Consider the following 112,715-nt stretch of genomic DNA (forward strand, 5'->3'; position numbering starts at 1 on the left):
GTCCTTTTTTTCTGTGTTGGGGGGGGGGGGGGGGCCCCCCCCCCCCCCCCCCACGACCGGCGGTCATGCCAAACGCTGCTTGAGGGCCTCGAACTCGTCGCGGATGCCGGAGGGCAGCTTGTCGCCGATGAACTCGAACCACTCCTCGATCAGCGGGATCTCCCGCTTCCACTCCTCGACGTTGACCGCGAGCGCCTCGTCGACGTCGGCGGTGTTCACGTCCAGGCCCTCGAGGTCGAGGTTGGCGGCGGTGGGGACATTGCCGATCGGGGTGGCCTCGGCCTCCGCGGTGCCCTCGATGCGGTTGACGATCCACTCCAGCACGCGGGAGTTCTCACCGAAGCCGGGCCACAGGAAGCGGCCGTCCTCGCCGCGGCGGAACCAGTTGACGTAGAAGATCTTCGGCAGCTTCTGGGCGTCGGCGTTCTTGCCGAGGTTGATCCAGTGGCCGATGTAGTCACCCACGTGGTAGCCCATGAACGGGATCATGGCCATCGGGTCGCGGCGCACGGTGCCGACCTTGCCCTCGGCGGCGGCGGTCTGCTCCGAGGACAGGGTGGCGCCCATGAACACGCCGTGCTGCCAGTCGAAGGACTCGGTCACCAGCGGGACGGTGGTCTTGCGGCGGCCGCCGAAGAGGATGGCCGAGATCGGCACGCCCTGCGGGTCGTCCCACTCGGGGGCCAGGGTCGGGCACTGCGACATCGGGGTGCAGTAGCGCGAGTTCGGGTGCGCGGCCAGGGTTTCCGACTCGCGCTCGTACCAGTCGTTGCCCTTCCAGTCGATCAGGTGATCGGGCTGGCCCTCCAGGCCCTCCCACCACACGTCGCCGTCGTCGGTCAGCGCGACGTTGGTGTAGACGGTGTTGCCCGCGTCGATGGTGGCCATCGCGTTGGGGTTGGAGGAGTGGTTGGTGCCGGGCGCGACGCCGAAGAAGCCGAACTCCGGGTTGACGGCATAGAGTTGCCCGTCCTTGCCGAAGCGCATCCACGCGATGTCGTCGCCGAGGGTCTCGGCGCGCCAGCCCGGAATGGTCGGCTGGATCATGGCGAGGTTGGTCTTACCGCAGGCCGACGGGAACGCGGCGGCCACGTAGTACGCCTTGTTCTCCGGCGAGATCAGCTTGAGGATGAGCATGTGCTCGGCCAGCCAGCCCTCGTCGTGCGCCATGGCCGAGGCGATGCGCAGCGAGTAGCACTTCTTGCCCAGCAGCGCGTTGCCGCCGTAACCCGAACCGTAGGACCAGATTTCGCGGTCCTCGGGGAAGTGGGTGATGTACTTGGTGTCATTGCACGGCCACGGCACGTCGGCCTGGCCCTCGGCCAGCGGCGCGCCCAGCGAGTGCAGCGCCTTCACGAACGGCCGATCGGCGCCGAGCTTCTCCAGGGCGGCCTTGCCGGCGCGGGTCATCACGCGCATCGACACCACGACGTACTCGGAGTCGGTGATCTCGACGCCCAGCTTCGGGTCCTCGGCGCCCAGCGGGCCCATGCAGAAGGGCACCACGTACATGGTGCGGCCCTTCATGGAGCCGCGGTACAGCTCGGTCATGGTGGCGCGCATCTCGGTCGGGTCGACCCAGTTGTTGGTCGGACCGGCGTCGGCCTCGGTCTTCGAGCAGATGTAGGTGCGGGATTCGACGCGGGCGACGTCGGAGGGGTCGGAGAGGGCGAGGAACGAGTTGGGCTTCTTGCTCTCGTTCAGCTTCTTGAAGGTGCCCGCCTCGACCAGCTTGGTGGTGAGGGCGTCCCACTCCTCGTCGGAACCGTCCGACCAGACCACGCGGTCGGGCTGGGTGAGTTCTGCGACCTCCTGTACCCAGGCAAGCAGTTCCTTGTGCTCGGTGGGCGCGGTGCCATCGTGAAGACCAGGAATGGTCGCTGAGGTCATGAAAACTCTCCTGAGATGGGCAGCCCCGGTGTCATCGAGCCAAGGACCACGGCTCGCGACACCGAGTGCCACCAATTGCGGCAGGGCTCCCGCTGGTCTCGACGCTTGCCCGTACCGGCTGGACGCGCGTACAAGAACGCAACGGATGCCCTGGTTCCTGCCATAGAGGTTAACGCCATATATCGGGGTGTACGGAATCGGGTTGTCCACTCGGTACCGGGTCGAAACCTCCGACCAGCCGCTGAGCGAATTCGAGTGCGGCCAGGTCACGGTCGCATGCCAGCAGTAAAGCGGGGCGCCGCTGCGCCGCCTGCCGCAATTGCGCCTCCAATTCACCGACCCGCAGATCGGTTTCCACCATGCGCGCGGTGGCACTGCCGAGCACCTCGTCGGTGAGCCGTTCCTCGGCGTCGACCAGGGCCGTGGCGACCCGCTGTTCCAGCTGGGCCCGGGCGTCGACCAGCGTGTCCGCCACCCATTGCCGCAGGTGAGCGCCATCGGCGAGGTGCCGGCGGGCGCGCACCACCCAGCCCGCGGCGGCGGCACCGAGGAGCAGACTGACCGGCACGATCGCGAAGTCGAAGGCCTGCAGCAGGGCCAGCGGAGCCACCACCAGCCGGCCCAGTCCGAAGCCGGCCGAGGCGCCGAGCGCGATCACCAGGTGGTCCTCCGCACCTCGCAGCCGCGGGCCCGGCGTGGGAACCGCCCTCGACACCCGTTCCGCGGGTGCCGGAAAAGATATATGCCATTCCTCCGCGACGGATTCTTCGACCTGACGGCACAATTCGCCGATCCGGGAGCGAATCGAGCGATCCATCTCCTGTGTGAGTTTTTCCACAGAATCGCTCACATGCCGCGGAAATTCGGCGTGTGCGCTGCGCGGCAGGCGTTCGATTTCGGCTCGCAGTTCCCCGTGCAGTGCCCGGATTCTGGCTCCGACCTCGTGCAACAGATCCACTCGCGCCAACTGCAGCCGATTCCGCACGATCGTCATGGCCGAGCCCCGCCCGCCGTCACTCACCGCCAGCAGCCGCGCCCGCTCCTCCCGCAGCCCCGCCACATCCCCGCCGTCCCGCAGCTTCCCGAGCTGCGCCCGGATCCGCCGCCGCGTCTCGGCCACCACCCGCTCCCGCACGATCGCCACCTGATCCCCCACCGCGCCCGCCCCGGCCGCCGCCACCAGCCGCGCGTGCAACAACCCCACCCCCGACCGGTCCAGCAGCGCCGGATCCGCCGCCGCCCGTGCCACCGCCGCCATCCGCGCCGACACCGGCACGATCTCCGCCCCGCTCTCGCCACCGGCCGTCGCCAGCAGCTCGACATCCAGCTTCCGCACCTCCTGCCACTGCCGATGCGCGTGAATCCCCTCCAGCGCGAACACGATCCGCGTCCCGTCCGCCCGCAGCGCCCGCACCCGCGCCAGCATTTCGCCGCCGATCAGCGCCCCGGCGTCGAGCACGACGAGCGCCACCGGACACGGGCGCGCCCCGGGTCCCGCGCCGGTCGCGGACGCGGGATCGGCGTCCTCGGTACCAGCTCCGGCCGCTGTGACGACGAGGTCGATACGCGGCCGGAACCGAGCCAACTCGACCCGCAAGGCCGCCGCGTGCGACTCGTCGCCACTGAGGAGCGCGATCGCGGTGACTCCGGCCTGCGGCTCCGGGACAATCGCCCGCAGCAGGGCCAGACCGTGCGGATTCCAGCGCATGACAACGGCTTCCACCGCCGCGGGCAGCTCGGCCGGCGATGCGGGAGGTTCGGCGACGGGTGCACCGCCCCGGACGGACCGGTCCGCATCGGCCGGGGCCGGCCGCTGCAACGGCGGCAGTTCGAGCCCGTGCAACGGCGGCGGGTCAGCGGGGCGGGGTTCGGGGATCAACACCGCTGATTCGTATCCGGCGGCGTATCCGGCTTGGCCCCGGGCGAATCAATCGCCGAGGGCAGCAGCGACGGCCTCGTAGCGGCGGTGGAGTTCGTGGTGCAGGGGCTCTATTCCGCTGGCGCAGTGGAGGATTTGCAGCAGCAGCTGCGGGGGCAGGGTGGGGTGGCGGCGGAGGGCTGCGAGAGCGCAGGAGACGCCGAAGAGGTCCCAGCGGTCCAGCAGGGCTCGGCGGGACTCCAGGTCGGGGGCGAGGTCGGGAGCGGTGAAGAGGTCGTGCGAGAGGGTGAGGGGTGGGTCGGGGCGGTCGCGATGGCGGTGGAGGGTTCGGAGGTCGGCGTCGGTGAGGGTGCCCGAGCGGGTGCGCGCGGCGAGGGACGCGACCACCGGGAAGACGGGCAGACCGAGTGCGACGGTGAGGTCGGCGGCCGCCGCGGCGGCGTCGGGCCAGCGGGCGCCGATGGCATCGGCCTTGTTGAGTACTACAAGGGTGCGGTCCGGGTGGACGGTGGCGAGCAGGCGGCGGTCGGCGTGGCCGGCCAGGCCGGGGAGAACATAGAGGACGAGATCGGCGTCGAGTGCGGGATCCGGTTGCCCGGGCTGGTCGACCGGTCGGGTTTCTTCAGCGGTGAGCAGCGACAGTGCATGTCGCAGGGTGGTTTTGCCCGCACGGGCCCGGCCCGTCACCTGGATGCGCGGAGATCGCCCGACCGGCACGCGGGCAGCCTAGCCGGAAGCCCCTGGGCGCGTGGGCATTTCGGATCACAAACAAGCAGGCCAGGCGGTGAGGAAGCAGACCGGTCCGGGTTCTTCTGTGCGCCCGCACAATTCGGCGCAACCGCTCTTCACAGACACCCGGGATTGCCCTACTCTGGCGATTCGGTCGGCATCAGGGCCGATGCACGGCTGCGGCGATCCCTCTCGGTCCACGGCCGGGCGCGACGAGGGGAGGTGGCGATGACCGTCAATGCGGACGTCATCGAATCATCCGGAACACCGGGGCCGCAAGGGACACTACGACCGGCAGCGGCCGGGCAGCCGAGCAGCCGCCCGCTGCCGTCCGGCCGGGACCCTTTCTTCCATCCGCCGCGCGGGTTCGCCCGCCACGCGCCGGGCACGATTCTGCGCAGCCGCCCGGTCGACATCGCGCTGTTCGGCCTGGTGCCGCAACACGTGACGGCCTGGCAGCTGCTGTACCGCAGCCAGGATCTGCACGCCCGGCCCGAGGTCGCGGTCACCACCGTGCTGCTGCCCGAAGGCGCCGAACCGGATGCGGAGCGCCCGCTGCTGGCCTTCCAGACCGCCATGGACGCCGTGACCGACCGCTGCGCCCCGTCCTACGCGCTGCAGCGCGGCGCCCTGTCCCCCGGCTCCATCACCCAGCTCGAATGGCTGCTGGTCGCGAACGCGCTGCGCCGCGGCTGGGCGGTCAGCATCGCCGATCATGAAGGGCCGCAGGGGAATTTCGGCGTGGCGCGCGAGCCCGGCTACCGCGGTCTCGACGGTGTCCGCGCCGCACTGCGTTTCGCGCCGCTGGGTCTGCGTGCGGACACCAGGGTGGCCGTGTGGGGCTATTCCGGTGGCGGCATGGCCAGTTCGTGGCTGGTGGAGATGGCTCCCGAGTACGCGCCCGAGCTGAATATCGTCGGGGCGGTGCTGGGCGCGCCGGTCGGTGATCCCCGCCACGTGTTCCTGAACCTGAACGGCGGCCTGTTCGCGGGCTTTCCGGCGATCGTGATCGCCGCGCTGCAGCAGGTCTACCCGGCGCTGGCCGAGGTGGTGCGCCGCGACTTCACCCCCGAGGGCCGTCGCCTGCTGGACCGCGCCCGCTCTCTGGGCCCGATCGCGGTGCTGCCGCTGCTGGTGGGCCGCCGCATGGACGACTATCTGCGGCGTCCGCTGGCGGAGATCCTGCCGGATCTCGAGGACATGTTCGACGAGCTGCGCCTGGGCAATCGCACGCCCGCCTGCCCGGTACTGGTGGTGCAGCCGGTACACGACCAGGTCATCGACGCCGCGGGCATCGACGGTCAGGTCGAGCGGTACCGGGCGGGCGGCGCGGCGGTCTGGTACGTCCGCGATCGCCTCAGCGAGCATTTCTCACTGCTGCCGCTGGCGACCCCGATGAGCCTGGACTGGCTGGCCGATCGGCTGGCCGGGAAGACTCTTACCGAACCCACAACCAAGACCGTCTGGTCGGTCGCGCTGTCCCCGGCACACTGGCGCGGCATGGTGGAAATGGCAACTACCGCAATGCGAGTCACCCTCGGACTGCCACTGCGCCCGGCCGCCGCACCGGCGTCCGGCGAGGTCTCGGGCCTGGCAGCCTGAGTGATCGCGGTCGCGGCAACCGTGGTCGATTGCTGCGCGAACTATCCGGTACTGGACAATGGACGCCGTGAACGACGCCGCGAACCACACTGCCGAGCCAGTTCCCGGGCCGCGGTCCGCCCAGGCCAACGGTGACGCCGATCACTCGGAGACCGCCATCGGCCGGCCGGATCGGCCCGCGGGCAACCGCCTCTACCCCCGGGTCACCAGCTTCCGCGCCCGCCGGGGCGCGGTATCGCCCGCGCGCCAGGACGCCTGGGATCGGGTGTGGCCGGTGATCGGCAAGGACGTCTCCGACGAAAAGCTGGATGCCGACGCCTGGTTCGGGCGCTCGGCGCCGCTGATCATCGAGATCGGCTGTGGCACCGGGACCGCCACCTCGGCCATGGCGCAGGCCGAGCCGCAGTTCAACCTGATCGGCATCGAGGTCTACAAGCCGGGTCTGGCCCAGCTGGTGCAGCGCGTCGAGCGCGAGGGCATCGACAACCTCCGGCTGCTGCGCGGCGATGCCGTGGATGTCCTGGAAAATATGATTGCTCCCGAATCGCTGACCGGGGTGCGCGTCTTCTTTCCGGACCCGTGGCCGAAGGCGCGCCACCACAAGCGGCGGCTGTTGCAGCCGGAAACCTTCGCACTCATCGCAAGTCGGCTGATTCCGGGCGGCGTGTTGCATGTGGCGACCGACCATGCGGACTACGCCGAGTGGATCGGCCTGTACGGAAATGCGGAACCCCAGCTCATCGGCATGAACGAGCCGACCGGAGGGGATCCCGAGGCCTACCGGAACAAAGCACCGATTGGTTTCGAACGCCCGATTACCAAGTTCGAAAGCAAAGGACTCCGCGCGGGTAGCGCCATCACCGAGTTCATCTGGGGGAAGATCGAATCATGAGCGTCAGTGAGATGGCCCACGGTGTGTCGGAAGTTGCCGGAATAATGCACGGCACCGATTCGACCGAACTATCGGGCACCACAGGGCTCCACGGCAATGCCGGGGTCGCCCTGGGCGGCACCGCCACCGATGTGCGCCGCGTCCTATTGGTCTGGGATGCGCCGAACCTCGACATGGGCCTGGGCGCCATCCTCGGCGGTCGCCCGACCGCCGCCTATCGCCCGCGCTTCGACGCGCTGGGCCGCTGGCTGCTGGCCCGCACCGCGGAACTGTCGGTGGGCAGCACCACCCGGGTCGAACCCGAGGCCACGGTCTTCACCAATATCGCCCCCGGCACCGCCGATGTGGTGCGCCCCTGGGTCGAGGCGCTGCGCAATGTCGGCTACGCCGTCTTCGCCAAACCCAAGATCGACGAAGACTCCGATGTGGACAGCGACATGCTCTCCCACATCGAACTACGCCGTCGCGGCGCGGGTCTGGCCGGGATCATGGTGGCCTCCGCCGACGGGCAGGCGTTCCGCGCCCCGCTCGAGGAGATCGCCGGCTCCGGCGTGCCTGTTCAGGTGCTGGGTTTCCGCGAGCACGCGAGTTGGGCGGTCACGTCGGATATTCTCGAGTTCATCGACCTCGAGGACATCCCGGGCGTGTTCCGTGAACCGCTGCCCCGGGTCAGCCTCGACTCGCTGCCCGACGAGGGTGCGTGGCTGCAGCCGTTCCGGCCGCTGTCGGCCCTGCTCACCTCCCGCCCCGCTCAAGGAGTCGCTTAGTGTTCACCCGCTGGGGCGACCTGGTCTACAAGCTGCGTTACACCGTGCTCGGTGTTGTCGTGGCGGCAATGCTCTCGCTCGGAGCCTTCGGATTCGGGCTGGAGGACCATCTCAGCTCCAGCGGATGGTTCGACCCGAACTCCCAATCCTCTCAGGCCGCGGTCCTGAAGGACCAGGTGTACGGGCGCGATCACAACAGCGACGTGGTGGTGCTGTACACCGCGCCGGACGGCAGCACCGTCGATGATCCCGCGTGGAATCAGAAGGTCATCGACAACCTGAACAACCTGCCGGTGAAGCACCCGGAGATCGGTCAGGTCAACGGCTCGCCGTGGAAGACCAACACCGGCCAGCAGCTGGCCCAGGCCGCCAGCCAGGATCGCAAGCACGCCTTCGCCTCCATCGCCATCAAGGGCGACAACGACACCGACATGGTGCGGAACTACCGGAAGGTGAAGGACGCCTTCTACATTCCGGACGTCAAGGTCGAGGTGGCCGGTCTGCAGCCGGTCGCCGGCACGCTGAACGACACCATGGCGCAGGACCAGAAGCGCATGGAGATCATCGCCATTCCGGTGGTGGCCATCCTGCTGTTCTTCATCTTCGGCGGAATTGTGGCGGCGGCACTGCCGCTCATCATCGGTGGTCTCACGGTGCTCGGCGCGAACGGCATCGTCATGGCGATCACCAAGTTCACCGAGGTGAATTCGTTTGTCTCCCCGGTAGTTTCGATGATCGGCCTGGGGCTGGCGATCGACTACGGCCTGTTCATCGTGAGCCGCTTCCGCGAGGAGGTGGCCGACGGTTACGACACCAAGGCGGCGGTGCGGCGCACGGTTGTGACCTCGGGCCGCACCGTGTTGTTCTCCGCCACGATGATCATCGCGGCCAGCGCCGGCATGCTGCTGTTCCCGCAGGGCTTCCTCAAGTCGGTGGCCTACGGCACCATCGCGACGGTCGCACTGGCCGCGGTGTCCGCGGTCACCATCCTGCCCGCGCTGCTGTCCATTCTGGGTCCGCGCGTGGATGCGCTGGGGCTCAAGCGGTTCCGCAAGACCAAGACCACCGAGCAGATCGAGAACGGTTTCTGGGGCAAGCTCACCGCCTGGGTGATGAAGCACCCGCTCAAGGTCGCCATCCCGCTGACCATCGGCCTGCTGCTGCTGATCATCCCGGTGAAGAACCTGCAGTTCGGCGGTATCAGCGAAACCTATCTGCCGCCGGACAATCCGACCCGCCTGGCGCAGCAGCACTTCGACGAGACCTTCCCGCTGCGCAAGGCCGACCCGGTCCAGCTGGTCATCATCACCGATAACCCGAAGGACATCGGCACCATCCTCAACGAGGCCAACCAGGCCCGCGGACTGCAGCCCAAGACCACGTTCTCGCTCCCGCAGACGCCGCCCAACGGCTCCAATGTGTGGACGACCTCGCGCCCGCTGGACAAGGGCAGCGACATCACCGAAACCATCGACGACCTGCGGGCGATCGACGTCCCGGACGGCGCCGAGGTGATGGTCAGCGGAACCCCGGTGATGATGCAGGACAGCATCGATCAGCTGGTCGATCGCATGCCGTTGATGATCGCGCTGGTGGTGCTGGTGACCACCATCCTGATGTTCCTCACCTTCGGCTCGCTGGTGCTGCCCATCAAGGCCGCGCTCATGAGCGCGCTCGGCCTGGGTTCCACGCTGGGCATCCTGACCTGGATCTTCATCGACGGCCACGGCGCCGGCCTGCTGAACTTCACCCCGCAGCCGATCATGTCGCCGGTACTGGTGCTGATCATCTCCGTGGTCTACGGCCTATCCATCGACTACGAGGTCTTCCTGCTCTCCCGCATGGTCGAGTCCCGGACCCAGGGGGCGAGCACCACGGAGGCGGTGCGCGCGGGCACCGCGCAGACCGGCCGCATCATCACCGCCGCCGCGCTCATCCTGCTGGTGGTCACGGGCGCGTTCGCGTTCTCCGACCTGGTGATGATGCAGTACATCGCCTACGGCATGGTGTCGGCGCTGTTCATCGACGCGACCGTGCTGCGCATGCTGCTGGTGCCGGCCACCATGAAGCTGCTCGGCGACGACTGCTGGTGGGCGCCCAAGTGGATGAAGAAGATCCAGGAGAAGATCGGCCTGGGCGAGCCCATCCTCGACGATGAGCGGCCCGGCGGCGGCGAGGTGGTCGACCTGGTGAAGACCACCCCGATCACCGACCCGGTCACCATGCAGATCCCGATCCTGTCCGACGGCACCGCCGCCCCGGCGCGGTCGCGCAAGCCGCGCCCGGCCCGCACCGTCGATGTGGACAGCGAGGCCCCGACCCAGCGCATCGACAAGGTCGAGCGGGCCCAGCCCGCCGAGCCCGCCGAGCCCGTCCAGCGCACCGAGTCCCCGCAGACCACGGAGCCCGCGCGGCCCGCCGACAGCTCCGCGGCTGCTCCGGCCCCGGAGACCAAGCGCGCGCCCGGATTCCCGTCCGCCACCATGCGTCCCGGCCACGGCGTGACCCCGTCGACGACCCCGGCCCCGGCCTTCGCCAAGCCCGTCGGCATCGGTGAGCCCGCCCCCGAGCCGCCCGCGCCGGTCAGTGAAATCGGTACCGCCGCACCGGCGGAGGTCACCCCGCCCCTCGCCCCCCGGCGCATCAGCGCGGCCTCGGAGGATGCGCCGACCACCGATCTCGGTTCCGGCCGCACCGGTCTGGGCGCCAACCCCACCGGTCCGGGCGCGGCCCGCGGCCCGATGGCCCCGCACCCCATCGGCGACTTCGCCTCTCCTGCACGGGGATCCGCGAATACCGGCGGCGGGCTGCCGCAGCGTGCGCCCGAGACCGTGGCCCCGCCGGTCGCCCCTATGAACCCGATGCCGTCGGTGTCACAGCCGGGAGCGCCTGCCGCGCCCGCGGATTCGCAGCCGCCCGCACCGGTGGTCGGTTCGGAGCGGGTGCTGCCGCCGCCGACGCCGAAGATCCCGCCGCATCCGGCGACCCGGGCGCAGCTGTACCAGCCGCACCCGCCGGAGCCGGAGCAGAGCGAACCCACCGAACAGCTCGCGGAAACCGCTGCCGAAGAACAGCATCCGACGCACCACGCCGCGCAGGATGCGCCGCAGGACGGCCCCGGCCGCAGCAGCATCGAGCAGTGGATGTCGGATCTGCGCTCCTCACGGCGTCGCCCGCCCGCCGAGAATCCGGACGAGGACGCCAAGCATCGGGGCGGCGACGGACGCACGGTGAGCGTCAACGAACTGCTCCGCCGCCAGAACCACGACTGACACCCGGACATCAGGAAGGCCCGGCCGAATCCTCGGCGGGGCCTTCCTGTTTCCCCGCGCTCCACGGACTTTCCGCGCGCTACGCGGACCGCACGCCGGAGTCCATATCGCCGAACGCGCGCGCGTAGCGGGTCCCCACCACGAGCAGCAGGACGCCCACCACCAGGAACGCCGCCGCCCGGACCAGACCGTCCAGGGTGGCCAGGTCGAAGAGGAACAGCTTCGCGAGCGCCGCGGCGGTGACCAGCAGCCCCGTGCCGAGAGCGACCTTGGCCCGCTGCGGGGTGCGCGCCAGGCGGCGCAGGCCGTACAGCAGCGCCGCGGTGGCGGCGGCCATCCAGACGATCGTCGCGACGGCGTGCCCGGCCAGAAAACCGTTGCGGCTCCCGGTGGCGATGCCCAGGGAGACGGTCAGGGCGGTCACCGCGTACAGACCCCCGATACCGGCGAACACCGACAGCGCGGTCGCCTCGGATTCGCGGTTCATCAGGCCGATCCGGCGCGCGCACCAACCGGCGACAGCCAGGGTGGACAGCACTGTCAGCGCCGACAACGCGGTCGAAAGACCAAGGTGCGCTTCAGCTTCCGACTGGTCGGCCAAGGTCGCAATGTCGGCCCGGTAGAAGAAGGTCAGCGCGCCGAGGGCGCCGAAAGCGACGCCGATGCCCGCCGCCACCCGCGACCGCTGCTGCCCGGCCACACCGAGGAATCCCATCGCGACCAGCAGCAGCGCCACCGGCAGCGTCTGCACCCGCGCGATCCCGATGCAGGCCTCGAGCAGCGCGAACGCACCTGCGAGCGCGGACACCACGGCCAGATGCCCCGGAATCCGCGCGGCGGCACCGAGTTTCGGCAGCCACGGCACCGCCGCGAAGCCCAGTAGCACCGTCGCGAAGGTGGCCGAGGCTAGTACCGACCCGGTGCGGCCGAACATGATCGGCGCGGCCAGCATCGGAACCGCTGCGGCGCCGAAGCTCAGGCTCGCCGTCACGTCCCCGGCCCGGAGTCGCCCACTGAGTACCGCACCCGTCAGCCCGGCGACCGCAATGACGATCGCGGCGGCGAGGACCTGGTACCGGCTCGAAGCCGGGGTCGCGTCTCCTCCCGGATTCAATGCCGCACCGGCCACCGCGACCAGGGTCGCGAGCACCGCCGGAACGGTCCGCACCACGTGCAGCCACGGCCAGTCGCGCACCGAATGCACCGGCAGAGCGGCAATCTGCAACACGATGAGGAAGCCCGGCAGCGCCAACTCGGTGGTCACGAAGGGGGCCAGCACCGCCGCACCCGCCAGCACCAGCACCGCCAGCCCCTGCGACCGCCACTGCACGGCCAGGGCCACGCCGCCGGCCGCGATCCCGAAGGCGACCACATAGCCGACCACCGGGTTCAGCCAGCCGTACATCGTGGTCACCGCGACGACGTCCAGGTATCCCCCGGCGATACCCGTGGCCGCCAGGGCGATTCCCCCGACCCGGCCACCCGCCTTCGCGTACACCCGGGTACCGGTCGCGACCAGCGCCGCCGAGAACACCGCCCCCGCAGCCACTCTCGGCACCGGTCCGAAGAATCCGGCCTGCGCCGCCAGCACCAGCAGCATCACCACGCCGATAAGGGTGACCGCGACACCGGCGATGGCCAGCGCCCGGCTGATGACTCCTTCCCGCTGCCACCACGGCGGACGAATCGGCCTGGCGGGCACGGCACGTCGCTGTGGCGGCGGCATGGGCTGATACCAGGGCTGCGCACCGGGTGCCGCCCATCCGGGCCGCGGCGCACCACTGAATGCTGGAATGCCCGGCGCCACAGGTGTTCCCATGGCGGGCACGGCCCAACCTGGCACCGGAGGAATCGGACCGGAATGCGCGGCCGGAATACCCTGGCCAGCAGCGGTTCCCGCGAATTGGGCGGGTTCCGGAGCCCACGCCGCACCCGGGGGAATCGGGCCCGGCGACCCAGCGGGTGCGGGCGGAACGGTAGGAGCGGGCACGACTGCGCCCGTCGCCTGGGTAGAGGCGACGGGCGCGGGGTGCGGGGTGCCGGTGTCGGCGAGGACCTGGCGGTGCAGGGTTTCGAGGTCGCGGCCGAGGAGGTTCAGGTGCTCGCTGAGCGAGGCGAATTCGGTCGACAGCCGCGCGATCAGGCGGGGATCGATGGCGGGATTCATGTCCGCCATACTCTCGACCTGGGCGTTTGCTCACATGAGTAGAAACACCCGGGCAGCGGGCGATTACTACCCGATTCGACTACCACCCGATTCGACGCGAGCCACCCGGATCGACGCGGGCGGCACCCGGCTCCGGGTCAGGCACGTCGAGCGGCGGCCTCGGCGCGGGCGATGGTGGCGCGGATCTCGGCGGTGATCAGGTCCGGGGCCTCGAGCATGGGCACGTGGCCCAGGCCGGGCAGCGGACGCACCTCGACGGCGGAGGTGGGGGTCAGTGGGGCGTAGACGTGGGGCGGGAGCACGCGGTCGCGGTCGGGCAGCAGGATGCTGGTGGGTATGTCCAGTTCGCTCAGCCGGGTGAAACCCGTTGGGAGATCCGGATCTTCGGCCAGGTCGTCGACGATGGCGCATTCGGTGATGGCCGCGGTCATCGCCTTGGCCAGCGGATTCGGCACCAGGGCGGGACGATCGGCGAGCAGCGGGAGCAGCAGGCTGCGCAGCAGCGAGGGCATGCTCGGCCGGCGGTCGGGCCCCAGGCCGATGAGCGGGCCGAAGGCCCGGAACTTGCGCAGCAGCGAATCGGCGGCGGCGGGCGTGCGCCACAGGCCCGCGGGGGCGATGGCGGTGCAGGATCGGGCGCGGCCGCGGGCGGCGAGTTCCAGCGCGATCCAGCCACCCAGCGAATTGCCCGCGATATGCGCGGTGTCCCAACCGGATTCGTCGAGCAGGCGCTCACAGTGGTCGGTCAGGGCGGCCACGGTGGCGGGCCGGGCGGCCTCGGGTCCGCCCCAGTGGCCGGGGAGGGTGGGAGCGAGCACGGTGTGCCCGGTGGCCAGCTCGTCGAGCACCGCGCCCCAGGACTGCCAGGTGAGCAGGACGCCGTGCAGCAGAAGCAGCGGCTCGCCGCCGCCGGATCGATGCACTGCCTCCGGGGTCGCGACGCCTTCCACCATGTGCGTGACCCTACCGCCCGGATCCGCCCGCCGCCGCGCTCGATTCCGCGGCACTGCGGCCTCGGGCACGGCGGTCACGCACCGTTGAGGAACCGCTTCCAGTTGGTGCCGAACGGGTGCTTGGCGGTGACGGAGCTGAACCGCAGCGTGCCGTGCACGACCAGGTGCAGCCGCCCGATGGGCGGGCCGGTGCGCACCTTGGTGTTGGCGCTGGAGCCGATCAGGTCGATGGCATTGAGGTCCACGGTGGCCTCGGCCGGCACGATCAGTTCGATCGAACTGCAGGTGTCGTTCACGTGGATCTCCACCACCTGGGTGGACATGACGGCCTGGGTGAAGTCCAGGCGCACGCTGCCCAGCATGCTGTTGATCGACAGCGCCGGCGGCACGTGCCAGGCGCCCTTGCGCTCCACGCTCGACAGCCGCGCGCGAATCACATTGGAGGGCACGGCCGGTGGCATCCGGTGCGCGGTCGCGTACCGGGGCGGCGGCTGCACGAAATGCTGCCCGGCGGGGGCGGGCTGCCCGACCAGCCGGACGCCCGGCAGATCGATCAGCACCGCATTGAGTTCGCCGCGGGTCTTGGCCGCGAGCGCGGTGTCCATGCGCTCGGTGAATTCCCCCAGCGACAGCATGCCCAGTCCGACCGCGCGCTGCAGCAGCCGGCCGACGTGTTCGCGTTCGACATCGGATACCCGCAGATCCCGGTCGCCGATCACGGCGTTGCCGGTCACGATCGCGGAAACCGCTTCAGGACCTCCCATGCTTCGAGGCTAACCAGCACGGGGCCGCCAGCGCATCAGGGCAATCCCTGAACCGTCCCCCTACTCGAGGCCCTGCTCGATGGCGTAGCGGGTCAGCTCGACGCGATTGCCGAGCTGCAGTTTGCGCAGCGTGGATTGCACGTGGTTCTCCACGGTGCGGTGACTGAGCCCGAGCCGGGTGGCGATCTGCTTGGCGGACAAGCCCTTCGCCACCATGCGCAGCACTTCGGTCTCGCGGTCGGTGAGGGCGGGGCGGTGTGGTTCGTCGTGTTCGGCGGGGGTGCCGGCGATCCGGCGGAACTCGCCCAGGACCAGACCGGCCAGGCCCGGGGTGAAGACGGCCTGTCCCGCCGCGGTGGCGCGGACGGCGTCCAGCAGTTCGGTGGCCGAGGCGCTCTTGACCAGGTAGCCGGTGGCGCCGGCCTTGATGGCGTCGAGTACGTCGTCGCGTTCGGCGGAGGCCGACAGCACCAGCACCCGGGTGCGCGGGGAGACCCGCAGCACCTCGGCGGTGGCGTCGGCGCCGTTGCCGTCGGGGAGCTGCATGTCCATGAGTACGACCGCCGGTTGCACCGCGCTCGCGCGGGCCCCGGCGGCGCGCACGCCGTCGGCGGTGGCGACCACGTCGAATCCGGCCTCGGCCAGGTCGCGGGCGACCCCGTCCCGCCAGATCGGGTGGTCGTCCACCACCATCACCGTGATTCCGGCATCCGATTCGGTCATGTCCGCCTCCGATCTCATTGTGGCCGTTCGAGGGCTCTCAGCGTCGCGGTTCCAGGGGCACGCGGAACTCCCATTCCGCGCCCTCACCGTCCGCGGGCGCCGCCTCGAACAGCAGCTGCGCGGTGCCGCCGAGGGCGGCGATGCGCCCCACGATGGACCGCGAAACACCCATGCGCCCTTGCCCTTCGGCCTCGGCGAGCCGGCCGGGCGGAATGCCGGGGCCGTCGTCGCGCACGCTCACGATGAGCTCGTCGCCGGTATCCTCCAGCAGCACATACGCTTTCGCGCCCGGGCCGGCGTGCTGGACCACATTGGCGAGGGCGGCGGCCACGGCGGCGGCGACCTCGCGCGCCGCCCAGTGGCCCAGCGGCACCGGATGACCGGGGGTGGAGACGAACACGGACGGGGTGGCCTGGGCGGTGAGCAGCCGCCGCAGATCCTCCTCGGCGCCCCCGGCGTCGGTGCGATCGCCCTGTTCGGAGACGAGCACCCGCAGCGCCACCTCCTGCTCGCCCGCGCGCTGCGCCAGTTCGGCTGTCGGGCCGCCGATTTCATTGCCGCGGCGCTTGATGTAGCTGAGTACCTGCAGGACTCCGTCGTGCACCTCGCGGGCCAGGCGTTCGCGTTCCTGGGCGGCGGCGGTGAGTCGGACGGCGCGCTGCAGCTGCGCGTGCGCGCGGCGGGCGGTATCGGAGGCCAGTCCCAGCGCGAGGCCCACCGAGATCAGGACAGGCAGCGTCGCGTCACGCCACACGTCGAAGTCCCATTGCGCCCGTGCGGTGATGACGGCGGCGGAGATGAGCAGACCCGAGCAGATGCCGCCGAACGGTCCCCACAGAATCGCCGCGGAGACAACGGCATTGGCGGCCCAGAGTGTGGTGGGCAGGGTCTGATGGTGGTGATACCAGTCGTAGGGCGCGACCAGCCGGGTCGCGAAGATCAGGGCGATGACCACGAGATGGTCGCCGACCACCACGGCCGTCCGCACCCGCGGCTCGTTCCGGATCCGCCACTGCGACAACAGCACCGCCGAGATACCCGACCACACCGCCATCACGGCGATCAGCGCCCAGCTCAACCGCTGATTGCTGTAGTACGACACCGAGGCGATCTGCTGGCCCACCGCGTACAGCAGGGTGACCAGCCGGAACGCCTGCACCGCCCGCCACAGCGGCGCGGTGGCCGCCCAGGCGGGATCGGGCTCCACCGTCCCCCGGGCCACCGTCAGTCCCCGGCGTCCCCACTGCCGCCCGCGGGCTTCGGGGGCGTCTCGTGGTCGTCCTCGGCCACGGGTACCGGCACCTTGTAGCGGTCCGGGTCGGGAGTATCGGGTTCGGCGCTGAACATGGGTTTGCTCGGGTCGCCGGTGTGCAGGTCCTGGTAGAGCTCGTCGGGCGAGTCGGCCAGCAGCGAGCGCAGGGCGGTATTGAGCACCGCCACGAACGGCACCGCGAGCAGACCGCCCGCCAGACCCGCCAGCACCACGCCCGCCGCGATGGCGAGCACCACGGCCAGCGGATGGATACGGACCGCGCGGCCCATCAGCAGCGGTTGCAGCACATGGCCTTCCAGCTGCATGACCGCCACCGTGATGCCCAGCACGATGAGCGCGGTGACGATGCCCTTGGTCATGAGCGCGATGAAGACCGCCACCGAACCGGCGATGAACGAACCGACGATCGGGATGAACGCGCCGATGAAGACCAGCGAGGCCAGCGGAAGCGCCAGCGGCACATTGAGAATGGCCAGGCCCGCGCCGATACCGATGGCGTCCACCGCCGCCACCATGACGGTGGCCCGCACGAAGCCGGTCAGCGTGCCGAAGCCCAGCCGCCCGGCCTGACGGACCTTCGCCCGGTGCCGGGTCGGGACGATCCGGGTCACGAACTCCCAGATCTGATCGCCGCCGTAGAGGAAGAAGATGAGGATGAACAGGGTCAGGAACGTGCCGGTGAAGAACTCACCGATGACCGTGGCGGTGGTGAGCGCGCCGTTGGTCAGCGCGTCCTTGTTCGACTCGACGGTCTTGACGATGGTGTCGCCCGCATTGCGGATCTGGTCGTTGCTCAGGTGCAGCGGACCGTTGATCAGCCAGTCCTGCACCTGGTGCACGGAGGTCTTGAACTCGTCCGACAGCTGCGGCACACCCGAGACGAACTGCTCGACGACGAAGGTCATGATTCCGGCGAGCAGACCGAGCGCCCCCACCAGCGCCACGAACACCCCGATCGCCCGCGGCACCCCGAACCGCTGCATCCAATTGACCAGCGGCGCCATCAGGGCCGCACCCAGCAGTGCGATGGAAATCGGAATGGTGACCGTCGAAAGCCGCCGCGCCAGGTAGGCCACCGCGAGCACCGCCGCGAAGATGATCAGCAACCGCCAGCACCACTCCGCGGTCTGCCGCACGATGGGGTGCACGGCCTCCACGTCGCGCCGGCGCACCCCGCCGGACTCGCTCGATCTGCCGGACCCTGCCTGCACCTCGCTCACCTCAGCGAGCCTACTGGGTTGTATCCGTATTACGGCGGCTGCAAAACCAGCGTGGCAAGAGCCCCTACCCATCTCACGGTCTTTCGTTCGATCGGTCAGGTGACGCCTGATTTCGTTGCGCCAGGGGTAACTCGTCGGGTACCACCGAAATTGGTTTGGCTCCGGTCCGCCGGCACGCGTCCCCAGCGGTCGACGGCTCTCAGTTGCGCGCTGAAGCCCCGGAGAGGCGGGGGAGCTAGATTGGTGATCGTGTCAGCGCCCTTGGAAGCGGTCAAACAGACCATGCATACCCGCTGGCCGCTGTACTTGGCTTCGATGCTGGCGGCGAACGCCTTCGGCGCTGTCCTGGTGTGGGCCTTCATTCAGTACGGGCTGCCGGTTCCGGAGGGCGGGACCAGCGCGACCCGGCAGACCGGGCTGCTGATCCCGGGGCTGGTCTTCGTGATCGGCGGGTTCCTGAGCGTGACCGCGTCGGCGCTCATGCTGCGGCCGGTCATGCGGTGGCAGATGCGCGGCGGGCCGCCGTCGCGGCAGGAGCAGATGGCGGCGCTGCACGCCCCGCTGCGGCAGGCCATCGTGCATCTGGTGCTGTGGCTGGTCGGCGGTGGCGTGCTGGCCTCGGTCATCATCGTGCGGACCCCCGAGCTGGCCGCGGCGGTGATCGTGACCGAATGTATGGCTGCCACCATCGTTTTCGGCTTCACCTACATGCTGGGCGAGCGGATCCTGCGGCCGGTCGCAGCCGAGGCGCTGACCACGGGGGCCTTCGACCACACCCTGACCGCGGGCGTCGGTACCCGGATGGCCATGACCTGGGGCATGGGCACCTTCGCGCCGACGATTGCCATCGTGCTGCTGTGCGTCACCCAGATTTCTTCTCGCGTCCAGTTTTCCGCGCAGTCGCTGGCGGTGTCGATTCTGCTGTTGTGCGGTGTGGTGATCATGCAGGCGCTGGCGCTTTCCATGCTCACCGGCTCTTCCATTTCCGATCCGATTCGCCAGCTCAGCCAGGCCATCGACCGCGTGCAGGAGGGTGCACGGGATGTGCAGGTGGAAGTTTTCGACGGTTCGGAAATCGGGCTGCTGCAGGTTGGCTTCAACCGAATGATGGGTGAGGCCGCCAAACGCCGGGAACTGCAGGAATTGTTCGGTCAGCATGTCGGTGAGGACGTGGCGCGCCGGGCACTCGAGTACGGCACCGAACTCGGTGGTGAAACCCGATTCGTGGCGGTGTTGTTCGTGGATATGGTCGGTTCGACCGCGACCGCCGCGGAACGCCCGCCGACCGAAGTGGTCAGTCTGCTCAACGAGTTCTTCCGCGTGGTGGTGGATGTCATCGACCGCAACCACGGGCTCATCAACAAATTCATGGGCGATGCCGCGCTGGCCATCTTCGGCGCCCCGCTGGACCGCCCCGATGCACCGACCGCGGCCCTCGCCGCGGCCCGTGAGCTGCGCGAAGCCCTGCGCGAGGTGGCCGGGCTGGATATCGGAATCGGCGTCTCCGCGGGGCTGGCGGTGGCCGGGAATATCGGTGGCGCAAATCGTTTCGAATACACCGTGATCGGTGATCCCGTGAACGAGGCGTCGCGCCTGACCGAACTCGCCAAAGACCGCCCAGAACGCGTCCTGACCTCGTCGAGCGCACTGTTTTTCGCCGATGAGAACGAGCAGCGGCATTGGCAGACCGGCGAAGAGGTGCAACTGCGCGGGCGCCGCCGGAAAACCCGGCTGGCCTGGCCGCGGGAAAGCACCGACCCGGCTGATGCAGACGAGGCGGCGGCGAGTTCGTTAGGCTGACGGCGTGACGGCCCATGGTGAGCTGGCCGGCGATCCTGCGCCGCCCGCGGATGACTCGCACCGTGGCAGGTTCTGGTGGGCCAAATGGGTTCTCGGCGCCGCGCTGGCGGCGTTGCTGATTTCCGAAGGCATATATCTATATCCGCGCCTGCACGAATCCTGGAAGAACCTCACCGAAATCCACTGGGGATGGGTTGCCGCCTGCATCGTCATGGCGGCGTTTTCCATGAGTGGCTTCGGTCGCATCCAGAAACAGCTGCTGCACGCCGGCGGCGTCGAGGTGAGCCAGCGGAAGTCGGTGTCGGTGGTGTACGGCTCCACCGGCATGTCGCTGACGCTGCCCGCGGGCCAGGTGTTCTCGGCGGCCTTCACCTACCGGCAAACCCGGCGCTGGGGCGCCAGCCCGATCGTGGCGTCCTGGCAGCTGGTGATGTCGGGCGTGATCGCGGCGGCCGGGCTGACGCTGCTGGGCCTGTTCGGCGCGGTGCTGTCCGGGGACCGGGTCGGCCCCGGCAAGGTGATCCTGACGCTGGGCACCGTCGCCCTGCTGATCTGGACCTTCAACTACGTCTCCCGTCACCCCGGCGGGGTGCAGGCGCTGGCGCAGCGAATCCTGCACCTGGTCAATCGGATTCGGCGCAAGCCCGCCGACGCCGGCATGGAGAAGGTGGCCGAGATCCTGACCCAGCTCGAGTCGGTGGATCTGGGCAAACGGGATGGCGCGTGGGTGGCGGTCTGGGCGCTCGTGCATCGGTTCGCCGATGTGGCCTGCCTGGGTTTCGCCTGCTACGCGGTGGGCGCGGATCCGCACTGGGCCGGGCTCATGCTGGCCTTCGCGGCCGGAAAGGCCGTGGGCACCATCCCTTTGGCGCCGGGCGGCATCGTCTATGTGGACGCCACCCTCATCTACTCGCTGACCGCGGCGGCCGGGCTGCCGGCCGCACAGGCCGTGGCGGCGGCGTTCCTCTACCGGCTGATCAGCTTCATCCTGGTGGCGATCGTCGGCTGGATCGTCTTCCTCTTCCTCTACCGCAAGCCGCAGGCCGACGACGCCGAGCTCGAGAAGGAATTCGAGGAGCGCGGCAATTCGCTGGTCACCGACCGGCGCCGGCCCAATCCGCCGGCCGATCCGGACGCGGCGTCGGCCTGACCCACCCCTCCGGCGTGACCGGCCAGGGTGGAGTGTCCCTGCACAGGCGCTCCCGGGACGCCCGATACCCTGTGCCGCGTGAAGAAACTCGTGCCCCTCGTCGTCGATGTCGCCCTCGTGGTCGTGTTCTGTGCGATCGGGCGGCGCAGTCACGACGAGGCGATCGGCGCGGGTCTGCTGCGCACCGTCTGGCCGTTCGGCACGGGGTTGCTGCTGGGCTGGGTGATCGCGCTGGTGGTGGCGACGGGCCGGGAAGGTGTGAGCGCGGCACGACGTTTCGACGGCCGCGCGGTGTGGCCGACCGGTGTGATCGTGTGGCTGAGCACCCTGGTCGGCGGCATGCTGCTCCGTGCCGTATCCGGTCAGGGCCTCGCCGTCAGCTTCTTCCTGGTGGCCGCGACCTTCCTGGCCCTGTTCCTGATCGGCTGGCGCGCCGCCGTGCAGGTGCTGCGCTCTCGTTGACGTTGCGGGTACTGCGCTCTCGCTAGTCGGGCGAGGCCAGCGACTGCAGCAGGCGCGCCGCCACACGCGCGGTGAGATCCCCGCTGTCCGGATCGTCGATGTGGATGGCGAAGGCCAGGTCTCCCATGGTGGCGATGAGCCAGGCGTTGTTGCCGGTGGTGGCCCCGTAGGCCTGCACATCGCGATACCTGTTGAGGCTGGCCATCTCCGGCGCGCCGACCCCGTCGTGCAGCATGCCGCGCAGCCGGTCGGTGGCCTCGCCGGGCAGAGCGGCCAGGTCGGCCTCAGTGGTGGCGGGCTGGCCGATGGTGATCATCGGCTTGGGCACCTGCCCCTTGGCGATGGCGGCCGCCGCGATGGCCATGCCCCACGGGCTGGCCAGCAACGAGTCGGCGGCATTGCCGCGGCCCACGTTCTCGGCGGCGTTCTTGCCGGTGGGCAGCCGGCCGGTGGTCTCGTCGAGGCCGGGCACCTTGAAGTCGATGCCGATGCCGAGCAGGCTGGCCGCGTCCGCCGCGTCGCCGACCGAGACATCCTGCGGCGCTTTGTGTTTGGTCACCGCGGCGACGTTCTTGAACAGCTCGATCATGCCGCCGACCGGGTACTGCCCGGTGAAGGCGATATTGCCGTGCTCGCTGGCCTGACTGTTCTGCGCCACCGCGACCAGGGCCCCGCTGGAGGGCTGGATGGCCACGATGGAGGTGGGCGAGCCGGTGCTCACCGCAGCGTCCTCGGCGGCACGCTGCAGGCGCTGGTCCATGGTCGCCGGAATGTCGGCCCCGGGCGGGCCCTGCTCGCCGGCCAGCTGGGTGACGAAACTGCCGTCGGGCTCGAACAATTGCACGCCCCAGCCGGAGTGCGCGTCGCGATCGTCCTGCCACACCTTGGTGAGCGCGTCGAGCATGGGCGACCAGACCCGGCGGTCCGCGGAGATGAGCTTGGGCTGCTTCAGCAGCACCACACCCGGGATCGGGGCCATGCGCGGCTCGAGGATGGCGAAGTCGCCGTCGCGCAGGTTGACCGCGACGAAGGGTTTGCCCTGGGAGGCCGCGAGCTGCTGCATCAGCGACGGTCCGTCGATGAGCGGCGCGACCGGCGCGATGGCGGCGGCCAGCGCGTTGGTGGAGGCGACCGGGTCGGTGATCTTGGCCGGGTCCAGCTGGACCACATTGATGGTCTGCTCGGTCATGAGCGGCTGGCCGACGATGTCGTTCACCCGCGGTGAAGGAGTGGCGAAGGTGCGCACCAGCTTGGCGCTGCGTTTGGCGTCCAGCTGCGGCATGACCATGGCCGGATCCCACGAGATACGCCAGCCCACACTGAGTTTGCGCACGGTACCCTGCAGGTCGTATTTCCAGTCCCGCTTGTCGCCGAAGTTCCAGGCGCCGGTCATGGAGAAGAGTCCGGTCGTACCGTTCAGTCCGGTGAACTGGGTCACGTGGTAGTCGGGCTTACCCGGGTCGAGTCCCTCGAAGACTTGCTTCAGCGTTGCCGAAGCACCCGCCGGGTAGGAGGTCAGCCGCGACGCCCCGTCATAGTCCTTCTTGTCGATCAGCGTGGTGAACCGTTCGACCACCGCCTCCGCACCCGTCGACCGCTCCCGAAAACCACATGACCCCATCGCGATCGCGACGGCTGCCACACCCGCGAGTGCGATCGCACCCCGTACCCGGAAGCGGCGGGATCCCCACACATCCATATCGCCCACTCTTCACTCTGGCCACATCAGCAACAGGTCCACGGTACCGCGCGGCGAACGCCCACGGCTTCACCATCCCACCAGGCGCATTTGCATCGAGCACCACCATAGTGCCGAAATCGGTCAGCAGTGACCACTTACATGATCACCGGTCGGTTACATCCCCTGGCGTATTCGAGACTCGGCAGACCGTTCGGTTCTCACTGGTGACAGCGTTGCGGGCCGGCCTCGGCGAAGCCGCCGAACCTCGTTCTCCCAGAGCAGAACCCACTCCCGCTGAAACGACGTAACGTTGTAATCAGTATTACAACTCCTTGCAGTAAGTGAGTGTGACCATCATGAGACACGGACATCGTGGACACGGTTTCGGGCGCACCGGAGGCTGGCAGCAGGCCGACCTTCCCGACGCCTCGGACGCTCCCGCCTGGTTCGCTGGAAGATTGCCAGCCGACTGGTTCACCGGTCCAGCAACCCTCGAAGTCGATCGCGACGAAATCGTCGTCCTCGGCGAACTCCCCCTCCCCCCAGTCGAACCCGCCCCGGGCGACGACGCTCCCGCCGAGGGCGCGGCACCGGCCACCGTCCCGCAGGCCACCCGCGAGGGCATCATCGCCCGCTTCCGGGAGACCACCCGCCCCGCCCGCATGCAGATCGCCCAGGAGGCCCAGGCCCGCTACGGCCGCAATGTCGCCTGGGGCGTGCTGGTCGACGGCGAGCGAATCATGTTCACCCACCTGGCCGTTCCGGTCATGACCCGGTTGCGCCAGCCCGAGCGCAAGGTGCTCGACACCCTCGTCGACGCCGGCGTGGCCCGCTCCCGCTCCGACGCGCTGGCCTGGACGGTCAAGCTGGCCGGCAAGCACGCCGAGGAGTGGCTCGCGGAATTGCGCACGGCCATGCGCAAAGTCGACGACCTGCGCACGGAGGGACCGACCGGCCTCTAATACAGTGGGCGCATGGCTGCTTCCGGTCCGATCCTGGTGCTCAACGGCCCGAACCTGAACATGCTCGGCACCCGCCAGCCCGAGGTGTACGGGGCCGACACCCTCGACAACGTGGTCGAGCTGTGCCGCAAGACCGCGGCGCGGTTCGACCGGGAGATCGTGGCGTTCCAGTCCAATCACGAAGGCGCGCTGATCGACCGGATCCACGCCGCGCACGGGGTGGAGGCGGGCATCGTGATCAATCCGGGCGGGTTCACCCACACCTCGGTGGCGCTGCGCGACGCGCTGGTGATTCCGGAGGTGCCGATCGTGGAGGTGCACATCAGCAATGTGCACGCCCGCGAGGAGTTCCGGCATCACTCCTACATCTCCCCCATCGCCACCGCGGTGATCGCGGGGATGGGCATCCAGGGTTACGCGGCCGCGATCGAATTCTTGATCCGCCGCTCCCCCGCCTCCCCGTAACTTCGGCGCACGGCCGAGGGCCGTTCACCGTTGGGCACGCGTGCCGGCGGTTGGGAGCCGAACCGATTCTGGACGTACCCGGCGAGTTACCCGCATCTCACGAAATCAGTTGTCGCCTCACGAAAGAGGGCCCGGCTCGCTTGGAGCCGGGCCCGTTTTCGTGCACGAGAAATAGCTTGTCCACCCAAAAATGTAGTAGGTATGCTACATCCGATCCGGCTTCTACTACGGAGGGGTGACATGTCGGTCGGTGAGGGCGTCGTACTCGACGTCGAGAACCTGCGGATGCGCTACGGCACCCGCGATGTCCTGCAGGACGTCAGCTTCCAGGCCCACCGCGGCGAGGTGCTGACGTTGCTCGGCCCGAACGGCGCGGGCAAGACCACCACCATCGAGATCCTGGAGGGCTTCCGCATGCGCTCGGCGGGCCGGGTCGAGGTGCTCGGCGCGGACCCGGCGCACGGCGACGAGGCCTGGCGGGCCCGGCTGGGCGTGGTGCTGCAGTCCTGGCGCGATCACGGCAAGTGGCGGGTGCGGGAACTGCTGGACTACCTGGGCATGTTCTACGCGCCCTACGCCACGGCCGACATCCAACGGCCTTGGAACACAGACGAACTCATCGCCGCGGTGGGCCTCGCCGAGCACGCGGACGCCAAGGTGATGACCCTCTCCGGCGGCCAGCGCCGCCGCCTGGACGTGGCCATCGGCATTGTCGGCCGGCCGGAACTGCTGTTCCTGGACGAGCCGACCGCGGGTTTCGATCCGCAGGCCCGCCGCGAATTCCACGATCTGGTGCACCGGCTCGCCGACGACGACCACACCACCATCCTGCTCACCACCCACGACCTGGACGAGGCGGAGAAGCTGGCCGACCGCATCCTCATCCTGGCCGGCGGGCGCATCATCGCCGACGGGTCGGCCGATCAGCTCTCCCGGCGCATCGCCGGTGAGGCCGAGGTGAAATGGACCCGGGACGGGCAGCGCTTCGTGCACACCACCACCGAGTCCACCAAGTTCGTCTACGAGCTGTTCCAGCAGTTCGGCGAGTCGGTCGAGGAGCTGGAGGTGCGGCGCGCCTCGCTCGAGGACACCTACATGACCCTGGTGCAGCGCTTCGAATCCGGCCAGGGCGACACCGACCTGCGCAGCCTGGAGGAGGTCCGATGAATCCGACGACCGTCGCGGTGCGGGCCGGTTTCCGGCGCGGCCGGATCGAGCTGATCCAGACCCTCACCAATGGGATGGACATCTTCTCGCAGTTCTTCTGGCCCGTGGCCACCATGATCGCGGTGTTCTTCATGCGCCACGGCGACTTCCAGGGCAGCGGCGTCGGCCTGGGCGCGCTGGCGCTGCCCAGCGTGCTCGGCATGCTGGTGGCGTTCACCGGCATGTTCGGCGTCGCCCAGGGCCTGGCCATGGATCGCGAGGACGGTACCCTGCTGCGCGCCAAGGCGACCCCCAACGGCATGCTGGGCTACCTGATCGGCAAGATCGTCGCGGTCTCCGGCGTCACCGTGGTCCAGGTGGCGCTGATCCTCGGGTTCGGGCTGCTCACCATCGGCGGGGTGAGCCTGGACAGCGTGGGCGCCTGGGCCACGCTGATCGGCATTCTGGTGCTCGGCCTGCTGGCCTGTCTGCCGCTGGGCGCGATCGTGGGCTCGGCGTTCGACAGCCCGCGCAGCATCGGCTTCATCTCGTTCCCCATCATGGGTCTGGTGGCGATCTCCGGAATCTTCTATCCCCTCACCGGCCTGCCTGGCTGGCTGCAGGCCATTGCCCAGGCGTTCCCCATCTACTGGATGGGCCTGGGCATGCGTTCGGCCATGCTGCCCGACGGCGCGGCCATGGTGGAGCTGACGCACTCGTGGCGGCACCCGGAAACCGTGGCGGTGCTGGGCGCCTGGGCGGTGGCGGGCATCCTGATCGCGCCGATCGTGTTGCGCCGCATGGCCCGTCGCGAATCCGGGGCCGCGGTGGCGGCCCGTCGCGAGAGGGCCATGGCGCGTGCCTACTAGCGAGGTCATCTACAACCGGATCGCGATGCTGCGCGCCGAGCGCGGCATCTCGCGCCGGCAGCTGGCCGAGGCGCTGGGCGTGCACTACCAGACCGTCGGCTATCTGGAGCGCGGCGAATACAGCCCGAGCCTGCATCTGGCGCTGCGGCTCGCGCAGTACTTCGAGGTGCCGGTGGAGTTCATCTTCTCCACCGCGCCCTTCCCTCGCATCGGCTCCGAGACCGCCTGATTCCCGTGCGGCTCAGGCGTTCTCGGAGACCGCGCCCATGAGTTCGAAGGTCGACACCGCCCGGCCCGCCGCCGCGCTGGCGGCGACGGCCCGGCGCCAGAACGCCTGCGCCGTGTGCGAGAGGGTGGCATCGACGCCGACCTCCGCACTGGCGTCGATGATGTGCTGCGCGCCCGCGTCCATCATGCGCAGTCCGGCCACGTCGGCCCAGCCGCCGTTCTGGTTCTCCACCGAGAATTGCTCCATGAAGTACGGGAAGGCGGCGTTGGAGCGCACCGCGAACGGCACGAACTGCGCGATGTCGTGGCCGGAGCGCGCGATCATGGCCGTGGCCTGGTCGAAGGCCAGCAGCCAGGGATGGAAGATGGTGAGCAGGCCCTGGTAGAAGACCTGCGCCAGACCGTCATCCGGGCCCAGGTACTCCTGCGGGCTCAGCGGGCGCAACAGTTCGGCGTGCGCGTCGAAGACCGCACGCGGGCCGCTGTAGAAGATGTAGGACGCCGGGTGTTCGATATTGTCGCCCGCCGACATCACACCGCCGGAAAGGAATTCGGCGCCGCGCTGCCGCAACCACGCCGCGCCCCGGCGGGCCTGCTCGGGCGAATCCGAGGAGAGATTGGCGATCACCGTGCCGCGCAGGTGATCCGCGGCCGGACCCAGCACGTCGTACATGGCGGCGTAGTGGGTGAGGCTGAGCACGGCCACCGCATTGGCATCGAGCGCCTCGGCGACCGTGGCCGCCCGCCGGGCCCCGAGCTCGACCATGGCGTCGGCCTTCTCCGGACTGCGGTTCCAGACCGTGACCTCGACTCCGGCCTTCAGGAACGCTGCGACCATGGCCCGCCCCATCGGGCCCAGACCGATGACGGTGACCGATCGACGCAGATCAGACATGGTGTATCCCCTTCGATTTCGGCTGTTCGGAACTGGCGCGCCGGAATCGATGGTGGCCGGGATCGGTAGCCTCGGGAAGACCGCACCTGCGCGTGGGGTTGCTTACCCCAAGGTTCGAAATCTGGTCAGGAGGGCGCGATGAGTACCGGCGGTGACGCGGATCACGAGGTGTGCGGCATGTCTGTGGCCATCGAGGCGGTCGGCGGCAAATGGAAGATGCACCTGATGTGGGTGCTGGCCGAGGGACCGCAGCGGTTCGGGCAGATCCGGCGACTGCTGACCGGTGTCAGCGAGAAGGTACTCGCGGAGAACCTGCGGCAGCTGGAGGCCAGCGGCATCGTGCACCGCGAGATCTACCCGGAAGTGCCGCCGCGCGTGGAGTATTCGCTCACCGAGCTGGGCTGGGAACTCAGCGCGGCGCTGCGGCCGCTGGAGGAGTGGGGCGACCGAAATCGGAACCGGATTCCCGGCCGCGCGCTCACCCCGGCCACCTAGGACTCCGCGATCCGCTCCCCGATCCGTTCCAGCAGGGCGGCGGCGTTCGCCATGCTGCGGGCCGGATCGGGCTCCAGCTCGGACAATGCGTAGGCGGTGGCGAATCCGGCCTCCCGCACCTGCTCCGCGGTGAGCAGCACCCGGCCCGCCACCGCGACCACCGGGACGCCCGCCGCCAGCGCCGCGCGACAGACCCCGATCGGGGCCTTGCCGGACAAGCTCTGGGTGTCCAGCGAGCCTTCCCCGGTGACGACCAGATCCGCGTCCGCCAGCCGGGCCCGGAAATCGATCAGTTCGAGAACGAGCTCGATGCCCGAGCGCATCCGCGCGCCCAGCGCCGCCAGCGCCCCGAAACCGGTGCCGCCCGCCGCGCCCGCGCCCGGTTTGTCGGCCCATTCCGGGCCCAGCACGGCGGCCCAATTCTTCAGTGCCGCTTCGAGAGTGGCGACCTGCCCGGGATCCGCGCCCTTCTGCGGCGCGTAGATCGCGGCCGCGCCATCCGCGCCGAGCAGCGGGTTGTCCACATCGCTGGCCAGCGTCACCGTCGCATCGGCCAGCCCGGGGTGCAGATCGTCGCGATCCACCCGCACCGCGCGCGCGAGTGCCGCTCCGCCGCAGGGCAATTCGTTCCCGTCGGCGTCGAGGATGCGCAGTCCGAGCGCCTGCAGCAGGCCCGCCCCGCCGTCGGTCGAGGCGCTCCCGCCCAGCCCGAGCACGATGTCGCGCGCTCCCCGATCGAGCGCGTCCCCGATCACGTCCCCCACCCCGTAGGTGCTGGCGTGCAGCGGATCGGGCTGTCCGCCGGGGAGTTCCGCGAGGCCGCTGACCGCGGCCAGCTCCACCACGGCCACCCGCCCGCGGACCGCGTACGAGGTGGTCACCGGCGCGAGCGTCGGCCCGTAGCTCTCGACCTCCACCCGTTCCCAGCCTGCCGCCACGAAGGCGTCGACCGTCCCGTCCCCGCCGTCGGCGACGGGTGTCCGCCGCACCGCTGCGCCGGGGGCGGCGCGGGTGATCCCCACGGCCAGCGCGTCCGCCACCTGGGTGGCGCTCAGGGAGCCCTTGAACTTGTCCGGGGCCAGCAGCACCCGGCGCGGGGGTGGGTTCGTCATCCCTACATTTTGATCTCCGATGTGGGAAGCGACACGCTGGACGCCACCGATCGGCCAAAGGGACGAATAGCCGTCACGGGACAACTAACGTCGCACCCATGTCGAGTGAGTCGGTCGAGGTCCGCAAGAACGCCGCACTGGATCGGTTCGAGTTGTACGTCGACGGATACCTCGCCGGGGTCGCGGCCTATCAGGACACCGCCAACGAGCGGGCCTTCGTGCACACCGAGGTCTACCCGCAGTTCGAGGGCCTGGGGTACGGGCGCAAGATCGTGCAGGGCGCGCTCGACCAGACCCGCGCCGACGGGTTCGGGATCCTGCCGCTGTGCCCGATGGTGCACCACTTCGTCGAATCCCGGCCCGAGTACCTGGCTTTGGTGCCGCACTGGTCGCGGGAAAGGCTCGGCCTGCCCCAGCAGTGACCGCCGGTCGGTACTCCTCGACGGCACCGCCGGTCGGTACTCCTCGACGGCACCGCCGGTCGGTACTCCTCGACGGCACCGCCGGTCAGTACGCCTTGACCGCACCGTCCAGCGCGTTCTGCAGTTCTTCGCGCACCACCCGCGTGATCTCGGCGGGTTTGGTGGGCAGCTCCGCCACCGGCATGCCGAAATAGAAGCTGGCCGAGCGGGCCTCCTCCTTGGTGGGTTCCACCCTGGGATCCAGCCGCGGGCCGTAACTCAGACCCAGGCTCACCAGCACCGGTTCCGCCCCGAGCTTCCTGGCCCGGAAGGCAATGTGCCCGATGCCGGTTCCGACCGTCTGCACCTGGGTGGGGTCCACGTCGTTGCAGGTGCCCTCCGGGAACACCGCCACCCCGTCACCGCGCGCCATGCGCTCGGCGCAGATGTCGATCATGCGCTGCCCGGCCGCGTTCACCGCGCGCAGGCCGTGGTCCTTGCCCCGGAACACCGGGATGCCGCCCATCATGTCGATGCGCTCGCGCAGCTTGGTCTCGGTGAACAGCTCGTCCTTGGCCAGTACCCGGGTGTGCCCGATGACCGGCCGCAGCGCGCTGCGCCAGGCCGCGGCGCCAACGGTGTAAGGATCCAGCTGGGAGAGGTGGTTCACCGCGATGAGCAGCGGTCGCCGCTGGGAGATGAACTCCCGCAGCCGGTCCCGCGCTCCGTCCGCGTAGGTCACCCGGGGCCGATAACGACGACCCAGTAGCCAGTAGGCCGCCCGCGCCTTCAGCAGGTTCTGCTGGTGGTCACGATAGAAGTCGTAGACCGCGTCGCTGTTCTCGAGGACGACTTCGGGGCGTTCCATAGCGCCCACCCTAGCTACGAACCGCAAGGTATGCCGGACATGGTTTCCGCGGCTCGCAGCGGCACAAATGAATATGCGGCAAATTATGCAACGCAATTGGTCTGTGTCAGTGCGATGATGGCTGAGTGGCACGCGCAGAGGAACACGGTGACCGTTCTCGACGCGAATTCCGGCATGAGGACCAGGTGGTTCGACCAGGGACCCTGCTGGTGTCCGCGACCGATCTGACCGAGCCGTCGTTCCGGCGGTCGGTGGTCTACATCCTCGAACACAATGACGGCGGCACCTGGGGCGTGGTCCTCAACAAGCCCAGTGACACCGCCCTGCACGACGTGCTCCCCAACTGGTCCGAGCTGGCCGCCGGCCCCCGCGCGCTCTACATCGGGGGCCCGGTGAAACGCGATGCGGCGCTGTGCCTGGCCACCGTCAAGGTAGGTGCGTCCATCGCCGGGCTGTCCGGCGTGCGCCGGGTGGACGGCCGGGTGGCCCTGGTGGACCTGGATTCCGATCCGGACCGCATCGAGGGTCTGGTGGAGGGCATCCGGGTCTTCGCGGGCTACGCCGGCTGGACCTTCGGGCAGCTGGAAGGCGAACTGGATCGCGGCGATTGGATCGTCCTGTCCGCCCTGCCCACCGACCCGCTGGCGGGCCGCGTCGACCTCTGGGCCCACGTCCTGCGCCGCCAGCCGCTGCCGCTGTCCCTGCTGGCCACCCATCCCATCGAGCTCGAACGCAACTGAACCGCCGGGACATCTGTGTCGTGATCGATGCGGAGGTGAGCGATGCCGGAGGACCAGGCGGCCCTGCTACGCGCGCTGTACGACGAGCACGCGGCAGCGCTGTGGCGGTACACCTACGGGTTGGTCGGGGATCCGGGCCGGGCCGAGGACATCGTGCAGGAGACCCTGCTGCGCGCCTGGCAGCGGCCCAATGTGCTGGACCAGTCCACCAGTTCGGCGCGGGCCTGGCTGTTCACGGTCGCCCGTAATCTGGCCGTGGACGAGCATCGCAGCGCACGCAGCCGGCGCGAATTCCGCACCGATCACCCGCCGGAGGTACCCGAACCGGACAAGACGGATCGGACGCTGGACGGGTGGCTGGTGGCGGATGCGCTGGCGCGGCTGAGCATCGATCACCGTGACGTCATCGTCCGTGCCTACTACCGGGGCCTGTCCACGCATCAGATCGCGGAGGAACTGGAGATCCCGGAGGGCACGGTCAAGTCTCGGATGCACTACGGCATGCGGGCATTGCGATTGGTGTTGCAGGAAATGGGGGTGACGAGATGACCGAGGGCCATGAACTGTGCAATGGCTACACCACCTGGGACGGCGCGTATGTGCTCGGCGCTCTCGCCCGGGACGACCGCCGCGAGTACGAGGAGCATCTGACCGGATGTGAGTCCTGCCGCGCGGCCGTGTCGAAACTGGCCGGTCTACCCGGCCTGCTGGCCATGGTGGATGCCGAAACCGCGTTGTCGATTGCGGCGCAGGACGATCCGCCCTCCACCGTGCCGCCGCCGCCCGAGCGGTTGCTGCCGGCCCTGGCGGCGCGGACCGCCAGACGGCGGCGCCGGGGGCGATGGGAAGCGATCGGCGGAGCAGTGGCGGCGGCGGCCGCCGCGGTGACCATCGCGATTCCGGTGACCGCCACCGTGGCCCACCACGAGGGCCCGTCCTTCGTGCAGCAGGTGGTGGCGCAGGGTCCGCTGAAGCCGCAGACCGACACCCCGATCCTGGCCACCTTCAAGGTGATGTCGATCAACGGCCAGACCCGGGTGGACATGTGGTGCCAGTACCCGCCCTCGGACGAGGAGTACGTGTGGACGCTGTCGCTGTGGGTGACCCGCAACGACGGCGTGCAGTCCAAGCTCGCCGAGTGGACGGTCAAGCCGGGCCAGACGCTGACTCCGGACGGCACCACCTCGGTGTCGCCGGAACAGTTGAAGACGATCGAGATCCGCAACGGATCCGGGAAAATCCTGCTGGCAGCGGGTATCTGACCACGCGCGAACGGCGCGCCCCGCCTGGGAGCGCGCCGCCCGGCACCGTGACTACCGGGTCTTGCGCCGGAAGGTCGTGGTGGACCAGAAGTATCCGAACACGCCGATCACCACGCACCAGCCGATGGCCAGGATGCCGTTGTGCCCGATCGGCCCGCCCATCAGCAGCCCGCGCAGGGTCTCGGTGATCGGGGTGAAGGGCTGATACTCGGCGAACTGCTTCACACCGGCCGGCATGGTGTCGGTCGGCACCAGGCCACTGCCCAGGAAGGGCAGGAAAAGAATCGGCATGGGCATATTGGACGCGCTCTCCGGGGTCTGGGCGATCAGGCCGAAGCCGACGCCGAGCCAGTTCAGCGCGAAGACGGTCAGGCCGATGAGTCCGAGGGCCGCCAGCCATTCCACCACGCCGGCGTGCGGCCGGAAGCCGATGGCCACGGCCATCAGCGTCATGGCGACCACGCCCAGCATGCCCTGGATCAGGGTGCCGACCACCTGCCCGGTGAGCACCGAGGCGTGCGAGAAGTGCATGGTGCGAAAGCGATTGATGATGCCCTTGGTCATATCGGTGGCCATGCCGACCGCGACGCCCGCGACCATGTACGCCGGGATGATGAGCATCATGCCGGGCGTCAGGTAGTCGATGTACCGGCCGCCGGTGGCCGACTTCAGCGCACCGCCGAACACGTAGTTGAACAGCAGCAGCAGGAACACCGGCATGATGATCAGGGAGAAGGTCATGCCCGGATACCGCTTGGCGTGCACCAGGTTCCGGCGCAGCATGGTCTTCGAGTCGGCGAACGACGTGGTCAGAGTCGTCATTTGGAGGTCTCCTTCTCGGGAGCGTGGCCGCCGGTGAGGGCCAGGAAGACGTCGTCGAGGTCGGGGGTGTGCACGGACAGGCCCGCGGGTTCCACCCGGGCCGCGTCGAGGCGGTCGATCACCTCGCGGACCGAGCGCACCGCGCCGTCACTCGGAACGGCCAGCGTGAGGTCACCGTTGACCCGCGCGGCATCACCGAAAAGCCGTGCGGCGGATTCGAATTCGGCCCGGTCGCCGAAGTCCAGGCGGATGTAGCCGCCGGGCACCATGCGCTTGAGCTGATCGGCGGTGCCCTGGGCGACCAGTTGCCCCTGGTGCAGCACGGCGATGCGGTCGGCCAGCTGGTCGGCCTCTTCCAGGTACTGGGTGGTGAGGAAGATGGTGACGCCCCGCGCGGTGAGGTCGCGGATGATGTCCCACATGCCACGGCGGCTGCGCGGATCCAGGCCCACGGTGGGCTCGTCGAGGAAGATGATGCGCGGATCGCCGACCAGGGTCATGGCCAGGTCCAGGCGGCGGGTCATGCCGCCGGAGTAGCTCGAGGCGATCTTGTCGGCGGCCTCCTCCAGATCGAAGGTGGCCAGCAGTTCCGCTGCCAGCCTGCGGCTTTCGGTGCGCGGCAGGTGGTGCAGGTCGCCCATGAGTATGAGGTTCTCGCGGCCGGTGAGCAGTTCGTCCACGGCCGAGAACTGGCCGGTGACCCCGATGATCGAGCGCACGCCGTCGGGCTGGGTGGCGGGATCGAAACCGCCGACACTGATCTCGCCGCCATCGGCGCGTTTCAGGGTGGACAGGATCTCGACCGTGGTGGTCTTGCCCGCGCCATTGGGGCCGAGCAGCGAGAAGACGCTGCCCTCCGGGACGGTGAAGTCGATGCGGTCGAGCACGATGTGCTCACCGAAGGATTTGCAGAGGCCGGTGACCGTGATGGCTGCCGGTGCAGGGTCGTTGTACATGTCTCCCCTCTCATCAATAGATAGGCATGAATGCATAGGTCATCCAGGCCGTGACCGCCGAGGCTTGCGATCAAAGTTGTTTTGGGTCAGCTATTCAGTTGTGCTACAGGGTTTTTCGATCAGATATCGAGGTCCTCGACCTGCGAGTGCTCGGTGGCGTCCACGACGCGGGCGTAGAGGCGATCGGGAATCTTGCCCTCCAGGTCCTGGATGGTGTCGTAGACCTCGAGGGTGAAATCGCCCCAATCCTGTTCGCCCAGACCGAGGAAGCGACGCCACTGGCGCCAATTGGTGTCGGTCGGAAACTCCGACCAGTTGGAGAAGTGACTGTGCACCGCATACGCGCCTTTGCGGGTGCGGTACACCCGGATGTCCTCGATGCGCTCGTTGGCCATCTGGTGCCAGTGGGTGAGCAGGGTGCCGGAGAACCGGACCTGCCGGGTACCGTCCTTGCCCACCTTCAGGACCACCTCGTCGTAGCCCTGTTGCCGGCCCTCCTCGAGCTCGATGAAGCGCCGCAGTGCCGTCACGATCGCGCCCGACAGATTGCCCCCCACCAGCTCCTGCGCGCGCTGAAACAGCTTCAGGTCATCATCGGATACGTAAATCGTCTTGTTCGGCATGCACCAACTATACGTAGACGTATACATACACAGCAAGGCCTGTCGCGAAACGCGGTGATTGAACCCCTGACGACTCGCATCCGTATCCCGGTTGAAGGCACTCGGGCACCGGTGGCTGCCACCGGAAAGGACGCGCCCATGCATAGCGGCACACGGGTCGCTGACCAGCTGGTCAGGACGGTATCGGCGTTGGGCGTACGGCACCTGTTCGGCGTCGACGGAGCAAATATCGAAGACCTCTACGACGCGGCTTTCGATCATCGGGATCTGATCACCGCCGTGGTGGCCAAGCACGAGTTCGGCGCGGCCACCATGGCCGACGGGTATGCGCGTTCGACCTCCGGCCTCGGTGTCGTGTGCGCGACCTCCGGCGGCGGCGCCTTGAACCTCGTCGCCGGGCTGGCCGAATCGTTCGCCTCCCGGGTGCCGGTGCTCGCGCTGATCGGGCAGCCCCCGACCGTCCTGGAGGGCAAGGGCGCGTTCCAGGACACGAGTGGGCAGGCCGGCGCCTTCGACGCGGTCGCGCTCTACACGCCGATCTCGCACTACTGTGCCCGCGTCGAGGCCCCCGCCGACCTGCCCGCTCACCTCGCCCGCGCGGTCTCCGCCGCCCGCCGGGGCGGGCCCGCGGTGCTGTTGCTGCCCAAGGACATTCAGCAGGCCGACCTGGTCGCCCCGGATTTCGTGCCGCCCGCGCGCCCCTACCGCCGCGACATCGCGAACCTGCGGCGGGTGCTGCACACCGTGCGCGGCGCCCGGGCGGTCGGCAAGATCGTGATCATCGCCGGGGACCAGGTGGCCCGCGACGACGCCCGCCGCGAGCTCGCCGCCTTCGCCGCCGCCGTGGATGCCGCCGTCGGGGTCGCGCCCGACGCCAAGGACGTCTACCACCACGCGGACCCCGGCTGCTACGGCGTCGCGGGCAGCATGGGCAATCCCGAGCTGCTCGACGCCCTGCGCGGCGCGGAGCTGTGCCTGCTGATCGGGACCCGCATGCCGGTCACCGCCCGGGCCGGGATGGAGGACGCGCTCGCGGCGGTGCCGCTGGCCAGCATCGGCGCGCTGCCGCCGTTCCTGCCCGCCGGGCACGCGCACAGCAACGACCTGGCCGAGACCCTCGCCGAGCTGATCGGCGAATTGGATTCCGGCGACGGCGAAACCGGGGCGCGGATCATCCCGCTGCGCCCGCACCCGTCCGGCGAGCCCAGCCTGACCCCGCTGCCCGTGCCGCCCTCCGACGGTCCCGGGCTGCGCTATCACGAGGTGGTGGAGACCATCAACAGCGCGCTGCCCGCGGGTTCGGACGTCTTCGCCGACGCCGGCAATACCGGTGCGGCCGTGGTGCACCACCTGCGGCTGCCGCGGCACGGGCGCTTCACGGTGGCGCTCGGCATGGGCGGCATGGGCTATGCCTTCGGGGCCGGGATCGGCTCGGCCTTCGCCCGGCACCGGCGCCCGGACGGCGGGCAGCGGCGCACCTACGTGATCGCGGGCGACGGAGCATTCTTCATGCACGGCATGGAGATTCACACCGCGGTCGAACACCGGCTGCCGATCACCTTCATCGTCCTCAACAACAACGCGCACGCCATGTGCGTCACGCGTGAGCAGCTGTACTACGGGGATCGCTACAGCTTCAACAGGTTTCGTCCCGCGTATCCGGGCGCGGGGATGGCCGCCATGTTCCCGGATCTGTGCACCCATGCACCGGAGAACCGGGCCGAGCTCGCCGCGGCACTGCGGCACTGCGCCGACCGCCCGGGACCGTCGTTCGTCGCGATCGACTGCGATCCCGACGAAATCCCGCCGTTCACACCGTTCCTGACGCCACCCAGGAGGTAACCCGTGACCACCAGTGCCCTGCCCGCCCTCAGTGACATTCCGGAAGCCGTCCTGCCCGGCCTGCTGCGTATCGAGAATTCCGATCGCGAGGCCACCACCCCGATCATCCTGGACATGCTGCGATCGGTGTATCCGCACGACCAGATCTTCGGCGACTTCTGCCCGGTCCAGGGGTTCATCGCGGCCCCGCCGCGAGAGCTGTACGAGTACCTCGCCGATACCCGGTGCCTGGAGGAATGGACCTACAGCCTGCGCGGATTCACCGAGACCGAGGAGCCCGGGCTGTGGGTGTCGCACGATCGGCTGGGCGACAGCACCACGATCTACACCCGCACCGTCGCCAATCCCGACGCCATGACGGTGGACTACCACTGCGCCTGGGACCAGAGCGACCACCTGTGGATGGTCTACCTGATGCGGGTGATCGACGCCCAGGTGGTGTTCGACAAGCCCGGTTCGGTGGTGCTGTGGACGAACTGCCACCACCCGTTCTATGACAGGAACCCCTACCAGGACACCGCGCCGGACAAGCGCAAGGTGTGGGTGGGCGATTTCTGGGAGATGTTCTCCGCCGGGCACCAATTGGAGCTCGACAATCTCAGGGCCATCGCGGAATACCGCGCCTCGCACGGGCTGCCCATCAAGCCCGACTGGATGCTGAATCCCTCGGAAGAGAAGTGAGCTGAGCGCCATGGACTTCACCGACCCCGCCCTCCGGATGGCGCCGCCAGTCAGCCTGGTCGATGTCGCCGGTTACCTGCCCGGTGACCCGGTCGGCACCGAGTACTTCACCCAGTTCTCCCGCTCGGACCGGATGGCCAAGAACGTCATGTTCCGGGCCCCCAGGGGACGCCATCACATCGGCCGCGACGAGACCGCCGTGGACATGGTGGAGCGAGCCGTCGCACCCCTGATCGAACGCCATGGGGCACAGGAGATCTCGAATGTCGACATCCTGCTCACCCACACCCAGCTGCCCGACAATCCGGTGCTGGGCGCCGGGCCGGAGGTGGCGCGCCGGCTGAATATGAAGCCGCGCTGGGTGTTCGACATCCACAACGGCGGCTGCGCGGCCTTCGTCCACATGATGTGGATGGCCCGCATGATCCTGCAGACGACCGACGCGCGCACCGCGCTCATCGCCTGCACCCAGAACTGCGCGGGCCCGGTGTTCACCCAGCCCGATATCCGCGGGCTCGCGCAGGCCCCCGTCCCCGGCGACGGGTGCGGGGTCGGGCTGCTCGTGAAGAACAGCTCCGCGCCGATCCTCGATATCGAGTGCCGCACCTATCCGGAGTTCGCGGGCGACATGGAGTTCAGCACCAACGGCGAACGCAAGTACTGGGAGCCGGGCGAGGGCCAGGGCTGCGTCACCTTCACCGAATCCAAGGTGGCCAAGGTGATGACGCGCGGCAACCGGCTGGTGCCCGAGGTGGCGCACGCGGTGTGCCGGCGCATCGGGGTGAAGTCCCGCGATATCGACACCTTCGTCACCAACCAGCCCAACCGGCTGTTCCTGCGCAATTGGAACGAGGCGATGGAACTGCCGCCCGAACGGCACCCGGACACCTTCGACAGCTGCGGAAACCTGTTCGCCGCAGGCATTCCCGTGACCCTGGACGCCGAGAACCGGGCCGGGCGGCTGCGCAACGGCTCGGTGGTGCTGATGGCGGCGTTCGCGCACGCCGGGGACTTCGCGGGGGCGGCGGCCGTCCGCTGGGGCGCGGCCCGATGACCCGCCCCGGTGCGGGGGAGCACAGGCGGCCCGCGGCACGGATCGTGGCGCCGGTGTCCTGGCCGACGGGATTGCGCGGTTCCGAGGTGGCGGGCTATCCCGCCACCGTCGACCCGCACGGCGCGGACACCATCCGCTACGACCTGAGCCTGAGCGAAAACCCCTTTCCGCCACTGCCTTCGGTGGTCGCCGCGCTCGACGACTGCCTCGGCAAGGCGAACCGGTATCCGGAATTCCTGCCCCGGCGGCTGCCGCGGCTGATCGCCGACCACCTCGGCCTCTCGGCCGACCAGGTGGTGGTGGGTTCCGGCGCGACCGGGGTGGCCATGCAGATCATGCAGACCCTCCCCCGCGCCGGAACCGAATTCGTCTACGCCACACCGACCTTCGACGGCTACCCGATCATGGCGACCATGACCGGGCTGCGGCCGGCGCCGGTGCCGCTGGACGGCCACGGCCGCCAGGACCTGTGGGCCATGGCCCGCGCGGTGAACGAGCGCACCGGGCTGATCGCGGTGTGCCGTCCGCACAATCCGACCGGAACGGTGATCCCGGCCAGCGAAGTGAAGGCGTTCCTGTGTTCCGTCCCGCCCCGCGTGCCGGTGATACTGGACGAGGCGTACGTCGAATTCCTCGGCGCGAGCGACTCTCTCGACGCCGTCGAGCTGGTCGACCGGCATCCCAATGTGCTGGTGCTGCGCACCTTCTCCAAGGCGTACGGACTGGCCGGGCTGCGCATCGGCTACGCGTTCGGTGCGGCGGAACTGGTGCACCGGGTGCATCGGCTGCAACTGCCATTCGGGGTGCCGGCCCTCGCGGTCGCCGCGGTGCGCGCGTCCTATGCCGCGGAAGCCGAACTGGGCGAACGGATTCTGCGCATCACCACCGAGCGCGAACTACTGCGCACCGAACTGCGGCGCGGCGGCATCCGGGTGCCGCGCAGCAGCGCCAACTTCCTGTACCTGCCCGGCCGCGATATCGCGCCCGCGCTGGCGCGTGCCGGGATCGTGGCCAAGCGCTACCCGGACGGGAGCGCCCGCATCGCGGTGGGCGATCCGGGTTCGGACCGGGCCGTGCTGCACGCGCTGGCCGCTCGGCCCTCGGCGGGCACCCGCTCGCTGCGGCGCGACGACAGCCGGCTGCTCTCGCTCACGGCGCGCTACGAGCCCACCGCTGCGCGAGGGCGGCACACGTGATCAGCTGAATCTGGTGGAACATCATGAGCGGCAACACGACCAGTCCCACCGAATGCCCCGCGAACAGCACCGTCGCCATGGGCAGCCCGGTGGCCAGGCTCTTCTTGGATCCGCAGAACACCACCACGATCCGGTCGGCGCGATCGAATCGCACCGCCTCGCCGAGGAATCCGGTCGCCACCAGCACGATGGCCAGAATCGCGCAGCACACCACGGCCAGCAGCAGAATCCGCCACGGCGACATGGCATGCCAGATGCCCTCGACCATGCCCGCGCTGAAGGCGCTGTAGACCACCAGCAGGATGGACCCGCGATCCACCAGCTTGGTGGGCTCGGCGTAGCGGGCGAGGAAACCCTTGACCTTCGGCCGGATCAGCTGGCCCAGGAAGAACGGCACCAGTAGCTGCAGCACGATGTCCACCACCGCGGACGGGTCCACGCTCGCCTGCCCGGTGGTGTTCATCAGCAGGATCACGAGTGCGGGAGTCAGGAAGACGCCCAGCAGGTTCGACACCGTGGCGCTCACGATCGCGCCCGCCACATTGCCTTTGGCGATGGAGGTGAAGGCGATCGAGGACTGCACCGTGGACGGCACCAGGCACAGGAACAGCACACCGGTGTAGAGATCACTGGTCAGCACGTGCGGCACCAGCACCCGGGCGGCGAGACCGATCACGGGGAACAGCACGAAGGTGCAAACCAGTACGGTCAGGTGCAGTCGCCAGTGCTTGAGGCCCGCGATCGCCTCCTGCGGCGCCAGGCGCGCGCCGTAGAGCAGGAACAGAAATCCGATGGCGATCTTCGTCAGCCAGCTCACGACCTCGGCCGCCTCGCCCCGAGCCGGGAAGATACTGGCGAGGACGACCATCGCAAGGATCGACAGGATGAACCCGTCTACGTAGAACTTGCTGAGAAATCGCACCGAAACAGGCTAAACACCATGCTTCTTTGGGATAACACAGCACCCGCGCTGCCGCGATACTGGTGGTGATCGACAGTCACGACGACTCCCGAGGTGGAATCGCCATGGTCCTTCGGACCGACGCGGCCGCGGCCGCAACCGATACGTGGGGGATATCCGGCCCGGCCTTCCTCCTGTTCTATGTCCTCGCCGGCCTTTCGGCCATCGCCTTCGGCTACGCACGGCGCGCGGCGGTGATGCGCGCGGTCGACCCGGCCTGGCCATCGGCCGGGCCGCTGCGCCCCAGCGAAACCGCCATGCTGGTCGACGACCGGCGTCCGGTGCTGGCCGGGCTGGCGCAATTGCGCGGCCATCAGATCATCGACTCCGCCGGCGCGCCGGTCCGGCCGCTGACCGCCGCCGAGGAACAGCGGCTGGATCCGATCTCCCGCGCGCTGCATGCGCACCTGCACAGATCCGGGCAGGCGCGCATGCCCGGCATGCTCGTGGGAACCGCCGGGGTGTCGACGGCGATGCGCGGCGACCTCACCGAGCGCGGCTATCTGTTCGGCGAGAAGCAGCGAAAATCCCTGCGGACAGCGCGGTTTCCGCTCTTCGTTTTGCTCGTGCTCGGACTGGTCCGGCTGATCGCGGGCGCGGCCACCCATCATGCGGTCGGCTTCCTCGTGTTCGCCATGATCGTGCTGGCGGTCCTCACCGTCGCGGTGGGCCGGCCGCCACGCCTGACACAGCGCGGCCGCGACGCCCTCGCCGCCGCCCAGGCCGGCAACCGGCACCTGCGGCCCGCCAACTCGCCCGCCTATTCCGCCTACGGACCCGACAGTGCCGCGCTCGCCGTCGCGCTCTACGGCGGGCTGGTGCTGTGGACCCTCGACCCGGCGCTCGCGGGGGCAGCCAGCGTGGTCGCAGGTGGCGGCGGTGGCGGGAGTGACGGCAGCTCCTGCGGCAGCGACAGCGGAAGCACCTGCAGCAGTAGCAGTTGCAGCAGCGGCAGTAGTTGCGGCAGCAGTAGCAGTTGCGGCAGCAGTAGCAGTTGCGGCAGCAGCTGCGGAGGAGGCTGCGGGGGATGACCGGTTCACCGCTTCCCGAGGGGTCGCTGGGCATCGGCTGGCGGCGCGAGATCTGCGGTCTGGTGGCGGCGCTGGAGGGCATCGGATTCTGCGAGGTCATCGCGGAAACGCTGGCGCCCAGGGATTCCGGCGGCCGGGCCGGCGCGTTCCTCCGGCGCGGTCGCGGCTCCCGTCCCAGTGTCGACGTGCCCGAGGAGCTGGCCGCGCTGGTGGCCCGGGGCATTCCCGCGGTGCCGCATGGTATTTCGCTGTCGCTGGGCGGTGCGGAGGCGGTGGACGACCGGCGGGTCGCCCATCTCGCCGACTGCGCGCGATCCCTGGGTTCGCCGCTGGTGAGCGAGCACATCGCCTTCGTGCGCGCGGGCGGCCTGGAGGCCGGGCACCTGCTGCCGGTGCCACGCACCCGCGAGGCGCTCGACGCCCTGGAGCGCAATATCTTTCGTGCGAGCCGGCAGTTGGATGTGCCGCTGGCGGTGGAGAACATCGCGGCGCTGTTCGAATGGCCGCACGCCGAGTACACCGAGGCGGAATTCCTGCAGGAGCTCGTCGAGCGCACCGGCGTCCATCTCCTGCTCGACATCGCGAATGTCTATGCCAATGCCCGCAATACGTCACGTGATCCGCTCACGGAGCTGTTGCGCCTGCCCGCCGAGCGGGTGGCCTACTGCCATATCGCGGGCGGCCACGAGTCCGGCGGCCGCTATATCGACACCCATGTCCATCCCGTCCCCGCCGAGGTGCTGGCGCTGGTCGCCGAGTTCACGGCCGGCCGCGCCGTCCCCCTCATGCTGGAACGCGACGGAAACTACCCGCCCGCAGCCGAACTCACCGCCGAACTGAACGCCATCGCCACCGCCTCCGGCCGCCCGCCCATCACCCTGCGCCCGGAGTCGATCCCGGCATGACCATCGAATCGGCCCGGACGGCAGGGACACTCGCCGAGCAGCAGGCGGCCGTGGTGTGCGCGCTGGTCGCCGGCGCGCAGCCGCCGCCCGGTTTCGACACGGACGATCTCGCCGCCACCGCGCACGGCCTGCTGCACAAGCGGGCGGAGGAGGTGGCGCGGCGGTTCCCGCGCCTGGCGCAGGCCGCCGGACCCGACTTCCGGGCCCGCTACCTGGACTGGGCGCGCACCCGGCCGAAGACCACCACCACCGAGGACGCCGCCGCCTTCGCCCGCGACCTCGGACTACCCGATCCGCGGCCGCAACCCGGCAGGCGGCCACGGTGGCCCGGCCGCCGTGGACGATGATGCGTGGGTGGCCTTTCTCACGCGCGATCCACAGCACGGCTACCGGCCGAACCCGGCTCCGGCAACCCGGACGGCCAGCCGGATCCTGCTTCGATTCGGGCTGGCGCGCTGGGATCTCGTGCTGCGGCAGACGGTCCTCGCGCCCGGCGGGCAGTCCGGGTGGCACTACCACGACGGGACCCTGTTCGTGCTGGTCACCGGCGGTGCGCTGGATCATCCGAAGGCCGATTGCGCCCCGGTCACCATCCGGCCGTGGCGGGTCTTCCGGGAGCCGAGCGGTCCCGGGCACGCGCACCTGGCCCGCAACAGCGGGCCGCGACCGGTGAAACTGACCGTCTTGTACGTGAATCCGAAGGGGAGCCCGCTCGCGCGCAGCATCCCGCCGCCCGCGTGCGCGGGCGAACCCTCGGCAAGTGATCCGGATCATTGAGGCAAGCTGGGCCCATGATCGAAGTCGTCACCGTCAGCACCGAGCAGGAACTAGCGGACGCCTACGCGGTGCGCATGAAGGTCTTCGTGGACGAGCAGGGCGTGCCCGCGGACATCGAGATCGACGAACTCGACGAGACGGCCGACCATTTCCTGGCCCGGCTGGACGGCAGGCCGGCCGGGGCCGGGCGGTTGATCGTGCGGGACGGTGTCGGGGTGCTCGGGCGGCTGGCGGTGCTGGCCGACACGCGCGGCAGCGGGCTCGGCGTGGCGCTGGTGCGGGCCATCGAGGAGCGGGTGCGCGAACGCGGCCTGGGCGCGGTCGAACTGCATTCGCAGACCCACGCGCGGGGCTTCTACGAGAAGCTCGGGTACGAGGCGTACGGCGAGATCGGCATGGACGCAGGCATCCCGCACATCTGGATGCGCAGGTCGCTGGCGAACTGAGGCCTAGGCGGGCTCGCAGGCGTCCCGCAGCGAGCAGGCGCCGCAGGCACTGCCGCAGCCGCCGACCTTCTCCTCCGGGAACGCGGTGGCGAGCGCCTTCTCGGCGGCGGCCGCACCGGCACCGAGGGTGAACACCGCGATCACCACGGCAACCACCGCCACGACCAGGGCCGCGATGCCGCCGGCGACCAGCGCGACCGCACCGGCGGCCGCGAGCAGCAGCCCCGCCACCACGGAGGTCGGCGCGGCCACCCGGTTGGCCAGCTTGAAGGATTCCTCGGTCTTCACCGCGGCCTCGGAGTGCACCCCGAAATACCGGTTGCCCGGCAGCGTCCCGGTGAATCCGAGCACGCCCGTGACCACGGCCACAACCGCGAGGACAAAGAGGATCAGCGCCACGACGAACACTCGGTAAACGTTACCCCTACCCTTTTTGGGCTCGGGTCAGGCTACGTTTTACCCTGGTGAGCGACCTTATCGGGGATTGGCTGGACAAAGAAGGCAGGACCGTGCAGGACACCCGTGCATCCGAAACACCCACCGCGACCGCGGGTGGGGGCGGCGACGTTCCCGCACACCGCTACAACGCCGACCTCGCCGGCCGCATCGAACAGAAGTGGCAGGGCAACTGGCAGCAGCGCGGTACCTTCTACGCGCCCAACCCGGTCGGTCCGCTGCAGGGCGAGACCCCGGCCGACAAGCTGTTCATCCAGGACATGTTCCCGTACCCGTCGGGTGCGGGCCTGCACGTCGGTCACCCGCTGGGCTACATCGCCACCGATGTCTTCGCCCGCTACCACCGCATGCACGGCCGGAATGTGCTGCACGCCCTGGGTTATGACGCCTTCGGCCTGCCCGCCGAGCAGTACGCGGTGCAGACCGGCGCACACCCGCGCGACACCACCATGGCGAATATCGCCACCATGCAGCGGCAGCTGGACCGCCTGGGCCTGGGCCACGACCGCCGCCGCACCTTCGCGACCACCGATCCCGAGTACTACCGGTGGACGCAGTGGATCTTCCTCCGCATCTACAACGCCTGGTACGACACGGGCCTGGGCAAGGCCCGGCCGATCGCCGATCTGATCGCCGAATTCGAGGCCGGCAAGCGGGAAGCCGTCGCGGGCCGCGCCTGGAACGAGCTGTCCCCGTCCGAGCGCAATGCCGCCATCGACTCCCATCGCCTGGTCTACCAGACGGATTCGATGGTCAACTGGTGCCCGGGCCTGGGCACCGTGCTGTCCAACGAGGAGGTCACCGCGGACGGCCGCTCCGAGCGCGGCAACTTCCCGGTGTTCCGTAAGCGCCTGTGGCAGTGGATGATGCGCATCACCGCCTACTCCGATCGCCTGGTCGACGACCTGGACGAGCTGGACTGGCCGGAGAACGTGAAGGCCATGCAGCGCAACTGGATCGGCCGCTCGCGGGGCGCGCAGGTCAAGTTCGAGGCCGGCGCGGATCTGATCGAGGTCTTCACCACCCGCCCCGACACCCTGTTCGGCGCGACCTACGTGGTGCTGGCCCCCGAGCACGAGCTGGTCGACAAGCTGACCGCCGCCACCTGGCCGTCCGGCACCGACGCGCGCTGGACCCTCGGCAACGCCGACACCCCCGTGGAAGCCGTTGCGGCCTACCGGAAGTCGATCGCCGCCAAGTCGGATCTGGAGCGGCAGGAGAACAAGGAGAAGACCGGCGTCTTCCTGGGCACCTACGCCACCAACCCGGTCAACGGCGCGCGCGTGCCGATCTTCATCGCCGACTATGTGCTGAGCGGCTACGGCACCGGCGCGATCATGGCCGTCCCCGGCCACGACCCGCGCGACTGGGACTTCGCCACCACGTTCGGCCTGCCCATCATCGAGGTCGTCGCGGGCGGCAATGTCGCGGAGGGGGCCCACGCCGGCGACGGTGTCATGGTGAACTCCGGCTACATCGACGGCATGGACATCGAGTCCGCCAAGGCCAAGGTGATCGCCGAACTGGAGGCCAACGGCCACGGCCGGGGCACCGTCCAGTACAAGCTGCGCGACTGGCTGTTCGCACGTCAGCGCTACTGGGGCGAGCCGTTCCCCATCGTCTACGACGAGGACGGCGCGCCCCACGCGCTGCCGGAATCCATGCTGCCGGTGCGTCTTCCGGAGATGGACGACTTCGCGCCGGTCACCTTCGACGCGAACGACGCCGACTCCGAGCCGTCCCCGCCGCTGGCCAAGGCCACCGACTGGGTGCACGTCGAACTGGACCTGGGCGCCGGCGTCAAGAAGTACCGCCGCGATACCAATGTCATGCCCAACTGGGCGGGCAGCTCCTGGTACCAGCTGCGCTACGCGGACCCGACCAATACCGAAACCTTCTGCGCCCCCGAGAACGAGCAGTACTGGCTGGGCCCGCGCACGGCCGAGCACGGCCCGAAGGATCCGGGCGGCGTGGACCTGTACGTCGGCGGCGTGGAGCACGCGGTGCTGCACCTGCTGTACGCGCGCTTCTGGCAGAAGGTGCTCTTCGACCTGGGTGACGTGTCCGGCTCCGAGCCGTACCGCCGCCTGTTCAACCAGGGCTACATCCAGGCCCACGCCTACACCGACGCGCGCGGCGCCTACGTGCCGGCCGCGGAGATCGTGGAACGGGACGGAAAGTTCTTCTGGACCAATGCCTCCGGCGTGGAGGAGGAGGTCTTCCAGGAGTACGGCAAGATCGGCAAGTCGCTGAAGAACGCCATCTCCCCCGACGAGATGTGCGATCTGTACGGCGCCGACACCTTCCGCTTCTACGAGATGGCAATGGGCCCGCTGGACACCTCACGGCCCTGGGCCACCAAGGATGTCGTGGGCGCGCACCGCTTCCTGCAGCGCGTGTGGCGACTGGTGGTGGACGAGGAGACCGGCGCGGTGAAGGTCACCGACGGCGAGCCGTCGGCCGAGGCCCTGCGCCTGCTGCACAAGACCATTGCCGGTGTCGACGACGACTACGCCAACCTGCGCGACAACACCGCGGGCGCCAAGCTCATCGAGCTGACCAACTTCCTGACCAAGAACTACGGCGACGGCGCGCCCCGCGCGCTGGTGGAACCCCTGGTCCTGATGCTGGCCCCGATGTCCCCGCACGTGGCCGAGGAACTGTGGGAACGCCTGGGCCACACCACGGCCCTGGCCCACGGCCCCTTCCCGGTCGCGGATCCCGCACTGCTGGTGGCGGATTCGGTCGAGTACCCGATCCAGGTGAACGGCAAGGTCCGCAGCCGCGTCAGCGTCGCCGCCGACGCCGACCAGGCCGCGGTCCAAGCCGCCGCGCTGGCGGACGAGAAGATCGCGGAACTGCTGGGCGGCAAGGCGCCGCGCAAGATCATCGTGGTGCCCGGCCGCCTGGTGAACATCGTCGCCTGAGATGACCGGCGTTCGGCCCGGCGCGCACCGCGCACCGGGCCGAATGCAGGTGCGACACAGTCCTACCGGGGTGGGATCAGGACGTCGTTGAGGGTCACCAGCTGCAGGCTGCGTTCCCGGATAATGTCGGTGAGCTGGTCGTAGAGGTGGGTGACCGTCGGCCGGTTGGCGTGACCGATGACGATGGACTGGGCCCGGAACCACTGGCGCGCGGCATCGAGGAGCATGCCGTCGTTGATCACCGGATTGGTGTCGTTCAGGGTGCCGTACCACATGGTCGGGACCGTGTAGCCGCAGTCGGCGGCGACGGCGTCGACGCTGCCGTTGTGGTGGCCGTAGGGCGGGCGGTAGTAGGGCGTGCCGTCGGTGCCGTACTGGTTCCAGAGGAAGTCCTTGCACCGCTCGAGCTGGTCGGCGATGGCGCCGCCGGACAGCTTGGTCAGGTCCGGGTGGTCCCAGGTGTGGTTGCCGAGCTGCACCTGACCCGAGTCGACCAGGGGGCGCAGTACATCCCGATGGTCGAGCCAGCCGGGATAGTAGGCGGTCACGAAGAAGGTCAGCCGAGCCCCGGTGTCCCGGGCGAAATCGATGAAGCCGCGGATGGTTTCGGAACTGGCGCCGTCATCGATGGTGAGCGCCATATGGTTTCCGGCGCCCGGCAGCGCGGTGACGGTGCCGGGCCCGATCGGCGTCCTGGGTCCGAAATCCGGTGTCACCTGCGGTATCCCGGGCAGCTGCGGAATGATTCCGCTGCCGGATCCGGTGTCGAAGGGGAAGTCGGCGCGCGATTCGCCCGTGCCCATCAGGGTGGCGGCCGTGCCCGCCGCCAGCATCGTCAGCAGCCGTCGTCTGTCCATTGCGACCCTCATTCAATTCACTACGGTTGAAACTTCCGCTCCCCCAGCGAAAACCGGCTACGTCGGCGAGACCAGCACATCGTTGAGCGTCACCATGGACAGGTTGCGCTCCCGGATGATCTCGGCCAGACGGTCGTAGCAGTGCGTCACAGCGGGATGATTGGCATGTCCGATGACAATGGCCTGCGCGTTGAAATACTTTCGCGCACACTCGATCAGATAGTCCTCGGTAATGACACCGGAGTCGGACAGCGAGCCGTACCACATGGTGGGGACGGTGTATCCGAGATCCGCTGCCACCTTGTCGACCGTAGCATTGTGGCGGCCGTAGGGAGGACGGAAATACGGAGTCCCGTCCACGCCGAAGGTGTTGCGCAGGAACGTCTTTGCCTGGGTGAGCTGTGTGGCCACCTCGGTGGCGGACAATTTGGTGAGATCCGGGTGGTCCCAGGTGTGATTGCCCAGCTGGATCTGCCCGGCGTCCACCAGCGGCCGCAGCTCGGCCCGGTGCGTGGTCCAGGAGTCGTAATTCGCGGTGACGAAGAAGGTGAACCGCGCCCCGGTGTCCTTGGCGAATTTGATATACGCGCCGACCACGGCCGGATCGGCGCCGTCGTCGACGGTGAGTGCCAAATCATTGCCGGTGCCGGGCAATCCGGTAATCGTCCCGGCGGGAATGCGGGATTTCTGCGCGGCCGGCGGCGCGGCGAGCGCCTTCGGAGTCGGTGCCGCCGACGGCGTTCCGGCGGGTCCGCTGATGCGTGGCGTCACCCTGTGGGAGGGGCCGGACTCCGCGGAGCAGCCGGTCAGCGCCGCCGCAGTGCCCGCGGCGAGCATCACGAGCAGCTGTCGTCTATCCATCTCTGTCGTTCACTCCGAAGATATATATTTCTCGGCCTCGCCTCCCTCGCAGGGCCTATCCGTTATATCTACGCGCCGTGAACTGAGCACCAATTCTGTGCGAAATGATCGAAATTCAGGACGGAATTTAAGGCTGCTCTCAGTGTGGGATGGGGCGCAGCACGATTTCGGTGGGATGCGCGTCACGCGGGGTCTCGACGGCCTGCCGCACGGCGCGGGCAACCGTTTCGGCCCTGAGGAATTCGCCCGGCCGGTACTCGCGGCCCTCCCCCTCGATGATCTCGCGCTGCATGTCGGTGTCGATGCGCCCGGGATGCACCGAGGTCACCCGCAGCGCGGGCTCCTCCAGGCGCAGTGCGTCGCCGAAGGCGCGCAGCCCGAACTTGCTGGCCGCGTACACGCCCCAGCCCGGATTGGCCCGCAGCCCGGCTCCCGAATTGATCAGCACCACATGGCCGTTGACGGCGCGTAGCGCGGGCAGCAACACCCTGGTCAACTCCGCGACCGCGATCAGGTTGGCTTCCAACGTATTCCGCCACTGCGCCACCGAGGAATCGGCTATCGTTCCCAGGTCAGCGATTCCGGCATTGTGCACCAGTACATCCAGCCGTTCGATGCCCGCCACAGCGCGCGCTACAGCGGCGTAGTCGGTGAGATCCACCGGCCATCCGGCGCTGCCGGGCAGTTCACGCAGTATCGGTTCCAGGGCCCGGGGCGTGCGCGCGCCCAGCAGCAGCCGATGCGTGGGCGCCAGTTCGCGGGCAATTGCCGCGCCGAGCCCCCGGCTGGCTCCGGTGATCAGCGCGGTCGGCTGGTCGGTGCTGGACTTCGCGGAATTCGCCATGTGATGACCGTAACCGCGTTACCTCGGCCTGCGATGCTCCGGTCGGGCACACCACCGCTAGCTGATCCACGAGAAGGCGAACGAAGTGCAATCTGGCGATCAGGACCCACCCGTCCATCGCGCATACCTGCGGGTGGGGGCGCAGAATAGGGCGATGACACACCCGGGATTCACGCCCACCCAGCTCGCGGCCCGCGCCGCCTACCTGCTGCGCGGCAATGACCTGGGCACCATGACCAGCGCCGCGCCCAAGCTGTATCCGCACATGTGGAGCTGGGACGCGGCGTTCGTGGCGGTCGGCCTGGCCCCGCTCAGCGTGGAGCGCGCCGCGCTCGAACTCGACACCCTGCTCTCGGCGCAGTGGCGCAACGGGATGATCCCGCACATCGTCTTCGCCAATGGCGTGGACGGCTACTTCCCCGGACCCGCGCGCTGGGAATGCCGCCGCCTGGCCGCCGACGCCCCTGACGGCCCGGACACCTCGGGCATCACCCAGCCGCCCGTGCATGCCATTGCGGTGCAACGGATTCTGGATCACTCACGCCGGCACGGCCGCAGCACCCGCGCGGTCGCCGAGGACTTCCTGAACCGGCGCTGGCCCGATCTCATGCGCTGGCACCGCTGGCTGGCCTACGCCCGTGACCCCAAGCAGCACGGCCGGATCACGCTGTACCACGGCTGGGAATCCGGCATGGACAATTCACCACGCTGGGATCGCGCCTACGAGAACGTGATTCCCGGTCCGGACCTGCCGCCCTACGAGCGCGCCGACACCCAGGTGGTGGGCGATCCCACGCAGCGGCCCTCGGACCGCGAGTACGACCGCTACCTGTGGCTGGTCGAGCAGATGCGCCGGGCCGGCTACGACGACTACCAGCTGGCCTCGACCATGAGCTTCGCGGTCGAGGACGTGTTCGTGACCGCCATCTTCGCGCTGGCCTGTGATGTGCTGGCCAATATCGGCGAGGACTACAAGCAGCCGCACGCGGATGTGCGCGAGCTCTACGAGTGGGCCGACTACTTTCGCGCGGGCGTGGTCGCCACCACCGACGCCCGCACCGGCGCGGCACGCGACTTCGATGTGCGCGCGGACCAGTGGATCGACACCGAGACCCTGGCCCTCTTCGCGCCGCTGCTCAGCGGCGGGCTGCCGCGCGATGCCGAACGGCGGCTGCTGCGCCTGTTCGAGGGCCCGCGCTGGTGCGGGCATCCGGATCTGCGCTACGCGCTGCCGCCCTCGACCTCCCCGGTGTCCAGGGACTTTCGCCCACGCGAGTACTGGCGCGGGCCGGTGTGGCCGGTGATCAGCTGGCTGTTCTCCTGGGTCTTCGCCCGCCGCGGCTGGGCGGAACGCTCGTTCATGCTGCGCGCCGAGGGGCTGCGGCAGGCCAGCGACGGCAGTTTCGCGGAGTACTACGAGCCCTTCACCGGCGAGCCGCTGGGCAGCATGCAGCAGTCCTGGACCGCCGCGTCGGTGCTGGACTGGCTGGGCTGATTCGAGTTAACGATTGGCAAACATCACCGCCCTGCCTTCCCGGCCATAGCGGGCGATCGGCCTAGCCTTTCGGGGCATGACCGGACGCAGCCTGATGAGAGCGCTAACAGTCGCAGCTACAAGCATCCTCATGGCAACCCCGGTGGGGGTGGCCGCCGCCGATATCGACGGCCCGGATGTGGCCTCCTGGCAACACCCGGGAGGCGGGGGCATCAACTGGTTCGCGGTGCGCGGAGCCGGATACGAGTTCTCCATGCTCAAGGCCACCGAGGGCCTCAGCTACGTAAACCCGTTCTTCGTGCAGGACAGCCTGGCCATGCGGGTGGCCGGAGTCGCGCGCGGCACTTACCATTTCGCGCGCCCGAACCTGCCGCCGGAACCCCAGGCCGCCTTCTACTCGACGATGGTGCTCGGCCAGAACGGGATGCTCGACCTACCGCCGGTGCTGGACCTCGAGGACTCCGGCGGACTGCCGCCCGCCGCGCTCATCGACTGGACCCACCGCTATCTCAACACGGTCCGGGCCCTGACCGGCCGCATGCCGATCATCTACACCTATCCCCGGTTCTGGCAGACGGCCATGGCCGACACCGATCAGTTCACCCACTACCCGCTGTGGATCGCCGACTACCGGGGCAATGACAAGCCCGAGGTGCCGGGCGGCTGGCCGACGTGGACGTTCTGGCAGACCACCAGCTCGGGCAATATCCCCGGCATCGGCGGAGCCGTGGACCTCAATGTCTACAGCGGCGCCCAGGGTGATTTCGCCCGCTTCGCGAACATGCCCTTCAGTGGCAGCAGTTAGCCGCGCCCGCAGGCGTGGTGATCCCCGCCCCGGGCGTCGTTCACAGCACCTGCGACAGGAACTGGCGCAGCCGCGTGGTTTCGGCGTTCTCGAAAAGCGCCTCGGGCTTGCCGGTTTCGACCACCTGGCCGTGATCCATGAAAACCACCTGGTCGGAAACCGAACGGGCGAAGCTCATCTCGTGCGTCACCACGATCATGGACATCCCGCCCCCGGCGAGCTCGGACATGAGCGCGAGCACGCCCTTGACCAGTTCGGGATCCAGGGCCGAGGTGGCCTCGTCGAAGAACATGATGTCCGGCTTCATGGCCAGCGCCCGCGCGATGGCCACCCGCTGCTGCTGACCGCCGGACAGATTGGCCGGGCGCACATCCGCCTTGCCGGCCAGACCGACCGCCTCCAGCTGCTGGACCGCCAGCGTGCGCGCCTGCTCCTTGGACAGGCCGTGCAGTTTGCGCGGGCCGAGCGCGATATTGTCCGCGACCGTCATGTGCGGGAACAGATTGAAGTGCTGGAACACCATGCCGATCCGCTGCCGTAGCCGGTCCGGGTTCTCGCCCAGCACCGACTGACCGCCGAGCAGGATGTCGCCGGAATCGGGTTCGTGCAGGCGGTTGAGCACCCGCAGCAGCGTGGATTTGCCGGAGCCGGACGGCCCGATCACGGTGGTGGTCTTGCCGGCATCCACGTGCACGTCCACGCCGCGCAGAATCTCGTTGCGGCCCAGCGTCAATCGCAGGCCGGTGCCGGTGAGGGAGGCACTCATGCTCCACGCCCTTCCGTGATGACGGCCTGTTCGACCGGGTCCGCGGGATCGTGCCCGCCCTGGGGACGGCCCTCGCGCATGCGCTTGTCGATGTAGTTGACCAGGCGGGTGAGCGGCACCGTCAGCAGCAGGTACATCAGGCCCGCCGCCACCAGCGGCGACAGATTCCCGGTCTGCGCGTTGAGATCCCGGCCCACCGCGAACAGTTCGCGCTGGGTGGCCAGCAGGCCCAGGAAGTAGATGAGCGAGGAATCCTTGATCAGCGCGATGAACTGGTTCATCAGCGCGGGCAGCACCCGGCGCACGCCCTGCGGGATCACCACCAGCGTCATGGCCTGCCGGTAGCCGAAACCGATGGCGCGGGCGGCCTCCAGCTGCCCGGCTTCCACCGACTGGATGCCGGAGCGGAAGATCTCACCGATGTAGGCGGCGGCCAGCAGCGCCAGTGCGATCGCGCCCAGCCAGTAGGGATTGTTGCCGGTGACGTTCTTGACCACCGGTCCCACGCCCAGGCCGATGATCAGGATGATCACCACTGCGGGCAGGCCGCGGAAGATGTCGGTGTAAACCCGTGCGGGCCAGCGCAACCAGCGGGTGCGGGAGATGCCCGCCACCGCGAGCAGCATGCCGAGCACGGTGCCCAGCAGGCCCGAGACCAGCGCCAGGATCAGGGTATTGGGCAGACCGGTCTTGATCAGGTCCGGGAAGGCCTTGCGGTACAGCGACCAGTCGAAGAAGGTGTCCTTCAGCTGCTGCACCGTGGATTTCGGTTGCACCGTGCTGTTGTCGGGCCGGTTGCCCGCGTTCTCGGCCGCGATCTTGGCGAAGTCCGGCAGCTGCGGCGCCGCAACGGCTTTGGAGCCCGGCTTCCAGCCCGGCGGCAGCTCCCGCGGCACCCAGTCCTCGTACAGCTCGGCGTAGGTGCCGTCGGCGATCACCGCGTCCAGCCCGGCATTGAGCGCGTCGGTGAGCGGCTGATTGCCCTTGCGCACCGCCCAGGCGGTGAAGTTGTTGACGCTGAAGGTGTTCTGCACGATCGAGGTCGGGTCACCCGGCTTGATGGCGCCGATGGCCTGCTGCGACGGCGCGACCCAGGCGTCGATCTGGCCGGTCTTCAGATTCGCGTAGGCGGTGTTGTAGTCGGGGAACTTCACCGGGTCCAGGTGCAGTTCGTTGACGACGTACTCGTCCTGCACGGTGCCCTGCACGACGCCGACCCGATTGCCGCGGTGCAGATCCGCGAATCCCTTGATGGCACTGCCGTTCGGCACCACCAGCGAGAAGTAACCGAAGTCGTAGCCATTGGTGAAGTCGACCAGCTGCCGCCGCGCGTCGGTGGTGGTGATGCTGGAGGAGCCGATGTCGAAGCGGCCGTTGGCGACCTGGGCCAGCAGGCCGGCGAACTCGGTGCCGGTGAACTCCACCTGCAGGCCGAGCTTCGCGCCGATGGCCTTCAGCAGCTCGTTGTCGAAGCCGGTGAACACGCCCTTGGAGTTGACGCAGATGCTCGGCGGCGCGTCGGAGAGGGTGCCGACGCTGAGCTTGCCGGGCGTCAGCAGGCCCAGCTTGCTGATATCGATCTTGGCCGTCGGCTCGGTGGTGGCGGTGGTGAACCGGTCCGCGCCCGCGTTCTGCTGCCCGGACGCCAGATTGGTCGGTGCGGCGCTGGCCGCGGCCTGGCCGGGCGGCGAACACAGATCGCGATCATCGGCACCGGCACTGCCCGCGAGCGTCGCGATGCCGAGCAGACCGACCAGCACAACTCCTGCCAATGCCAGCAAGCGCGGGGGACGATCTGGGCGCTGCCGCAAGGAAACCATGGCAGACCACCCTAGTGGGGGTGGTCTGCCAGGCCAGAGTTAGCCTCGGCCTGATTCGGCGGAAATCACAGTTCAGGCGCGTCCCTACCGCTGATTGAAGCCGTCCCGCCAGGCCACGGCCTCCTGGATCCGGCTCATGTCGTAGTCCGGCCCGCCCGAGCTCACGGTGAACAGTGTCACGCCCGCGTCCGCGTAGCCCTCCACCTGATCCAGGCCCGGCCAGGCGACGGACTTCTCGATGGCGGTGGGGTCGGTGCCGACCTCGGCGCAGTGCTCGCCCAGGATGCCGATCTTGCGCTGCAGCTCGTCGATGTCGGAGAAGCTGTGCCAGATATCGCCGTACTGGGCGACCAGCCGCAGCGTCTTCTTCTCGCCGCCGCCACCGATCAGGATGGGGATGTCGCGCACCGGCTGCGGGTTCAGCTTGGCCAGCCGGTCGGTGAGGCGGGCCATGGAATCCTTCAGCAGCGCCAGCCGGCTTCCGGCCGTGCCGAATTCGTAGCCGTACTGGTCGTAGTCCTTCTGGAACCAGCCCGCGCCGATACCGAGGATGAGGCGCCCGTTGCTGATGTGGTCCACGGTGCGGGCCATATCGGCCAGCAGATCCGGATTCCGGTAACCGCCGCCGGTGACCAGCGCGCCGAGCTCCACCCGCTCGGTCTGCTCGGCGATGGCGCCCAGCATGGTCCAGCACTCGAAGTGCGCGCCCTCCGGGTCCCCGTACAGCGGATAGAAGTGGTCCCAGTTGAAGACGATGTCGACGCCGATGTCCTCACACCGCCGCACCGCGTCCCGGATCAATCCGTAGGTGGGCGCGTGCTGCGGCTGCAACTGAACTCCGATACGAATCGGTCGGCTCATGAGGTGCTCCTCCGTCGGTGATCACTGCGCCCCATTCTGCCCCTCCGCTACGCTCTGGGCCGACCCTCTACTACGGATCGTCCGGCACGTTCCTGCCGGTGAAGGGAAGTGTGAAACCGTGGCAACGGTGACTTTCGACCAGGCCACCCGGCTCTACCCGGGCGCGGCCAACCCCGCCGTCGACGCCCTGAACCTGGAGATCGCCGACGGCGAATTCCTGGTTCTCGTCGGCCCTTCCGGCTGCGGCAAATCCACCTCGCTGCGCATGCTCGCGGGGCTCGAGGAGGTGAGCGACGGCCGAATCCTGATCGGGGACAAGGACGTCACGCACGCCGAGCCCAAGGAACGCGATATCGCCATGGTGTTCCAGAACTACGCGCTCTACCCGCACATGAGCGTCGCGGAGAACATGGGCTTCGCGCTGAAGATGGCCAAGGTCGCCAAGGAGGAGCGGCAGCAGCGCGTGCTCGAGGCCGCCAAGCTGCTCGACCTGGAGCCCTACCTGGACCGCAAGCCCAAGGCCCTGTCCGGCGGTCAGCGCCAGCGCGTGGCCATGGGCCGCGCCATCGTGCGCCAGCCGCAGGTCTTCCTCATGGACGAGCCGCTGTCCAACCTGGACGCCAAGCTGCGCGTGCAGACCCGCACCCAGATCGCCCAGCTGCAGCGCCGGCTCGGCACCACCACCGTCTACGTCACCCACGACCAGGTCGAGGCCATGACCATGGGCGACCGGGTGGCGGTGCTCAAGGACGGGCTGCTGCAGCAGTGCGCCTCCCCCCGCGACCTGTACCGCGACCCGGCCAACCTGTTCGTCGCGGGCTTCATGGGCTCGCCCGCCATGAACCTGTTCACGCTGCCGGTCGGCAATGGCTCGGTCACGCTGGGCGGCTGCCCGCTGCCGCTGCCGCGTTCGGTGGCGGCGGCCACCGGCGAGCGGGTGGTGGTCGGCATCCGGCCCGAGCACCTCGACTCGGTCGGCGACGGCGCCGGGATCGCCATGGAGGTGGATGTGGTCGAGGAGCTGGGCTCCGACGCCTACATCTACGGCCGCACCCTCGGTGACGGGGAAACCATTGTGGCGCGCGCGGATTGGCGCAACCCGCCCGCGAAGGGCACCAAGCTCGCGCTGGTCGCGGACTCGGACCACACGTACTTCTTCCACCCCGAGGACGGACGCCGCCTGAACTGACCTTCGGTCAGTTCCAAGGAGGTTCCGGGGGCCCAGCCCCCGGACCCCCTTATTTACGGGCGCGGGAGCTCCGCGCCTGCTTCCGCCGCCATTCGTCGTTCACCCGGACGCGCAGATTCTCCAGGGGGACTTCGTTTCCCGACGCACTGCGCAGTTCCGCGCGCACGGGTTCGCCCGTGGCATCCTCGAGCCGCTCCAGTGGCGCGGTGCCGTCCTGCAGGTACTTGTCACCCCACTGCCACAGCGCCACGACCGCCGGCAGCAGATCCAGACCCATCGGGGTGAGCACGTATTCGTTGCGGGTGCGCTTGCCCTCTTCCTGGTAGGGCCGCTTCTCCAGCAGTCCCGCATCGACCAGTTTGCGCAGCGCGCTGGAAGCCGCCGCGTCGGTGATGCCGATCCGCGCCGCGAAGCCGTCGAACCGCGTCGTGCCGTAGTACGACTCACGCAGGATCAGGATCGCCGAGCGCGTCCCGACGATGTCCATCGCCTTCGCGATCGAACAGGCCTCGGGCTTCCACGAGCCCAGATCGCTGAGTTTTCCCTCCAGTACTGCCGACATGACACACATCATACATCGCTGACTTGCCTTCACTATGGCCAGCTCCTACTCTGACTTTAGAGCGATCAAGTCAGACGCCGTTGTCGGACTCGAATCCGGGGCGGCGCGCCTGGAAGGAACGTCATGAGAGACGCAGTCATCGTCGAAGCGGTCCGCACCCCCATCGGCAAGGGCAAGGCCACCGGCGCCCTGCACGGTGTGCACCCCGCCGATCTGCTCGCCCACAGCCTGCGGGAGGTGGTGCGGCGCACCGAGATCGATCCGGCCCTGATCGACGATGTGATCGGCGGCGTGGTCACCCAGGTCGGCGAGCAGGGCTCCAACCTCACCCGCCGCGCGGCCCTGGCCGCCGGCTATCCCGAATCGGTCCCGGCCACCACCGTGGACCGGCAGTGCGGCAGCAGCCAGCAGGCCATCCACTTCGCCGCCCAGGGCGTCATCGCGGGGGCATACGACATCGTGGTCGCCGCGGGCGTGGAGTCCATGAGCCGGGTTCCCATGGGCGCCAACCTGATCGGGGCCGAGGACATCGCGGGTGCCGGGTTCGCCGAACGCTACCCGGAGGGCCTGGTACCGCAGGGCATCAGCGCCGAACTCATCGCCGCCAAGTGGGGCCTGAGCCGCACCCAGCTCGACGAGTTCGCCCTCGCCAGCCACGAGAAGGCCGCCGCCGCAACCAAGAACGGCTCGTTCGAGGCCCAGCTCGCCCCCTACGCCGGGCTCTCGCACGACGAGGGCATCCGCGTCGGCAGCACGCTGGAGGCGCTGGCCGGGCTGCGACCCGCCTTCTACAGCGAGGAGATGGCGGCCCGCTTCCCGCAGATCGGCTGGAACATCACCGCCGCCAACGCCAGCCAGATCAATGACGGCAGCGCCGCCACCCTCATCATGACCAGTGAACGCGCCGCCCAGCTCGGACTGCGCCCGCTGGCCCGGCTGCACAGCTTCTCCGTCGCCGGCGACGACCCGCTGCTCATGCTCACCGCGGTCATCCCCGCGACCCGGAAGGTCTTGCAGCGCTCCGGACTCGAACTCTCCGACATCGACCTGTTCGAGGTGAACGAGGCCTTCTCCTCGGTGGTCCTGGCCTGGGCGCAGGAGACCGGGGCCGACCTGTCGAAGGTCAATGTGAACGGCGGCGCCATCGCCCTGGGCCACCCCCTGGGGGCCTCCGGCGCGCGGCTGGCCACCACCCTCGTGCACGCCATGCACGAGCGCGGCGCCCGCTACGGCCTGCAAACCATGTGTGAGGCAGGCGGTCTCGCCAACGCCACCATCTACGAGCGCCTCTGATCCGGTCCGGGCGGCCTAGTAGGAGACCGCCACGACCGCCGCCAGCAGGCCGAGCACCCACGACTCGGCCAGCAGCGGAAAGGCCACCAGGGCCGTGGACCAGGCGCGCTGCCGCAGCCGGACGGCGCGCAGGGTCCACAGCGGCACCAGCAGCAGGGTCAGGCCGATACCCAGCCAGGCCACGGCGAAAGCCAAGGGGAGAAAACGGGTGTCATCGCCCGGGCCCGCGAGCGCGCGGTACTCGGGCACGAAACTCGTCAGCACCCAGGCCGAACCACACGCTGCGATGTAGATCAGCAGGGTGACAATGCCATCCGCGGCCGTGATCGGCGGCCGCCGCCACCCGGCCACCCTTTCAGGATGCCGGGTGCTCCGCAGCAGCGCTGGAGATCAGTTGACGGCGGTGGCCACCAGGATGTGCCCCGCACCGCCCGCGACGAGAATCACGGGCAGCGCGATCGCGGTCCAGATCCAGCCCCGGCGGCCCGTCATGGCCGCCACCGAGGCCAGCACCAGCGCGCCGACCAGGGCCAGGAACATGCCCCCACCACCGATCAGCAGGCCCCACAGCGCCGATGCGGGTGGGCGGATCACCACGCACTGCACCGAGAAGTCCTTCTTCGCGGTGCAGCGATTGTGGATCAGATCGAACAGCTTCGCGAACAGGTCGTAGGCCCAGCCGAAGGCCATGGCGACCCCGCCCAGATACAGCACCGCCGAGATCAGAATATCCTTGCGGCGCAGCGGCTTACGATCCGGCGCGGCACTCGGCAGTGCCGCCGCGGCCGCCTCCGCCGGGGGCAGCGTGGCGGGCATGGTCCGATCGGCCTCGCCGGGCGCCTGCGCGGAACCGCCGCCGACCACGTACTGCGGACCCGAAGCCCACGGCTCCGGCAGCACCTCGGTACCCATGGGCGGCGGGACCACTCCGCCGGGCGGCGAGTAGTTCCCGCTGGGCGGGCGAGCGGAATGCTGCGGCGGCCCAGGGGAGCTCACGGGCGCCTGGCCCGGATAGCCGGGACCGGCGGGCGATCGTGGTGCGCCGCCCGGCACCGGGTGCGGGCGCGGATCCTGCGGCGAACCGACCGGTCCGCCCGGCCGCGGTGGAGCACCGGCATTCCCGGGAGCCTGGGGCGGCACCGGCGGCGGGCTCTGCCGCCCGCCCTTCGGCACGGTCGGTCCGGCCGGGTCCACCGCGCCGGGCCGCACCGCACCGGCGGGCGGCTGCGGTGGCGCGGGCGGTGGCGGCGGCCCCTGGCGGCTCCCGCCGGGCAGGGTCGGTCCCGCAGCGTCGATCGGTTCCCCGGGCCGCGAGCCCGGCGCGGGTGGCTGCGGACGTCCGGGTCGCTGCGGCGATCCCGGACCCGCTGGATTCCGTGGTCCCCCCGGCGGGGCGGGCGCGTGCGGTTGACCCGGCGCACGCGGCGGAGCCGGGGAGAAGCCGGGATCGGACGAGGGTTGATCGTCGCGGCCCGGACGGCGGGGCTCGTTGGGCTGGTTCATGTTTGCGGTCTCCCCCAAGGCGCAGGTATGGAGCCGGGATCGGCTTCATTCGGCATTGTCGCCGGGCCCGGGCCGCGCCGCCACCTCTTACCAAACCGAGGCGGTGAGTAGGGTGCGGTGGATGAGCGACAGCGGCGATGCGGTGGATTTCGAGTCGGCGGTGGTCTACGCGATTCCCCTGCGAACCCGGTTCCGCGGGATCACCGTTCGCGAGGGCATGCTGATTCCCGGTCCCGCCGGCTGGGGTGAGTTCTGCGCCTTCCCCGAGTACGACGACCGCGAGGCGGCGGCCTGGCTGGCCACCGCGGTCGAGCAGGCAGCGGTCGGATGGCCGGAACCGGTCCGCGATCGGATTCCGGTGAACTGCATCGTGCCCGCGGTCGGCCCGGAACGGGCGCGGGAGATCGTGATCGGATCGGGCTGCCGCACCGCCAAAGTGAAGGTCGCCGACCATCCGGATTCCCTGGCCGAGGATCTGGAACGGGTGGCGGCGGTCCGCGACGCACTCGGGCCGGACGGCGCGGTGCGCGTCGACGCCAATGCGGTCTGGGATGTGGACACCGCGGTCGACCGGATCCGGCTGATCGACCGCGCCGCAGGCGGTTTGGAGTACGTCGAGCAGCCCTGCCGGACCGTCGAGGAGCTGGCGGCCGTCCGCAAGCGGGTGAACGTGCGCATCGCCGCCGACGAATCCATCCGCCGCGCCGAGGACCCGCTGCGGGTGGCGGTGGCGGGTGCGGCCGACGTCGCGGTGCTGAAATGCACTCCGCTGGGCGGGGTCCGGCGCGCGCTGGCGGTCGCCGCGGCCGCCGGACTCCCCTGCCTGGTGTCCTCGGCCCTGGAAACCAGTGTGGGCCTGGCCGCCCAGGTCGCCCTCGCCGGCGCCCTCCCCCACCTCGACTTCGCCTGCGGCCTCGACACCCTGTCGCTGCTCACCGGCGATGTGGTGACCGAGCCGCTGCGCCCGGTGGACGGCTACCTGCCAGTCCCGCGCACCGCGCCGGCACCCGATCCGGACCTGCTCGAGCGCTACCGGCACCCCGACCCGGAACGGACCGACTGGTGGCGGCAGCGCCTGGCCCGGGTCCGGAAACTTCTGCCCTGATCAGGCAATTCGCACGCCGCACGAATACATGGTGGTGCGCAGCAGCAGCGCGGCCTCCGGCCCGATGACGCCGTCCGTCAGCTCCAGGTAGCGACCGCAGAATTCGGGCCCGTGCGGCGCGACCCCGGTGCGCTCCGGCTCGAGGTGGTGGGCGAGTTCGTGCAGGATCACCAATTCGCGCAGGGCCCAGGCGGTTCCATGGGCGTGCAGCGGCACCGCGAGCACCGACCCGGCCGTCTCGTAGTGCGCCGCCTGGGCCCCGGCGCGCGCTCGCACCGTGACCGGCCGCGCCGCCCCGTCCCACCGGGCGCGCACCCAGTTCAGCGCGAGTACCCGATCCACGTACGCCTGTACCGATTCCACCGACGCGAACCGCCGCTCGATCGGCAGCGTGAGATGGGACCCGTGCACTTCGACGGTCCGTGCGCCGAATTCGTCGGCGCGATCGAACATTCCGCGCACCAGCCCCTCGGCGTCGTACACCCGGGACCGCTGCACATCGCGGACGGCCATGCGCGCGTTCGCTATTCGCCCGCGCCGCGGGGCAGCTGCCCCCGCACGCCGCCCAGCTCCGGCGAATCACCCAGCCGCGCGGCCTTACCCGCCCGGTCACCGGCCCGCCGCGCGGCCGCCGAGTACCCGGCCGAGGCCTGCGGGCCGCGCCAGGTACCGCGCGCCTCGGAGGTCCGGGTGTAGAAGTCGGTGAGCGCGAGCTCCTTGTCGCGCAGGGCGAGCGCCGTTCCGGTGGGCACGGATTCGGCGGCGTCGGCCCGCACCGCCTCGGTCTCCACATCCGCCTTGACCTCCGCGAGGCGGCGGCCGATGCGTGCGGCGAAGGCCATCTGGAAGTTCAGGCGCGCCGTCACCGCGGCCACCGGAACCTCCACCGGCCGGTGGAAGGTGCGGCCGTAGCGGCGCTCGATCACGACCTTCTCGGTGGTGGCCGAACGGTAGGAGCCCGACTTGATGTACTGGTCGGAGGCACGCACCATCTGGATCAGCAGGCTGGTGTAGAGCGCCTCGCAGGTGTCGATATCGGCGTCGAATCCGTACGCGTACACCGTCGTCGACGATCGGGCCACATCGCAGCGCACGTCATTGGCCGCCGCGATGGCCACGAACAGCTGCACATAGGTTCGCAGCCCGCGCTTTCCGGCCTCGCCGATCGGAATCACCCGCTGCGCCGGCGTGGGCCGCCGCTCCCGATTCGCGATATGTGCCCGCGCCACCGCCAGATCCACCGACGAACTGGTCGCGAGCCGCTGCGCGGCGGCCAGGAAGGCCTCGGCCTCGTGCTCGTTGTCGGTCGATTCGGCCTGCCGCAGCAGTCCGCCGATCCGGGTGAGCATCTTGTCCTGAGAAGACATCGCGACCCAGCCTAGACGCATCGATGATCACCGTGGTCACGCCCGCGGGGATCACCGTGGTCACCGGCGCAGGGACCAGGTAGTCCCCGCACGGCGAACCCCCACCATGTATCTTCCCTTGTGCAACCGGCTGAGTGTGCTGCCGCTCACGTCTCGACCCTGGAGTATCCGCGATGGCTTTGAAGAAGGTGTCGTCCCTACGATCGACGCTGGTTCCGCGTGCCGTGCTGGCCGTGACCTCGGCGGCATTGCTGACGGCGACATTCGCCAGCGGCTGCTCCAGCAGCAACAGCGGCAGCAACTCCACCGCCGAAAACCTCACCGGCCGTGGGCCGATCACCTATGTCGAGGGCAAGGACACCACCGAGACCGGCGCCGTCAAGCAGCTCATCGAGCGCTGGAACGCCGCGCACCCGGACGAGAAGGTGACCTTCAAGGAGCAGTCCAACGACGCCTCCCAGCAGTACGACGACCTGGTGCAGCACCTGCGCGCCAAGGAATCCGACTACGACGTGGTGGCACTCGACGTGCCGTGGACCGCGGAGTTCGCCGCCAAGGGCTGGATCCAGCCGCTGAAGGACTCCTTCGCCATCGACACCTCCACGCTGCTGTCGCCGCCGGTCGCGTCGGCCACCTACAACGGCACCCTGTACGCGGCCCCGCGCAATACCAACGGCGGCCTGCTGTTCTACCGCAAGGACCTGGTGCCCGAGCCGCCCAAGACCTGGACCGAGCTGCTGGCCGACTGCCCGAAGGCCAAGGACGCCGGAATCGGCTGCTACGCAGGACAGTTCGCGCAGTACGAGGGTCTGACCGTGAACACCGCCGAGGTCATCAACGCCTTCGGCGGCAGCTTCGTCGGCTCCGACGGCAAGACCCCGACCGTGAACAGCCCGCAGGCCAAGCAGGGTCTGCAGACCCTGGTCGACGCCTACAAGAACGGCGACATGCCGAAGGAAGTCATCACCTTCAAGGAGCCGGAGTCGCAGAACGCCTTCACCACCGGCAAGGTCATGTTCATGCGCGGCTGGCCGTCCTCCTTCGGTGAGGCGGGCTCCGACGCCTCCGCGGTCAAGGACAAGTTCGCGGTCGCCCCGCTGCCCGGCAAGGACGGCATCGGCGCGTCCACCCTCGGTGGCTACAACGCCGCCATCAGTGCCTTCTCAAAGAACAAGGCCACCGCGCTGGACTTCCTGCGCTTCCTGATCAGCGAGGACGCCCAGCACATCGTGGCCGCCGGCGCGCTGCCGCCGGTGCGGGCCTCCGTGTACGACGATCCGGCCCTGATCGCCAAGATGCCGTACCTGTCCGCGCTGAAGGACTCCATCGCCTCCGCGGTGCCGCGGCCGGTGACGCCCTTCTACCCGGCGGTGTCGAAGGCCATCCAGGACAACGCCTATGCTGCGATCACCGGAACGGAATCTGTCGACGCCGCGATCGATGCCATGCAGAAGGGCATCGAAACCGCCGGATCCTGAGCCGCGCTCACACCCGATGCGCGCACCACGATCCATCGCGTAGCCCCGTAGGAGAGAAAAAGGTGTCACGTCCTTCGGGAGCGACCGATGTCGCGCCGCCACCCGACCTGACGGAACAAACAATGCGAAACGAACAGCCACGTCCGAAACGCCGCGGGGCCGCCCTCGGGGTTTCGGCTCGGGCATGGATGTTCGTCACGCCGGTGCTGCTCGCACTGACGGTCGTCATCGGGTATCCGGTGGGCCGGGCGGTGTGGATGTCCTTCCAGAAGGACGCGGGCCTGGACAAGTCCACCGGCATGTTCGTCGAAGGCGGCAGCGCCGGATTCGGCAACTACAGCCACTGGCTGCTGCAGCAGTGCACCAACTCGCTCGGCGAGACCGTGTCCTGCCCGCCCGGCAACACCGGCTCCCAGTTCTGGGCCGCCGTCGGGGTCACGCTGCTGTTCACCGTGGTCACGGTGGCGCTCGAGACCACCATCGGCCTGGGCATGGCGGTCATCATGGGCAAGACCTTCAAGGGCCGCGCGCTGCTGCGCGCGGCCGTGCTGATCCCCTGGGCCATCCCGACCGCGGTCACAGCGCGGTTGTGGGAGTTCATGTTCCAGTACAACGGCGTGGTCAACCGGGTGCTCGGCACCCACATCCTGTGGACCGCCGATGCCTGGCCCGCCCGCTTCGCGGTCATCATCGCCGACGTGTGGAAGACCACCCCGTTCATGGCGCTGCTGATTCTGGCCGGCCTGCAGGTGATCCCGGAGGACGTCTACGAGGCCGCCCGGGTCGACGGCGCGTCCGCGTGGCAGCGCTTCGTCAACATCACGCTGCCGCTGCTGAAACCCGCTCTGCTGGTGGCGGTCCTGTTCCGCACCATGGACGCGCTGCGCCTGTACGACCTGCCCGCCATCATGACGCGGAACCTGGCCGCCACCCGCACCGTCTCGATGCTGGTGACGGAATCGAAATCGCTGCCCAACAGCGCCTCCGCGCTGTCGGTCATCACCTTCCTGCTCATCTTCACCGTCGCGTTCTTCCTGGTGAAGGTGCTGGGGGCGAACGCCGTTCGCACCCAGGAAGAGCAGCGGGAGGCGCACTGATGAGCATCGAACTCACGAAGGATGTCGTGGCCGAGCCGAAAAAGCCGATCCGGCAGTCGGTTTCGTGGACCAAACGCCTGTCCTCCGGGCGCGTGTACGTGGGCGCGCTGATCGTGCTGGTGTGGGGGCTCGGCCCCTTCTACTGGATGGTCGTCACCGCCCTGCGCGATCCGGCCTACACCTTCGACAACACCCCGTGGCCCACCCACGTCACCCTCGATAACTTCCGCAACGCCTTCGACACCAGCCGCGGCAACAACTTCGGCCGGGCCCTGGTCAACAGTGTGATCATCGGCAGCGCCACCACGGCGGCCGCGCTGATCCTCGGCGTGATGGCGGCCTACGCGCTGGCGCGGCTGACCTTCAAGGGCAAGTACCTGGTGTCCGGGCTGGTCCTCTCGGCCTCCATGTTCCCGGCCGTCGTGCTGGTGACGCCGCTGTTCCAGCTGTTCACCAATATCGGCTGGATCGGTCAGTACCAGGCCATGATCATCCCGAACATCTCGTTCGTGCTGCCCATGACGGTGTACATCCTGGCCTCGTTCTTCGCCGAACTGCCATGGGAATTGGAGGAGGCCGCCCGCATCGACGGCGCGTCCCGCTTCCAGGCGTTCCGGCTGATCATGCTGCCGCTGGCCGCGCCGGCGGTGTTCACCACCGCGATCCTGGCGTTCATCGCCGCGGTCAACGAGTACCTGCTGGCCTCCCTGCTCTCCAGCGACAAGACCGAACCCGTGACCAAGGCGATCGCCCGCTTCTCCGGCAACGATCCGCTGGTGCCGCCGTACACCGCGATCATGGCCGCGGGCACCATCGTCACCATCCCGCTGGTCATCATGGTGCTGCTGTTCCAGCGCCGCATCATCTCCGGACTCACCGCCGGCGGCGTCAAGAGCTGAGTGTCCGGGTAGGTGGTTCGGGGCCGTTGTCCCCGAATCACTTACCCGCTCCGTCCGGGCGCGTCGATTAGCATTGGTCCCGCCGCGCGGGGTGGTCGCGGCCGTCTCGAAAGCTTTGTCGACGCTCCGGAAGGAGATGCTCGTGAGCTCGTCCCGCGGCAGGCGGCGTGGAAGATCCGCATCATCGACCAGCACCGCCGGGTGGAACGAGCTGGCCACCGCTGCAGCGCATCGGCAGCGTCCCCACCCGCACAGCCGGCCCCGGCGCCGCCCGAAACCGCCCCGGGATCCCGACCAGCCCGAACCCGCGCCGAAACCGCCCCGCACCCGCGGGCAGCGCATCCGGCGGCTGCTGCTGGCGGTGTTCCTGGTCCTGGTGATCATGCCGACCACCCTGCTGGGCATCGCCTACTGGAGCGCCGAGATCCCGGACCCGGATACGGTGCAGACCAACCAGATCGCTACCATCCTCGGCTCCGACGGCACCACGGTGATCGCGAAGGTCGTTCCGCCGCAAGGAAATCGGGTGCCGGTGCCGCTGTCCGACGTGCCTCTGCCGGTGCGCCGGGCCGTGCTGTCGGCCGAGGACCGCAACTTCTACCGCAATCCGGGCTTCTCCACCGCCGCCTTCCTGCGCGCGGCCCGCGACAACCTGCTCGGCCGCGACGACGCGGGCGGCGGCTCCACCATTACCCAGCAGTATGTGAAGAACGCCTTCCTGACGTCGGAACGCACGTTGAGCCGCAAGATGCGCGAACTCATCATCTCCGCGAAGATGGCCCGCGAATGGAGCAAGGACGACATCCTCGCTGCCTACCTCAACACCATCTACTACGGTCGCGGCGCCTACGGCATCTCGGCCGCGGCCAAGGCGTACTTCGGCAAACCCGCACCCGAACTGACCCTGGCCGAGGGCGCGGTGCTGGCCTCGGTGATCCGCACCCCCTCGCTGCTGGATCCGGAGACCCACCTCGATCAGCTGCGCGCCCGCTGGGGATACGTCCTCGACGGCATGGTCGAGATGGGGGTACTGAACCGCGATGACCGCGCCGCCACCCAGTTTCCGGCCGTCGTCCCGGTCGCCCAGGTGGACGACAGCACCCCGCGCGGCCCCGAGGGGCTGATCCGCGCGCAGGTCCTGCGCGAACTGCGCGCCTCCGGCATCAGCGAACGCGAGCTGAATACCGGTGCGCTGCAGATCATCACGACCATCGACGCGAAAGCACAGCAGGCCACGCTGAACGCGGTCGGCAAGGTACTGGGCGGGCAGCCGGGCGAACTGCGCACCGCCGTGGTGTCGATCGACCCGCGTTCGGGGGCGGTGCGCGCCTACTACGGCGGACCCGACGGCACCGGCTTCGATTTCGCGCAGGCCCCGCTGCAAACCGGTTCGGCCTTCAAGACTTTCGCCGTGCTGGCCGCACTCGAGCAGGGCATTTCCCTGTCGTACCGGCTCGACAGCGCGACCCTGACCGTCAATGGGGAGAATATCCAGAATGTGGACGGCGAGTCCTGCGGCATCTGCTCCCTCGGCGAAGCGTTCGAGCGCTCCCTCAACACCAGCTTCTACCGGCTGGCCCAATCCCTGTTCGAGGGCCCGAAAGCCATTGCGAACGCGGCACATCAGGCCGGCATCCCCGAACAGATCCCGGGCGTGCCCGGCAAGACACTCACCGAGGACGGCGGCGGCCCGCCGCTACCCGCCATCGTGCTGGGCGCCTACTCGGTGCGCCCCATCGACATGGCCTCGGCCTACGCCACCCTCGCCGCCTCCGGCACCTACCGCGCCCCCTATTTCGTCCAGAAGGTGGTGACCGGCGACGGCCGTGTCCTCCTCGACCGGGGCGCCGACCCGAACAAACCCGAACAGCGCATCCAGTCCTCGATCGCCGACACCGTGACCCAGGCCATGCTCCCCATTGCCGCCTACTCCAACGGCCACACCCTGGCCGGCGGCCGCCCCTCGGCCGCCAAGACCGGCACCACCCAGCTCGGCGACACCGGCCAGAACAAGGACGCCTGGATGGTCGGCTACACCCCCACCCTCTCCACCGCCGTCTGGATGGGAACCGAACAGTCCCAGCCCATCCGCACCGCCCGCGGCGCCCCCATCTACGGCGCCGGCCTCCCGGCCGACCTGTGGAAACAAACCATGGACGCCGCCCTCGACGGCACCCCCATCGACCAATTCCCCAATTCCACCCCCAACAACCTGATCCCCAACCAGCCCCCCGACCCACCCTCCGGAACGCCCCCCGGCAACGGCAATTACGACATTCTCAACCCACCCACCCCGTCCCCCCAACAGCAACCAGTCCTCGTCATCCCCCCAGCCCCCACCCCCAAACAAGTAGAAATCTTCCCCGGCCTCAGCGTCCCCGTCCCGGGCTAGGCCAAGTTCGGCTTCCAGCCAGGTGGTTCGTAGTCGTATGCCAAGGCGCCAACTGATTTCGCAACGGTCGGGGTAACTCACCGGGTACGACCAAAATGGATTCGGCTCCAACCGTCGGCACGCGTCCTCAACGCCAGCGGCTCTCTGCGATGCGCTGAAGTCTCGGAGAGGCGGGGGAGCATGATCATGTTTCGCGCCTCCTTGCCCATCTCTGCGCGGCCGCGGATATTGTGGAAGCCGCCACCGGATTCAGCGACTCCGAATGCTGGTGGCAGGATGCGGGTTGGGAGCAGGGTGGGGTCGGAGACAGCACGAGACATAGGGGCGACGCCGGTGGAATTCAATGTCGTTGAACGCCACGAAACGCTGGTAGCCGGAACGGTGCTACGCAGTCCGGCACTCGCGGTCGAAGGGCCGCGCCGCGCGAAGGTCGAGGAGGCTTGGAAACGTAATCTGGCACGCGATCTGCCCGGCCCGCCGGCGACCGCCTATGTGGATCACGCACCCGAGATCGGTTCGTATCTGACACATATCGTGGGCTACGAATGCAACAAGGCGGACGACCTATTGCCCGGCGATGTACTCGCCCGTATCCCGGCCGGAAAATTCGCCCGCTTCAATCGCACTGGCGACAATCTCGGCGACACCATCGTGTCGATCTGGCGCACGGTCTGGGACCTCGAGGCGGCCGGCACCCTGGTGCGCGCCTATACCGGGGATTTCGAGCACTATCCGGACAACCGGACGGTGGAGGTTTTCGTCGCGCTGGATCTGAGCGCGGAGGGGTAGGGGAGCTGTGGACTTCGAAATCGTCACCCTGGATGAGTTCCTGGTCGGCGGGCTGACCATTCCCCTGGCGGGCCGCGAGGTCACCGCCCGCGACCTGGACCTGGTCAACTTCACCTGGGACCGCTACCTGGCCCGCGAGAAGAGCGTCGAACGCGTCGCGGCCTACATCGGCCAGAACGACCACGCGGTTGCCGTTCTGGGATACGAGCTTTCGAGCATGGCCGACCTCGACACCGGCGATGTGATGACCCGCATCCCGTCGGGCCGCTACGCGAAATTCGTTGTCTCCGACAAGCCTTACGACCTGCTGCGCACCGCGTGGGCGAAGGTCGCCAAGGCCGAGAACGCGGGCACCATCACCCGCTCCCACACCGCGGAGATCGAGCGCTACACCGGCCCCACCTCGGTCGAGGTCTACGTCTCCCTCGACTGACATCGAACGACGAAGGGCGGCATCGCGATTCGCGATGCCGCCCTTTGCGTTGCAGGGTTCCTACTCGGCCCCGATGATGAACGCCTCGAGCTGGGCCCGGGCGACGTCGTCGGCGAGCTGCTTCGGCGGGGACTTCATCAGATAGGCCGAGGCCGGGAGGACCGGGCCGCCGATGCCGCGGTCACGGGCGATCTTGGCCGCGCGCACGGCGTCGATGATGATGCCGGCCGAGTTCGGCGAGTCCCACACCTCGAGCTTGTACTCCAGGTTCAGCGGCACGTCACCGAAGGCGCGACCCTCGAGCCGGACGTAGGCCCACTTGCGGTCGTCGAGCCACTCGACGTAGTCCGACGGGCCGATGTGCACGTTGCGGTCGTACACCTTGCCCGAGAGCGGGCCCTCGAGGTTGGAGGTCACGGCCTGGGTCTTGGAGACCTTCTTCGACTCCAGCCGCTCGCGCTCGAGCATGTTCTTGAAGTCCATGTTGCCGCCGACATTGAGCTGGTAGGTGCGGTCCAGCACGACGCCGCGGTCCTCGAACAGCTTGGCCATCACGCGGTGGGTGATGGTCGCGCCGACCTGGGACTTGATGTCGTCACCGACGATCGGCACGCCGGCGTCGACGAACTTCTGGGCCCACACCGGGTCGGAGGCGATGAACACCGGCAGCGCGTTGACGAAGGCCACACCCGCGTCGATGGCGCACTGGGCGTAGAACTTGTCGGCCTCTTCGGAACCGACCGGGAGATAGGAGACGAGGACGTCGACCTTGGCATCCTTCAGCGTCTTGACGACGTCGACCGGCTCGGCCTCGGACAGCTCGATGGTCTGCGCGTAGTACTTGCCGATGCCGTCCAGCGTCGGACCGCGCTGCACGGTGATGCCCGACGGCGGCACGTCGGAGATCTTGATGGTGTTGTTCTCGCTGGCGAAGATCGCGTCGGACAGGTCGAAGCCGACCTTCTTGGCGTCGACATCGAACGCGGCGACGAACTTCACGTCGCGGACGTGGTAGGGACCGAACTTCACATGCATGAGCCCGGGAACGGTCGAATTCTCGTCCGCGTCCTTGTAGTACTGCACGCCCTGAACCAGGGAAGATGCGCAGTTACCCACGCCGACGATGGCCACCCGAACTTCGGTGTTGATCTCACTCATGGCCGATATTTCCCTCTTTCTGTGGTGCCGCCTTCGTCGATTGCTCCGCAGCAATCAACTCGTTGAGCCAGCGCACTTCGCGCTCGCTTGATTCGAGACCGAGTTGATGGAGCTGGCGGGTATAGCGGTCCAGTTGCCCGCTGGCGCGTTTTATCGCTTCCCGCAGTCCTTCTCGGCGCTCCTCGACCTGCCTCCGCCGCCCCTCCAGGATTCGCATCCGCGCTTCCGCGGGGGTGCGGCCGAAGAAGGCCAGATGAACGCCGAAGCCGTCGTCGGTGTAGTTCTGTGGTCCGGTGTCGGCGAGCAGTTCGGCGAACCGCTCCCGCCCGGTGTCGGTCAGGTTGTAGACCCGCCGCGCACGGCGCGTTGCCAAGCCCTGCGGACTCTCCTCCGCGATGAGGCCGTCGGACTGCATGCGCCGCAGGGTCGGATACAGCGACCCGTAGGAGAAGGCCCGGAACGGGCCCAGCAGACCGGTGAGCCGCTTGCGCAACTCGTAGCCGTGCATCGGTGATTCGAGGAGCAGCCCGAGGATTGCCAACTCGAGCACGGGCTTCACCTCCTGACTGTTCTGTTCAGACCTAACCGATGGATGCAGTTCCAAACTATATCGCGCCGATATATTTTGCACGCGCCATGCGGCGTATCCCAACGTGACGACCGATCTCCACCCGATCGGAATAACTCACCGGGTACCCCCCGAGATCGGGTTGGCACCCAACCGCCGGCACGGGTGACCAGTGCCGACGGCTCCCGGCCGCCCGCAAAAGTTCCAGGGAGGCGGAACAGCGCGTGCGGGCTCCGGGGGCCCGCAAGTACTCTGGGTCCCGTGCGAATACAACGGCAGGTAGTGGACTATGCGCTCCGGCGCCGGTCCCTGCTGGCCGACGTCTACGCGGGCCGGGTGGACGTCGCCGAAGTGTGCGATGCGAATCCGTACCTATTGCGTGCGGCGAAGTTCCATGGGCGGGGGAGCGAGGTCACATGCCCTATCTGCAGGAAGGAGCAGCTGACTCTCGTATCGTGGGTCTACGGCGACGGGCTCGGTCCCGTGGCGGGCTCCGCCCGCACGCCGGAGGAACTGGTCCGGTTGGCCGAGACTCGGGAAGAGTTCTCGGTGCATGTGGTCGAGGTGTGCCGGACCTGTAGTTGGAACCATCTGGTGCAGTCGTATGTGCTGGGGCTGGCCCCGGCGCCGACACGCCGCCGGCGCACCAGCGCCCGGCGCACGGCCGCCGAGTGAGAGGCCGCGTCGACTGCTGAACAGCGGGCAGGAGCCTGCCCGCCGCGGTGCACGCGCGTGACCGCATCGAGCCACCCGGACCGTATCGACCTAGTTATTGGAGAGCCAGGCTGTGACATCGCCCTATGACGACGGACCGCACGGCGGCCGCCCCCGTGGCGGTTCGCAACCCGGCCCCGGCGGCTACCCGCCGCAAGCGCAGGGAGGTGGAGCGAGACCGGCAGGACCGCCGCCTGGGGCACGTCAGCCCGCGGGACGTCCCGCGCCGGGGAATGGTGTCCCGCAGCGCGGACCCGCGGGCGGTCCCGGTGGTATGCCGCCGCGCGGACCCAACGGGCAGCCGCAGCGCGGACCCGCGCCGCAGGGCGGTCAGCCGCCGCGGCGTCCGGGGCCGCCGCCCCAGCGTCCCGGCAATCCGGATGCGACACGCAACCTTCCCAATTCCGGCCCGAACGAGCGGGTGAATACCGGAGCGCGCCAGGCGGTTCCGAATCACCTCTCGCGGGCGGCCACCTCCGACCGCACCCAGCGGATCGACGATCGTGCGGTGCGTTCCGGCGCGGGCACCGGGACCCGGCCGCGCCCGGCCGAGGACCGCACCCGTCCGCCGTCGGGCGCGCAGCCCGCGGCCCGGCGCGCGCAGGGCGGCACCCCCTCGGGTCCGCCGCCGCGGCGGCCCGGTGGCGGCTCCGGCGGAGGCGGCGGCCAGGGCGGCAAGGGCTCCCGCAAGACCTCGTATTGGCGGCTGGCCCGGCGCCTGGTCTACATCGGCATGGCGCTGGTGCTCGGGCTGGCGAGTTCGGTGTTCCTGTACGCGTATTCGACGGTGAACGTGCCGCAGCCCGGCGACCTGAAGAACAATCAGGTGGCCACCATGTTCATGAGCGACGGCACGTCGGTGCTGGCGAAGGTCATTCCGCCGGAAGGCAATCGCACCGACGTCACGATCGACCAGATCCCGCCGCACGTGCGCAATGCGGTGATCGCCGCGGAGGACCGGTCCTTCTACACCAACCCGGGCTTCTCCATTCAGGGCTTCGGCCGCGCGTTCGTCGGTCAGCTGACCGGCAACACCGACGCCGGTGGTGGTTCGACGATCACCCAGCAGTACGTGAAGAACGCGATGGTCGGTAACGAGCACTCGCTGACCCGTAAGCTGCGCGAGCTCGTGATCTCGGCCAAGATGGCCAAGCAGTGGTCCAAGGATCAGATCCTGGCCGCGTACCTGAACACCATCTACTTCGGCCGTGGCGCCTACGGTATCGACGCCGCGTCCAAGGCGTACTTCGACAAGAAGGTCCAGGACCTGTCGGTGGCCGAGGGCGCGGTGCTGGCCGCGACCATCCAGCAGCCGTCGAACCTGGATCCGGAGAAGAATCCGCAAGGGGCGCAGGCGCGCTGGAAGTACGTGCTGGACGGCATGGTCGACGGCGGCAACCTGCCCGCGACGGACCGCGCGAACATGCAGTACCCCACGGTGATTCCGGCGGCGCAGGCGCAGAAGGACAAGACGCTGGACTCGGGGCCGGAGGGCCTGATCAAGACCCAGGTGCTCAAGGAGCTCGAGGCCGCCGGCATCACCGAGCACGATCTGAACACCGAGGGCCTGCAGATCACCACGACCATCGATGCCAAGGCGCAGCAGGCTGCCGTGGACGCGGTCACCAAGGTGATGGACGGCGAACCCGACAAGCTGCGCGCCGCGCTGTCGTCGGTGGATCCGAAGACCGGTGCGGTGCGCGCCTACTACGGCGGCTCCGACGGCCAGGGCCTGGACTACGCGAATCAGGGTCTGCCGCCGGGCTCCTCGTTCAAGGTGTTCGGTCTGGCCGAGAACCTGGAGATGGGCAAGCCGCTCTCGACGCTGTACGACTCCTCGCCGGTCACCGTGCACGGCATCACGATCACCAACGTCGAGGGCGAGCAGTGCGGTATGTGCACCATCGCCGAGGCGCTCAAGCGCTCGCTGAACACCAGCTTCTACCGTATGGAGCTGGACATGACGGGCAACGGCCCGCAGAAGATCGCCGATATGGCGCACAAGCTCGGTATCCCGGACACCATTCCGGGCGTGGGCAAGACGCTGGTCGAGCCGGACGGCAGCCCGCCCAACAACGGCATCGTGCTGGGCCAGTACCGGGTGCGCACGCTGGACATGGCCTCCGCGTACGCCACCCTGGCCGCCTCGGGCATGTATCACGCGCCGCACTTCGTGCAGAAGGTCGTCGCCTCCGACGGCACCGTGCTGCTGGATCGCGGTGAGACCGCGGGTGAGCAGCGGGTCTCGGCAGCGGTGGCGGACAACGTGACCGACGCGATGAAGCCCATCGCGGCGTGGTCGCGCAACCACCAGCTCTCCGGCGGCCGCCTCTCGGCCACCAAGACCGGTACCAACCAGAAGGACGGCAGCAACGAGAACCGCGACGCCTGGATGGTGGGCTTCACCCCGTCGCTGTCGACCGCGGTCTGGGTGGGTACCGATCAGGGTGACGCGCTGCGCAATGCCAGCGGCGGCATGATCTACGGCTCGGGTCTGCCGGCCGACATCTGGAAGGCCACCATGGACGGCGCCCTCAAGGGCACGCCCAACGAGAACTTCCCCAAGCCGGCCGTGATCGGCGGTCAGGCCGGTGTGCCGTCGTGGTCGGCGCCGTACACCGCGCCCTCGACCACCGAGCAGCAGGTGGCGCCGCCGGTGATCACCACCAGCCAGATGCCGATTCCGGGTCTGCCGTGGTCGATTCCGGTTCCGGGGCTGGCGCCGAATCCGCAGAACCAGCGGCAGTCCCAGCCGGAGACCCAGGATCAGGGCAATGGCAATGGCAACGGGAACGGCAATGGGACCGGTCCGATGCCGGGTCAGCCGGTGGCGCCCGCCGACGGTTCGACACCGACGACCGCACCGAACGGCGGCTATGGAAACGGCAATGGGACCGGCAACGGCAACGGACGGCAGCAGACTCGGTAACCTGCTGCCGTGATCGAGCAGGAACTGGTGCACCGGCCGGGCGCCTCGGGCGCGCCGGCCGGTGACGCGCTGAAGCCGGGGGAGGCAGCTGGAGTGGAAGATGCTGGCGCACAGCGCGATACGCCGGTGGTCTACGAGTCGCCGGAACCGCTGGCGGCCGATCTGCGGTCGGCCGACGACCGGGACAAGCCCAGTCGCACCGATACGCTGACCGCGCAGCTCTGCGATCTGATCGGCGGGCCGGTCGGCGACCACGCGGTGATCGGCCGGGTGCGTTTCTGGACTCCCATGCGGGTGCTGATGGCGTTCGCGGTGCTGTTCCTGGCGTTCAGCTGGTTCGGCAAGGCGGGCTGCATCCAGCAGCGGCCCGACGCCAACGGTGTCATGGGCCTGGATTGGAACAACGGCCGCCAGTACATCGCCATGTGCTACTCCGACACCGTGCCGCTGTACGGGGCCGAGCATCTCAACGAGGGCGCCTTCCCGTACAAGAAGCAGTGGGTGGAGTTCCCCGACGGCCGCCCGCAGGTCCGGTACATGGAGTATCCGGTGCTGTCGGGCCTGTACCAGTACGTGTCCATGGGAATCGCCAAGGCGTGGAAGCTGTCCCCGCTGCCGGGACACAAGGCGCTCGAGGTGGTCATCTACTTCGATGTGGTGGCCATCGGGCTGTCGCTGGCCTGGCTGGCGACCATCTGGGCGACGGCATTGACGGCCGGGCGGCGGGTCTGGGACGCCGCGCTGATGGCGCTGTCACCGCTGGTGCTGGTGCATGCGTTCACCAATTTCGACACGCTGGCAACGGCTTTCGCGGCGGGCGGGCTGCTGGCCTGGGCGCGGCGGCGGCCGGTGCTGGCGGGCATACTGCTGGGCCTGGGCGGGGCGGCGAAACTGTATCCGCTGCTGCTGCTGGGGCCGATCCTGATCCTGTGCGCCCGCGCCGAGCGACTCGGTGAGGACGAGGCTGCGTGGGGCGGCATCCGCCCGCTGCGCGCGGCGGGCGGGGCCATCGCGGCGGCGGCCATCACCTGGCTGGCGGTGAACGCGCCCATCGCGGCGCTGTACCCGAACGGCTGGTGGGAGTTCTTCCGGCTCAATACCGAACGGCATGCCGACCCGGATTCGGTCTACAACGTGATCACCTCGTTCACCGGCTGGACCGGCTTCGACGGGATACTGAGCGCGCAGCAGGCGCCCACGGTGCTGAACGCGGTGTCGCTGCTGCTGTTCCTGGCGGCCTGCGCGGGCATCGGCTGGATCGGTCTGACCGCGGCGCGCCGGCCGCGCCTGGCGCAGTTGGCATTCCTGGTGGTGGCGGCGTTCCTGCTGACCAACAAGGTGTGGAGCCCGCAATATTCGCTGTGGCTGGTGCCGCTGGCGGTGCTGGCGCTGCCGGAGCGGCGAATCCTGTTGGCGTGGATGACGATCGACGCCCTGGTCTGGGTGCCGCGCATGTTCTATTACCTGGGCCAGGACCACAAGGGCCTGCCCGAGCAGTGGTTCACCGGCACGGTGGTGCTGCGCGATCTGGCGGTGATCGCGTTGTGCGTCCTGGTGATCCGGCAGATCTACCGGCCCGATGAGGATCCGGTGCGCCGCGACGGCGCCGACGATCCGGGGGGCGGCATCGTCGACCGCGCCCCGGATCCTTCGCATGCCTGGTTGCCGCCGTTGCTGCGGCCCAGGCAACCGATGCCGGTGCCCTAGAGGAAGCGGGCCAGCTGCGGCACCGCCTCGCCGGGGTGCTTGGCCTGGAATCCCTCACCGAGGGCCTGGAGCTTCCAGTCCGCGCCCGGGGCCGGGCGGTACACCTTCGCCATCGCCATGGCGGTGAAGGACATGCCGCCCGCGAGGGTGTAGCGCGCGAGTTCGGCATTGGTGGCGGCGTCGACCAGGCGGCAGTAGGCGTTGGCGATCTGCTCGAACGTGTGGCCCTTGTAGGAGGTCACGATGAACAGCAGCGTGGTGACCTGGGCCGGGATGCGGGAGAGATCGACCATGATCTCCTCGTCGTCGCCGTCGCCCTCGCCGGTCAGGTTGTCGCCCTGGTGGCGGATGGCCCCGTCCTTGGAGTTGAGGCTGCCGTAATAGACGACATCGACGGGGCTGTGGTCGGCGAAGAGCACCACCGAGGCGTCCAGGTCCACGTCGACGGACTTGCTGCCGAAGATGCCGCCGCGCTTGACCGGATCCCAGCCCAGGCCCATCTTCACGTAACCCAGTGCGCTGCCGCCTTCTTTGCGCAGGTTGATGCGCTGGCCCTTGACCAGGCTGACGGCGTGGCCGACCGGCAGATCGCGGTCCTCCTGCGCCGGCCGCGAGTAACCGCCGGCCGGCGGGGGATAGTCGCCGACGGGCTGCTGGTAGGCGGGTGGCGGCGGATACGACTGTCCCGGAGGCGGATACCCCGCGCCCGTCGGCGGCGGGTAGCCGCCCGTGGGCTGGTACTGCTCGGTCTGTGCGGGCGGCGGGTAGCCGCCGGTCGGTGCGTATTGCGCGGGCGGCGGATAGCCCCCGGCCGGCGGGTACTGGTCGGTGGGCGGTGGATAACCCTGTCCCGGCGCGGGCGGCGGGTAGCCGCCGGTCGGCGGGTAGTTGCCGGTGGGCGCGGGGGCCGGGTATCCGCTCGGCGCGGGCGCGAATTGCTCGGGCGCGGGCGCGAATTGCTGTGGCGGGGACGTGAATTGCTGCGCCGCGGGCGCGACCTGCTCCGGGGCGGGCGGGGGCGGCGGGGCCGGGGACGGTGCGGGGGATTGCGGGGCCTCGTTCACCTGGACGCCGTGGTCGGTGACCAGCGCGGCGAATCCGCCCGCGTAGCCCTGTCCGACGGCGCGGGCCTTCCATCCGCCCTGGCGCCGGTACAACTCCAGTGCGATGACGATGGATTCGCTGCTGAGGCCCTCGATCCGGTACTCGTACAACGCGTTTCCGGCCGCATCGCTGACCTGCGCGACCGGCACGGACAGCTGCCCGAAGCTGGCGGTGGCGTCGTCGAGGGTGATGACGGCCCGAAGCTGTTCGATATCAGCGGGAATCGCGTCCAGCGACACGGCGAGGACGGCGGGCCGACCGGGTGGGCCCGGCCGCAGGGTCACACCGGGCCCGGAGGGTTGGTTGAAGAACACGAAATCGGCATCGGAGCGCACCGTGCCGGCGGTGGTGACCAGCAGTGCGGACAGGTCGGCCGGTGCGGCCACCTGCACGCTGATCACCAGATCATGGACGCTCAGAGGGCCGTTCTGGCCCTTCACCAAAACTGCGGACAAGATCGACCCTTCGTTGTCGGTGCTGTCGTTGCCACTCTACGAGAACATGGCGACACGGACCCGCGGCGTGGTTGCGGTGGTGTCCGGGGATGCCCGGACGGCGTGGCAGTATCGGCTGGGTGAGCGACGGTGCGGTCGATCCCGCGGAAGCGCACGAACAGTATCTGCGAGCCTTCCGGCACCCCGCCGTGTCCCGACACCAGCTGCGCGACCTGCTCGATGCCGTGAACGCCTTCCTGGACACCATCACCCCCAAACGTGGCGAGTACGTCCCCAGCGGCGGCTGGGCCCCCGAGTCCACCGCCATGGCCTTTCAGATCGGCCGCGCGGTCGAGCAGGTGCTGTCCGAGCGGGAGGACGCCGATCGGGAGCTGGTGCGCCGCCGCGATATTCGCGACCGCCTGGTGGCGGCCCTGGACGCGGTGCTGGATTGCCTGCGCACCCTGCCCGAACTGGCCGACGCCGAGGTGAAACTGGGCACCATCTGCGTGAACGAGGGCTTCCAGGTCTACGAGGACGGGTCGGTGCGCACCACTCCCATGCAGGAGGCGGGCGCCGATGCCGGGCTGCTGGAGCGCCGCCGCGCCGAATTGGACGAGCAGATGACGGCCGCGGTGGCCGCCCGGGCCGACCTGGTGGACGACACCACCGACCTGATCCGGGAGCGGCTCGGGGTGGCCGAGGTGGGGATTCCCTGGGTGATCCTGGCCGCCACCCAGGGCGGGCTGGACGTCTCCGAGCCGTTCGAATTCGCGGCCGAGCACCTGCCCGACTGCGAATTGCGGGATCTGATGGTGCAGCTGGTAACCGATATCGAGCTGGCCCGCACGCTGGAGGAGCCGGCCGAGCCACAGCATTAGCCGGAATCGCCACCAAAGCCGCACCGGCGGTGCGAGTCTGGCTCGCAGGGACCCGAACCGGCCTTCCGAGGGGAGAATTCGGTGAAGAAGCTCATCAATGGTCCGGCCGAGGTGGTGGCTGCCGCGCTGGGCGGACTGGCCGCGGCGCATCCCGAACTGCGGGTGGATGTGAAACAGCGCATCGTGGTGCGTGGAGACGCGCCGGTTCCGGGCAAGGTGGGCCTGGTCTCGGGCGGCGGTTCCGGTCACGAGCCGCTGCACGGCGGGTTCGTCGGGCTCGGCATGCTGGACGCGGCCTGTCCGGGGGAGATCTTCACCTCGCCGGTGCCCGATCAGATCCAGGCCGCCACCGCCGCGGTGGACGCCGGGGCGGGTGTGCTGCACATCGTGAAGAACTACACCGGCGATGTCATGAACTTCGAGATGGCCGCAGAGCTGGCGGCCGCCGAGACCGGTACCGAGGTGCGGTCGGTGGTGGTGAACGACGATGTGGCCGTGCAGGACAGCCTGTACACCGCCGGGCGGCGCGGGGTGGGTGCCACGGTGATCCTGGAGAAGATGGCGGGCGCGGCCGCCGAACAGGGCCGGCCGCTGGCGGAGGTGGCGCGCGTCGCGGAGGCGGTGAACGCGCGGTCGCGCAGCATGGGCATGGCGCTGACCTCGTGCACGGTCCCGGCGGTCGGGCATCCGACCTTCGAGCTGGGCGAGTACGAGATGGAGATCGGCGTCGGCATCCACGGCGAGCCCGGCCGGGTGCGGGTGCCGCTGGCCCCGGCACGGGATGTGGCGCAGATGCTGCTGGAGCCGATCCTCGCGGATCTGCCCTTCGCACAGGGTGATCGGGTGCTGTGTTTCCTCAATGGGATGGGCGGGACGCCGCTCATCGAGCTGTATGTGATGTTCGACGAGGTGTCGCAGATCCTGCGCGGGCACGGGATCCACGTCGAGCGCTCGTTGGTCGGCCCGTACATCACCTCGCTCGAAATGGCGGGCTGTTCGATCACGCTGACCAGGCTGGACGAGGAGCTGACGGCGCTGTGGGATGCGCCCGTGCGGACTCCGGCGCTGCGGTGGGGGATCTGATGGCGGCGGTGGACGCGGCCGCGTGGGTGCGCGATTTCGCGGCGCTGGTCAACGAGAACGCCACCGAGCTGACCGCGCTGGACGCGGCGATCGGCGATGCCGATCACGGCACGAATATGCAACGCGGCATGGCGGCCGCCGTTGCGGCGCTGGATGATTCGACTCCGGGCAGCCCCGGGGAGATCTGCAGGCAGACCGCCATGGTGTTGATCCGCACCATCGGCGGTGCCAGCGGTCCCCTGTACGGGACGTTCTTCCTTCGCTTCGCCGCGGCGATCGAAAGTGGTTCCGATATAGCCGATTTCGCGCGCGCGTTCCGGGCCGGGCTGGACGGTGTGATCGCGCGCGGCAAGGCCGAGCCCGGCGACAAGACCATGGTGGATGCGCTGGGACCAGCGGCCGACGTCCTCGAGAAGCAAGTGGCCGGCGGCGGGTCGGCACAGCAGGCTCTCGATGCCGCCGTGATCGCCGCGGAGGCCGGGCGGGACGCCACCACGCCGCTGGTCGCGCGCAAGGGGCGGGCCTCGTATCTGGGCGAACGCAGTGCGGGACACCAGGATCCGGGTGCTACCAGTGCGGCGCTGCTGGTCCGGGCCGCCGGACAGGCGCTGCGATGATCGGACTGGTGGTGGTCTCGCACAGCCGGGCGCTGGCCGAGGCGGCGGTGGCGCTGGCCGCCGGGCTGCTGCCCGATCAGGGCGTGGCCGTCCGGATCGCGGCGGGACTGTCCGATACCGAATTCGGTACCGACGCCGTCGCTGTCGCCGAGGCGATCACCGCTGCCGATTCCGGGGACGGCGTCCTGGTGCTGATGGATCTGGGCAGCGCGGTGCTGTCCGCCGAGACCGCGCTGGATCTGCTCGAATCCCCCGTCGCCGTGCGGCTTTCCGCCGGACCGCTGGTCGAGGGCCTGGTGGCGGCGCTGGCCGCGGCCGGTGGTGGCGGCGATCTGGACGCGGTCGCGCGGGAGGCCGGGAACGCCCTGGCCGCCAAACGCGCGCAGCTCGGCGACTCCGCCGGCACCGGCCTCGCCGGCGATCCACAGTCATCCACAGCTGTGCAGCCTGTGGATGATTCGGCGATCACCGAAATCATCGAGGTGACGAACGAACACGGCCTGCACGCCCGCCCGGCCGCCGAGCTGGTCTCGGCCCTGCGCGAGGTCGAGGCGGTGGTGGCCCTGCGCAATGCCACCACCGGCGCCGGTCCGGTCCCGGGCGACAGCCTGACCCGGGTGCTCACCCTCGGCGTGCATCCCGGCCAGCGGCTGGAAGTCAGCGCGACCGGGCCCGAAGCGGCGCGGGCGGTCGCCAAAGTCCGCGCCCTGACCGAGAATCGAGATCATGACCAGCCTCGCTGAGAAAGCCACGACGTTTTTGTCCCTGCACCAGCCCGGGAATCCGGTGATCCTGCCGACGGTCTGGGATTCCTGGTCCGCGAAGCTGGTGCAGGACGCCGGATTCGGGGCGCTCACCATCGGCAGCCACCCGCTCGCCGATTCCATGGGCAAGCCCGACCAGGAGGGCATGACCTTCGCCGACGTGCTGGGCCGGGTAAGGGAGATCACCGCCACCGTCGACATTCCGGTGTCGGTCGACCTGGAATCCGGCTACGCCGAGAAGCCCTCCCGGATCGTCGAGGGCCTGCTCGAGGCGGGCGCGATCGGTTTCAATCTCGAGGACTCCGTACACAGCGAGGGCGGGCGATTGCGTACCCCGCAGGAGCATGCCGACCTGGTCGCCGAGCTGCGCGCCGCCGCGGACGCCACCGGCGTGCACGTGGTGATCAACGCCCGCACCGACGTCTTCCTGCGCCCGGACACCGGCGCCCCGGAGGAGCGGCTGGAGAGCGCGCTCACCCGGCTGCGGCTGGCCGCCGAGGCGGGCGCGGACGTGCTGTACCCGGTGGGGCGGCACGAGCCGGACGTGCAGCGCACGCTGACCTCGGAACTGCCGTTACCGGTCAATGCCATCGGCCTGCCCGATCAGGGTTCGCCCGCCTACTTCGCCGAACTCGGCGTGGCGCGAGTCAGTTTCGGCCCGTTCCTGCAGCGCGCCCTCACCGAGGCGGCGAACACCCTGCTGGCCGGCTGGCGCTGATCAGGACCGGACCCGCAGGAAGTAGTCGAGGATCTCCTCCGCGGCACGGATGCCCGACGCCGCGGTGACGGCCACGCGCGGGTGGTTCCAGTTCCGCTGTTCCAGTTCGCCGTGGCGGGGCCGGATGGCGACGTCGGCGGTGCGCAGCATCTCGGCATCGAGCGCACCGTCGCCCGCGGCCAGCAGGCGCGACTCGGGATGCAGTTCGCCGGCGTCGAGCAGGCGGCGGCGTACCTCCTGCACCGCGCGGCTCTTACAGACCGGCGCGGGCATGGTGTAGATCTTGCGGCCCTGCTGGGAGACCGTCCAGCCGCGCGGGCGGCACCAGGCGTCCCAGTCGGCGAGGAAGCCGGCGGGCACCCGCTGCGGGTCCACCACCAGGTAGCAGAACAGGTCGTCGGCCTCGCGCAGGCGCAGGGCGAAGGATTCGTCCACGCGCGCACGCAGTTCGGTGCGCACCTCGATCAGGGTGGCGCATTCGGCGCGCACCCGGGCGTCCAGCGCGGAACGCCAGCGCCGGTCGGGGAGCCCGTTGCGCAGGATGGTGCCGCCATTGCTGGTGACCGCGTAGGGCAGGGGCCCGCCGGGCAGCCGGACCCGGTGGTACTGCTCGATGGTGCGGGTGGTGACCGGAACCACGGCCGCCGCCGACGCGAGCCGGCTCAGCCGCTGCGCCGCGACGACCGTCATGTACGACAGCGGCTGTCCCTCATGGTGTTCCACACACACCGTGTCCGGTTCGGTGTTCCCGAAGGCCGCCCGCGTGTAGATCACCGTGCGATCCAGATCCGTCGCCACCATCATCCCGTGCTGCCGCACCGGCTACCCCTTCACTTCCTTGATCAAGCCCATACAGGCATACGCCAAATCCGGCACCGTCTCGACCGGCACGCCGCGTGCAGCGGCGAGCAGGCGGATGTGGGCGTGTTCCGCCGCGTGCGGATCCCGCACCAGCACCCGCCACGGCACCCGGCGCAACAGCACCCGGGTCGTCTCTCCCACACCGGGTTTCACGAAATTCACGCTGGAGATCCCGTATGCCGCCCGTACCCGCTCCACCGACTCCCAGCCCGCCCAGGTCGGGGTCCGGTCGGCGGTTCGCAGGTCGCGTACTCGCGCGTCCACCAGCGGCCGCACCCGGTCGAAGCAGGCGCTGACGGTGTCGAGCAGATGGGCGGACACATCCTGGCCCGTGAGCTCGCGATAGAACTTGGCCCCGTGGAACTGTCCCGGCCCGATCAGGCCGGCATTGAGCACAGTGCGCGAAACCAGTCCCGACACAGTGGAATTCAGGCAGGCCGAGGCGATCAGGAAGTCGTCGCGGGTGCCGTAGGTCCGCACACAGCTGCCCGGATCCGCGAGCACCGCGAGGTCGGGGTCGAACCGCGCCCCGCCCGCCGCGTGATGGGCATCCAGTGCGGCGGTCAGTTCCCGGGTGATCGCGCCTTTGCCGGTCCACCCGTCCACGAACACGACCTGCGCCGGATCATGATGCCGGGCAAGATAATCCAGCGCGGTCGCGTCGATCCCCCGATCCCGGACGATCGACACCGCGTAGTGCGGAACCTCGATCCCCCGGCTTCCCAGCCAGCGCCGCATGAGTACCCCCACCGGCGTCCCGGCCCGAGCCAGCGACACCAGCACCACGTCGCGACCCCGCTCGCTGATCACCAACTCCGACACGGCCGCCACCGCCAGCGCCAGCCGCTCGGCGCTCTCCGCCAGCACCCGCTCGAACAACTCCCGATACGCCGCGTCCGGCTGATACTCCACCGGCAGCGACTCCGCGTAATGCGCCACCCCCGCCTGAATCCGCCGTTCCCGCTCCGCCACATCGGCTTCCAGCGCCACCCCGGACAGATCGGTCAACAGCCACGCCACCTCGTCCCGCGCATACGACCCGAACTCCGGCCCGTACAACGGTTCCGGCAGCTCCTGCGCGCGGCCCGAGCGGGCGGCGGCGAGGGTGCGGGGGTCCGCGTCGGGGAGCACGGCCAGCAGCACATCCGCGCCCGATGCGGTCAGGACATCGACGAGTCCACCGGCAGTCGTGAGCTTTTCGGTGTCCGCGGGGCGGTCGATGATGACGAGCAGGATCGGGTCGGCGGCGGGCTCGGTGCCCGGCCAGCGCGCGTTGTAGAGGAAGCGCGGGCCTTCCTCACCGAGTTCTGGTGCAGTGAAGCGGAATCCGCGGCGCAGCGGGTAGCCCGCCTCGTCCAGGACGTAGGCGGGGGAGCGCGTCGTGGTCTGGTACCGGGTGGGGATTCCACTGTCTGCCAGGGCCGCGGCGATACGCAGCGGCAGGTACATGAGTTCCTCGTGGGCGATGACGATCACGGGGCGCCGAGGGTCCGTCGCATCGGTCACCGTCGCGAGGGCACCGGTCAGCTCGGCCACCGCGTGGGTGAGCGCCGCATCGAAGGGCGCAGCATCCGAGTCGAGAAAACCGTGGCGGCCGCCCTCGGGAACCTGTTGCGGCCAAGGCAGTTCGACGCGGAGGCAGGCGCCGGTGCGATCCGCGATCGGGTTGAGTACCGGTTCGGGCAGCGCGGTGACGGCGTCGATCAGGCCCGCCGGCAGGCGGGTGCTGCCGCTGGCCAGGCAGACGGTGTCGATGCGGGCCCCGAGTTCGGCGGCCGCGGTGTTGAAGGCGCGGCGGTCGGCCTCGGTGCGCATGTCCACCAGCGAGGCCAGGATGTAGTGGCTGCGGGGAGTGTGCGCATGCAGGGCCCGGATGGCGTCCAGAGCGGTTGCGCCGGTGGAGATCTCGTCGTCGACGAGCACCATGGGCAGGTCGTTGTGGAAGATCGCGGCCGGCATCGGCTGCAGCAGGTGGGAGGTGGCGTGCGAGTGGCCCTCCTCGAAACCGGCGAGGGTCTCGGCGGTGGGCACGTCGCGGCGAGTGGAGTGCAGGTAGCACCGCGCGCCGAGGCGGGCCGCCACGGTGTGGCCGAGTCCGGTCGCGGTTTCGGCGAAGCCCAGCACCACCGCGGCAGTGACCGGCTGCGGCGCAGCATCTCCCGCGAGCAGCTCGCGCACCAGGTCGCCGAGCCGGTTGCCCGCGTCGAGCACGCGATGCGGGTCGGTGGGGAGATGTTTCCCCAGCACGGTCGAGACCAGCAGGTGCGCGCGGCGGGGATTGCGGCGCAGGCCGGGTTCGACGAGCGTGTCAATGCGCCAATCGGGTTCCAGCAGTGCCGAATCGGTGTGGCGGAGGGTGAGCCCGAGGTGCCGGGTGGCCCAGGGTAGGGCGGGATCGGCGGTCACGATTCGACCAGGGCCTTGAGCAGGTCCACGAAGGAGACTCCTTGATTGGCGACGCCGAAGACCTTGGCGCGCAGCATGATCTGGTGCGCCCAGCTGCGGTGCGGGCGCATTTCGTTCATCTTGTTCCGGTACTCGGAGGCGGCGACACCGCCCGCGGCGGTGCTCAGGATGTCGACGGCATCGGCGTATTCCTCGTGCGTGACGATCGAGAGGGCGTGCACGACGGCCACATGCGAGGGGTGGATGACGGTCTTGCCCTGGATCCCGTTGGCGCGGTCCAGGGTGATCTCCCGCAGCAGCCCGTCCAAATCGCGGCTGACCAGCGACTGCCGGAAGGGGACGGCGTCCACCTCGGCGAACGGTGAGGTGCGCAACAGCGGCCGGAACATGCGGGCGTGGTCGGCGAAGTACTCCCAGACCGGTCCGGTGATGGTGAAGCCGGTGCCGTCGGCGCGACCCAGGTAGTTGACGATGTCGGCGATCACGTCGGCGACCACGCGCACGTCGTAGATGGTGAGGTCGCGGTCGCGGCGAATCCCGAAGGTGGAGCACATGTCCGTGGCCCCGATCCGCACGGCGAGAATCCGTTCGCGGTGCTCGGCGAGCAGCGCGCCGATGCGGCGGAGTTCACGGTCGCGGCTCTCGCGATGCACCAGGACGGGGGATTCCAGCACCGGCATCCCGAAGACGGTGCGGCCCAGGCGCTGTGCGGCCAGGCCCAGTGCGTGCAGGTAGTCGGCCGCGCAGGAGCTGTCGAATTTGGGCAGCACGAAGCCGGTGAGCGCCGCCGCCCCGGGCCCGAGCCGCTCGGCGATCTCGCCGATGCTGTGCGGGTCGCGGACCCGCACGAACAGCAGCGGGTAGGCCTCGCCGCTGCCGGCCAGTTCGTCGACGGTCCGGGCGGCCTGCCATTTCGCGGCTTCGACGGCGTGGTCGGCGACCGCGTCCTCGAGGTCGATGACCATCGAGCACACGCCGCGTTCGGCGCGGCGCAGGATGGTGGCGGTCAGATCGGGCCGGGTGGCGGGCACGTACAGGGTCGCGCCCAGCGCCATGGCCAGCAGGTGGCGGTCGACGGAGCCGCCGAAGGGTTCGGGCAGCCGGTGGAACAGCCGCCGCAGCTCCGGGCCCGGCACCTGCCGGAAATGCCGCAGTGGGAAGCGTTTCCGCAGGGAGACCGGGGCGACATCCGGATCGCTGGTGATCATCGCGGTCATCGTCGCGGTCGTCCTCCTGCTGACTTTCGGTCTATCTGTCGGTATTTCGCATGCGCTCGACCACTCCGGCGACGAACGCGGAGATGGCGTCGAGTTCGGACACGTACGCCCAGTAGTCGGGGTGGCGTCCGGTCAGGCCCGCGCTCGCGCGATCCAGGCGTTCGGCCTGGGCGTCGAGCACCGAACCCCATTGCGGGACCACGCCTTTGTTGACCGCGAGCATCTGCGCGTCGCGCAGCTTGAAGCGGACGGCCTTGGCGCGCTCGGCCGGCTGGTCGCGGACCGCGCGCAGCAGGGCGAGCCGATCGGTCACGGTCTCGGCGCGCTCCTCGGCGGTGGCGAGGTGGGCGCGGGCGGTGGTGGTCAGGTCGAGCGCGTCCTCCGGGTCGTGGTTGGCCAGGGCGGCCCGGGCGCGGGCCAGATCCGCGTCGGCGGCCGCGACGGCCTCCCGGGCTTGTCGCTCATTGTTGGCCAAATCGTTCGACGACGCAGCCGCGAATTCCCGCAGCAGCGCCGACATGGCCGGAGCGATGCGGTCCAGGCGGTTGCGAGCGGCGTCGAGCCGGGTGGCGGCGGAGGCGAGGGCGGTGGTGGCCGAATGCTGTTTGCCGGGTGCGGCTTCCAGGGCGGTGGACAGGTCGCGGTTCAGCGTCTCGAGCCGGGTGGCGGCGTCGCGGGTGGCGCCGCCGGCGCCGGTGGCCACCGCGGCCTCGAGTGTGAGCAGTCCCTCATCCACGGCGGCCGCGCATTGCCGGATCGAGGGGTAGGCGGCGTGGGGCGAGGCGTCGGCGGCCTGCCGCAGCTGTGCCGCCTGCGCCCGCACCTGCGAGACCAGTTGCGGCACCGAGCCGTACACCGCGACCGCATGCTCGAGGTGGGGCTGATTGCCCCGGTAGAACTCGTCGACCCCGCGCGCGGCGTCGGCGAGTCTCCGGATGACGGTGTCGATCTCGGGCTGGGCGACCGGGCCGCCGTCCTCGCGTTCGGCCTGCTCCAGGCGGTCGTTGAGGGCGAGGTAGGCGCCCGAGGCGTCATAGCAGCGGGCGCGCACCGGTTCCCAGCGCGCGGCCATGCCGCGCTCGGGGAACAGCGCGGCGGATGCCGTGACGGCGGCCTCGGCAATGGTCTGCCGCTGGTCCATATCCAGGAATGCGGTCGTCAGTACCTGCCGGGCCTGCTGCACCCATTCGTTGTTCCGGGGTGCCCGGAACCATCCGCGTCGACGGCCTGCCACGCCCCCGATGGTAGGAGAAGCGGCTCGTCGGGGCGACAACGGCAAAGGGTTGTGAAAATCTGTCATATGACAGTTGCTTCCGCACGCCAGGGTTGACCCTTCCCTACCAAAGACTTGGGAAAACCATTACTGTCGAGGCGGCGGAACCGACACGCAGGACACGCCGTTAGCCAAGAAACACTTCAAACGCGCTACAACGGAAGGATTCCCGCAATGGGTGTCAGTTTGTCCAAGGGCGGCAACGTTTCACTGACCAAGCAGGCTCCGAACCTGACCCAGGTCGCCGTCGGCCTCGGCTGGGACGTCCGGACCACCACCGGCACCGACTTCGACCTGGACGCCAGCGCCATCGCGACCGGCGCGGAGAAGAAGGCGCTGTCGGACAAGCACTTCATCTTCTTCAACAACCTGCAGTCCCCGGAGGGCACCATCGTGCACACCGGCGACAACCTGACCGGTGAGGGCGAGGGCGACGACGAGGTCATCAATGTCGACCTGGCGAACACCCCGCCGGCCATCGAGTCCATCTTCTTCCCGGTGTCGATCTACGATGCCGACTCGCGCGGCCAGAGCTTCGGCCAGGTTCGCAATGCCTACATCCGGGTCGTGGACCGCGCCAACGGCGCCGAACTGGCCCGCTACGACCTCTCCGAGGACGCGTCCACCGAGACCGCCATGGTGTTCGGCGAGCTCTACCGCAACAATGGTGAGTGGAAGTTCCGTGCGATCGGCCAGGGCTATGCGTCCGGCCTCGCGGGCATCGCTCGCGACTTCGGCGTCAATGTCTGAATCGAACAACTAGCGACACGAAGAGGGCTCGGTCGCACGAGCCCTCTTCGTGTGTCCGCCCGCCCCGTCCACGACCCGGCACAACGAAAGGCCCGCTGCGGTGCGAATATTCGGCCTCTCCATCATCGTCACCGTACTGTCGCTGCTCGCGGCCCTCGTGTACGGCGGTCCCACGGCCCTGCTGCTGTGCGCCATCCTCGGCGTCCTCGAGGTCTCGCTGTCCTTCGACAACGCGGTGATCAATGCCAGCATCCTGCAGCGGATGAGCGAGTTCTGGCAACGGATCTTCCTCACCGTCGGCGTCGTCATCGCGGTTTTCGGTATGCGCCTGGTGTTTCCGCTGGCCATCGTGTGGATCACCGCGGGGCTCAGCCCGGCTCGCGCCTTCGACCTGGCCATGAACCCACCCGCCGACGGGGCCCTCACCTTCGCCGACGGCAGCCCCTCCTACGAGAAGCTGCTCACCGACGCGCACCCGCAGATCGCGGCCTTCGGCGGCGCGTTCCTGCTGCTGCTGTTCTTCAACTTCATCCTCGAGGAGCGCGAGGTCACCTGGCTGGGCTGGATCGAACGCCCGCTGGCCAAGCTCGGCAAACTCGACATGCTGGCGGTGGTGCTCACCCTGGGCGGCATCGTCATCGCGGCGGAATTCATCGCGGCCGACGACGACCGGTCCACCGTGCTGCTGGCCGGCATCCTCGGCGTGATGACCTACATCCTGGTCGACGGGCTCGGCTCCCTGTTCCATGCCGAGGAGCACGCCGAAGAACAGGCCGCGGCGGGGCCCTCGGCCATCATCAAGGCGACCGGCAAGGCGGCGTTCTTCCTGTTCCTGTATCTGGAAGTGCTCGACGCCTCGTTCTCCTTCGACGGCGTGATCGGCGCGTTCGCCATCACCTCCGACCCGATCCTGATCGCCCTGGGCCTGGGCCTGATCGGCGCCATGTTCGTCCGGTCCATCACCGTCTACCTGGTGCGCAAGGGCACGCTCTCGGAGTACGTGTACCTCGAGCACGGCGCGTTCTGGGCCATCGGCGCACTGGCGGTCATCCTGCTCATCACCATCGGCGTTCACGTCAACGAGGTGATCAGCGGCCTGGTCGGCGTGGCCTTCATCGGAGCGGCGTTCATTACCAGCGTGATCCGCAACCGGCGCGAGCAGGCCGAGTCCGACGAGGACGAGGACGACGAACCCGCAGGCCTGGAGCCCACCCCCGTCGGCTGATCCACCGAGACTGGAAAGCCCGCCACACCAGCGCGTGTGGCGGGCTTTCCTGTAGTGGTCACACCCGCGCGGGCTGCGGTATCGAGAGGTGGCGGCGGGCAGTCTCGGGCTCGGCCGGGGTGGGGCTCGGCATGGCGCGACGGGAGGCCAGGACCATGCCGACCAGTCCTACACCCAGGCCCGCAACTGTCAACGGGCGCAACGGCTGATCGATGACGAGCCAGGCCATCACCGCGGTCACCGCCGGGATGGCGAAGAAGAAGCGGCTGACGCGAGTGGTGTCCCAGCGCTGCAGCATGGTGTTCAGCAGCAGGAACGCACCCATGGAATTCACCAGCACCATCCAGACCATGGAACCGGCGAAGCGGGCCGGGTCCGCGATGTGGAAGTCGCCGCCCGCCACGGCCATCGCGCCCGCGAAGGGCGCGCTGACCGCCACGTGCAGGGCGGTGCCGGCGCGCGGATCGATCGCGGGGGTGAAGCGCTTCTGGTACACGGTGCCGAGGCTGAGGCCGAGCAGGCCGACCACGCACAGCAGCAGGCCCACCAGCGAGAAGCTGGACTGATCGACCACCGCCAGGCTCACGCCCAGACCGCCGACCCCGAAGCCCAGCCACTGCCGGGTGCTCACGGATTCGCCCAGGCCACCGGCGAATACGGCGATCACCACCGGGCTCAGGCCCTGCACCAGGGAGATGACGGCGGCGGTGACGTGCTCGTGCATGGCGGTGTAGAAGGCGCCGAACTGCACCATCTGCATGAGCAGGCCCGCCACCAGCGTGTGCGCGAGGACCCTGCCGCGCGGCCAGACCGCCCGCGCCAGTAGGGCATACGCGATGAGCAGCAGGCCGGCGATGCCGAAGCGGGCGAACAGCACCAGCATGGGCGGCGCCGCGCCCACGCCGATGATGCCGGCGATGAAGGCGCTGCTCCACATGAGGATGAGGGCCGGCGGGCCCGCCACTTCGAAAAGCCGGTTGTCCATGATTCCTCCACGCCGCTAACCAGTTCAGGTGGTTATACGGTGGCACCTTCTTGAATAACCTGTCAAGGGGGTTACCATGAGGGCATGTCCACCTTCGCCGATCCGCACCTGTTCGTCAGCGGCAATCTCGCGCTGAACTTCATCGGTACGGCTCAGGAACGACGCACCACCTTCATCGACCGGCTCAGCACCGACGACGAACTCGCCGAATGGGTAACGGCGGCAGGCATCCTCGACACCGCGCCGGACTGCACCGGCGCCCTCACGCGGGCCGTGAAGCTACGCGAGGCCGCCTGGCGGCTGATGCTGGCCACCCTCGACGGCGAACCCGCCGCCGACGCCGACCGGCGACTGGTCAACCGGCACGCTCACGACACCCCGCCCGAGCTGACCCTGCGCGCCGACGGCAGCGTGCACCGCAGCGGGACACTCGATTCCGCGCTCGCGGCCGTCGCGCGCTCCGCCATCGAACTGCTCGGCAGCCCCGATCGGGACCGCATCAAGGAATGCGGGCGAGACGCCTGCACCCGCCTCTACATCGACACCTCACGCGGCGGTTCGCGCCGCTGGTGCGATATGGCGGTCTGCGGAAACCGGGCCAAGAGCAAGGCGTTCCGCGCCCGGAACACCGAGCCGGCCGGCTGACCGTGCCCGCGCCGTCACGAACAGGAAGAAGAACACCACCAGCAGCGCGGCCCGGCCCCACACGCCGATCTGCACGATGTTCTGCTCGAATCCGGCATCACGGCCCGCACCCAGGGCATAGAAGTAGCGGAAGACACCGATCCCGATACACGCGTCCGCCATCAGGTAGGTGACGGTCAAGCTCCACGGCACCTCCAGCAGCACCAGGAACGGGATCAGCCACAGTGTGTATTGCGGCGAATGCACCTTGTGGAACAACAGGAATCCACACAGCATGGCGCCGCTGACACCGATCCACGGATACACCCCCGCCAGCTGATACCGCCGCCAGCCCAGCCAGCAGGCCAGCCCGAAGGACCCCAGCACCAGCAGCGGCGAGGCCGCCGACACCACGGCCTGGAACGTCGACTCGCCCTCGCTGGTCTGGGCGAACAACGGGCGTAAACCCCAGTACCAGATGGAATTCGTGGTGATGTCGGCCTGCCGCAGCTGCTGGAAGGTGATCGACGCCCGCCAGCCGTCATAACCCGCCAGCGCGAACGGCAGATTGATCGCGACCACCGTGCCGACAGCGGTGCCGGCCACCATGAGCGCGCCGCGCACATCGAATCGCCGCTCCCGCAGCGGGTTCTCACCGAGCAGCACGTAGATCAGCAAGGGCAGCACGAAGATTCCGGGATACAGCTTGAAACAGAAGCCGATCGCCAGGAATACGGCCGCGGCTATCGCCCGGTCCCGCAGGGAATATCGCGTCAGCACGGTCATCACGTAGAACGCGGCCACCGCGGTGGCCACCACCGGCAGTTCCCAATTGTGAAAGGCATAGAGCACCAGGGGCGGACCGGCCGCCCACAGCAGCGCCGCCGGACCGGCCATCCGGGCCAGCAGATACGCGGTGAGCAACGCGAACGGGGCCAGCAGCAACGCCGAGTGCAGCAGGAAGTCCGCATCGGTGTGCGCGCCGATGCCGCCGATCCACATGAACAGACCGCTCAGCACCGGATACTCGACCGCGCCGCCGGTCAACTGGCCATCGGGTGTGATGCCGCCCGTTATATACGGAAAGACGTGTTCACTGATTCCGCGGCCCAGCCACAGGTACTGAATATCGGAATAGCAGACATTCGAGTCCTTGATGACATCGAAAACGGCGCTGCGACCCGACTCCTCGAACGGCCCGCCGGCACAGCGCGCCTTGTTCACGTACGCGATCAACAGGGTGACCCCGCACACCAGCGTCGACGTGACCGCGATCATCGACCGGCCCACCTCACGGCGGTGAGCGACCGCTGCGCTGGCGACGGGTCGGTTCGGCATGCGCACCACCATAGGTCTCCCTTCGGCGTGTCCGCGTGTTCAAGCTCGGGACTGGCCCGATTTCGCAGGCCATGCCTATCTATCGCCCGGCCGCCGCCGGCGTGAACACGCGAGCGAGAGCCTCGACACCCCGGCGCGGGGCGCCGCGTTCCCTCATGTAGCCTTGTCGGGTTGCTGACGCAACGAACCCTCCTGCCCACGGACAGTCCGTGGGCCGTTCACAGTCCACAGGAGGTGATGAGGTCCGTGCGTCATTATGAAGTGATGGTTATTCTCGATCCGCAAATGGACGAGCGCACCGTCGGCCCGAACCTGAACAACATGTTGGGTGTTGTCGGTGCCGAGGGCGGCAAGGTCGACAACGTCGACATCTGGGGCCGCCGTCGTCTCGCCTACGAGATCGCCAAGCAGGCCGAGGGCATCTACGCGGTCGTCACCCTGACCGCCAAGTCCGAGACCGTCAGCGAACTCGATCGCCAGCTGGGCCTGAACGAGTCGGTGCTGCGCACCAAGGTGCTGCGCCTCGACAAGAAGTAGTCCAGTCCTCCCGCAACGTCGCTCGTAACCGTCGGTGCCTATCTCTAGGCTGACTGGCAAACCGTGCACCGAGCCCATGATCGGGCGTGCACGGGCGAGCGCATTGCGGACTGCACCGGAAAGCAGGAGGAACCATGGCCCAAGGCGACACGGTCATCACCGTCATCGGCAATCTGACGGCTGACCCCGAGCTTCGATTCACGCCCGCGGGAGCGGCCGTCGCGAATTTCACCGTCGCGTCGACTCCCCGCGTGTTCGACCGTAATACCAATGAATGGAAAGACGGCGAAGCGCTTTTCCTGCGCTGCAACATCTGGCGTGAAGCTGCGGAGAATGTGGCCGAGAGTCTGACCCGTGGCTCGCGAGTGATCGTGAGCGGACGACTCAAGCAGCGCTCCTACGAAACCCGCGAGGGTGAGAAGCGCACGGTCGTCGAGCTCGAGGTCGACGAGGTGGGTCCCTCCCTGCGGTACGCGACCGCGAAGGTCAACAAGACCACCCGTGGCGGTGGTGGCGGCGGCTTCGGCGGTGGCGGACAGGGCGGCGGCCAGCAAGGCGGCGGCTTCTCCGGTGGTGGCAGTGGTGGGGGTCGTGGCGGCCAGAGCGCCGGCGACGACCCATGGGGCAGTGCCCCCGCGGCCGGCTCCTTCGGGGGCGGCGCGATGGACGACGAACCGCCGTTCTAGACAACGGCTTTCCCCGGAATCCGCCCCGACGGCTGGGTTCCCGAAATTACGGAGTTGAAAGACCATGGCCAAAGCACCGGCACGCGAAAAGGTGCTGAAGAAGAAGGCTTGCACCTTCTGCAAGGAAGACAAGGCTGGCAAGAAGAACAACACGGCCGGCGCCAAGATCGACTACAAGGACACCGCGCTGCTGCGCAAGTACGTGTCCGATCGTGGCAAGATCCGCGCTCGCCGGGTGACCGGCAACTGCGTCCAGCACCAGCGCGATATCGCTGTCGCCGTGAAGAACTCGCGTGAGGTCGCTCTGCTGCCTTACGTGTCCACCGCCCGCTGAGAAGGAAGGCACAGCAATGAAGCTCATCCTCACCGCTGATGTCGACAACCTCGGTGCGCCCGGCGACACCGTGGAGGTCAAGGACGGTTACGGCCGTAACTTCCTGCTGCCGCGCGGCCTGGCGATTGTCGCCACCCGTGGCGCGCAGAAGCAGGTCGAGGGCATTCGCCGGGCGCAGGATGCCCGCCGCGTGCGCGACCTGGACCACGCCAACGAGCTGAAGCAGGCCATCGAGGGCCTGACCGGCGTGTCGCTCGCGGTCAAGACCGCCGGCACCGGCAAGCTCTTCGGTTCGGTCACCGCCGCCGATGTCGCCGCGGCCATCAAGGCCGCCGGTGGCCCGGTCGTCGACAAGCGCAGCATCGAGCTGCCGAAGGCCCACATCAAGAGCACCGGTAAGCACGGTGTCGTGGTGCACCTGCACCCGGATGTGATCGCCAAGGTCGACCTGCAGGTCACTGCCGCCGAGTAATTCGGTTCGTCGGAGGCCGCCTCAGCTGTGGGGCGGCCTCCGATTTTCTTTGTTCGGTTCTTCTGTTTGCCAGGTATTCGCTAATTGCGTGTCGGGTGTACCGGGGCGAGGTGTCGGCATGCAGAATTCACGATGTTCGCCCGGGTTGTGGATTGCTCAGCAAACCAACCATTCTCATTGTGTGACAGATCACAATCGTGAGACCGTTCGTTCACCCAACACGCCCGGACGTTACCGTTCAGCGACACGCCGCACCCAATTAATCCACAATTACACACAATGCGAATTCGGCCACTACCAGCGTATTGATTGACCACATCGACTGTTGTCCCCAAGTTTTCCACAGGGGGTGCACAACAGTTGGTGAACAATACCCACGTTGTCCACAGGTGTGTACACAGCCCGGTTTGGCGGGTCACCGTCCGGTCGCCTAGGTTCGCATTCGATGTCGTGACCACTGCCCGGGACGACACGACTCCGTGTATCCAGCGCCCACCACCACGGGTTTGCCACCGCGCCTGCACAACTCGGCGTGGCGGCGCCGCGTGGCGGGCCGAACCTGTCGGTGCGCAGGCGTACAACGGTCATGGACTCGTTCCGGGCGCGAGGAGAGAGGACGGTCGAGCCGATGGCAGTCATCGACGATCGCGGCCACGACGATCACGGGCCCTCCGACTATCCCGATGCCCCCGGCGAGGATTTCGGCCGTCAGCCACCCCACGACATGGCCGCCGAGCAATCCGTCCTGGGCGGCATGCTGCTGTCCAAGGACGCCATCGCCGATGTCGTGGAGGTCATCCGCCCCGGCGACTTCTACCGCCCCGCCCACGCGGCCGTCTACGACGCCATCCTCGACCTCTACGGCCGCGGCGAACCGGCCGACCCGGTGACGGTGGCCGCCACCCTCGACCGCCGAGGCGAGCTCAAGCGCATCGGCGGGGCCCCGTATCTCGTCACGCTGACCCAAACGGTCCCCACCGCGGCCAACGCCGGCTACTACGCCGAAATCGTTGCGGAGAAGGCGATCCTGCGCCGTTTGGTGGAGGCGGGCACCCGAATCGTCCAGTACGGCTACGCCGGCGCCGACGGCCAGGACGTCGCCGAGGTCGTCGACCGCGCCCAGGCCGAGCTCTACGACGTCACCGAACGCCGCTCCAGCGAAGACTTCGCCCCCCTCACCGACATCCTCCAGCCCACGATGGACGAACTCGACTCCATCGCCTCCCGAGGCGGCATCTCCCTCGGCGTCCCAACAGGTTTCACCGAACTCGACGAGATCACCAACGGCCTCCACCCCGGCCAGATGATCATCGTCGCGGCCCGACCCGGTGTCGGAAAGAGCACGCTTGGTATGGATTTCATGCGCAGCTGCTCCATCAAGCATGGTCTGGCCAGCGTCATCTTCTCACTGGAAATGAGCCGCACCGAAATCGTCATGCGCCTCCTATCCGCGGAAGCGAAAATCAAGCTGGGCGATATGCGTTCGGGCCGCATGAGCGACGACGACTGGACGAAGCTGGCGCGGCGCATGAGCGAGATCAGCGAAGCGCCACTGTTCGTCGATGATTCGCCGAACCTGACGATGATGGAAATTCGGGCAAAAGCCCGACGGCTCAAGCAAAGACACGATCTGCGCCTTGTGGTGGTCGACTACCTTCAGCTGATGACATCGGGAAAAAAGGTCGAATCACGTCAGCAGGAAGTTTCTGAATTCTCGCGTAGCCTCAAGCTTCTGGCGAAGGAGCTGGAGGTGCCGGTGATCGCGATTTCGCAGCTCAACCGTGGTCCAGAGCAGCGGACGGATAAGCGGCCCATGGTGTCCGATTTGCGCGAAAGCGGAAGTTTGGAACAAGATGCCGATATGGTCATTTTGTTACATAGGCCCGATGCTTTTGAGCGGGATGACCCTCGCGGTGGTGAAGCCGATCTAATTCTTGGAAAGCACCGAAACGGGCCAACCGCAACAATTACCGTGGCACACCAGCTGCATTTGAGTCGATTCGTCGATATGGCACGCGGTTAGCCCACGTTGTAGGGTCTCATTGGACATGGCCAAATCTCAATGAAGATGGCCACCCGATGGCCAATTGGCCATCTTCATTGAGACAGATCCTGTCGGGTGAACGCCGGGGCATCACTCGGCCGTCAACACGCTCCGCAATAGCCGACGGGGGCGTGGCCAGCAATGCACCCCGTACGGGTCGGGTGGACTGCCGCGCCCAGCGCACGCTTGGTACCGGAGCGTCGATGCCCTATCGACCCAACCTGCCTGCAGCGGGCGCATTGGCCTGCTCAGAGCACTGGCTGGTCCAGTTCTCCATGGTCGATTCGATGCTGGACTTTTGCTGAACTTCTTGCATTGGAGGCAATTCCGGCACCGGTGAGGTCGCGGGACTCGGTTCGGGATTGCGGACCAGCAACTTCGGTTGGCAGAGGTGCGCAGACGTGGGTTTCCATGCTCGTCTGCCCGGCGGGTGAGTGCGGCCGATTCGATTTGTGTCAGTTTGGCCATCGGGGCCCGCAAGACCCCACCTTGGGAGGGGATGCCAGCGGGAATGGCCATCTTCTATGAGACGGTCTCTTCCGAGTACATCGGAGGACCGGAATCATTACTCCAGGTCAGAGTGCGCGTGCCACGAGTTCTACGGCATCTCTTGGCGTCTCATTGAATATGGCCAAATCCCGATGAAGTTGGCCACTGATTGGCCAATTGGCTATACCTCGCCGATGGCCCTGTTCGCCGATCTGGCCCTCGAGTCGCGTCCCGGGTCGATCGGCCAGCCGGTCTGGGAAGTGGAGGCCCGCCTGATCGATGACGAATGGAACAACTCAGTGGGTTGTGCCTGCACGGTGGTGTCGAAGACGCCGGTCGGATCGCCGGGCCGTGGGCCGGGTGAGTCGACGATGAACAAGTGGCGGCAGTTGGGGGCCTGGTGGAATCCGGCGCGGCCGTAGTCGCCTATCGGGAGGTCCGGGGTGCCCTCGAAGCAGAAGTAGGCCTTGGCATCGGAATCGTCGAGGTGGTAGGCGATTTCGCGGTCCTTGAGCAGGATGTTCAGTGGGACCACGACCGCACCCGCTTTGACGATGCCGTAGTAGATGATCGGGAACCACTCCAGATTCGGGCACGACAGCGCGACCTTGTCGCCTGGTTCGATGTCGTGCGCGGCGAGCAGGCCAGCAACCTGGTTCGCCGCGGCGTCGACCTGCGCATAGGTCAATCGATGCTCTCCCGCGACGAGAGCATCGCGGTCCGGGGTGCGGCGGGCTGTATCTTCCAGCAGTACAGACAAATTGAGCATGGTGTACCTCGCAGGGGTTGGTGAAGGAGGGTATGCGGCGGCAGCGACGCCGAGTTCACGCGGCAGTCGGCCGGGTATCGAGTGCAGCCACGCGACGTAGTCCGGCAGGGTAGGCGCGCCGGCCCAGGGCCAGGGCGATGATGGCGCCGAGGTACGTCGGCGGCACAAGTCGCAAGGCGCTGGCCAGCCCGGAGCGGTCGGACAGGAAACCGATGACGAGCGGGCCGAGCGCGAGTCCGAAGACGTTGTTGGCCAAGACGACCGTCGCGAAAGCGGTCGCACGCAAGCTGTGATGGGTGAGGCTGGCCACTATTGACCCAGTCGAGCCGGACGCGGTCAGTGCCCCAGCGCGAGCACAATCAGTTGGGCGGGGCCGGTGCCGAGACCGAACGCGATGGTAGTAGCGTGCAAGCGCGCTTGCCGGTCCAGACCAGACCTCTTGGTTCACATATCCCGGTCGGGTACTGGATGTGCGGCCCGGCAGTCGCCGGGTCTCGCTGTCGGGGCTCGTTCGAAGTCGGAGTATCGCGGTCATCCAGGTGTATTGCGGGCCATGACGGCCGAGCGTTCATTGGTTGACATACGGGTCGATCGGGGTGTGGACTCCGACCGCGGTCTGGATCACCTCGGCCGCCGCCAGCGCGGTGTCGTCGCGGAAGGCGGGGGCGATGATCTGGACTCCGACCGGCATTCCGGCGGCGAATCCGCCCGTTGTGGCGGCGGCCGGCAGCCCGAGGGCGTTGGCGGGCATGACCGGGCGCAGCAATTCCAGTGCGCTGAGCGAGTTGGCGCTGGTGGCGGCATCCCAGCCGTGCGCGAAGGCGGGTTGCGCCCAGATGGGTGACAGGACCAACGGGTAGTCGCGGAAGAACCGCGCCCACGCGCGTTGGAGGCGGCGTCGGTGGGCGAACAGCCCGACGTAGCCGGCGAGGTCGTTCGGCGGTGCGGCGTCGAGGACCGCGAACAGGAATTGCTTGCCGTCCCGACCCATCAGCTGGTCGAGCATCGGCTGCATGATTCGCAGCTCGGTGACGAGGAAGTTCCGCCATAGATCCAGCACAGCCTCGTACTCCGGCGGAGCGACCTCTTCCACCTCGTAGCCGGCGTTTGCCAGGTGCGTGCCGGCCTGCCGGACCACCTCGGCGACACCGGGATCGGTGGCTCCACCGGGTGGCTCGGCGATGAGGGCCACTTTCGTACGGTTCGCGGCGTCGGGGAAGCTCAGCGGTGCCGGGACACTGAACGGGTCGCGGGGATCCGCACCGGAGGCGATCTCGTAGCCGAGCCGGACATCGGCGACGGTTCGGGCCATCAGTCCCTCCACATTCATCAGTTGATGGGACAGGGGGCCGTCCACGGGCTCGACGACTGTGGCGTGGGGTATACGGCCGGTGGTCGGTTTCAGTGACGAGATCCCGCAGCAATGCGCGGGATTGCGCAGTGATTCGCCTATGTCGTTGCCGATCCCCAACGGCGACATGCCCGCGGCGATCGCCGAACCCTCACCTCCGGAGGAACCGCCCGCGGTCCGGTCACGATGCCAGGGATTGCGGGTAATGCCCCGCAGGCTGCTTTCGGTCGCGATCCGCAGCGCCAAATCCGGCAGGTTCGTCCGGCCGATGATGATCGCCCCTGCCGCACGCAGACGTTCGACCACCGGTGCGTCCACCTCCGCGACCGCGTCCGCGAGCGCGGGCACGCCCTGGGTGGTCGCGGTACCGGCGACGTCGACGTTCTCCTTGACGGTGACGGGAACCCCGTGCAGCGGCCCTAGATCCGCACCGGCGGCGATGTGCCGGTCGGCTTGGTTCGCCGCTGCGAGCGCCTGCTCGGCCAATACCACCGTAATGGCGTTGAGTTCGGGATTGACGGCCTCGATCCGTGCCAGGTGTGCAGTGACCACCTCGGTCGAGGACACCTCACCCTCGCGGATCAACCGCGCAAGCTCACCAGCTCCCTTGCGCCACAACTCCTCATTCATGCCGTAGCTCCTCCATCGTTCGACTCGAACCGTGCACAGCCGTTGCTGTGGCAGCAATCCTGACCGTCCACACCGAAGCAGGTAATCGGTTGATCTGCCGATTTCTCACTCACCTGGCTCGATACCGGCCTTTGCTCTCACCCCGGCTGCTACCCTCCGGAGGGATCACCGCAATCGAGTGAGAGCGCACGAACACGAACCACCACACTCCCCAGTCGGCACGGCGAACCAGGACCGGACCGGAAACAGAGGCATCGCGAGTCGACCGGCCCGACCCGGATCAATCGCATTCCCTCGGTCGGCAGTCCGAGGCAGCGCCCGCGGTCATCGACCCCGACATCGCGGAGCTAGCAGCACAGATGCTGCACGTACTACAGGCATTCTCCGTCTCCGAGGCCAGCGGTGTCCTCGTCTCCGACCCTCTCGATGCAGGCCGCCATTTTGTGCTCGCCAGCAACGGGTACTCGCCAGCGATCCTCGATCACGGCGCCACCGGATTCGTCAACGACAATCCGGCCTACCGGTTGGCGTTGGCCGCGCCTCACGCACTGCGATGGCGTGACTTCCGGCGCGATTGGGATCTCGATTTCGCCGCCACCGACACCGGTCGGCGAATGATCCCTGCCGGCTTCCATGAAGGGGCTTCGGCGTGCCTGCGACTTCCCGGTGGCCGTTATGTCGGTTCGGTCCATGTCAGCTGGACCAGAGCTAGTGCCGCCACCGATGACCGCCGCGATGCCGTGGACCGGCTTCGGCCTGTACTTGCCAACGTGTGCGATCTTTTGCGAGAGCCCAACCAGCTCGCCCGCCGCCTCCACCCGGACACCTCAGCCCGCGTCTTGTCCCGAACCGGCACCACGGCCGAGCTCGATGACAGGCAGTCAGGGCCACACCTGCACGACGACGCGCCGCTGTGGCAGCTGCTTACCCGCCGGCCCGCGTCGGCTATGACCGGCCGGTCGCTGTGGCTCGACACCCAACGTCGTTGCCATCGCATCGAGTTCATCCCGTGTCAACGTGGAGCGGTTCTCATCACCGAACAACCGATCGCTCGCCCGTACCGGCTCACCGTCCGCGAACTGCACACCCTGCATCTGGTCACCCTCGGCGCCTCCAACGCAGAGATAGCAGCTCGACTCGTCGTCAGCTGCCGAACAGTCGCGACCCACATCGAACATCTTTTGGCCAAACTGCGCTGCGGCACCCGCACCGAACTCGCCGCCGTCGCAGTTGGTGAAGGACTGCTCCTGATAGCCCCTCCCGGCACAGACGACTGAGCTCCGATCCGCCGCCGGAATAGGGGGTAGTGGCAACCGCCCGATATCCGATGCTGGTGTCGAAATATGATGTAGTGCAACAGAATTCAAGTTCTAACCTTGACTCTGTCGGTGATCTTGTGAATTTCAAGATCAGCTGCTGACTGCGCGCCAGGACCGCAGCCGGGGAATTCCCCTCTGGTCCAGGTGGTTTTGGAAGGCCGTTGGTGGCCGGGCCGTAGATAGCTCGTCTGGTAGCAGTCCTGCGCTGAGTCGTTCGACGTTCACGGCGATGGTGGTGAGTACGTGCCGGGCGTGGGCCTTGCGCTGGCCGCGGTAGCGGCATTGCCGCATGCCGTGCCCGTGCGCGAATTCGCAGACGGTGCCTTCGATTCCCGAACGCACGGCATATCTCTGCTGCCAGGAGGGGCTCTGCTGTTCGGCTCGGGCCCGCACTTGCAGGTCGAGGAGTTCTCGGGGGGGAAATCTCACGTTGCGGGCGCATTCGCGGGAGGTGGTGCACTGGCTGCGGACCGGGCATGGCTGGCACTGGGCTCCGACCCCGTGCCGGAGTCGACGGGTGGGACCGAGCCACGCTGGCCGAACCCGGTGCACGGAGCCGTCGTCCCCTTCGCCGGGTTGCCGATCGGACGATAGGGACTCCTTCGAAGGTTGGTCCGACGAGGACCGATCGAATCTACCGGCGGCCGGTCCGAGCTCGCAGAATCGCAACAATGCAGATCGATCCAAATACCGCGGCCGACTCGGTGCCGCGGGCCGACCGAAGCGCGTGGATCGGGCTCGGTGTCCTCGCCGCAGGGCTCTCGTTGATCGTCGTGGACGGCACCATCGTCGGCGTCGCCCTACCGGTGATCGTCACCGATCTCGGACTCGATCTGACCGACGCCCAGTGGGTCAACAGCGCCTATTCGGTCGTCTTCGCCGCACTATTGCTGACTGCGGGCCGTCTCGGCGACCGGCTCGGCCGACGCCGGATGTTCGTGCTCGGCGTACTCGTGTTCCTGGCGGGCAGCCTGATGGCCGCCGTCGCGTCGAGCGTTGCGGCGCTGATCCTTTCACGTGTGGTACAGGGTGTCGGCGGAGCGTTCGTGTTGCCCGCCACCCTGTCGAGCGTGAACGCCACCTTCCGCGGCAAGGACCGCGTCATCGCGTTCGCGGTGTGGGGCGCGGTCATCTCCGGCATGGCCGCCGTGGGCCCGCTCCTCGGCGGCAGCCTGACCACCTACTTCGGCTGGCGATGGATTTTCATCGTCAATATCCCGATCGGGGCGGCGGTACTGATCGGCACCTTGCTCGCGGTGCGCGAAACCAAGGCCGCGGTCAGCGAACCCGGGCTCGACGTCGACGGACTACTGCTCAGCGCGATCGGGTTCGGCGGGGTCGTCTTCGCACTCATCGAAGGTCAGAGCTTGGGCTGGTGGCGGCCGAACTCCGCGTTCAGCGTCCTCGGAATCGATTGGCCGCGAAGCGCTCCGGTCTCGGCGGTTCCGGTCATCGGGCTGATCGGCGTGGTCGCGTTGGTGCTGTTCGTGGTCTGGGAACGACACCGGGCGCGGGCGGGCCGGTCCGCGATCCTGGACGTGAGCCTCTTCTCCGTCCCGACCTTCAGCTGGGGCAATCTGACCGCGATGACCGTGGCGATCGGAGAATTCGGCCTGCTGCTCGTGCTGCCGCTGTTCCTGGTGAACGCGCTCGGCCTGTCGACGCTGGGCGCCGGCCTGGTACTGGCCGCAATGGCCTTGGGCGCCTTCGGATCCGGTGCCGCCGCCCGGCACATCGCCGCCGTGCTCGGCGCCTCGAGAACGGTGATCGCGGGCCTGGTCCTCGAGGCGGTGGGCGTCGCCGTAGTCGCGCTGCTCCTCTCCTCGACGGTCTCGCCCTGGCTGCTCGCGGTGCTGCTGGCCGGGTATGGCGCCGGACTCGGTCTCGCCTCGGCGCAGCTGACCGGCACCGTCCTGGCCGACATCCCGCCGGAGCGGTCGGGCCAGGGTTCGGCGACGCAGAGTACCGTCCGGCAACTCGGTGCGGCACTCGGCTCCGCCATTCTCGGCGCAGTGCTGTCGATCGGGTTGGCGCACAACCTGACCGACCGATTGGAATCGGTCACCCAGCTGCCGCCGCCAACGGCACAGCACCTGGTCACCGCAACCAGAGATTCGGCCGGAGGAGTGATCTCCGCACTGCGCGCACAAGGCGACGCCGGACAACTCGGACCCGCAGGACCACAGGTCACCGCCGCACTGTCCGAAGGATTCGGCGACGCCACCAGGGCCGCATTGGGCGTGGCCGCAGCCTTTCTCGCACTCGGCCTGGTGAGCGCGACCATCCTGAATTCCCGCACCCGCCGAACATCCACCATGGAGAGCCGATGAGGAAGTCGTACTACGCCGCCGCCTGCTACACAGTCCTGGGACTCGTCCTAGGGTTCTTCTACCGCGAATTCACCAAGGCCCACGACTTTTCCGGAAGCTCACAACTCACCGCCACCCACACCCACATCCTCGCGCTCGGAACGCTGTTCTTCCTCATCGTCATCGTGCTGGACAAGCAATTCGCGCTGACCTCCGGCCGATGGTTCAACGCCTTCTTCTGGACCTACAACGCCGGACTGGTCGTGACCGTGGCCATGATGGTCGCGCACGGCATCCTCACGGTCCTGAATCACGATGTCAGTCCTGCCATCCCGGGTATCGCCGGACTCGGCCACATCCTGTTGTCCGTCGGTTTCGCCATGTTCTTCCTGTGCCTGCGCGACCCGATAATGACCGCGGCCCGTGAGGCCGGCGATGCGCAGCAGAACGCGGAACACACGGTCGAACGCTGAGGGGTTGTCGAGCCGCGATCCGTACGGGATACGGACCACCATATCGGCGGCGTGGTTGTGGTGGGTTTCGGCGAGTCTGAATGCAGCGTCGACGACCGCGCGGCGCACATCGGTGTCGCCGTCGGTGGCGAACCGATATAGCAAGTCCAGTTCGCCGTCTTGAAGCGGTACGGCTCCGCGTGCCCGGCTCGCCAGGCCGATCGCTGTCTGGTTTCGAACGTTCGGATCGTCGCTGTCGAGTAGCCGTCGTGTAATGGCCATCAAGTCGCTGGGCTGTGTCCGCCCAACCAGATCGACGACCCCGGAGACGAACACTTCCAGCCCAGCCCGAGGGCAATTCAGTGTCCGATCGACCAGAGCTGTTGCCAGCGTGGGCCGCAGGGTCACCAGAGCCTCAAGGAGCCTGTTGCGAGGCGAGATGCGGTGATCACTGGCGGTTCGCTGTGACTGCACACGATTTTCAAGGAGTTGAGCGATCGCGGCGTCGTCGAGTAAGGCGATCGCACATTCCGCGGTCCGTGTGACCTCCGCAGCCATGGCGTGCTGGGATTCTTCGAAATCGATGCTGGGTTTAAAGACGCTGCCCGCCAGCAGGAATTGTTCCCGGTCCGGCGATACCATCCGTTGTTCACCGACTCCGCCGAACCCGTCGTCGACGCCGACATCACCCACCGCCGTCACGCGATCATCGAAACCGTGTTCGCCGACCTCATCGACGGACCCCTGGCCCACATTCCCTCGGGGCGGTTCGGCGCGAATTCCGCCCGGGTACTCAGCGCAGCCATCGCCCACAACCTACTGCGCGCCGCCGGCACACTCGCCGGGCCGGCTCTGGGCAAAGCCCGCGGGTCCACCCTGCGCCGCACAATCGTCGCCGTGCCTGCCCGCCTGGCGCGGCCGCAACGAAAACCCGTGCTGCACTTACCCTCTCACTGGCCATTGCCAGCTGCCTGGCAGCGCCTTTGGCACGCCACAATCTCGTCCGCCTGACCACCCTCCCTGCCCCTACGACCAGGAACCAGCACGCCATCAACCTCGCCGTGAGTGCGCCGCGCCAACCAAGTTGCGGCACGCGTGAGCCCTGTTGCCGAGGTGGGAAACTCGACTCATCGGTGACCCGGCCTGATGGGCATTCGATGATTGCGTAACTGTGCATTGCGGCGTGCGTGTCGACGCCGACGACGAATCGATAGTGATCTGCCACGATGGACAATGCGAGGTCTCCTGTCAACGGGTAGACGTCGTGACCGGCGTCGGCCCGGGTGGAGATCACTACGAGGCAAGCCTGTAATAAGCCACAACCGATTTCGGTTGGGCAAGTTTCTGATCAGGCCATCGTGGTAGGCCGGGTCAGCGCCGGCCTACGAGCCGAGTGAACAACTCCCGGGAATGACACCCCCAACGGGGGTCAGACGATTCACGAGTCACACTCAGCCCGAAGATCCAGCACCCACCCTTCCAGCCAGCCCCCCAAACAATTACAGGCGATTCAGTTTCCCCCCAGGGACCCTGTGGTGTTTCGGAACCATGAATTCGCCGACCCGCGTCGACGCCCGATTGTCTTACGCGGCAACGGGTCGGGGATCGCCGTCGGCACGCTTTCGTGCGTCCATTTTGGCGATCACGCGGTGGCCGAGGTTGTGGCACGGCTTCTCGATCGTGCGGTATGTCACGGTAGCGATCACCAGCGCAGCGATCACCCACGTGCACAAGGTAAGCCAGGCCGCGGGAATGCCGAGGACAGATGTGGTCCAGCGGGGTCCGTCGAGCACGAGGGCGTGAACGAGGTAGAGCGAGTAGCTGATCCGCCCCAGGAACAGCAACGGGCGTGGGAAGGAATAGCGGCGCAGCAACAGCGCCGCCACGAACAGCAGGTAGGCGGGGATGATGGTGACGGGCTGCTTCAGCCAGGTGACCCAGGCCCCCGTCAACGGGTCCACGGTGGGTTCCACGAAGAGGCTGATCCCGAAGATCACACATATGGCGAAGCCGAACACCGCCCACCCTCGCCACACGCTGATCTCGCCCGACGTGATCCGGTAGAGCACCGTGCCGACGAACATGGTGGCGAAATAACCGAAGGTCAACACCGACGCCCCGGGCTGGTTGAGAACCAAAGGGACGGTGATGAATGCGAGCAGGATCGCGGCCAGTGCCGAGCGACGGTCGGCTGCCAAGCAGGCGAACACCACCGCGACCAGGATCGTCGCGACCGCGACCACCGAACGCGTGACACCGTTTGCCTGGGAGCCATTGATCAGCGCGGGTGGCAGTAATGCCCCGGGAACGATCAAAACGACCGCAAGAACCGCCAGGGGTACCGATCGACGGTTGAGCCGACCGACCAGCAGCAGCGACAAAAACAGATAGAACGCCAGCTCATACGACAACGACCAGGAGGCGCCGATTATCTGGATATCCGGGCCACCGATGAAAAAATGCACCATGGTGAGGTTCGTTATGAAGTTGAGTACGGGATGGGCCAGAAAACCCGCTTGCAGACCGAATCGGTTTATCGAGTGCAGGATCATCGCCGCGATCAGGCAGGCCCAGAACAACGGGTACAGCCGGAAGAACCGGCCCACCCAGAACGCGCCCAGTGACCGCCCTCGCTCCAGCGACGCGGGAATGATGAAGCCGCTGACGAGGAAGAAGACGAAGACGCCGAACTCTCCGAGCCCGAAGTGCGCTTGCGAGAACCGAAAATACGCCGGAAAGAGGCGCTCCGACGAGTGCTGAATCACGACCGCCAAGGCCGCCAAGCCTCGAAGCGCATCGAGAAACTCGAACCGGCCGCCCCGGCCGCGCACTACTCGTTCAACCGGCGCAATCGGAGCCGCCACAACACCATCAACAGTCACGACAAGTTCCCGCCCCAGTACTCGAACACATTCATCGAACAACCGCTCGGGCGGCGCACAGCTGAGATTTGTAGCAGATTCCATCCATCCCCAGCAACACGTTGTGTGACGACCTCAATACCCCTCCTGTGCAGATTGACGGCTCGTTATCGGTCCGGTTGGCAGGTGGTGTCGGTGTCCGGCAGTTTGGCCGTACACAAGATATTCAATGACCGCGGAGGTGGCGCAGGTGGCGGGGATCGTGCCATGTAGGCCGCTGGGCATGGATTCCGGCGACCAGATGGCGATGTGTGCCGGAGACTGTAACGAGCCGGGAGTCCGGGATAGCGGCGCGCACCGCGCGAGCTCCGGAGATCGGGTGTCACCGGATCCTTCTCGTTGCTGATCAGCAGGGCCGACGCGATGCGATCGAGTGGAGCCGGGTTCGGGGCGTGGTGTGGCTCGGGCCAGAAGGCGCAGGCCCCGGTGAAACCCATCCCGAGGTAGGTCAGCGGTGCCCGAGCCGCGAGTTGATGTGCGGTGGTGACGATCTCGTCGAGGTCGTGGCTCCAGCCCGCGTCGTTGCAGTTGTGGGCCGTCCACCAGCCGACACGGGAACCGGCCTCGACGAGGTCCTCACCAAGCAAACCCATGAGTGGCGAGACGCGAAAAGTCGTGGCCACGTTCAACTGCGCGCCGAGAGACGGGCAATCCATCGCGGCGCGCTGACCGCGGCGCTGTTCGCGGTAGTCATCACAGCTGCGATGGTGCCGGAGCAGAGTTGGCTGCCAACCGGTTACTTCATATAAGCCGACAACCTCACGAGGCTAACCCGATGCAATCAGCCGGGGCTGGACCGATTACGGCGCCACGAATCGCGGCCCGCCGGTGTAAGCAGCCGATTGCCGTGTACAAGCTTCCACCCGGCCCTCAGATTGGCTTGCCTGGTCGAAGCAGTTACTTCTCCGAGCAGCAGCTCCAGCCGGGTCCCGTCGATCTGCCATACCAGATACGCGTAGACCCTGCGGGTATGTGGCCGTCGGAGGAGCCGCACCCGGGCGGCGACGACATTGCCCTGCTCTGTGCGAAGTTGCCGTTGGTTCGGACCCCCGGCTGCGTCGTCCTGCTGGTGCTGCCGCTCCTGACGCGACGTCCCTGGCACAGACTGGTAGCAGTCCGCAGGCAGCGGCTTGTCGCGCCACCGCGGCACAGGCGGAACCCTACAGCCCGGCCGAGGCGACCACTCGCAGCCTTGGACGCAGCGAAACGAACGGCCATGCCTCACCGAAGATCTCCTGCATCTCACCGAGCCCGGTGTCGGTGATCTCGGCGATGTCGTTGGCGGAGTAGCCCGATTCGCGCAGAGCCGTCAGGAACTCGCCCGCAGCACGGGGCCGGACCGGATAACTGGACGACCGCCTGGCCCGCACCATGTTTCGGGCATTGAGGACACGGAACCAGTACCGGTACTGTGATTCGGACAGATCCTGGTTGATGAAGGCGCGCCGGATCAGCGCCGGCACGCTCACACCCCACAATGCCCGCAGTTCCTCGAGTTCCTCAAGCTGCGCGGGAACGATGTTCGACACGGTCGGGCGCAGCTCCTCGTAGGGGGCCAGGAACTCCCCTGCAAAGGCATCGGCCCGGTCCTCGTCATCGCGGATCGACCGCGACATCGTGGCGTCGTCGAGGACTAGGTGCGCGAGCTCGTGAGCGAGGCTGTGGCGCTTGCGGTCCTCAGGGACGTCGTCGCTGAGCAGGATGACCGCGGTAACAGGCCCATTGGTGCGCACGGTCACCGCGTCGATGCCGGTCACCTGCGGAGGCATGGGAAGAACGAACACCCCCGCCTGCTCGAGCAGCCCGGCTATGTCACGGACCGGGCCCCGAATACGCCAGCGTCGTCGCAACAGCTGAGCCGCTTCAGCGGCCCCACCGTCCATCAGGTCAGTATCGTAGGCCGGCAACGTTAGAGGGAAGTCCAGTTCGACCCGAGCCTGGGTCATCATCCGGTTCAACAGCCACGCAATGAAGTTCGCTTCGGCTATCACCCGGTGCCGGCGACTTTGGGGCACTGTTTGCGCACGGAAGTGGATGCCCTCGGGTGGTTGCTCGGAGATCACGTGACACAGCAGGGCTGGCGGGACGTCCAAGACCGTCGCGTACTTATCGAGGGTGACTCCGCTGACTGTGGTTCCTCCCCGTTCGGCCTTGGACACGTATCCGGAGGAGCGGCCTAACAGCTCGGCCACCTGTTTGACCTGCAAACCTCGTCTTTCCCGCATCAGTCGCAGGGTGTCACCGACTGCCGCCCGCGGCGCCTTGAGGCGCCCAGCCGTGGCACCCTCGAACATCATTTCGTCATCGGCTGGCATGCTGTGCAGCGTAGTAGACAGATGCCAGCTGGCGCGCGTTGGTTACCGATCTTGCGGAAAACATTTCCATCAGTTCGGTACTTCCGATCTTTATTCCGAATCGGTGCCCGTCCCCTCGGCGCGCCGTGGCGGCACACGGAAGCTTGGCCGCTGTTGCTGCGTGTCGCGCCGGAGGAAGGGGTCCAGGTCCACGGTGTAGCGCTTCCTGGCCGCCTCGAGGTCGGCCTCGAGCTTCGCGATCGTCTCGTGCAACGTGTCGAAGCTCGCCAGATCGTGCAGGCGCCGTGTCTGCTCCAGATGGGAGATGTCACGGATCTTCCATGAGGCCAGCTTCTTCCGTGCGTCCGACATGTTCACCCGGATCCGGCCCCACGCCTCGCTCTTGCCGAGCGGCGCGGTCGCGTACACGCCGCGAACCCGCCCGGCGTCGGTGAGCTCGGCGATGACATCGATGTTCGTCACCGGCTGGCGGGAGAAGCCTAGCTCGAACTCCAGCTGACTGTCGGTCACCTGGTCGCGATGCTGCTTTTTGCGCTTGCTGACCCGACCGTCGGTATCGCGTTGGATATGCACGTGCAGGTTTCCCACCAGCAGTTCGGACCAACCGTATGGTTCGAGCAACTGCAGGCCGGGGTCTCTGTTCGCCGCAGCCCAGTTCGCCACCGCCTCGTGCCACAGCGAGGCCACGAGTTGACCGCGCATCTTCGTGTCCATCCGGTGGCGCCGAGGGCCCCGGAACAGGACAGGCGCCAGCGCGGCGGCAGCCTCGTCGGCGCTAATGGCCAACACCGCCAACGGAACCAGATGCGGACGCAACAGCCGGCAAGCATGCCTGCGTGAGCTGATCGGCGCCTGGAGAGGTTCGGACACCCCCACTCCCATCACTCAAGGTCATTACAAATCTTTCCTGATATCTTTCTTGTGGGGGTACGATTTGATTCGTCATACATGCGGCGCATGGCCAAAATTCGCTCCAATTCCGCTGCGGGCGAACGCGGCCGATGGATGGATCGCCACCCGGGGGCGTCCCGGTCCTTTCCCGGAAAGGTGTCTGCGGATGAGGGCGGCAGGGCACGGCACAGGCGGTACGTTGCAGTTCAAGCTGTGCAGATCGCTGGCGTGGCCGAATCGCCTGGAAATCAAGCGCTCTCGCATTGGCGGTACCGTGGCGCCCCGGGGGAATGAGGGGCATTGCCCAAGCTCAGGGAACAATGGAACAGTCCCCTGGCCGGTGAGGGACTGCCGCCGTGGGGTCTGATCGGAACCACATGGCCTCAGTAAACGCCTAACAGACATGAGCCCCGAGCAGCGGTGAGATCGTCTGAGACCTGGCCTGACATGACTTATACGGCCGCTGGCTGGCAGTTCGGATCAGGATGCTGATCGTCACGACCATCGTCTCGTCCGATTCCTGGCAGCTGGCTCGGGGTTGGCCGACACCGCTCGCAAGCCCACGCCGCGGCTGGCAATCAACCGGCGAGATCAGCAGTTTGGTGACAGTCGCCCAGCGAACAGCGACACTCGGGACCTCAACGACCAGGTCCAATGCGAAACTCCGCCAGGGATAGCATGATCCATCACGTGACGATTAAAATTGGAGGGGAAACCTCACTGAAAAGCCAGTTTTGAGTGACACGTCGGACGTCCGCAAGTGGGACCAAGCAGGCTGCCGTCAATCCTGAAGAATGGCCATCTTTTTGAGACAAATCCCAGTGGCCAAGTTGTGAGACAACTTCAGAATCCGCAGGTCGGAGAGTTGCTGCTGGCCATGACTTTTGAGACCCTACACGTCGACATCCATCTGTAGGGTCTCAGAAGTCGCGCTACTTCCCCTCCCGGAGGCCCGCGGAAGCCGCGGCGGCGAAACGCTCGGCGGTGGCGCGCAGTTCGCGGGCCAGTTCCGGTCCGTCGACGACATCGAAGTCGATGGTCAACGCACCGAGCAGGAAAGTCAGCGAACGCGCGTCCTCGGAGCCGATGTGTAGGAGGCAGCTGTGCTCGTCGACCGGCTCGAGGCTCCCGTAAGTCGCCGTGGCGCGCGCCGCGTCGGATTCGGCGGGGGCGTGCAGGCGCAGGGTGGCCCGGAACGGCCACCGCTGGGCGATGCCGCAGGCGACGAAGGCGGCGGCGTCGTCGCCCGGCAGTGCCCGGGGCGTGAAGCGCGGGCCCACCGGGGTTTTCAGCTCCATGCGATCCACCCGGAAGGTGCGCCAGTCCGCGCGGCCGCCGTCCCAGGCCACCAGATACCAGCGCCGGCCCCAGCTCACCAGTTGATGTCGCTCGACGGTCCGCGTCATATCCGATCCCGCGTACCGGAATCGCACCCGCTGCTGATCGCGACAGGCCGCCGCGATCGCGGTGAGGACATCGACCGCCACCGCGGGGGTGGTCTCCGGGGTCTGCACGGTGGCGATCTGCAAGGCGTTCAGGCGATTACGCAACCGCTCGGGCAGCACCTGCTCGAGTTTGACCAGCGCCCGCAGCGCGGTCTCGCCCTGCCCGGCGACACCGCTGCCGGTGGCGGTGCGCAGGGCGATGGCGATGGCCACCGCCTCCTCGTCGTCGAGCAGCAGCGGCGGCAGCTCCGCGCCCGCGCCGAGCCAGTAGCCGCCGGTAATGCCCTTGGCGGCCTGCACCGGATAGTCGAGGGCGCGCAGCTTGTCGATATCGCGCCGCACGGTGCGCGTGGTGATGTCCAGCCGGTCGGCCAGTTCCTGCCCCGACCATTCGCGGCGCATCTGCAACAGACCGAGCAATCGCAGCAGCCGGCCGGAGGCTTCCTTCATACCGAAAAGTGTGCCAGGACTATAGGACCGAAGGTGTCCTATAGTGCTTCTAGCGTAGATTTCATGAACAACGAGGCCATCACCCCCTTCCGCATCGACATCGCCCAGTCCGCACTGGACGACCTGGACAACCGGCTCGCCGGTGCGCGGTGGCCCGACGAGCTGCCCGGCGTCGGCTGGGAGTA

At 68.4% G+C, this 112,715-nt stretch carries 104 protein-coding genes and 2 pseudogenes (1 of these 106 running past the window's edge); 60 read left to right on the plus strand and 46 right to left on the minus strand.

Annotated features, from left to right (window positions below; genetic code table 11):
- Positions 1–63 precede the first annotated feature (63 nt).
- From ACFXHE_RS17495 to ACFXHE_RS17505, 3 genes are all read right to left on the minus strand, one after another.
- Positions 64–1,890, minus strand: coding sequence for a phosphoenolpyruvate carboxykinase (GTP) (locus ACFXHE_RS17495; RefSeq protein WP_379384198.1), 1,827 nt, complete (start codon positions 1,888–1,890; stop codon positions 64–66).
- A 169-nt stretch (positions 1,891–2,059) separates the two neighbouring features.
- Positions 2,060–3,772: a hypothetical protein gene (locus ACFXHE_RS17500; protein ID WP_379384200.1), complete on the minus strand. Its 1,713-nt coding sequence runs from the start codon at positions 3,770–3,772 to the stop codon at positions 2,060–2,062.
- A 45-nt stretch (positions 3,773–3,817) separates the two neighbouring features.
- Entirely contained in the window at positions 3,818–4,486 is a 669-nt protein-coding gene (locus ACFXHE_RS17505; RefSeq protein ID WP_379384202.1) for a hypothetical protein, read from the minus strand.
- 240 nt (positions 4,487–4,726) lie between these two features.
- Here ACFXHE_RS17505 and ACFXHE_RS17510 point away from each other — a divergent pair, with 240 nt between their 5' ends.
- Genes ACFXHE_RS17510 through ACFXHE_RS17525 form a run of 4 tightly spaced genes read left to right on the plus strand, consistent with a single transcriptional unit; the run spans position 4,727 to position 11,031 of the window.
- On the plus strand, positions 4,727–6,100 hold the full coding sequence (locus ACFXHE_RS17510) for a lipase family protein (protein WP_379384204.1): 1,374 nt from the start codon (positions 4,727–4,729) through the stop codon (positions 6,098–6,100).
- A gap of 58 nt (positions 6,101–6,158) precedes the next feature.
- Entirely contained in the window at positions 6,159–6,992 is an 834-nt protein-coding gene (trmB, locus tag ACFXHE_RS17515) for a tRNA (guanosine(46)-N7)-methyltransferase TrmB (protein WP_379384206.1), read from the plus strand.
- A complete protein-coding gene (locus tag ACFXHE_RS17520) occupies positions 6,989–7,759 on the plus strand; it encodes an NYN domain-containing protein (protein WP_364609557.1) in 771 nt (256 codons plus the stop codon). The genes trmB and ACFXHE_RS17520 overlap by 4 nt, the downstream gene beginning before the upstream one ends.
- Positions 7,759–11,031, plus strand: coding sequence for an MMPL family transporter (locus ACFXHE_RS17525; protein WP_379384208.1), 3,273 nt, complete (start codon positions 7,759–7,761; stop codon positions 11,029–11,031). The genes ACFXHE_RS17520 and ACFXHE_RS17525 overlap by 1 nt, the downstream gene beginning before the upstream one ends.
- 79 nt (positions 11,032–11,110) lie before the next feature.
- Here ACFXHE_RS17525 and ACFXHE_RS17530 read toward each other — a convergent pair whose 3' ends face one another.
- The 6 genes from ACFXHE_RS17530 to ACFXHE_RS17555 form a co-directional block, all read right to left on the minus strand.
- Entirely contained in the window at positions 11,111–13,207 is a 2,097-nt protein-coding gene (locus ACFXHE_RS17530; RefSeq protein WP_379384210.1) for a DUF2339 domain-containing protein, read from the minus strand.
- Positions 13,208–13,335: 128 nt separating this feature from the next.
- Positions 13,336–14,151, minus strand: coding sequence for an alpha/beta fold hydrolase (locus tag ACFXHE_RS17535; RefSeq protein WP_379384212.1), 816 nt, complete (start codon positions 14,149–14,151; stop codon positions 13,336–13,338).
- A 74-nt stretch (positions 14,152–14,225) separates the two neighbouring features.
- Positions 14,226–14,867, minus strand: coding sequence for a DUF1707 domain-containing protein (locus ACFXHE_RS17540; RefSeq protein WP_379384737.1), 642 nt, complete (start codon positions 14,865–14,867; stop codon positions 14,226–14,228).
- Positions 14,868–14,975: 108 nt separating this feature from the next.
- On the minus strand, positions 14,976–15,638 hold the full coding sequence (locus ACFXHE_RS17545) for a response regulator (protein ID WP_379384213.1): 663 nt from the start codon (positions 15,636–15,638) through the stop codon (positions 14,976–14,978).
- A 37-nt stretch (positions 15,639–15,675) separates the two neighbouring features.
- A complete protein-coding gene (macS, locus tag ACFXHE_RS17550) occupies positions 15,676–16,860 on the minus strand; it encodes a MacS family sensor histidine kinase (protein ID WP_379384215.1) in 1,185 nt (394 codons plus the stop codon).
- 2 nt (positions 16,861–16,862) lie between these two features.
- The gene (locus ACFXHE_RS17555; RefSeq protein WP_379384217.1) at positions 16,863–18,131 is read right to left on the minus strand and encodes an AI-2E family transporter; all 1,269 of its coding nucleotides are present in this window, start codon (positions 18,129–18,131) and stop codon (positions 16,863–16,865) included.
- A 282-nt stretch (positions 18,132–18,413) separates the two neighbouring features.
- Here ACFXHE_RS17555 and ACFXHE_RS17560 point away from each other — a divergent pair, with 282 nt between their 5' ends.
- The 3 genes from ACFXHE_RS17560 (at position 18,414) to ACFXHE_RS17570 (ending at position 21,543) form a co-directional block, all read left to right on the plus strand.
- Positions 18,414–19,931 carry an adenylate/guanylate cyclase domain-containing protein gene (locus ACFXHE_RS17560; protein WP_379384739.1) on the plus strand — a complete coding sequence of 506 codons (1,518 nt, stop codon included), beginning with the start codon at positions 18,414–18,416 and terminating at the stop codon, positions 19,929–19,931.
- Between the two features lie 4 nt (positions 19,932–19,935).
- Positions 19,936–21,081, plus strand: a complete 1,146-nt coding sequence (locus ACFXHE_RS17565; protein WP_379384219.1) for a YbhN family protein — start codon at positions 19,936–19,938, stop codon at positions 21,079–21,081.
- A gap of 78 nt (positions 21,082–21,159) precedes the next feature.
- Positions 21,160–21,543, plus strand: a complete 384-nt coding sequence (locus ACFXHE_RS17570) for a DUF3054 domain-containing protein (protein WP_379384221.1) — start codon at positions 21,160–21,162, stop codon at positions 21,541–21,543.
- A gap of 22 nt (positions 21,544–21,565) precedes the next feature.
- Here the strand turns inward: ACFXHE_RS17570 and ACFXHE_RS17575 are convergent, their stop codons facing one another.
- A complete protein-coding gene (locus ACFXHE_RS17575) occupies positions 21,566–23,242 on the minus strand; it encodes an NTF2-like N-terminal transpeptidase domain-containing protein (RefSeq protein WP_379384223.1) in 1,677 nt (558 codons plus the stop codon).
- A gap of 338 nt (positions 23,243–23,580) precedes the next feature.
- Between ACFXHE_RS17575 and ACFXHE_RS17580 the strand changes: the two genes are divergently transcribed.
- The 5 genes from ACFXHE_RS17580 to ACFXHE_RS17600 all read left to right on the plus strand — a co-directional run bounded on the left by ACFXHE_RS17580 (position 23,581) and on the right by ACFXHE_RS17600 (position 26,895).
- Entirely contained in the window at positions 23,581–24,186 is a 606-nt protein-coding gene (locus tag ACFXHE_RS17580) for a hypothetical protein (RefSeq protein ID WP_379384225.1), read from the plus strand.
- Positions 24,187–24,198: 12 nt separating this feature from the next.
- Positions 24,199–24,651, plus strand: coding sequence for a type II 3-dehydroquinate dehydratase (aroQ, locus tag ACFXHE_RS17585; RefSeq protein ID WP_379384226.1), 453 nt, complete (start codon positions 24,199–24,201; stop codon positions 24,649–24,651).
- Positions 24,652–24,891: 240 nt separating this feature from the next.
- On the plus strand, positions 24,892–25,818 hold the full coding sequence (locus tag ACFXHE_RS17590; RefSeq protein ID WP_379384227.1) for an ABC transporter ATP-binding protein: 927 nt from the start codon (positions 24,892–24,894) through the stop codon (positions 25,816–25,818).
- The gene (locus ACFXHE_RS17595; protein WP_379384229.1) at positions 25,815–26,666 is read left to right on the plus strand and encodes an ABC transporter permease; all 852 of its coding nucleotides are present in this window, start codon (positions 25,815–25,817) and stop codon (positions 26,664–26,666) included. The genes ACFXHE_RS17590 and ACFXHE_RS17595 overlap by 4 nt, the downstream gene beginning before the upstream one ends.
- Positions 26,667–26,691: 25 nt before the next feature.
- Positions 26,692–26,895 carry a helix-turn-helix transcriptional regulator gene (locus ACFXHE_RS17600; protein WP_379384741.1) on the plus strand — a complete coding sequence of 68 codons (204 nt, stop codon included), beginning with the start codon at positions 26,692–26,694 and terminating at the stop codon, positions 26,893–26,895.
- 12 nt (positions 26,896–26,907) lie between these two features.
- Here ACFXHE_RS17600 and ACFXHE_RS17605 read toward each other — a convergent pair whose 3' ends face one another.
- Positions 26,908–27,789: an NAD(P)-dependent oxidoreductase gene (locus ACFXHE_RS17605; protein ID WP_379384230.1), complete on the minus strand. Its 882-nt coding sequence runs from the start codon at positions 27,787–27,789 to the stop codon at positions 26,908–26,910.
- A gap of 138 nt (positions 27,790–27,927) precedes the next feature.
- On the opposite strand from ACFXHE_RS17605, the gene ACFXHE_RS17610 reads away from it, so the two are divergent.
- Positions 27,928–28,284: a winged helix-turn-helix transcriptional regulator gene (locus ACFXHE_RS17610; protein ID WP_379384231.1), complete on the plus strand. Its 357-nt coding sequence runs from the start codon at positions 27,928–27,930 to the stop codon at positions 28,282–28,284.
- Here ACFXHE_RS17610 and ACFXHE_RS17615 read toward each other — a convergent pair.
- Complete coding sequence (locus tag ACFXHE_RS17615) at positions 28,281–29,396, minus strand: glycerate kinase (protein ID WP_379384233.1); 1,116 nt, start codon at positions 29,394–29,396, stop codon at positions 28,281–28,283. The two genes, ACFXHE_RS17610 and ACFXHE_RS17615, sit on opposite strands and share 4 nt — an antisense overlap.
- A 98-nt stretch (positions 29,397–29,494) precedes the next feature.
- On the opposite strand from ACFXHE_RS17615, the gene ACFXHE_RS17620 reads away from it, so the two are divergent.
- Positions 29,495–29,818, plus strand: a complete 324-nt coding sequence (locus ACFXHE_RS17620; RefSeq protein ID WP_379384235.1) for a GNAT family N-acetyltransferase — start codon at positions 29,495–29,497, stop codon at positions 29,816–29,818.
- 85 nt (positions 29,819–29,903) lie between these two features.
- Here ACFXHE_RS17620 and ACFXHE_RS17625 read toward each other — a convergent pair whose 3' ends face one another.
- On the minus strand, positions 29,904–30,665 hold the full coding sequence (locus ACFXHE_RS17625) for a lysophospholipid acyltransferase family protein (RefSeq protein WP_379384237.1): 762 nt from the start codon (positions 30,663–30,665) through the stop codon (positions 29,904–29,906).
- A 125-nt stretch (positions 30,666–30,790) separates the two neighbouring features.
- Between ACFXHE_RS17625 and ACFXHE_RS17630 the strand changes: the two genes are divergently transcribed.
- From ACFXHE_RS17630 to ACFXHE_RS17640, 3 genes are read left to right on the plus strand one after another with little or no spacing between them, the layout of a single operon-like run.
- A complete protein-coding gene (locus ACFXHE_RS17630) occupies positions 30,791–31,405 on the plus strand; it encodes a YqgE/AlgH family protein (protein WP_379384239.1) in 615 nt (204 codons plus the stop codon).
- A gap of 42 nt (positions 31,406–31,447) precedes the next feature.
- Positions 31,448–31,954: a sigma-70 family RNA polymerase sigma factor gene (locus tag ACFXHE_RS17635; RefSeq protein ID WP_379384240.1), complete on the plus strand. Its 507-nt coding sequence runs from the start codon at positions 31,448–31,450 to the stop codon at positions 31,952–31,954.
- Entirely contained in the window at positions 31,951–32,667 is a 717-nt protein-coding gene (locus ACFXHE_RS17640) for an anti-sigma factor family protein (RefSeq protein ID WP_379384242.1), read from the plus strand. The genes ACFXHE_RS17635 and ACFXHE_RS17640 overlap by 4 nt, the downstream gene beginning before the upstream one ends.
- 51 nt (positions 32,668–32,718) lie before the next feature.
- Here ACFXHE_RS17640 and ACFXHE_RS17645 read toward each other — a convergent pair whose 3' ends face one another.
- From ACFXHE_RS17645 to ACFXHE_RS17655, 3 genes are all read right to left on the minus strand, one after another.
- Positions 32,719–33,489 carry an ABC transporter permease gene (locus ACFXHE_RS17645; protein ID WP_379384244.1) on the minus strand — a complete coding sequence of 257 codons (771 nt, stop codon included), beginning with the start codon at positions 33,487–33,489 and terminating at the stop codon, positions 32,719–32,721.
- Positions 33,486–34,445 (minus strand): ATP-binding cassette domain-containing protein, encoded by a 960-nt coding sequence (locus ACFXHE_RS17650; RefSeq protein ID WP_379384246.1) that lies wholly within the window; start codon positions 34,443–34,445, stop codon positions 33,486–33,488. Before ACFXHE_RS17650 ends, ACFXHE_RS17645 begins: the two co-directional genes overlap by 4 nt.
- Before the next feature lie 119 nt (positions 34,446–34,564).
- Positions 34,565–35,068, minus strand: coding sequence for an EXLDI protein (locus ACFXHE_RS17655; protein WP_379384247.1), 504 nt, complete (start codon positions 35,066–35,068; stop codon positions 34,565–34,567).
- A 138-nt stretch (positions 35,069–35,206) separates the two neighbouring features.
- Between ACFXHE_RS17655 and ACFXHE_RS17660 the strand changes: the two genes are divergently transcribed.
- From ACFXHE_RS17660 to ACFXHE_RS17675, 4 genes are read left to right on the plus strand one after another with little or no spacing between them, the layout of a single operon-like run.
- Positions 35,207–36,910: a thiamine pyrophosphate-binding protein gene (locus tag ACFXHE_RS17660; protein WP_379384249.1), complete on the plus strand. Its 1,704-nt coding sequence runs from the start codon at positions 35,207–35,209 to the stop codon at positions 36,908–36,910.
- A gap of 3 nt (positions 36,911–36,913) precedes the next feature.
- Positions 36,914–37,591: an SRPBCC family protein gene (locus ACFXHE_RS17665; protein ID WP_379384251.1), complete on the plus strand. Its 678-nt coding sequence runs from the start codon at positions 36,914–36,916 to the stop codon at positions 37,589–37,591.
- Between the two features lie 10 nt (positions 37,592–37,601).
- Positions 37,602–38,645, plus strand: coding sequence for a 3-oxoacyl-ACP synthase III family protein (locus tag ACFXHE_RS17670; protein ID WP_379384253.1), 1,044 nt, complete (start codon positions 37,602–37,604; stop codon positions 38,643–38,645).
- A complete protein-coding gene (locus tag ACFXHE_RS17675; protein ID WP_379384254.1) occupies positions 38,642–39,841 on the plus strand; it encodes an aminotransferase class I/II-fold pyridoxal phosphate-dependent enzyme in 1,200 nt (399 codons plus the stop codon). The genes ACFXHE_RS17670 and ACFXHE_RS17675 overlap by 4 nt, the downstream gene beginning before the upstream one ends.
- On the opposite strand, the gene ACFXHE_RS17680 is transcribed toward ACFXHE_RS17675, so the two are convergent.
- Positions 39,795–40,763, minus strand: coding sequence for a bile acid:sodium symporter family protein (locus tag ACFXHE_RS17680; RefSeq protein WP_379384256.1), 969 nt, complete (start codon positions 40,761–40,763; stop codon positions 39,795–39,797). The genes ACFXHE_RS17675 and ACFXHE_RS17680 overlap by 47 nt on opposite strands.
- A 104-nt stretch (positions 40,764–40,867) precedes the next feature.
- Here ACFXHE_RS17680 and ACFXHE_RS17685 point away from each other — a divergent pair, with 104 nt between their 5' ends.
- Genes ACFXHE_RS17685 through ACFXHE_RS17705 form a run of 5 tightly spaced genes read left to right on the plus strand, consistent with a single transcriptional unit; the run spans position 40,868 to position 43,961 of the window.
- On the plus strand, positions 40,868–41,833 hold the full coding sequence (locus ACFXHE_RS17685) for a TIGR04222 domain-containing membrane protein (protein WP_379384257.1): 966 nt from the start codon (positions 40,868–40,870) through the stop codon (positions 41,831–41,833).
- Positions 41,830–42,738 carry a DUF692 domain-containing protein gene (locus ACFXHE_RS17690; RefSeq protein WP_379384259.1) on the plus strand — a complete coding sequence of 303 codons (909 nt, stop codon included), beginning with the start codon at positions 41,830–41,832 and terminating at the stop codon, positions 42,736–42,738. The genes ACFXHE_RS17685 and ACFXHE_RS17690 overlap by 4 nt, the downstream gene beginning before the upstream one ends.
- Entirely contained in the window at positions 42,735–43,085 is a 351-nt protein-coding gene (locus ACFXHE_RS17695; protein WP_379384261.1) for a hypothetical protein, read from the plus strand. The genes ACFXHE_RS17690 and ACFXHE_RS17695 overlap by 4 nt, the downstream gene beginning before the upstream one ends.
- Positions 43,086–43,092: 7 nt before the next feature.
- Positions 43,093–43,515, plus strand: coding sequence for a hypothetical protein (locus ACFXHE_RS17700; protein WP_379384263.1), 423 nt, complete (start codon positions 43,093–43,095; stop codon positions 43,513–43,515).
- A gap of 14 nt (positions 43,516–43,529) precedes the next feature.
- On the plus strand, positions 43,530–43,961 hold the full coding sequence (locus tag ACFXHE_RS17705) for a GNAT family N-acetyltransferase (RefSeq protein ID WP_379384265.1): 432 nt from the start codon (positions 43,530–43,532) through the stop codon (positions 43,959–43,961).
- Positions 43,962–43,964: 3 nt separating this feature from the next.
- On the opposite strand, the gene ACFXHE_RS17710 is transcribed toward ACFXHE_RS17705, so the two are convergent.
- Positions 43,965–44,369: an SdpI family protein gene (locus ACFXHE_RS17710; protein ID WP_379384267.1), complete on the minus strand. Its 405-nt coding sequence runs from the start codon at positions 44,367–44,369 to the stop codon at positions 43,965–43,967.
- A 101-nt stretch (positions 44,370–44,470) separates the two neighbouring features.
- On the opposite strand from ACFXHE_RS17710, the gene leuS reads away from it, so the two are divergent.
- On the plus strand, positions 44,471–47,344 hold the full coding sequence (gene leuS / locus ACFXHE_RS17715) for a leucine--tRNA ligase (RefSeq protein WP_379384743.1): 2,874 nt from the start codon (positions 44,471–44,473) through the stop codon (positions 47,342–47,344).
- Positions 47,345–47,406: 62 nt separating this feature from the next.
- On the opposite strand, the gene ACFXHE_RS17720 is transcribed toward leuS, so the two are convergent.
- The 3 genes from ACFXHE_RS17720 to ACFXHE_RS17730 all read right to left on the minus strand — a co-directional run bounded on the left by ACFXHE_RS17720 (position 47,407) and on the right by ACFXHE_RS17730 (position 49,906).
- Entirely contained in the window at positions 47,407–48,201 is a 795-nt protein-coding gene (locus ACFXHE_RS17720) for a polysaccharide deacetylase family protein (RefSeq protein WP_379384269.1), read from the minus strand.
- A 57-nt stretch (positions 48,202–48,258) separates the two neighbouring features.
- The gene (locus ACFXHE_RS17725; protein WP_379384271.1) at positions 48,259–49,062 is read right to left on the minus strand and encodes a polysaccharide deacetylase family protein; all 804 of its coding nucleotides are present in this window, start codon (positions 49,060–49,062) and stop codon (positions 48,259–48,261) included.
- A 139-nt stretch (positions 49,063–49,201) separates the two neighbouring features.
- Positions 49,202–49,906 (minus strand): SDR family oxidoreductase, encoded by a 705-nt coding sequence (locus tag ACFXHE_RS17730; RefSeq protein WP_379384272.1) that lies wholly within the window; start codon positions 49,904–49,906, stop codon positions 49,202–49,204.
- 154 nt (positions 49,907–50,060) lie between these two features.
- Between ACFXHE_RS17730 and ACFXHE_RS17735 the strand changes: the two genes are divergently transcribed.
- Positions 50,061–51,401 (plus strand): glycogen debranching protein, encoded by a 1,341-nt coding sequence (locus ACFXHE_RS17735; protein ID WP_354841085.1) that lies wholly within the window; start codon positions 50,061–50,063, stop codon positions 51,399–51,401.
- A gap of 94 nt (positions 51,402–51,495) precedes the next feature.
- On the plus strand, positions 51,496–52,206 hold the full coding sequence (locus ACFXHE_RS17740; protein ID WP_379384745.1) for a glycoside hydrolase family 25 protein: 711 nt from the start codon (positions 51,496–51,498) through the stop codon (positions 52,204–52,206).
- 40 nt (positions 52,207–52,246) lie between these two features.
- Here the strand turns inward: ACFXHE_RS17740 and ACFXHE_RS17745 are convergent, their stop codons facing one another.
- The 3 genes from ACFXHE_RS17745 to ACFXHE_RS17755 form a co-directional block, all read right to left on the minus strand.
- The gene (locus ACFXHE_RS17745; RefSeq protein ID WP_379384274.1) at positions 52,247–52,972 is read right to left on the minus strand and encodes an amino acid ABC transporter ATP-binding protein; all 726 of its coding nucleotides are present in this window, start codon (positions 52,970–52,972) and stop codon (positions 52,247–52,249) included.
- Entirely contained in the window at positions 52,969–54,792 is a 1,824-nt protein-coding gene (locus ACFXHE_RS17750; RefSeq protein WP_379384276.1) for an ABC transporter substrate-binding protein/permease, read from the minus strand. The genes ACFXHE_RS17745 and ACFXHE_RS17750 overlap by 4 nt, the downstream gene beginning before the upstream one ends.
- An 84-nt stretch (positions 54,793–54,876) precedes the next feature.
- Positions 54,877–55,653 carry an LLM class F420-dependent oxidoreductase gene (locus ACFXHE_RS17755; protein WP_379384278.1) on the minus strand — a complete coding sequence of 259 codons (777 nt, stop codon included), beginning with the start codon at positions 55,651–55,653 and terminating at the stop codon, positions 54,877–54,879.
- A gap of 118 nt (positions 55,654–55,771) precedes the next feature.
- On the opposite strand from ACFXHE_RS17755, the gene ACFXHE_RS17760 reads away from it, so the two are divergent.
- A complete protein-coding gene (locus tag ACFXHE_RS17760; protein WP_379384280.1) occupies positions 55,772–56,842 on the plus strand; it encodes an ABC transporter ATP-binding protein in 1,071 nt (356 codons plus the stop codon).
- 49 nt (positions 56,843–56,891) lie between these two features.
- On the opposite strand, the gene ACFXHE_RS17765 is transcribed toward ACFXHE_RS17760, so the two are convergent.
- Positions 56,892–57,404, minus strand: a complete 513-nt coding sequence (locus tag ACFXHE_RS17765; protein WP_379384282.1) for a winged helix-turn-helix transcriptional regulator — start codon at positions 57,402–57,404, stop codon at positions 56,892–56,894.
- A 123-nt stretch (positions 57,405–57,527) separates the two neighbouring features.
- On the opposite strand from ACFXHE_RS17765, the gene ACFXHE_RS17770 reads away from it, so the two are divergent.
- Positions 57,528–58,697, plus strand: a complete 1,170-nt coding sequence (locus tag ACFXHE_RS17770; protein ID WP_379384284.1) for a thiolase family protein — start codon at positions 57,528–57,530, stop codon at positions 58,695–58,697.
- Positions 58,698–58,712: 15 nt separating this feature from the next.
- Here the strand turns inward: ACFXHE_RS17770 and ACFXHE_RS17775 are convergent, their stop codons facing one another.
- Together ACFXHE_RS17775 and ACFXHE_RS17780 are read right to left on the minus strand one after the other, a co-directional pair.
- Positions 58,713–59,048, minus strand: coding sequence for a hypothetical protein (locus ACFXHE_RS17775; protein ID WP_379384286.1), 336 nt, complete (start codon positions 59,046–59,048; stop codon positions 58,713–58,715).
- 39 nt (positions 59,049–59,087) lie between these two features.
- Entirely contained in the window at positions 59,088–60,200 is a 1,113-nt protein-coding gene (locus tag ACFXHE_RS17780) for a hypothetical protein (protein ID WP_379384287.1), read from the minus strand.
- Positions 60,201–60,321: 121 nt separating this feature from the next.
- Between ACFXHE_RS17780 and ACFXHE_RS17785 the strand changes: the two genes are divergently transcribed.
- Positions 60,322–61,305, plus strand: coding sequence for an o-succinylbenzoate synthase (locus ACFXHE_RS17785; protein WP_379384289.1), 984 nt, complete (start codon positions 60,322–60,324; stop codon positions 61,303–61,305).
- On the opposite strand, the gene ACFXHE_RS17790 is transcribed toward ACFXHE_RS17785, so the two are convergent.
- Both ACFXHE_RS17790 and ACFXHE_RS17795 read right to left on the minus strand, forming a co-directional pair.
- On the minus strand, positions 61,306–61,818 hold the full coding sequence (locus ACFXHE_RS17790) for a TIGR04338 family metallohydrolase (RefSeq protein WP_379384291.1): 513 nt from the start codon (positions 61,816–61,818) through the stop codon (positions 61,306–61,308).
- Positions 61,819–61,829: 11 nt separating this feature from the next.
- On the minus strand, positions 61,830–62,672 hold the full coding sequence (locus ACFXHE_RS17795) for a DUF2786 domain-containing protein (RefSeq protein WP_379384293.1): 843 nt from the start codon (positions 62,670–62,672) through the stop codon (positions 61,830–61,832).
- A 173-nt stretch (positions 62,673–62,845) separates the two neighbouring features.
- Here ACFXHE_RS17795 and ACFXHE_RS17800 point away from each other — a divergent pair, with 173 nt between their 5' ends.
- The 6 genes from ACFXHE_RS17800 to ACFXHE_RS17825 all read left to right on the plus strand — a co-directional run bounded on the left by ACFXHE_RS17800 (position 62,846) and on the right by ACFXHE_RS17825 (position 69,760).
- The gene (locus tag ACFXHE_RS17800; RefSeq protein ID WP_379384295.1) at positions 62,846–64,150 is read left to right on the plus strand and encodes an ABC transporter substrate-binding protein; all 1,305 of its coding nucleotides are present in this window, start codon (positions 62,846–62,848) and stop codon (positions 64,148–64,150) included.
- A gap of 122 nt (positions 64,151–64,272) precedes the next feature.
- The gene (locus tag ACFXHE_RS17805) at positions 64,273–65,247 is read left to right on the plus strand and encodes a carbohydrate ABC transporter permease (protein ID WP_379384297.1); all 975 of its coding nucleotides are present in this window, start codon (positions 64,273–64,275) and stop codon (positions 65,245–65,247) included.
- Positions 65,247–66,146: a carbohydrate ABC transporter permease gene (locus ACFXHE_RS17810; protein ID WP_379384299.1), complete on the plus strand. Its 900-nt coding sequence runs from the start codon at positions 65,247–65,249 to the stop codon at positions 66,144–66,146. Before ACFXHE_RS17805 ends, ACFXHE_RS17810 begins: the two co-directional genes overlap by 1 nt.
- A 136-nt stretch (positions 66,147–66,282) precedes the next feature.
- Positions 66,283–68,538, plus strand: coding sequence for a transglycosylase domain-containing protein (locus tag ACFXHE_RS17815; RefSeq protein ID WP_379384301.1), 2,256 nt, complete (start codon positions 66,283–66,285; stop codon positions 68,536–68,538).
- Positions 68,539–68,871: 333 nt separating this feature from the next.
- On the plus strand, positions 68,872–69,327 hold the full coding sequence (locus ACFXHE_RS17820; protein ID WP_354841042.1) for an effector binding domain-containing protein: 456 nt from the start codon (positions 68,872–68,874) through the stop codon (positions 69,325–69,327).
- A gap of 7 nt (positions 69,328–69,334) precedes the next feature.
- The gene (locus tag ACFXHE_RS17825; RefSeq protein ID WP_354841040.1) at positions 69,335–69,760 is read left to right on the plus strand and encodes a GyrI-like domain-containing protein; all 426 of its coding nucleotides are present in this window, start codon (positions 69,335–69,337) and stop codon (positions 69,758–69,760) included.
- Between the two features lie 60 nt (positions 69,761–69,820).
- On the opposite strand, the gene ACFXHE_RS17830 is transcribed toward ACFXHE_RS17825, so the two are convergent.
- Positions 69,821–70,918 carry an inositol-3-phosphate synthase gene (locus ACFXHE_RS17830; protein ID WP_379384303.1) on the minus strand — a complete coding sequence of 366 codons (1,098 nt, stop codon included), beginning with the start codon at positions 70,916–70,918 and terminating at the stop codon, positions 69,821–69,823.
- On the minus strand, positions 70,911–71,468 hold the full coding sequence (locus ACFXHE_RS17835) for a PadR family transcriptional regulator (protein ID WP_040862623.1): 558 nt from the start codon (positions 71,466–71,468) through the stop codon (positions 70,911–70,913). The genes ACFXHE_RS17830 and ACFXHE_RS17835 overlap by 8 nt, the downstream gene beginning before the upstream one ends.
- Positions 71,469–71,747: 279 nt before the next feature.
- Here ACFXHE_RS17835 and ACFXHE_RS17840 point away from each other — a divergent pair, with 279 nt between their 5' ends.
- The 3 genes from ACFXHE_RS17840 to ACFXHE_RS17850 all read left to right on the plus strand — a co-directional run bounded on the left by ACFXHE_RS17840 (position 71,748) and on the right by ACFXHE_RS17850 (position 76,836).
- Complete coding sequence (locus ACFXHE_RS17840) at positions 71,748–72,161, plus strand: DUF5318 domain-containing protein (RefSeq protein ID WP_354841034.1); 414 nt, start codon at positions 71,748–71,750, stop codon at positions 72,159–72,161.
- A gap of 313 nt (positions 72,162–72,474) precedes the next feature.
- Entirely contained in the window at positions 72,475–75,129 is a 2,655-nt protein-coding gene (locus ACFXHE_RS17845) for a transglycosylase domain-containing protein (RefSeq protein WP_379384305.1), read from the plus strand.
- 93 nt (positions 75,130–75,222) lie between these two features.
- Positions 75,223–76,836 carry a glycosyltransferase family 87 protein gene (locus ACFXHE_RS17850; protein ID WP_379384747.1) on the plus strand — a complete coding sequence of 538 codons (1,614 nt, stop codon included), beginning with the start codon at positions 75,223–75,225 and terminating at the stop codon, positions 76,834–76,836.
- On the opposite strand, the gene ACFXHE_RS17855 is transcribed toward ACFXHE_RS17850, so the two are convergent.
- Positions 76,833–78,395 carry a TerD family protein gene (locus ACFXHE_RS17855; RefSeq protein WP_379384307.1) on the minus strand — a complete coding sequence of 521 codons (1,563 nt, stop codon included), beginning with the start codon at positions 78,393–78,395 and terminating at the stop codon, positions 76,833–76,835. The genes ACFXHE_RS17850 and ACFXHE_RS17855 overlap by 4 nt on opposite strands.
- Positions 78,396–78,514: 119 nt before the next feature.
- Here ACFXHE_RS17855 and ACFXHE_RS17860 point away from each other — a divergent pair, with 119 nt between their 5' ends.
- The 5 genes from ACFXHE_RS17860 to ACFXHE_RS17880 all read left to right on the plus strand — a co-directional run bounded on the left by ACFXHE_RS17860 (position 78,515) and on the right by ACFXHE_RS17880 (position 82,437).
- On the plus strand, positions 78,515–79,255 hold the full coding sequence (locus ACFXHE_RS17860; RefSeq protein WP_379384309.1) for a hypothetical protein: 741 nt from the start codon (positions 78,515–78,517) through the stop codon (positions 79,253–79,255).
- An 81-nt stretch (positions 79,256–79,336) separates the two neighbouring features.
- Positions 79,337–80,338: a dihydroxyacetone kinase subunit DhaK gene (gene dhaK, locus ACFXHE_RS17865; RefSeq protein ID WP_379384311.1), complete on the plus strand. Its 1,002-nt coding sequence runs from the start codon at positions 79,337–79,339 to the stop codon at positions 80,336–80,338.
- The gene (gene dhaL, locus ACFXHE_RS17870) at positions 80,338–80,955 is read left to right on the plus strand and encodes a dihydroxyacetone kinase subunit DhaL (RefSeq protein WP_379384749.1); all 618 of its coding nucleotides are present in this window, start codon (positions 80,338–80,340) and stop codon (positions 80,953–80,955) included. Before dhaK ends, dhaL begins: the two co-directional genes overlap by 1 nt.
- Positions 80,952–81,698 (plus strand): dihydroxyacetone kinase phosphoryl donor subunit DhaM, encoded by a 747-nt coding sequence (gene dhaM, locus ACFXHE_RS17875; protein WP_379384313.1) that lies wholly within the window; start codon positions 80,952–80,954, stop codon positions 81,696–81,698. The genes dhaL and dhaM overlap by 4 nt, the downstream gene beginning before the upstream one ends.
- Positions 81,679–82,437, plus strand: a complete 759-nt coding sequence (locus ACFXHE_RS17880) for an isocitrate lyase/phosphoenolpyruvate mutase family protein (RefSeq protein WP_379384750.1) — start codon at positions 81,679–81,681, stop codon at positions 82,435–82,437. Before dhaM ends, ACFXHE_RS17880 begins: the two co-directional genes overlap by 20 nt.
- On the opposite strand, the gene ACFXHE_RS17885 is transcribed toward ACFXHE_RS17880, so the two are convergent.
- Genes ACFXHE_RS17885 through ACFXHE_RS17900 form a run of 4 tightly spaced genes read right to left on the minus strand, consistent with a single transcriptional unit; the run spans position 82,438 to position 88,155 of the window.
- Positions 82,438–83,241: an HAD family hydrolase gene (locus tag ACFXHE_RS17885; protein ID WP_379384752.1), complete on the minus strand. Its 804-nt coding sequence runs from the start codon at positions 83,239–83,241 to the stop codon at positions 82,438–82,440.
- An 18-nt stretch (positions 83,242–83,259) separates the two neighbouring features.
- Complete coding sequence (locus ACFXHE_RS17890; protein WP_379384315.1) at positions 83,260–85,704, minus strand: phosphoribosyltransferase; 2,445 nt, start codon at positions 85,702–85,704, stop codon at positions 83,260–83,262.
- Positions 85,701–86,912, minus strand: coding sequence for an HpcH/HpaI aldolase/citrate lyase family protein (locus ACFXHE_RS17895; protein WP_379384754.1), 1,212 nt, complete (start codon positions 86,910–86,912; stop codon positions 85,701–85,703). The genes ACFXHE_RS17890 and ACFXHE_RS17895 overlap by 4 nt, the downstream gene beginning before the upstream one ends.
- A gap of 40 nt (positions 86,913–86,952) precedes the next feature.
- Positions 86,953–88,155: a hypothetical protein gene (locus ACFXHE_RS17900; RefSeq protein ID WP_379384317.1), complete on the minus strand. Its 1,203-nt coding sequence runs from the start codon at positions 88,153–88,155 to the stop codon at positions 86,953–86,955.
- A 213-nt stretch (positions 88,156–88,368) separates the two neighbouring features.
- Between ACFXHE_RS17900 and ACFXHE_RS17905 the strand changes: the two genes are divergently transcribed.
- Positions 88,369–88,944, plus strand: coding sequence for a TerD family protein (locus ACFXHE_RS17905; protein WP_354841014.1), 576 nt, complete (start codon positions 88,369–88,371; stop codon positions 88,942–88,944).
- Between the two features lie 100 nt (positions 88,945–89,044).
- On the plus strand, positions 89,045–90,169 hold the full coding sequence (locus ACFXHE_RS17910) for a DUF475 domain-containing protein (RefSeq protein WP_379384319.1): 1,125 nt from the start codon (positions 89,045–89,047) through the stop codon (positions 90,167–90,169).
- Positions 90,170–90,227: 58 nt separating this feature from the next.
- Here ACFXHE_RS17910 and ACFXHE_RS17915 read toward each other — a convergent pair whose 3' ends face one another.
- On the minus strand, positions 90,228–91,154 hold the full coding sequence (locus tag ACFXHE_RS17915) for a DMT family transporter (RefSeq protein WP_379384320.1): 927 nt from the start codon (positions 91,152–91,154) through the stop codon (positions 90,228–90,230).
- Between the two features lie 84 nt (positions 91,155–91,238).
- On the opposite strand from ACFXHE_RS17915, the gene ACFXHE_RS17920 reads away from it, so the two are divergent.
- Positions 91,239–91,799, plus strand: coding sequence for a CGNR zinc finger domain-containing protein (locus tag ACFXHE_RS17920; RefSeq protein ID WP_379384322.1), 561 nt, complete (start codon positions 91,239–91,241; stop codon positions 91,797–91,799).
- On the opposite strand, the gene ACFXHE_RS17925 is transcribed toward ACFXHE_RS17920, so the two are convergent.
- The gene (locus tag ACFXHE_RS17925; protein ID WP_379384323.1) at positions 91,701–93,116 is read right to left on the minus strand and encodes a glycosyltransferase family 87 protein; all 1,416 of its coding nucleotides are present in this window, start codon (positions 93,114–93,116) and stop codon (positions 91,701–91,703) included. The genes ACFXHE_RS17920 and ACFXHE_RS17925 overlap by 99 nt on opposite strands.
- A 246-nt stretch (positions 93,117–93,362) precedes the next feature.
- Here ACFXHE_RS17925 and rpsF point away from each other — a divergent pair, with 246 nt between their 5' ends.
- From rpsF to dnaB, 5 genes are all read left to right on the plus strand, one after another.
- The gene (rpsF, locus tag ACFXHE_RS17930; protein WP_083869414.1) at positions 93,363–93,653 is read left to right on the plus strand and encodes a 30S ribosomal protein S6; all 291 of its coding nucleotides are present in this window, start codon (positions 93,363–93,365) and stop codon (positions 93,651–93,653) included.
- A 134-nt stretch (positions 93,654–93,787) separates the two neighbouring features.
- Entirely contained in the window at positions 93,788–94,339 is a 552-nt protein-coding gene (locus ACFXHE_RS17935) for a single-stranded DNA-binding protein (RefSeq protein ID WP_356996014.1), read from the plus strand.
- Positions 94,340–94,403: 64 nt separating this feature from the next.
- The gene (gene rpsR / locus ACFXHE_RS17940) at positions 94,404–94,673 is read left to right on the plus strand and encodes a 30S ribosomal protein S18 (RefSeq protein WP_040814320.1); all 270 of its coding nucleotides are present in this window, start codon (positions 94,404–94,406) and stop codon (positions 94,671–94,673) included.
- Between the two features lie 16 nt (positions 94,674–94,689).
- Complete coding sequence (gene rplI / locus ACFXHE_RS17945; RefSeq protein ID WP_354841000.1) at positions 94,690–95,145, plus strand: 50S ribosomal protein L9; 456 nt, start codon at positions 94,690–94,692, stop codon at positions 95,143–95,145.
- A gap of 628 nt (positions 95,146–95,773) precedes the next feature.
- Positions 95,774–97,168 (plus strand): replicative DNA helicase, encoded by a 1,395-nt coding sequence (gene dnaB, locus ACFXHE_RS17950; protein ID WP_379384326.1) that lies wholly within the window; start codon positions 95,774–95,776, stop codon positions 97,166–97,168.
- Between the two features lie 882 nt (positions 97,169–98,050).
- Here dnaB and ACFXHE_RS17955 read toward each other — a convergent pair.
- The 3 genes and pseudogenes from ACFXHE_RS17955 to ACFXHE_RS17965 all read right to left on the minus strand — a co-directional run.
- Positions 98,051–98,447 (minus strand): annotated as a pseudogene (locus ACFXHE_RS17955) (AMP-binding protein); the annotation flags it as partial.
- A 55-nt stretch (positions 98,448–98,502) separates the two neighbouring features.
- Positions 98,503–98,733, minus strand: coding sequence for a hypothetical protein (locus ACFXHE_RS17960; protein ID WP_379384328.1), 231 nt, complete (start codon positions 98,731–98,733; stop codon positions 98,503–98,505).
- 282 nt (positions 98,734–99,015) lie between these two features.
- Complete coding sequence (locus ACFXHE_RS17965) at positions 99,016–100,428, minus strand: amidase (protein WP_379384330.1); 1,413 nt, start codon at positions 100,426–100,428, stop codon at positions 99,016–99,018.
- A gap of 359 nt (positions 100,429–100,787) precedes the next feature.
- Between ACFXHE_RS17965 and ACFXHE_RS17970 the strand changes: the two genes are divergently transcribed.
- Complete coding sequence (locus ACFXHE_RS17970; protein WP_379384332.1) at positions 100,788–101,705, plus strand: response regulator transcription factor; 918 nt, start codon at positions 100,788–100,790, stop codon at positions 101,703–101,705.
- Positions 101,706–101,837: 132 nt separating this feature from the next.
- Here ACFXHE_RS17970 and ACFXHE_RS17975 read toward each other — a convergent pair whose 3' ends face one another.
- Entirely contained in the window at positions 101,838–102,299 is a 462-nt protein-coding gene (locus tag ACFXHE_RS17975) for a transposase (protein ID WP_379384334.1), read from the minus strand.
- A gap of 119 nt (positions 102,300–102,418) precedes the next feature.
- On the opposite strand from ACFXHE_RS17975, the gene ACFXHE_RS17980 reads away from it, so the two are divergent.
- The 3 genes and pseudogenes from ACFXHE_RS17980 to ACFXHE_RS17990 form a co-directional block, all read left to right on the plus strand.
- On the plus strand, positions 102,419–104,077 hold the full coding sequence (locus ACFXHE_RS17980) for an MFS transporter (protein WP_379384335.1): 1,659 nt from the start codon (positions 102,419–102,421) through the stop codon (positions 104,075–104,077).
- Positions 104,074–104,529 (plus strand): DUF2871 domain-containing protein, encoded by a 456-nt coding sequence (locus ACFXHE_RS17985; protein WP_379384337.1) that lies wholly within the window; start codon positions 104,074–104,076, stop codon positions 104,527–104,529. Before ACFXHE_RS17980 ends, ACFXHE_RS17985 begins: the two co-directional genes overlap by 4 nt.
- Before the next feature lie 594 nt (positions 104,530–105,123).
- A pseudogene (locus ACFXHE_RS17990) lies at positions 105,124–105,519 on the plus strand (IS1380 family transposase); the annotation flags it as partial.
- Between the two features lie 572 nt (positions 105,520–106,091).
- Here ACFXHE_RS17990 and ACFXHE_RS17995 read toward each other — a convergent pair.
- On the minus strand, positions 106,092–107,390 hold the full coding sequence (locus tag ACFXHE_RS17995; RefSeq protein ID WP_379384339.1) for an acyltransferase family protein: 1,299 nt from the start codon (positions 107,388–107,390) through the stop codon (positions 106,092–106,094).
- A 431-nt stretch (positions 107,391–107,821) separates the two neighbouring features.
- Between ACFXHE_RS17995 and ACFXHE_RS18000 the strand changes: the two genes are divergently transcribed.
- The gene (locus ACFXHE_RS18000; protein WP_379384341.1) at positions 107,822–108,178 is read left to right on the plus strand and encodes a hypothetical protein; all 357 of its coding nucleotides are present in this window, start codon (positions 107,822–107,824) and stop codon (positions 108,176–108,178) included.
- Between the two features lie 411 nt (positions 108,179–108,589).
- On the opposite strand, the gene ACFXHE_RS18005 is transcribed toward ACFXHE_RS18000, so the two are convergent.
- From ACFXHE_RS18005 to ACFXHE_RS18015, 3 genes are all read right to left on the minus strand, one after another.
- Entirely contained in the window at positions 108,590–109,744 is a 1,155-nt protein-coding gene (locus tag ACFXHE_RS18005) for a helix-turn-helix domain-containing protein (protein ID WP_379384343.1), read from the minus strand.
- Positions 109,745–109,834: 90 nt separating this feature from the next.
- Positions 109,835–110,614 (minus strand): hypothetical protein, encoded by a 780-nt coding sequence (locus ACFXHE_RS18010; protein ID WP_379384344.1) that lies wholly within the window; start codon positions 110,612–110,614, stop codon positions 109,835–109,837.
- Between the two features lie 953 nt (positions 110,615–111,567).
- Entirely contained in the window at positions 111,568–112,530 is a 963-nt protein-coding gene (locus ACFXHE_RS18015; protein ID WP_379384345.1) for a helix-turn-helix transcriptional regulator, read from the minus strand.
- 63 nt (positions 112,531–112,593) lie between these two features.
- On the opposite strand from ACFXHE_RS18015, the gene ACFXHE_RS18020 reads away from it, so the two are divergent.
- A protein-coding gene (locus ACFXHE_RS18020) for an epoxide hydrolase family protein (protein ID WP_379384347.1) crosses the window boundary here: on the plus strand, positions 112,594–112,715 show its beginning. Its footprint extends 1,039 nt past the window's final position; only the first 122 of its 1,161 coding nucleotides appear in the window; its start codon is at positions 112,594–112,596; its stop codon lies off the right edge, out of view.

It is taken from the genome of Nocardia sp. NPDC059229 (assembly GCF_042754165.1).
Lineage (GTDB): Bacteria > Actinomycetota > Actinomycetes > Mycobacteriales > Mycobacteriaceae > Nocardia.

What these genes read in the sequence shown, in the direction of transcription:
- ACFXHE_RS17595 (WP_379384229.1), top strand. Translation starts at nt 25,815, where the DNA reads ATGAATCCGACGACCGTCGCGGTGCGGGCCGGTTTCCGGCGCGGCCGG.
- ACFXHE_RS17970 (WP_379384332.1), top strand. Translation starts at nt 100,788, where the DNA reads ATGCTGCACGTACTACAGGCATTCTCCGTCTCCGAGGCCAGCGGTGTC.
- ACFXHE_RS17520 (WP_364609557.1), top strand. Translation starts at nt 6,989, where the DNA reads ATGAGCGTCAGTGAGATGGCCCACGGTGTGTCGGAAGTTGCCGGAATA.
- ACFXHE_RS17905 (WP_354841014.1), top strand. Translation starts at nt 88,369, where the DNA reads ATGGGTGTCAGTTTGTCCAAGGGCGGCAACGTTTCACTGACCAAGCAG.
- ACFXHE_RS17735 (WP_354841085.1), top strand. Translation starts at nt 50,061, where the DNA reads ATGACACACCCGGGATTCACGCCCACCCAGCTCGCGGCCCGCGCCGCC.
- ACFXHE_RS17790 (WP_379384291.1), bottom strand. Translation starts at nt 61,818, where the DNA reads ATGGCCGTCCGCGATGTGCAGCGGTCCCGGGTGTACGACGCCGAGGGG.
- ACFXHE_RS17615 (WP_379384233.1), bottom strand. Translation starts at nt 29,396, where the DNA reads ATGACGAACCCACCCCCGCGCCGGGTGCTGCTGGCCCCGGACAAGTTC.
- ACFXHE_RS17750 (WP_379384276.1), bottom strand. Translation starts at nt 54,792, where the DNA reads ATGGTTTCCTTGCGGCAGCGCCCAGATCGTCCCCCGCGCTTGCTGGCA.
- trmB (WP_379384206.1), top strand. Translation starts at nt 6,159, where the DNA reads ATGGACGCCGTGAACGACGCCGCGAACCACACTGCCGAGCCAGTTCCC.
- ACFXHE_RS17815 (WP_379384301.1), top strand. Translation starts at nt 66,283, where the DNA reads ATGCTCGTGAGCTCGTCCCGCGGCAGGCGGCGTGGAAGATCCGCATCA.
- ACFXHE_RS17695 (WP_379384261.1), top strand. Translation starts at nt 42,735, where the DNA reads ATGACCATCGAATCGGCCCGGACGGCAGGGACACTCGCCGAGCAGCAG.
- aroQ (WP_379384226.1), top strand. Translation starts at nt 24,199, where the DNA reads ATGGCTGCTTCCGGTCCGATCCTGGTGCTCAACGGCCCGAACCTGAAC.
- ACFXHE_RS17685 (WP_379384257.1), top strand. Translation starts at nt 40,868, where the DNA reads ATGGTCCTTCGGACCGACGCGGCCGCGGCCGCAACCGATACGTGGGGG.
- ACFXHE_RS17705 (WP_379384265.1), top strand. Translation starts at nt 43,530, where the DNA reads ATGATCGAAGTCGTCACCGTCAGCACCGAGCAGGAACTAGCGGACGCC.
- ACFXHE_RS17640 (WP_379384242.1), top strand. Translation starts at nt 31,951, where the DNA reads ATGACCGAGGGCCATGAACTGTGCAATGGCTACACCACCTGGGACGGC.
- dhaL (WP_379384749.1), top strand. Translation starts at nt 80,338, where the DNA reads ATGGCGGCGGTGGACGCGGCCGCGTGGGTGCGCGATTTCGCGGCGCTG.
- ACFXHE_RS17720 (WP_379384269.1), bottom strand. Translation starts at nt 48,201, where the DNA reads ATGGACAGACGACGGCTGCTGACGATGCTGGCGGCGGGCACGGCCGCC.
- ACFXHE_RS17560 (WP_379384739.1), top strand. Translation starts at nt 18,414, where the DNA reads ATGCATACCCGCTGGCCGCTGTACTTGGCTTCGATGCTGGCGGCGAAC.
- ACFXHE_RS17895 (WP_379384754.1), bottom strand. Translation starts at nt 86,912, where the DNA reads ATGATCACCAGCGATCCGGATGTCGCCCCGGTCTCCCTGCGGAAACGC.
- ACFXHE_RS17745 (WP_379384274.1), bottom strand. Translation starts at nt 52,972, where the DNA reads ATGAGTGCCTCCCTCACCGGCACCGGCCTGCGATTGACGCTGGGCCGC.
- ACFXHE_RS17770 (WP_379384284.1), top strand. Translation starts at nt 57,528, where the DNA reads ATGAGAGACGCAGTCATCGTCGAAGCGGTCCGCACCCCCATCGGCAAG.
- ACFXHE_RS17915 (WP_379384320.1), bottom strand. Translation starts at nt 91,154, where the DNA reads ATGGACAACCGGCTTTTCGAAGTGGCGGGCCCGCCGGCCCTCATCCTC.
- ACFXHE_RS17730 (WP_379384272.1), bottom strand. Translation starts at nt 49,906, where the DNA reads ATGGCGAATTCCGCGAAGTCCAGCACCGACCAGCCGACCGCGCTGATC.
- ACFXHE_RS17780 (WP_379384287.1), bottom strand. Translation starts at nt 60,200, where the DNA reads ATGAACCAGCCCAACGAGCCCCGCCGTCCGGGCCGCGACGATCAACCC.
- ACFXHE_RS17620 (WP_379384235.1), top strand. Translation starts at nt 29,495, where the DNA reads ATGTCGAGTGAGTCGGTCGAGGTCCGCAAGAACGCCGCACTGGATCGG.
- ACFXHE_RS17985 (WP_379384337.1), top strand. Translation starts at nt 104,074, where the DNA reads ATGAGGAAGTCGTACTACGCCGCCGCCTGCTACACAGTCCTGGGACTC.
- ACFXHE_RS17645 (WP_379384244.1), bottom strand. Translation starts at nt 33,489, where the DNA reads ATGACGACTCTGACCACGTCGTTCGCCGACTCGAAGACCATGCTGCGC.
- ACFXHE_RS17605 (WP_379384230.1), bottom strand. Translation starts at nt 27,789, where the DNA reads ATGTCTGATCTGCGTCGATCGGTCACCGTCATCGGTCTGGGCCCGATG.
- ACFXHE_RS17925 (WP_379384323.1), bottom strand. Translation starts at nt 93,116, where the DNA reads ATGCCGAACCGACCCGTCGCCAGCGCAGCGGTCGCTCACCGCCGTGAG.
- ACFXHE_RS17635 (WP_379384240.1), top strand. Translation starts at nt 31,448, where the DNA reads ATGCCGGAGGACCAGGCGGCCCTGCTACGCGCGCTGTACGACGAGCAC.
- ACFXHE_RS18015 (WP_379384345.1), bottom strand. Translation starts at nt 112,530, where the DNA reads ATGAAGGAAGCCTCCGGCCGGCTGCTGCGATTGCTCGGTCTGTTGCAG.
- ACFXHE_RS17610 (WP_379384231.1), top strand. Translation starts at nt 27,928, where the DNA reads ATGAGTACCGGCGGTGACGCGGATCACGAGGTGTGCGGCATGTCTGTG.
- ACFXHE_RS17785 (WP_379384289.1), top strand. Translation starts at nt 60,322, where the DNA reads ATGAGCGACAGCGGCGATGCGGTGGATTTCGAGTCGGCGGTGGTCTAC.
- ACFXHE_RS17725 (WP_379384271.1), bottom strand. Translation starts at nt 49,062, where the DNA reads ATGGATAGACGACAGCTGCTCGTGATGCTCGCCGCGGGCACTGCGGCG.
- ACFXHE_RS17625 (WP_379384237.1), bottom strand. Translation starts at nt 30,665, where the DNA reads ATGGAACGCCCCGAAGTCGTCCTCGAGAACAGCGACGCGGTCTACGAC.
- dnaB (WP_379384326.1), top strand. Translation starts at nt 95,774, where the DNA reads ATGGCAGTCATCGACGATCGCGGCCACGACGATCACGGGCCCTCCGAC.
- ACFXHE_RS17575 (WP_379384223.1), bottom strand. Translation starts at nt 23,242, where the DNA reads ATGGATGTGTGGGGATCCCGCCGCTTCCGGGTACGGGGTGCGATCGCA.
- ACFXHE_RS17675 (WP_379384254.1), top strand. Translation starts at nt 38,642, where the DNA reads ATGACCCGCCCCGGTGCGGGGGAGCACAGGCGGCCCGCGGCACGGATC.
- ACFXHE_RS17980 (WP_379384335.1), top strand. Translation starts at nt 102,419, where the DNA reads ATGCAGATCGATCCAAATACCGCGGCCGACTCGGTGCCGCGGGCCGAC.
- ACFXHE_RS17690 (WP_379384259.1), top strand. Translation starts at nt 41,830, where the DNA reads ATGACCGGTTCACCGCTTCCCGAGGGGTCGCTGGGCATCGGCTGGCGG.
- ACFXHE_RS17810 (WP_379384299.1), top strand. Translation starts at nt 65,247, where the DNA reads ATGAGCATCGAACTCACGAAGGATGTCGTGGCCGAGCCGAAAAAGCCG.
- ACFXHE_RS17590 (WP_379384227.1), top strand. Translation starts at nt 24,892, where the DNA reads ATGTCGGTCGGTGAGGGCGTCGTACTCGACGTCGAGAACCTGCGGATG.
- ACFXHE_RS17885 (WP_379384752.1), bottom strand. Translation starts at nt 83,241, where the DNA reads ATGATGGTGGCGACGGATCTGGATCGCACGGTGATCTACACGCGGGCG.
- ACFXHE_RS17530 (WP_379384210.1), bottom strand. Translation starts at nt 13,207, where the DNA reads ATGGCGGACATGAATCCCGCCATCGATCCCCGCCTGATCGCGCGGCTG.
- ACFXHE_RS17755 (WP_379384278.1), bottom strand. Translation starts at nt 55,653, where the DNA reads ATGAGCCGACCGATTCGTATCGGAGTTCAGTTGCAGCCGCAGCACGCG.
- ACFXHE_RS17510 (WP_379384204.1), top strand. Translation starts at nt 4,727, where the DNA reads ATGACCGTCAATGCGGACGTCATCGAATCATCCGGAACACCGGGGCCG.
- rplI (WP_354841000.1), top strand. Translation starts at nt 94,690, where the DNA reads ATGAAGCTCATCCTCACCGCTGATGTCGACAACCTCGGTGCGCCCGGC.
- ACFXHE_RS17800 (WP_379384295.1), top strand. Translation starts at nt 62,846, where the DNA reads ATGGCTTTGAAGAAGGTGTCGTCCCTACGATCGACGCTGGTTCCGCGT.
- ACFXHE_RS17805 (WP_379384297.1), top strand. Translation starts at nt 64,273, where the DNA reads ATGCGAAACGAACAGCCACGTCCGAAACGCCGCGGGGCCGCCCTCGGG.
- ACFXHE_RS17545 (WP_379384213.1), bottom strand. Translation starts at nt 15,638, where the DNA reads ATGACCGAATCGGATGCCGGAATCACGGTGATGGTGGTGGACGACCAC.
- ACFXHE_RS17830 (WP_379384303.1), bottom strand. Translation starts at nt 70,918, where the DNA reads ATGAGTGAGATCAACACCGAAGTTCGGGTGGCCATCGTCGGCGTGGGT.
- ACFXHE_RS17535 (WP_379384212.1), bottom strand. Translation starts at nt 14,151, where the DNA reads ATGGTGGAAGGCGTCGCGACCCCGGAGGCAGTGCATCGATCCGGCGGC.
- ACFXHE_RS17580 (WP_379384225.1), top strand. Translation starts at nt 23,581, where the DNA reads ATGAGACACGGACATCGTGGACACGGTTTCGGGCGCACCGGAGGCTGG.
- ACFXHE_RS17920 (WP_379384322.1), top strand. Translation starts at nt 91,239, where the DNA reads ATGTCCACCTTCGCCGATCCGCACCTGTTCGTCAGCGGCAATCTCGCG.
- ACFXHE_RS17765 (WP_379384282.1), bottom strand. Translation starts at nt 57,404, where the DNA reads ATGTCGGCAGTACTGGAGGGAAAACTCAGCGATCTGGGCTCGTGGAAG.
- ACFXHE_RS17670 (WP_379384253.1), top strand. Translation starts at nt 37,602, where the DNA reads ATGGACTTCACCGACCCCGCCCTCCGGATGGCGCCGCCAGTCAGCCTG.
- ACFXHE_RS17965 (WP_379384330.1), bottom strand. Translation starts at nt 100,428, where the DNA reads ATGAATGAGGAGTTGTGGCGCAAGGGAGCTGGTGAGCTTGCGCGGTTG.
- rpsR (WP_040814320.1), top strand. Translation starts at nt 94,404, where the DNA reads ATGGCCAAAGCACCGGCACGCGAAAAGGTGCTGAAGAAGAAGGCTTGC.
- ACFXHE_RS17740 (WP_379384745.1), top strand. Translation starts at nt 51,496, where the DNA reads ATGAGAGCGCTAACAGTCGCAGCTACAAGCATCCTCATGGCAACCCCG.
- ACFXHE_RS17845 (WP_379384305.1), top strand. Translation starts at nt 72,475, where the DNA reads ATGCCGCCGCGCGGACCCAACGGGCAGCCGCAGCGCGGACCCGCGCCG.
- ACFXHE_RS18005 (WP_379384343.1), bottom strand. Translation starts at nt 109,744, where the DNA reads ATGCCAGCCGATGACGAAATGATGTTCGAGGGTGCCACGGCTGGGCGC.
- ACFXHE_RS17600 (WP_379384741.1), top strand. Translation starts at nt 26,692, where the DNA reads ATGCTGCGCGCCGAGCGCGGCATCTCGCGCCGGCAGCTGGCCGAGGCG.
- ACFXHE_RS17650 (WP_379384246.1), bottom strand. Translation starts at nt 34,445, where the DNA reads ATGTACAACGACCCTGCACCGGCAGCCATCACGGTCACCGGCCTCTGC.
- ACFXHE_RS17495 (WP_379384198.1), bottom strand. Translation starts at nt 1,890, where the DNA reads ATGACCTCAGCGACCATTCCTGGTCTTCACGATGGCACCGCGCCCACC.
- ACFXHE_RS17935 (WP_356996014.1), top strand. Translation starts at nt 93,788, where the DNA reads ATGGCCCAAGGCGACACGGTCATCACCGTCATCGGCAATCTGACGGCT.
- ACFXHE_RS17660 (WP_379384249.1), top strand. Translation starts at nt 35,207, where the DNA reads ATGCATAGCGGCACACGGGTCGCTGACCAGCTGGTCAGGACGGTATCG.
- ACFXHE_RS17655 (WP_379384247.1), bottom strand. Translation starts at nt 35,068, where the DNA reads ATGCCGAACAAGACGATTTACGTATCCGATGATGACCTGAAGCTGTTT.
- dhaM (WP_379384313.1), top strand. Translation starts at nt 80,952, where the DNA reads ATGATCGGACTGGTGGTGGTCTCGCACAGCCGGGCGCTGGCCGAGGCG.
- ACFXHE_RS17795 (WP_379384293.1), bottom strand. Translation starts at nt 62,672, where the DNA reads ATGTCTTCTCAGGACAAGATGCTCACCCGGATCGGCGGACTGCTGCGG.